This window comes from Lysinibacillus sp. NPDC098008, from assembly GCF_044760715.1.
In the GTDB taxonomy this organism is placed as follows: domain Bacteria; phylum Bacillota; class Bacilli; order Bacillales_A; family Planococcaceae; genus Lysinibacillus.
On the sequence record NZ_JBIWBA010000007.1, the window covers coordinates 1 to 115,343 of the forward strand.

The 115,343-nt window shown below is 40.1% G+C and carries 112 protein-coding genes, 3 pseudogenes, 1 CRISPR repeat array and 1 riboswitch (1 of these 117 running past the window's edge); of the genes and pseudogenes, 22 read left to right on the forward strand and 93 right to left on the reverse strand.

From position 1 onward, the window contains the following. Positions 1–136 precede the first annotated feature (136 nt). A CRISPR array of direct repeats spans positions 137–6,604; the repeat unit is 33 nt; unit sequence ATTTCAATCCACTTTCTCTATACAGAGAAAGAC. A 160-nt stretch (positions 6,605–6,764) separates the two neighbouring features. The 7 genes from cas2 to cas3 are packed head-to-tail and all read right to left on the reverse strand — an operon-like array spanning position 6,765 to position 14,601. Beyond that, positions 6,765–7,055: a CRISPR-associated endonuclease Cas2 gene (cas2, locus tag ACIQVU_RS08795; protein WP_340805570.1), complete on the reverse strand. Its 291-nt coding sequence runs from the start codon at positions 7,053–7,055 to the stop codon at positions 6,765–6,767. A gap of 10 nt (positions 7,056–7,065) precedes the next feature. Continuing rightward, positions 7,066–8,097 carry a type I-C CRISPR-associated endonuclease Cas1c gene (cas1c, locus tag ACIQVU_RS08800; protein WP_402895008.1) on the reverse strand — a complete coding sequence of 344 codons (1,032 nt, stop codon included), beginning with the start codon at positions 8,095–8,097 and terminating at the stop codon, positions 7,066–7,068. After that, positions 8,094–8,753, reverse strand: coding sequence for a CRISPR-associated protein Cas4 (cas4, locus tag ACIQVU_RS08805; protein ID WP_340805568.1), 660 nt, complete (start codon positions 8,751–8,753; stop codon positions 8,094–8,096). Before cas4 ends, cas1c begins: the two co-directional genes overlap by 4 nt. Further along, a complete protein-coding gene (gene cas7c / locus ACIQVU_RS08810) occupies positions 8,740–9,621 on the reverse strand; it encodes a type I-C CRISPR-associated protein Cas7/Csd2 (protein ID WP_340805567.1) in 882 nt (293 codons plus the stop codon). The genes cas4 and cas7c overlap by 14 nt, the downstream gene beginning before the upstream one ends. Next, positions 9,602–11,497 (reverse strand): type I-C CRISPR-associated protein Cas8c/Csd1, encoded by a 1,896-nt coding sequence (gene cas8c / locus ACIQVU_RS08815; protein WP_340805566.1) that lies wholly within the window; start codon positions 11,495–11,497, stop codon positions 9,602–9,604. Before cas8c ends, cas7c begins: the two co-directional genes overlap by 20 nt. Then, positions 11,494–12,219 carry a type I-C CRISPR-associated protein Cas5c gene (gene cas5c, locus ACIQVU_RS08820; RefSeq protein ID WP_340805565.1) on the reverse strand — a complete coding sequence of 242 codons (726 nt, stop codon included), beginning with the start codon at positions 12,217–12,219 and terminating at the stop codon, positions 11,494–11,496. Before cas5c ends, cas8c begins: the two co-directional genes overlap by 4 nt. A gap of 12 nt (positions 12,220–12,231) precedes the next feature. Further along, on the reverse strand, positions 12,232–14,601 hold the full coding sequence (cas3, locus tag ACIQVU_RS08825) for a CRISPR-associated helicase Cas3' (RefSeq protein ID WP_340805564.1): 2,370 nt from the start codon (positions 14,599–14,601) through the stop codon (positions 12,232–12,234). Positions 14,602–15,269: 668 nt separating this feature from the next. Between cas3 and ACIQVU_RS08830 the strand changes: the two genes are divergently transcribed. The 3 genes from ACIQVU_RS08830 to ACIQVU_RS08840 are packed head-to-tail and all read left to right on the forward strand — an operon-like array spanning position 15,270 to position 19,118. Then, positions 15,270–15,866 (forward strand): sigma-70 family RNA polymerase sigma factor, encoded by a 597-nt coding sequence (locus ACIQVU_RS08830; protein ID WP_340805563.1) that lies wholly within the window; start codon positions 15,270–15,272, stop codon positions 15,864–15,866. 52 nt (positions 15,867–15,918) lie between these two features. Next, entirely contained in the window at positions 15,919–16,647 is a 729-nt protein-coding gene (locus tag ACIQVU_RS08835) for an ABC transporter ATP-binding protein (protein ID WP_402895147.1), read from the forward strand. After that, a complete protein-coding gene (locus ACIQVU_RS08840; protein ID WP_340805561.1) occupies positions 16,647–19,118 on the forward strand; it encodes an ABC transporter permease in 2,472 nt (823 codons plus the stop codon). The genes ACIQVU_RS08835 and ACIQVU_RS08840 overlap by 1 nt, the downstream gene beginning before the upstream one ends. A gap of 64 nt (positions 19,119–19,182) precedes the next feature. On the opposite strand, the gene ACIQVU_RS08845 is transcribed toward ACIQVU_RS08840, so the two are convergent. Further along, complete coding sequence (locus ACIQVU_RS08845; RefSeq protein ID WP_402895016.1) at positions 19,183–19,707, reverse strand: tubby C-terminal domain-like protein; 525 nt, start codon at positions 19,705–19,707, stop codon at positions 19,183–19,185. Positions 19,708–20,009: 302 nt separating this feature from the next. Between ACIQVU_RS08845 and ACIQVU_RS08850 the strand changes: the two genes are divergently transcribed. Next, positions 20,010–21,143 carry an acyltransferase gene (locus tag ACIQVU_RS08850; RefSeq protein WP_402895019.1) on the forward strand — a complete coding sequence of 378 codons (1,134 nt, stop codon included), beginning with the start codon at positions 20,010–20,012 and terminating at the stop codon, positions 21,141–21,143. 30 nt (positions 21,144–21,173) lie between these two features. On the opposite strand, the gene ACIQVU_RS08855 is transcribed toward ACIQVU_RS08850, so the two are convergent. The 7 genes from ACIQVU_RS08855 to ACIQVU_RS08885 all read right to left on the reverse strand — a co-directional run bounded on the left by ACIQVU_RS08855 (position 21,174) and on the right by ACIQVU_RS08885 (position 29,179). After that, positions 21,174–21,890 carry a toast rack family protein gene (locus ACIQVU_RS08855; RefSeq protein WP_402895022.1) on the reverse strand — a complete coding sequence of 239 codons (717 nt, stop codon included), beginning with the start codon at positions 21,888–21,890 and terminating at the stop codon, positions 21,174–21,176. Positions 21,891–21,980: 90 nt separating this feature from the next. Further along, positions 21,981–22,355 (reverse strand): SRPBCC domain-containing protein, encoded by a 375-nt coding sequence (locus tag ACIQVU_RS08860; RefSeq protein ID WP_402895025.1) that lies wholly within the window; start codon positions 22,353–22,355, stop codon positions 21,981–21,983. Positions 22,356–22,499: 144 nt separating this feature from the next. Continuing rightward, on the reverse strand, positions 22,500–23,651 hold the full coding sequence (locus tag ACIQVU_RS08865; protein ID WP_340805556.1) for a stalk domain-containing protein: 1,152 nt from the start codon (positions 23,649–23,651) through the stop codon (positions 22,500–22,502). A 395-nt stretch (positions 23,652–24,046) separates the two neighbouring features. Continuing rightward, entirely contained in the window at positions 24,047–25,069 is a 1,023-nt protein-coding gene (locus ACIQVU_RS08870) for a DUF3221 domain-containing protein (protein ID WP_340805555.1), read from the reverse strand. A gap of 95 nt (positions 25,070–25,164) precedes the next feature. Further along, positions 25,165–25,593 (reverse strand): DUF1801 domain-containing protein, encoded by a 429-nt coding sequence (locus ACIQVU_RS08875; protein WP_053995766.1) that lies wholly within the window; start codon positions 25,591–25,593, stop codon positions 25,165–25,167. A gap of 41 nt (positions 25,594–25,634) precedes the next feature. Further along, on the reverse strand, positions 25,635–27,449 hold the full coding sequence (locus ACIQVU_RS08880) for an ABC transporter ATP-binding protein (protein ID WP_340805554.1): 1,815 nt from the start codon (positions 27,447–27,449) through the stop codon (positions 25,635–25,637). Beyond that, positions 27,446–29,179, reverse strand: coding sequence for an ABC transporter ATP-binding protein (locus ACIQVU_RS08885; protein WP_402895032.1), 1,734 nt, complete (start codon positions 29,177–29,179; stop codon positions 27,446–27,448). Before ACIQVU_RS08885 ends, ACIQVU_RS08880 begins: the two co-directional genes overlap by 4 nt. Positions 29,180–29,451: 272 nt before the next feature. Between ACIQVU_RS08885 and ACIQVU_RS08890 the strand changes: the two are divergent. Further along, positions 29,452–29,588, forward strand: a pseudogene (locus ACIQVU_RS08890) (IS3 family transposase); the annotation flags it as partial. Between the two features lie 127 nt (positions 29,589–29,715). Here the strand turns inward: ACIQVU_RS08890 and ACIQVU_RS08895 are convergent. The 17 genes and pseudogenes from ACIQVU_RS08895 to ACIQVU_RS08975 form a co-directional block, all read right to left on the reverse strand. After that, entirely contained in the window at positions 29,716–30,756 is a 1,041-nt protein-coding gene (locus ACIQVU_RS08895; protein WP_340805552.1) for a ribonucleotide-diphosphate reductase subunit beta, read from the reverse strand. Between the two features lie 13 nt (positions 30,757–30,769). Next, positions 30,770–31,681: pseudogene (locus ACIQVU_RS08900) on the reverse strand (ribonucleoside-diphosphate reductase subunit alpha); the annotation flags it as partial. 222 nt (positions 31,682–31,903) lie between these two features. Then, positions 31,904–32,632, reverse strand: a complete 729-nt coding sequence (locus ACIQVU_RS08905; protein ID WP_340805551.1) for a hypothetical protein — start codon at positions 32,630–32,632, stop codon at positions 31,904–31,906. Between the two features lie 141 nt (positions 32,633–32,773). Then, positions 32,774–34,075 (reverse strand): annotated as a pseudogene (locus tag ACIQVU_RS08910) (ribonucleotide reductase N-terminal alpha domain-containing protein); the annotation flags it as partial. Between the two features lie 157 nt (positions 34,076–34,232). Next, a riboswitch (cobalamin riboswitch) is annotated at positions 34,233–34,422 on the reverse strand. A gap of 88 nt (positions 34,423–34,510) precedes the next feature. Beyond that, positions 34,511–35,194 (reverse strand): hypothetical protein, encoded by a 684-nt coding sequence (locus tag ACIQVU_RS08915; RefSeq protein WP_340805550.1) that lies wholly within the window; start codon positions 35,192–35,194, stop codon positions 34,511–34,513. Then, positions 35,191–35,688, reverse strand: coding sequence for an ECF transporter S component (locus ACIQVU_RS08920; RefSeq protein ID WP_340805549.1), 498 nt, complete (start codon positions 35,686–35,688; stop codon positions 35,191–35,193). The genes ACIQVU_RS08915 and ACIQVU_RS08920 overlap by 4 nt, the downstream gene beginning before the upstream one ends. A 1-nt stretch (position 35,689) precedes the next feature. Next, positions 35,690–36,094 (reverse strand): bifunctional adenosylcobinamide kinase/adenosylcobinamide-phosphate guanylyltransferase, encoded by a 405-nt coding sequence (locus ACIQVU_RS08925; RefSeq protein WP_402895035.1) that lies wholly within the window; start codon positions 36,092–36,094, stop codon positions 35,690–35,692. Beyond that, positions 36,046–36,642 carry a histidine phosphatase family protein gene (locus tag ACIQVU_RS08930; RefSeq protein WP_340805547.1) on the reverse strand — a complete coding sequence of 199 codons (597 nt, stop codon included), beginning with the start codon at positions 36,640–36,642 and terminating at the stop codon, positions 36,046–36,048. The genes ACIQVU_RS08925 and ACIQVU_RS08930 overlap by 49 nt, the downstream gene beginning before the upstream one ends. Further along, a complete protein-coding gene (gene cobS, locus ACIQVU_RS08935) occupies positions 36,615–37,391 on the reverse strand; it encodes an adenosylcobinamide-GDP ribazoletransferase (RefSeq protein ID WP_340805546.1) in 777 nt (258 codons plus the stop codon). Before cobS ends, ACIQVU_RS08930 begins: the two co-directional genes overlap by 28 nt. A gap of 20 nt (positions 37,392–37,411) precedes the next feature. Next, positions 37,412–37,972 carry a bifunctional adenosylcobinamide kinase/adenosylcobinamide-phosphate guanylyltransferase gene (locus ACIQVU_RS08940; RefSeq protein ID WP_402895038.1) on the reverse strand — a complete coding sequence of 187 codons (561 nt, stop codon included), beginning with the start codon at positions 37,970–37,972 and terminating at the stop codon, positions 37,412–37,414. Positions 37,973–37,975: 3 nt separating this feature from the next. After that, a complete protein-coding gene (locus tag ACIQVU_RS08945; protein ID WP_340805544.1) occupies positions 37,976–38,590 on the reverse strand; it encodes a histidine phosphatase family protein in 615 nt (204 codons plus the stop codon). Further along, the gene (locus tag ACIQVU_RS08950) at positions 38,587–39,675 is read right to left on the reverse strand and encodes a pyridoxal phosphate-dependent aminotransferase (protein WP_340805543.1); all 1,089 of its coding nucleotides are present in this window, start codon (positions 39,673–39,675) and stop codon (positions 38,587–38,589) included. Before ACIQVU_RS08950 ends, ACIQVU_RS08945 begins: the two co-directional genes overlap by 4 nt. Next, complete coding sequence (cbiB, locus tag ACIQVU_RS08955) at positions 39,662–40,618, reverse strand: adenosylcobinamide-phosphate synthase CbiB (RefSeq protein ID WP_340805542.1); 957 nt, start codon at positions 40,616–40,618, stop codon at positions 39,662–39,664. Before cbiB ends, ACIQVU_RS08950 begins: the two co-directional genes overlap by 14 nt. Further along, positions 40,612–41,298, reverse strand: coding sequence for an adenosylcobinamide amidohydrolase (locus ACIQVU_RS08960; RefSeq protein ID WP_340805541.1), 687 nt, complete (start codon positions 41,296–41,298; stop codon positions 40,612–40,614). The genes cbiB and ACIQVU_RS08960 overlap by 7 nt, the downstream gene beginning before the upstream one ends. A gap of 120 nt (positions 41,299–41,418) precedes the next feature. Then, entirely contained in the window at positions 41,419–41,601 is a 183-nt protein-coding gene (locus ACIQVU_RS08965; RefSeq protein ID WP_340805540.1) for a hypothetical protein, read from the reverse strand. 104 nt (positions 41,602–41,705) lie between these two features. Beyond that, a complete protein-coding gene (locus ACIQVU_RS08970; RefSeq protein WP_340805539.1) occupies positions 41,706–43,064 on the reverse strand; it encodes an aspartate kinase in 1,359 nt (452 codons plus the stop codon). Positions 43,065–43,560: 496 nt separating this feature from the next. Then, positions 43,561–44,313, reverse strand: coding sequence for a glucose 1-dehydrogenase (locus tag ACIQVU_RS08975; RefSeq protein WP_402895044.1), 753 nt, complete (start codon positions 44,311–44,313; stop codon positions 43,561–43,563). Between the two features lie 203 nt (positions 44,314–44,516). Between ACIQVU_RS08975 and ACIQVU_RS08980 the strand changes: the two genes are divergently transcribed. Next, positions 44,517–45,128, forward strand: coding sequence for a TetR/AcrR family transcriptional regulator (locus ACIQVU_RS08980; protein ID WP_340805538.1), 612 nt, complete (start codon positions 44,517–44,519; stop codon positions 45,126–45,128). Here ACIQVU_RS08980 and ACIQVU_RS08985 read toward each other — a convergent pair whose 3' ends face one another. After that, positions 45,129–47,276: a type IA DNA topoisomerase gene (locus tag ACIQVU_RS08985; protein WP_340805537.1), complete on the reverse strand. Its 2,148-nt coding sequence runs from the start codon at positions 47,274–47,276 to the stop codon at positions 45,129–45,131. 111 nt (positions 47,277–47,387) lie between these two features. Between ACIQVU_RS08985 and ACIQVU_RS08990 the strand changes: the two genes are divergently transcribed. Then, complete coding sequence (locus ACIQVU_RS08990) at positions 47,388–47,942, forward strand: dihydrofolate reductase family protein (protein WP_340805536.1); 555 nt, start codon at positions 47,388–47,390, stop codon at positions 47,940–47,942. An 11-nt stretch (positions 47,943–47,953) separates the two neighbouring features. Here ACIQVU_RS08990 and nagZ read toward each other — a convergent pair whose 3' ends face one another. Both nagZ and ACIQVU_RS09000 read right to left on the reverse strand, forming a co-directional pair. Beyond that, positions 47,954–49,606, reverse strand: coding sequence for a beta-N-acetylhexosaminidase (gene nagZ / locus ACIQVU_RS08995; RefSeq protein ID WP_340805535.1), 1,653 nt, complete (start codon positions 49,604–49,606; stop codon positions 47,954–47,956). Between the two features lie 97 nt (positions 49,607–49,703). After that, positions 49,704–50,471 (reverse strand): copper amine oxidase N-terminal domain-containing protein, encoded by a 768-nt coding sequence (locus tag ACIQVU_RS09000; protein ID WP_340805534.1) that lies wholly within the window; start codon positions 50,469–50,471, stop codon positions 49,704–49,706. A gap of 138 nt (positions 50,472–50,609) precedes the next feature. On the opposite strand from ACIQVU_RS09000, the gene ACIQVU_RS09005 reads away from it, so the two are divergent. Further along, positions 50,610–51,005 (forward strand): glucosamine 6-phosphate synthetase, encoded by a 396-nt coding sequence (locus tag ACIQVU_RS09005; RefSeq protein ID WP_340805533.1) that lies wholly within the window; start codon positions 50,610–50,612, stop codon positions 51,003–51,005. 207 nt (positions 51,006–51,212) lie between these two features. Here the strand turns inward: ACIQVU_RS09005 and ACIQVU_RS09010 are convergent, their stop codons facing one another. After that, on the reverse strand, positions 51,213–51,428 hold the full coding sequence (locus ACIQVU_RS09010) for a hypothetical protein (RefSeq protein WP_340805532.1): 216 nt from the start codon (positions 51,426–51,428) through the stop codon (positions 51,213–51,215). A gap of 393 nt (positions 51,429–51,821) precedes the next feature. Then, a complete protein-coding gene (locus tag ACIQVU_RS09015) occupies positions 51,822–52,331 on the reverse strand; it encodes a hypothetical protein (RefSeq protein ID WP_340805531.1) in 510 nt (169 codons plus the stop codon). 136 nt (positions 52,332–52,467) lie between these two features. Between ACIQVU_RS09015 and ACIQVU_RS09020 the strand changes: the two genes are divergently transcribed. Beyond that, positions 52,468–52,713, forward strand: coding sequence for a YkuS family protein (locus ACIQVU_RS09020; protein ID WP_340805530.1), 246 nt, complete (start codon positions 52,468–52,470; stop codon positions 52,711–52,713). A gap of 115 nt (positions 52,714–52,828) precedes the next feature. Beyond that, positions 52,829–53,992 (forward strand): Ger(x)C family spore germination protein, encoded by a 1,164-nt coding sequence (locus tag ACIQVU_RS09025; protein WP_402895051.1) that lies wholly within the window; start codon positions 52,829–52,831, stop codon positions 53,990–53,992. A 181-nt stretch (positions 53,993–54,173) separates the two neighbouring features. Here ACIQVU_RS09025 and ACIQVU_RS09030 read toward each other — a convergent pair whose 3' ends face one another. The 4 genes from ACIQVU_RS09030 to ACIQVU_RS09045 form a co-directional block, all read right to left on the reverse strand. Then, a complete protein-coding gene (locus ACIQVU_RS09030) occupies positions 54,174–54,302 on the reverse strand; it encodes a hypothetical protein (RefSeq protein ID WP_340805528.1) in 129 nt (42 codons plus the stop codon). A 130-nt stretch (positions 54,303–54,432) separates the two neighbouring features. Further along, positions 54,433–55,611 carry a hypothetical protein gene (locus ACIQVU_RS09035; protein WP_402895055.1) on the reverse strand — a complete coding sequence of 393 codons (1,179 nt, stop codon included), beginning with the start codon at positions 55,609–55,611 and terminating at the stop codon, positions 54,433–54,435. 155 nt (positions 55,612–55,766) lie between these two features. Beyond that, on the reverse strand, positions 55,767–56,699 hold the full coding sequence (locus tag ACIQVU_RS09040; RefSeq protein WP_340805526.1) for a PD-(D/E)XK nuclease family protein: 933 nt from the start codon (positions 56,697–56,699) through the stop codon (positions 55,767–55,769). Then, a complete protein-coding gene (locus ACIQVU_RS09045; protein WP_340808566.1) occupies positions 56,692–57,276 on the reverse strand; it encodes a TetR/AcrR family transcriptional regulator in 585 nt (194 codons plus the stop codon). The genes ACIQVU_RS09040 and ACIQVU_RS09045 overlap by 8 nt, the downstream gene beginning before the upstream one ends. 214 nt (positions 57,277–57,490) lie before the next feature. On the opposite strand from ACIQVU_RS09045, the gene ACIQVU_RS09050 reads away from it, so the two are divergent. After that, the gene (locus tag ACIQVU_RS09050) at positions 57,491–57,946 is read left to right on the forward strand and encodes a DsbA family protein (RefSeq protein WP_402895149.1); all 456 of its coding nucleotides are present in this window, start codon (positions 57,491–57,493) and stop codon (positions 57,944–57,946) included. 43 nt (positions 57,947–57,989) lie between these two features. Here the strand turns inward: ACIQVU_RS09050 and ACIQVU_RS09055 are convergent, their stop codons facing one another. Then, positions 57,990–58,730: a sulfite exporter TauE/SafE family protein gene (locus ACIQVU_RS09055; RefSeq protein ID WP_402895060.1), complete on the reverse strand. Its 741-nt coding sequence runs from the start codon at positions 58,728–58,730 to the stop codon at positions 57,990–57,992. A 92-nt stretch (positions 58,731–58,822) separates the two neighbouring features. On the opposite strand from ACIQVU_RS09055, the gene ACIQVU_RS09060 reads away from it, so the two are divergent. Beyond that, the gene (locus ACIQVU_RS09060) at positions 58,823–59,323 is read left to right on the forward strand and encodes a DUF1648 domain-containing protein (protein ID WP_340805523.1); all 501 of its coding nucleotides are present in this window, start codon (positions 58,823–58,825) and stop codon (positions 59,321–59,323) included. Positions 59,324–59,358: 35 nt separating this feature from the next. Here the strand turns inward: ACIQVU_RS09060 and ACIQVU_RS09065 are convergent, their stop codons facing one another. From ACIQVU_RS09065 to ACIQVU_RS09100, 8 genes are all read right to left on the reverse strand, one after another. Beyond that, on the reverse strand, positions 59,359–60,576 hold the full coding sequence (locus ACIQVU_RS09065; RefSeq protein WP_340805522.1) for an MFS transporter: 1,218 nt from the start codon (positions 60,574–60,576) through the stop codon (positions 59,359–59,361). 27 nt (positions 60,577–60,603) lie between these two features. After that, positions 60,604–61,242 (reverse strand): class I SAM-dependent methyltransferase, encoded by a 639-nt coding sequence (locus ACIQVU_RS09070; RefSeq protein ID WP_402895064.1) that lies wholly within the window; start codon positions 61,240–61,242, stop codon positions 60,604–60,606. 18 nt (positions 61,243–61,260) lie between these two features. Next, positions 61,261–62,319 carry an LLM class flavin-dependent oxidoreductase gene (locus tag ACIQVU_RS09075; RefSeq protein ID WP_402895067.1) on the reverse strand — a complete coding sequence of 353 codons (1,059 nt, stop codon included), beginning with the start codon at positions 62,317–62,319 and terminating at the stop codon, positions 61,261–61,263. A gap of 12 nt (positions 62,320–62,331) precedes the next feature. Next, positions 62,332–63,573: an ATP-grasp domain-containing protein gene (locus tag ACIQVU_RS09080; RefSeq protein WP_402895069.1), complete on the reverse strand. Its 1,242-nt coding sequence runs from the start codon at positions 63,571–63,573 to the stop codon at positions 62,332–62,334. After that, on the reverse strand, positions 63,570–64,784 hold the full coding sequence (locus tag ACIQVU_RS09085; protein WP_340805518.1) for an ATP-grasp domain-containing protein: 1,215 nt from the start codon (positions 64,782–64,784) through the stop codon (positions 63,570–63,572). The genes ACIQVU_RS09080 and ACIQVU_RS09085 overlap by 4 nt, the downstream gene beginning before the upstream one ends. 193 nt (positions 64,785–64,977) lie before the next feature. Next, complete coding sequence (locus tag ACIQVU_RS09090; RefSeq protein WP_340805517.1) at positions 64,978–65,607, reverse strand: hypothetical protein; 630 nt, start codon at positions 65,605–65,607, stop codon at positions 64,978–64,980. An 8-nt stretch (positions 65,608–65,615) separates the two neighbouring features. After that, on the reverse strand, positions 65,616–65,783 hold the full coding sequence (locus tag ACIQVU_RS09095) for a hypothetical protein (protein ID WP_340805516.1): 168 nt from the start codon (positions 65,781–65,783) through the stop codon (positions 65,616–65,618). A gap of 129 nt (positions 65,784–65,912) precedes the next feature. After that, complete coding sequence (locus tag ACIQVU_RS09100; RefSeq protein ID WP_402895073.1) at positions 65,913–66,311, reverse strand: CPBP family intramembrane glutamic endopeptidase; 399 nt, start codon at positions 66,309–66,311, stop codon at positions 65,913–65,915. 339 nt (positions 66,312–66,650) lie between these two features. Between ACIQVU_RS09100 and ACIQVU_RS09105 the strand changes: the two genes are divergently transcribed. Together ACIQVU_RS09105 and ACIQVU_RS09110 are read left to right on the forward strand one after the other, a co-directional pair. Beyond that, positions 66,651–67,343, forward strand: coding sequence for a class I SAM-dependent methyltransferase (locus ACIQVU_RS09105; RefSeq protein WP_340805513.1), 693 nt, complete (start codon positions 66,651–66,653; stop codon positions 67,341–67,343). A gap of 46 nt (positions 67,344–67,389) precedes the next feature. Further along, positions 67,390–67,731: a VOC family protein gene (locus tag ACIQVU_RS09110; RefSeq protein WP_340805512.1), complete on the forward strand. Its 342-nt coding sequence runs from the start codon at positions 67,390–67,392 to the stop codon at positions 67,729–67,731. Positions 67,732–67,823: 92 nt separating this feature from the next. Here ACIQVU_RS09110 and ACIQVU_RS09115 read toward each other — a convergent pair whose 3' ends face one another. The 5 genes from ACIQVU_RS09115 to ACIQVU_RS09135 form a co-directional block, all read right to left on the reverse strand. Next, a complete protein-coding gene (locus ACIQVU_RS09115; protein WP_402895080.1) occupies positions 67,824–67,955 on the reverse strand; it encodes a hypothetical protein in 132 nt (43 codons plus the stop codon). A 237-nt stretch (positions 67,956–68,192) separates the two neighbouring features. Further along, the gene (locus ACIQVU_RS09120) at positions 68,193–69,416 is read right to left on the reverse strand and encodes a GNAT family N-acetyltransferase (protein WP_402895083.1); all 1,224 of its coding nucleotides are present in this window, start codon (positions 69,414–69,416) and stop codon (positions 68,193–68,195) included. Further along, positions 69,413–70,141: an AAA family ATPase gene (locus ACIQVU_RS09125; protein WP_340805510.1), complete on the reverse strand. Its 729-nt coding sequence runs from the start codon at positions 70,139–70,141 to the stop codon at positions 69,413–69,415. Before ACIQVU_RS09125 ends, ACIQVU_RS09120 begins: the two co-directional genes overlap by 4 nt. Before the next feature lie 514 nt (positions 70,142–70,655). Further along, entirely contained in the window at positions 70,656–71,012 is a 357-nt protein-coding gene (locus ACIQVU_RS09130) for a VOC family protein (protein ID WP_402895086.1), read from the reverse strand. Positions 71,013–71,207: 195 nt separating this feature from the next. Beyond that, complete coding sequence (locus ACIQVU_RS09135) at positions 71,208–72,155, reverse strand: helix-turn-helix transcriptional regulator (RefSeq protein WP_340805508.1); 948 nt, start codon at positions 72,153–72,155, stop codon at positions 71,208–71,210. 464 nt (positions 72,156–72,619) lie between these two features. On the opposite strand from ACIQVU_RS09135, the gene ACIQVU_RS09140 reads away from it, so the two are divergent. Together ACIQVU_RS09140 and fumC are read left to right on the forward strand one after the other, a co-directional pair. Further along, positions 72,620–72,835, forward strand: coding sequence for a hypothetical protein (locus tag ACIQVU_RS09140; RefSeq protein WP_340805507.1), 216 nt, complete (start codon positions 72,620–72,622; stop codon positions 72,833–72,835). A gap of 273 nt (positions 72,836–73,108) precedes the next feature. Continuing rightward, positions 73,109–74,500, forward strand: a complete 1,392-nt coding sequence (gene fumC, locus ACIQVU_RS09145; RefSeq protein ID WP_402895089.1) for a class II fumarate hydratase — start codon at positions 73,109–73,111, stop codon at positions 74,498–74,500. 131 nt (positions 74,501–74,631) lie between these two features. Here the strand turns inward: fumC and ACIQVU_RS09150 are convergent, their stop codons facing one another. From ACIQVU_RS09150 to ACIQVU_RS09235, 18 genes are all read right to left on the reverse strand, one after another. Continuing rightward, positions 74,632–74,970 carry a hypothetical protein gene (locus tag ACIQVU_RS09150; RefSeq protein ID WP_340805505.1) on the reverse strand — a complete coding sequence of 113 codons (339 nt, stop codon included), beginning with the start codon at positions 74,968–74,970 and terminating at the stop codon, positions 74,632–74,634. 1,169 nt (positions 74,971–76,139) lie between these two features. Continuing rightward, the gene (gene mdh / locus ACIQVU_RS09155; protein WP_340805503.1) at positions 76,140–77,078 is read right to left on the reverse strand and encodes a malate dehydrogenase; all 939 of its coding nucleotides are present in this window, start codon (positions 77,076–77,078) and stop codon (positions 76,140–76,142) included. Between the two features lie 23 nt (positions 77,079–77,101). Then, positions 77,102–77,464 carry a BMC domain-containing protein gene (locus tag ACIQVU_RS09160; RefSeq protein WP_340805502.1) on the reverse strand — a complete coding sequence of 121 codons (363 nt, stop codon included), beginning with the start codon at positions 77,462–77,464 and terminating at the stop codon, positions 77,102–77,104. A 12-nt stretch (positions 77,465–77,476) separates the two neighbouring features. Next, positions 77,477–77,743 (reverse strand): EutN/CcmL family microcompartment protein, encoded by a 267-nt coding sequence (locus ACIQVU_RS09165; protein ID WP_340805501.1) that lies wholly within the window; start codon positions 77,741–77,743, stop codon positions 77,477–77,479. 2 nt (positions 77,744–77,745) lie between these two features. Then, on the reverse strand, positions 77,746–78,591 hold the full coding sequence (gene pduL, locus ACIQVU_RS09170; RefSeq protein WP_402895095.1) for a phosphate propanoyltransferase: 846 nt from the start codon (positions 78,589–78,591) through the stop codon (positions 77,746–77,748). A 15-nt stretch (positions 78,592–78,606) separates the two neighbouring features. Continuing rightward, positions 78,607–78,888 carry a BMC domain-containing protein gene (locus tag ACIQVU_RS09175; RefSeq protein ID WP_340805500.1) on the reverse strand — a complete coding sequence of 94 codons (282 nt, stop codon included), beginning with the start codon at positions 78,886–78,888 and terminating at the stop codon, positions 78,607–78,609. A gap of 24 nt (positions 78,889–78,912) precedes the next feature. Then, entirely contained in the window at positions 78,913–79,683 is a 771-nt protein-coding gene (gene fabG / locus ACIQVU_RS09180; RefSeq protein ID WP_340805499.1) for a 3-oxoacyl-ACP reductase FabG, read from the reverse strand. A 67-nt stretch (positions 79,684–79,750) separates the two neighbouring features. After that, positions 79,751–80,035, reverse strand: a complete 285-nt coding sequence (locus ACIQVU_RS09185; RefSeq protein ID WP_340805498.1) for a BMC domain-containing protein — start codon at positions 80,033–80,035, stop codon at positions 79,751–79,753. Between the two features lie 40 nt (positions 80,036–80,075). Beyond that, positions 80,076–80,699 carry a hypothetical protein gene (locus ACIQVU_RS09190; RefSeq protein ID WP_340805497.1) on the reverse strand — a complete coding sequence of 208 codons (624 nt, stop codon included), beginning with the start codon at positions 80,697–80,699 and terminating at the stop codon, positions 80,076–80,078. A gap of 5 nt (positions 80,700–80,704) precedes the next feature. After that, the gene (gene pduL, locus ACIQVU_RS09195; protein ID WP_340805496.1) at positions 80,705–81,307 is read right to left on the reverse strand and encodes a phosphate propanoyltransferase; all 603 of its coding nucleotides are present in this window, start codon (positions 81,305–81,307) and stop codon (positions 80,705–80,707) included. 18 nt (positions 81,308–81,325) lie between these two features. Further along, the gene (locus tag ACIQVU_RS09200; protein ID WP_053995836.1) at positions 81,326–81,607 is read right to left on the reverse strand and encodes a BMC domain-containing protein; all 282 of its coding nucleotides are present in this window, start codon (positions 81,605–81,607) and stop codon (positions 81,326–81,328) included. Between the two features lie 14 nt (positions 81,608–81,621). Further along, positions 81,622–83,109 (reverse strand): aldehyde dehydrogenase family protein, encoded by a 1,488-nt coding sequence (locus tag ACIQVU_RS09205; RefSeq protein ID WP_340805495.1) that lies wholly within the window; start codon positions 83,107–83,109, stop codon positions 81,622–81,624. Positions 83,110–83,124: 15 nt separating this feature from the next. Beyond that, on the reverse strand, positions 83,125–83,424 hold the full coding sequence (locus ACIQVU_RS09210; protein ID WP_402895103.1) for a hypothetical protein: 300 nt from the start codon (positions 83,422–83,424) through the stop codon (positions 83,125–83,127). Continuing rightward, positions 83,417–84,172: an HAD family hydrolase gene (locus tag ACIQVU_RS09215; RefSeq protein ID WP_340805493.1), complete on the reverse strand. Its 756-nt coding sequence runs from the start codon at positions 84,170–84,172 to the stop codon at positions 83,417–83,419. Before ACIQVU_RS09215 ends, ACIQVU_RS09210 begins: the two co-directional genes overlap by 8 nt. A gap of 21 nt (positions 84,173–84,193) precedes the next feature. Continuing rightward, positions 84,194–85,588, reverse strand: coding sequence for an ethanolamine permease (gene eat, locus ACIQVU_RS09220; RefSeq protein WP_340805492.1), 1,395 nt, complete (start codon positions 85,586–85,588; stop codon positions 84,194–84,196). A gap of 31 nt (positions 85,589–85,619) precedes the next feature. Next, on the reverse strand, positions 85,620–86,624 hold the full coding sequence (locus ACIQVU_RS09225) for a phosphotransferase enzyme family protein (RefSeq protein ID WP_340805491.1): 1,005 nt from the start codon (positions 86,622–86,624) through the stop codon (positions 85,620–85,622). Positions 86,625–86,668: 44 nt separating this feature from the next. Next, positions 86,669–87,955, reverse strand: a complete 1,287-nt coding sequence (locus ACIQVU_RS09230; protein WP_340805490.1) for a class-III pyridoxal-phosphate-dependent aminotransferase — start codon at positions 87,953–87,955, stop codon at positions 86,669–86,671. Further along, on the reverse strand, positions 87,948–88,739 hold the full coding sequence (locus ACIQVU_RS09235) for a DeoR/GlpR family DNA-binding transcription regulator (protein ID WP_340805489.1): 792 nt from the start codon (positions 88,737–88,739) through the stop codon (positions 87,948–87,950). The genes ACIQVU_RS09230 and ACIQVU_RS09235 overlap by 8 nt, the downstream gene beginning before the upstream one ends. Positions 88,740–89,085: 346 nt before the next feature. Between ACIQVU_RS09235 and ACIQVU_RS09240 the strand changes: the two genes are divergently transcribed. Further along, positions 89,086–90,672, forward strand: coding sequence for a PucR family transcriptional regulator (locus ACIQVU_RS09240; RefSeq protein WP_402895110.1), 1,587 nt, complete (start codon positions 89,086–89,088; stop codon positions 90,670–90,672). Positions 90,673–90,717: 45 nt separating this feature from the next. Here the strand turns inward: ACIQVU_RS09240 and ACIQVU_RS09245 are convergent, their stop codons facing one another. From ACIQVU_RS09245 to ACIQVU_RS09315, 15 genes are all read right to left on the reverse strand, one after another. Continuing rightward, on the reverse strand, positions 90,718–91,485 hold the full coding sequence (locus ACIQVU_RS09245) for an SDR family NAD(P)-dependent oxidoreductase (protein ID WP_340805487.1): 768 nt from the start codon (positions 91,483–91,485) through the stop codon (positions 90,718–90,720). A 13-nt stretch (positions 91,486–91,498) separates the two neighbouring features. After that, positions 91,499–92,326, reverse strand: coding sequence for a mycofactocin-coupled SDR family oxidoreductase (locus tag ACIQVU_RS09250; RefSeq protein WP_402895113.1), 828 nt, complete (start codon positions 92,324–92,326; stop codon positions 91,499–91,501). 16 nt (positions 92,327–92,342) lie between these two features. Beyond that, complete coding sequence (locus tag ACIQVU_RS09255; protein WP_340805485.1) at positions 92,343–93,671, reverse strand: ArgE/DapE family deacylase; 1,329 nt, start codon at positions 93,669–93,671, stop codon at positions 92,343–92,345. Between the two features lie 15 nt (positions 93,672–93,686). Next, positions 93,687–95,204 carry a sodium:solute symporter family protein gene (locus tag ACIQVU_RS09260; RefSeq protein ID WP_340805484.1) on the reverse strand — a complete coding sequence of 506 codons (1,518 nt, stop codon included), beginning with the start codon at positions 95,202–95,204 and terminating at the stop codon, positions 93,687–93,689. Further along, the gene (locus ACIQVU_RS09265) at positions 95,204–95,479 is read right to left on the reverse strand and encodes a hypothetical protein (RefSeq protein ID WP_402895117.1); all 276 of its coding nucleotides are present in this window, start codon (positions 95,477–95,479) and stop codon (positions 95,204–95,206) included. The genes ACIQVU_RS09260 and ACIQVU_RS09265 overlap by 1 nt, the downstream gene beginning before the upstream one ends. A 235-nt stretch (positions 95,480–95,714) precedes the next feature. Continuing rightward, a complete protein-coding gene (locus tag ACIQVU_RS09270) occupies positions 95,715–96,632 on the reverse strand; it encodes a stalk domain-containing protein (RefSeq protein ID WP_340805482.1) in 918 nt (305 codons plus the stop codon). A gap of 196 nt (positions 96,633–96,828) precedes the next feature. After that, on the reverse strand, positions 96,829–98,601 hold the full coding sequence (locus tag ACIQVU_RS09275) for a glycerophosphoryl diester phosphodiesterase membrane domain-containing protein (protein WP_402895120.1): 1,773 nt from the start codon (positions 98,599–98,601) through the stop codon (positions 96,829–96,831). Positions 98,602–98,672: 71 nt separating this feature from the next. Beyond that, positions 98,673–100,247: an amidohydrolase gene (locus ACIQVU_RS09280; RefSeq protein WP_340805480.1), complete on the reverse strand. Its 1,575-nt coding sequence runs from the start codon at positions 100,245–100,247 to the stop codon at positions 98,673–98,675. A 44-nt stretch (positions 100,248–100,291) separates the two neighbouring features. Continuing rightward, positions 100,292–100,948, reverse strand: a complete 657-nt coding sequence (locus ACIQVU_RS09285) for a TIGR04104 family putative zinc finger protein (RefSeq protein ID WP_340805479.1) — start codon at positions 100,946–100,948, stop codon at positions 100,292–100,294. Continuing rightward, positions 100,935–101,453: a sigma-70 family RNA polymerase sigma factor gene (locus tag ACIQVU_RS09290; protein ID WP_340805478.1), complete on the reverse strand. Its 519-nt coding sequence runs from the start codon at positions 101,451–101,453 to the stop codon at positions 100,935–100,937. The genes ACIQVU_RS09285 and ACIQVU_RS09290 overlap by 14 nt, the downstream gene beginning before the upstream one ends. A 156-nt stretch (positions 101,454–101,609) precedes the next feature. Then, positions 101,610–101,831, reverse strand: coding sequence for a helix-turn-helix domain-containing protein (locus ACIQVU_RS09295; RefSeq protein ID WP_340805477.1), 222 nt, complete (start codon positions 101,829–101,831; stop codon positions 101,610–101,612). A gap of 10 nt (positions 101,832–101,841) precedes the next feature. Next, positions 101,842–102,312 carry a DUF2975 domain-containing protein gene (locus tag ACIQVU_RS09300; protein ID WP_340805476.1) on the reverse strand — a complete coding sequence of 157 codons (471 nt, stop codon included), beginning with the start codon at positions 102,310–102,312 and terminating at the stop codon, positions 101,842–101,844. Between the two features lie 135 nt (positions 102,313–102,447). Continuing rightward, on the reverse strand, positions 102,448–103,896 hold the full coding sequence (locus ACIQVU_RS09305; protein WP_340805475.1) for a GGDEF domain-containing protein: 1,449 nt from the start codon (positions 103,894–103,896) through the stop codon (positions 102,448–102,450). A gap of 240 nt (positions 103,897–104,136) precedes the next feature. Beyond that, entirely contained in the window at positions 104,137–105,330 is a 1,194-nt protein-coding gene (locus tag ACIQVU_RS09310) for a hypothetical protein (protein WP_402895126.1), read from the reverse strand. Further along, the gene (locus tag ACIQVU_RS09315) at positions 105,323–105,829 is read right to left on the reverse strand and encodes a sigma-70 family RNA polymerase sigma factor (RefSeq protein WP_402895129.1); all 507 of its coding nucleotides are present in this window, start codon (positions 105,827–105,829) and stop codon (positions 105,323–105,325) included. The genes ACIQVU_RS09310 and ACIQVU_RS09315 overlap by 8 nt, the downstream gene beginning before the upstream one ends. A 115-nt stretch (positions 105,830–105,944) precedes the next feature. On the opposite strand from ACIQVU_RS09315, the gene ACIQVU_RS09320 reads away from it, so the two are divergent. Both ACIQVU_RS09320 and ACIQVU_RS09325 read left to right on the forward strand, forming a co-directional pair. Then, on the forward strand, positions 105,945–106,370 hold the full coding sequence (locus ACIQVU_RS09320) for a MerR family transcriptional regulator (protein ID WP_340805472.1): 426 nt from the start codon (positions 105,945–105,947) through the stop codon (positions 106,368–106,370). After that, on the forward strand, positions 106,363–106,725 hold the full coding sequence (locus tag ACIQVU_RS09325) for a DUF4260 domain-containing protein (protein WP_340805471.1): 363 nt from the start codon (positions 106,363–106,365) through the stop codon (positions 106,723–106,725). Before ACIQVU_RS09320 ends, ACIQVU_RS09325 begins: the two co-directional genes overlap by 8 nt. A gap of 268 nt (positions 106,726–106,993) precedes the next feature. On the opposite strand, the gene ACIQVU_RS09330 is transcribed toward ACIQVU_RS09325, so the two are convergent. The 3 genes from ACIQVU_RS09330 to ACIQVU_RS09340 form a co-directional block, all read right to left on the reverse strand. After that, on the reverse strand, positions 106,994–108,769 hold the full coding sequence (locus ACIQVU_RS09330; protein WP_340808565.1) for a cation:proton antiporter: 1,776 nt from the start codon (positions 108,767–108,769) through the stop codon (positions 106,994–106,996). 197 nt (positions 108,770–108,966) lie between these two features. After that, on the reverse strand, positions 108,967–109,983 hold the full coding sequence (locus ACIQVU_RS09335; RefSeq protein ID WP_340805469.1) for an inorganic phosphate transporter: 1,017 nt from the start codon (positions 109,981–109,983) through the stop codon (positions 108,967–108,969). Between the two features lie 15 nt (positions 109,984–109,998). Next, positions 109,999–110,619: a DUF47 domain-containing protein gene (locus tag ACIQVU_RS09340; protein WP_340805468.1), complete on the reverse strand. Its 621-nt coding sequence runs from the start codon at positions 110,617–110,619 to the stop codon at positions 109,999–110,001. 388 nt (positions 110,620–111,007) lie between these two features. On the opposite strand from ACIQVU_RS09340, the gene ACIQVU_RS09345 reads away from it, so the two are divergent. The 3 genes from ACIQVU_RS09345 to ACIQVU_RS09355 all read left to right on the forward strand — a co-directional run bounded on the left by ACIQVU_RS09345 (position 111,008) and on the right by ACIQVU_RS09355 (position 114,098). Next, positions 111,008–111,772, forward strand: coding sequence for a sulfite exporter TauE/SafE family protein (locus ACIQVU_RS09345; protein WP_340805467.1), 765 nt, complete (start codon positions 111,008–111,010; stop codon positions 111,770–111,772). A 101-nt stretch (positions 111,773–111,873) separates the two neighbouring features. Continuing rightward, positions 111,874–113,265, forward strand: coding sequence for a Na+/H+ antiporter NhaC (gene nhaC, locus ACIQVU_RS09350; protein ID WP_340805466.1), 1,392 nt, complete (start codon positions 111,874–111,876; stop codon positions 113,263–113,265). A 77-nt stretch (positions 113,266–113,342) separates the two neighbouring features. After that, on the forward strand, positions 113,343–114,098 hold the full coding sequence (locus ACIQVU_RS09355; protein WP_340805465.1) for a class I SAM-dependent methyltransferase: 756 nt from the start codon (positions 113,343–113,345) through the stop codon (positions 114,096–114,098). Positions 114,099–114,131: 33 nt separating this feature from the next. On the opposite strand, the gene ACIQVU_RS09360 is transcribed toward ACIQVU_RS09355, so the two are convergent. Both ACIQVU_RS09360 and ACIQVU_RS09365 read right to left on the reverse strand, forming a co-directional pair. Next, positions 114,132–114,866: an urease accessory protein UreH domain-containing protein gene (locus ACIQVU_RS09360; RefSeq protein WP_340805464.1), complete on the reverse strand. Its 735-nt coding sequence runs from the start codon at positions 114,864–114,866 to the stop codon at positions 114,132–114,134. Next, a protein-coding gene (locus ACIQVU_RS09365) for a LysR family transcriptional regulator (protein ID WP_402895136.1) crosses the window boundary here: on the reverse strand, positions 114,859–115,343 show its 3' portion. Its footprint extends 370 nt past the window's final position; 485 of the gene's 855 nt are visible here — the last part of the coding sequence; its start codon lies beyond the right edge, outside the window; its stop codon occupies positions 114,859–114,861. Before ACIQVU_RS09365 ends, ACIQVU_RS09360 begins: the two co-directional genes overlap by 8 nt.

Genomic DNA, 115,343 nt, shown 5'->3' on the forward strand with positions numbered 1-115,343 from the left:
TCCGTTGGCATAGGAATGGCACCTCCTTTGAATGATACGTTTATCGTACCGGAGGTGCCAGGTCATTTATATGCGTTATTTGATTACGGGCTTACGAAAGACCGAAACCAAGCTTGTAAGTATCGAATCACAAACGATTTCAATCCACTTTCTCTATACAGAGAAAGACCTCCATGTGGCAGCCATCTACTACGTTAAGAATGATTTCAATCCACTTTCTCTATACAGAGAAAGACATTACTAAAAAATAACTACCCGGACAGGTATGTAATTTCAATCCACTTTCTCTATACAGAGAAAGACAATTTCTGACGCTTTCTTGTTCTTGAATATGCGAATTTCAATCCACTTTCTCTATACAGAGAAAGACCGCTCTGACGGCGCAAATGTTAATGTACCCGAAATTTCAATCCACTTTCTCTATACAGAGAAAGACGTAACGTCGCTGTAACGGGATGGTTCATAATGCATTTCAATCCACTTTCTCTATACAGAGAAAGACAATTACGGGTCAGGAAGAAGCTATTTATATAGCAATTTCAATCCACTTTCTCTATACAGAGAAAGACTTAAGGCGAGCTGGCGATGGGGCGAATCTTGATATTTCAATCCACTTTCTCTATACAGAGAAAGACTTGCTGTTTATGAACTAATTCGCAAAGGATTAGAATTTCAATCCACTTTCTCTATACAGAGAAAGACGACAACTGCATTGTATTTCACGTGACAAAGAAATTATTTCAATCCACTTTCTCTATACAGAGAAAGACCGTAGTTCCTACGGTTAATCGCAAGGCTTCCTTGCATTTCAATCCACTTTCTCTATACAGAGAAAGACTCGCTAACAGTTTGAAGGACGGCGTATCAAAAGTTATTTCAATCCACTTTCTCTATACAGAGAAAGACGGTCATGAAGCAGATACGCTTTTAGTAGCTGCAATTTCAATCCACTTTCTCTATACAGAGAAAGACAAATTCCTGATAAACTTTCGGATTTATTGACAATATTTCAATCCACTTTCTCTATACAGAGAAAGACAAGAGATGTTAAAAGTATCAGGTCGAGCAACGTTATTTCAATCCACTTTCTCTATACAGAGAAAGACACCTCTCTGCGGCTCTTAATAGTTGACGTCCACTATTTCAATCCACTTTCTCTATACAGAGAAAGACAGAGTTTTCACCTACGCCCCAAAAGCAAGCGCAATTTCAATCCACTTTCTCTATACAGAGAAAGACCTGGCATCCATAAATATTGCTAGCTGCCTAAAAGAATTTCAATCCACTTTCTCTATACAGAGAAAGACTGCTTTAGACGATGCTGGCGTTGCGCAAATTATATTTCAATCCACTTTCTCTATACAGAGAAAGACGGAAAGGACAAGCTTTCCGTGGATTTTGAAATTCATTTCAATCCACTTTCTCTATACAGAGAAAGACGAAAGGCGCGTTGTTACAACTACAAAGAATGATTATTTCAATCCACTTTCTCTATACAGAGAAAGACGATTCGGGATGGTTCAGCAACTACTGACCAAATATTTCAATCCACTTTCTCTATACAGAGAAAGACTGTTAGCACCGAACAATTCCTAGTGCTCTGTAAAATTTCAATCCACTTTCTCTATACAGAGAAAGACGCAATAGCTTATGTATTAGGATATGACATTGATATTTCAATCCACTTTCTCTATACAGAGAAAGACGTTGTGTGACGGTGCAGGCAAGGCAAAGGTAGATATTTCAATCCACTTTCTCTATACAGAGAAAGACACGCTGTTCTACCAACATTTTTACAATTATCATCCTATTTCAATCCACTTTCTCTATACAGAGAAAGACCATTTTTTACGCAAGCATCGGCAGGTGAATCAGATATTTCAATCCACTTTCTCTATACAGAGAAAGACAAATTGAATATCTATTAGATTAGGTGGTGCTATTATTTCAATCCACTTTCTCTATACAGAGAAAGACCTTGTAGGCTATCAACCATTCTGCTTTGTAAACGAATTTCAATCCACTTTCTCTATACAGAGAAAGACTGTAGGCTATCAACCATTCTGCTTTGTAAACGAATTTCAATCCACTTTCTCTATACAGAGAAAGACTTTAATTGATGGAAATTGCCCTAACAGCCGGGAATTTCAATCCACTTTCTCTATACAGAGAAAGACAATCAGGGGTGGGTTGATATCTTCTCTCGCAATATTTCAATCCACTTTCTCTATACAGAGAAAGACAGAACGATATCAATTAATTCGCAATAAGATCAAGATTTCAATCCACTTTCTCTATACAGAGAAAGACAAAAGGAAAAATACGAAAAAGCTTTAGTACGTCTATTTCAATCCACTTTCTCTATACAGAGAAAGACGTGCAGCAAATGTTTCTAATGGTATGACAAGAATTTCAATCCACTTTCTCTATACAGAGAAAGACTAAAAGCCCTTCAGATGCCTTTACTGATTGACTATTTCAATCCACTTTCTCTATACAGAGAAAGACTTATGTTCCAAAACCAATTAAAAAACAACGTATTATTTCAATCCACTTTCTCTATACAGAGAAAGACATTTTGTTGGGATTTAGAAACCAATGTCCGTCAAATTTCAATCCACTTTCTCTATACAGAGAAAGACACTTTCCTCTGCATTTGTTTGTTCTTGTTGTTGTATTTCAATCCACTTTCTCTATACAGAGAAAGACTGGAATGTTGCATTTTTCCCTTTAAAGCCAATAATTTCAATCCACTTTCTCTATACAGAGAAAGACCATAAATGTTTTGCCAGCTCCTAATCCTCCTTGATTTCAATCCACTTTCTCTATACAGAGAAAGACGTAAAGTCGATAACAAAAACGGTGATGTACCATATATTTCAATCCACTTTCTCTATACAGAGAAAGACTGATTACTTCGTCATCCGTTAAATCTTCGATGCCAGATTTCAATCCACTTTCTCTATACAGAGAAAGACGTTTTGATGTTGTAAAAATCAAGAACAAGTTTACTATTTCAATCCACTTTCTCTATACAGAGAAAGACGTAAAATTCCAACGCCTGTACAAATTACAAAAGATATTTCAATCCACTTTCTCTATACAGAGAAAGACACTTGCTAAATTTGCAGGCGGTACAGATTTTAATATTTCAATCCACTTTCTCTATACAGAGAAAGACTCAACAGCCCATTCGATGTCGTATTTGATTTTGTATTTCAATCCACTTTCTCTATACAGAGAAAGACGTTCATCGCAAAAGGTCGTGACATTGGAATAAACATTTCAATCCACTTTCTCTATACAGAGAAAGACGGAAACATCGAAAAAGCGGTGCTAGTTAACGAATTTCAATCCACTTTCTCTATACAGAGAAAGACGGGCGGGATGGTAGTCTATGGCGGACATAATCAAAATTTCAATCCACTTTCTCTATACAGAGAAAGACAAGGAGTAGGAGTTGTATCTGTTTGAGCAATGCATTTCAATCCACTTTCTCTATACAGAGAAAGACTTACCGACTTCGAGAGTAAAGTGCCCTGTAGATATTTCAATCCACTTTCTCTATACAGAGAAAGACTTTGTCATTGCAAGAACGCTTAGTGTCAGTAGGATTTCAATCCACTTTCTCTATACAGAGAAAGACTGTGGATGCTGGTAGTTTTGTACCTAGTTGGATGATTTCAATCCACTTTCTCTATACAGAGAAAGACCTTAACCACATTATATATTAATCAATCCCTATTGGATTTCAATCCACTTTCTCTATACAGAGAAAGACTCATCTGTGGAAGGCTGTTTTGGATTTTGTTTTATTTCAATCCACTTTCTCTATACAGAGAAAGACCTAATTGGCTTATGCTCATTGATTATTTGAGTAAATTTCAATCCACTTTCTCTATACAGAGAAAGACTGGAAACTCTTATTAAAAATTTGCCTAAAATTATTATTTCAATCCACTTTCTCTATACAGAGAAAGACGGTAATGACACTGTAGATGGCTTTGACATCGGACTAATTTCAATCCACTTTCTCTATACAGAGAAAGACAATTGCATGTCATTAGCTACATTGTTCGTAGTTATTTCAATCCACTTTCTCTATACAGAGAAAGACGTTTATGTACTGGTGGAAAAACGTCAGATGATATAATTTCAATCCACTTTCTCTATACAGAGAAAGACTGAAAATCGTCTTGACCGTAGAAACTAAATGATATTTCAATCCACTTTCTCTATACAGAGAAAGACGTTTCTACAAGCTTTGGGTCATTATCACTAGTTATATTTCAATCCACTTTCTCTATACAGAGAAAGACCATTGGGACCGAAAAGATCGATCCACGCAAACATATTTCAATCCACTTTCTCTATACAGAGAAAGACGGATGGTGATACATCTTTTAATACAGCGCTTAAAATTTCAATCCACTTTCTCTATACAGAGAAAGACTTAGTCAACCCAAATGCCCCATGTGTTGTAGCAATTTCAATCCACTTTCTCTATACAGAGAAAGACCATAGCCCATGCAGCAGTGGCAACGCTAATCCAGTATTTCAATCCACTTTCTCTATACAGAGAAAGACTTATTCTTCCAACAATATTCCATCTATAAAGAGTAATTTCAATCCACTTTCTCTATACAGAGAAAGACCTTTATTAACTTGATTTAGATTCAACATTACGAATTTCAATCCACTTTCTCTATACAGAGAAAGACAGTAAGGCATCATTTATTGATCATGATGAAATGAAATTTCAATCCACTTTCTCTATACAGAGAAAGACCTTTATAGTTTTCATCTTACAGCCTCCATTTTGATATTTCAATCCACTTTCTCTATACAGAGAAAGACAAATATCGCCACGACTTCCCATGTTCATAACAGCATTTCAATCCACTTTCTCTATACAGAGAAAGACATTTCACCACATGTTGATACACGTTCAGCTTTCTTATTTCAATCCACTTTCTCTATACAGAGAAAGACGGTAGATAAATCTTTAATTTTGGTCAAGAAATCATTTCAATCCACTTTCTCTATACAGAGAAAGACTCTAGCATGAAAACACTAGGCAAGTCGCTCGATATTTCAATCCACTTTCTCTATACAGAGAAAGACTGACCATGGCTGAGCAACCATGTTTGTAACAAAATTTCAATCCACTTTCTCTATACAGAGAAAGACGCTGCAGATTACAATACTGGAGTTAATTATAATATTTCAATCCACTTTCTCTATACAGAGAAAGACGCTAGACCAGTATTAACTCATGTAGCTTTAAAAGAATTTCAATCCACTTTCTCTATACAGAGAAAGACTTTCACGCAGACGTTTGATTTCTTGTTCTAACATCTATTTCAATCCACTTTCTCTATACAGAGAAAGACTTTTTAGCACCAGCTTTAGCAATTTCCCACGCACATTTCAATCCACTTTCTCTATACAGAGAAAGACATTCATGGTAGAGGGTGTATTTTTAGAGGGGTGTATTTCAATCCACTTTCTCTATACAGAGAAAGACAAGCTTTAGCTGAAAACATTTAAAAGTCTTTGTTGATTTCAATCCACTTTCTCTATACAGAGAAAGACCGGCTATCCTGGCAATTCCGTTACACTTTTAACAATTTCAATCCACTTTCTCTATACAGAGAAAGACGCTCCAAGTTTTCCAAACTCACGGCAAAATTTACATTTCAATCCACTTTCTCTATACAGAGAAAGACCAAAAAGTGGACAGCCCAACAAACCGAAAGCTAATCATTTCAATCCACTTTCTCTATACAGAGAAAGACGCGGACTGAGCGTAGCGAGGGAGCATAAGGAGCATTTCAATCCACTTTCTCTATACAGAGAAAGACGTGCATCAGGTGATAAATAGGGTCGAAAAATTTTTAATTTCAATCCACTTTCTCTATACAGAGAAAGACTGTTGCAGCTCCTGCTGGAAAGCAGCAGGAATCGATTTCAATCCACTTTCTCTATACAGAGAAAGACCTGTATCGAAAGTCGCTTTGCGACATCTTTGCTAATTTCAATCCACTTTCTCTATACAGAGAAAGACTACTTACATGAATTTTTCCCTGACTTCCATATAATTTCAATCCACTTTCTCTATACAGAGAAAGACATGTGGACCTTGTTTAGTCAAAACAATGGTTTGATATTTCAATCCACTTTCTCTATACAGAGAAAGACATGGTATGCATTTATTGAAAATCGCTCATTTTGCATTTCAATCCACTTTCTCTATACAGAGAAAGACAAAAGCTTTAACGTATTCATCTAAAGGTTCATAATTTCAATCCACTTTCTCTATACAGAGAAAGACAAGATGATGTACTTGTATACAGCCCAAATGATGATATTTCAATCCACTTTCTCTATACAGAGAAAGACAATTGAGCGTAATCAACGTAAAGTCAAAACAGATATTTCAATCCACTTTCTCTATACAGAGAAAGACTACGACAACACAATATATAGTGTTTTATGTATTATTTCAATCCACTTTCTCTATACAGAGAAAGACTTTTTTGCGGAGCTGGTAAGCTGTGGCAGAGTACCAATTTCAATCCACTTTCTCTATACAGAGAAAGACCGCAATATATAGTTAAAAGTATCTTTTTACAAACTATATATTGATATTATTAAAACATATTACAAAAATCTTAGGAAGAGTTTATCCTAAAATCCATTGAATGTACTAAAATTTTGCGCGAACCTCTTAGTGTTTTTATGGGCACTAGAGGTTCGCGTAATTAAAATATAAGTGGTGCTGCTACATCTATTGTTTCTTTTGCACCTATATGGATGACCTTTGAGTTATATTTATTGCCTAGGTTATAGAATCGAAGACTATCTCGTTCTGGGTCAATAATGTCTTCAAGTGCAAGCTGAAGTTGCTTGTATTGCGTAGCATCAACAACACACTCGAACACAGAATTTTGAACACGTATGCCATATTCCCCACATTTTTTGGCAACTTGACGTAAACGCTTTGCTCCACCAGATGTGCTTGTTTGCACATCATAAGTTACTAAAACTAACATAGAAATCTACCTACCTTATTAAAAATGGAGGGTATGCATCTAAATCCCCTCGTAAAAAACGGGCTAACAACAGGGCTTGTACATGTGGGACTAGTCCCCATTGGATTTTTTCTTTTAAATAAGGATGTGTTACCTGTTCTTGTTTAGCCTCTTGCCATAATTTAAAAAAGCTTCTTCTTGCATCATCCTTTAGTAAAACCGCACCATTTTCTTTCTCAATAAAATCGCTAGCTTGTATTTGTTTACGATTAATAAGCTTTAAAACAAAGCGTTCAGCAATAACAGGGCGCAATTCCTCCATTATATCTAAAGCAAGTGATGTTCGTCCTGGGCGATCTCGATGTAAAAATCCTACATAGGCATCTAAGCCTACACCTTCCAGCGCAGCAGCCGTTTCAGAGGCAAGCAAAGAATACGCTAATGATAACAATGCATTTACTCGATCCAGAGGAGGGCGTCTACTTCTACCTTTGTAATAAAAGTCCTCTTTTTGTTGTAAAATACATTCATCAAAAACACTAAAATAGGCACTAGCAGCATTACCTTCTATACCGCGTAATTCTTCTAAACTAGTTATTGAAAAAGCCAACTTTCTTGCCTGCTTTAAACGTTCAACAACTTGCGTTAGACGTTCAGTATTTACACGTAAAGCATGGTCACGTATCGTACGCTTCAAATTTTGCTCAGCATTATAAATCTTTCCAACAATCATATGACGTGCTATTGCTGCACTTTCTAACTCGTCCATTGATACTTCATACTGTTTTTTACGTAATGTTACATTGCCATTAATAGCACCTGTCAATCTTCCACGAAAACGTCCACTACTTGAAAAGAAAGTTAGACTTATATTTTGTTCCATACATGTAGCCATTAAAGCAGGACTCGCACCTTGATGACCAAACGTACAAATACCCTCAAGATTTAGTATTGGTATTTTTCCAAGCTCTTCTCCTTCTTTTAGTAAAACAAGATTTTTTCCATTTAGTGCAAGGTATACATCAGACTGAGATACATAAACTATATTTAATAATCGCTTCATTCTCGTGTCATCCTATCTATATAGGCAAGTACAGATTCTTTATTTAATAGCTCTGGTAAACAAATATGCTGTAAAGAACAACTTTTACAATGCTTTCCTGTCTTTACACGTGGTGTGTACTTGCGTTCATAATATTGATGCATCTCTTTTATCATCGCTGTTACTTTATCACGCCATTCTTCAGTAATTTCCACTATTTCTCGTCGTCTTGTTTCATGATAGTATAGTGCAGCTTCATCTATCGTTGTTTGAAGCATCTCCTCCAGACAAAGCACTTGAGCCACGAGCTGCGCAATATCAGCATCATGCTTTTTTGGCGCTCCCCTCTTATATTCAATCGGCTTCACCGCAAATTGCCCATCTTCATTGGCTAAAGTAATACCTTTTGTTGTTTTTGTAAACTCTACCATATCACAAATACCATTGATGCCTAACGTGTATGAGTGAATAGGTAGTGCTCGAACATAGATTGTATCCCCACGTTTCTCACGTACAAAAGGATCATCTGCTTTTTCATGTAAAGTATTACCTTCAACAGTAAGCACATTATCTTCCCATACTTGTTCAATATGAATCAGTGCCCATTGTCTTCGACAAAAGACAAAATGTTGTAAGCCTGACAACATTAAAAATTGTTCTTCATTATAAGCCATCATACTCTTCTGCAACTAGCCCTGATAACTCAGTGTCGTCAGCCTTAATTGAGTAATCCTTAATCGAAGGTTTATCACTATCTTGTATGCGCTCAATTTTCACGGATCGATGTACCTTAGCAGATGAATATTGTCCTAGTTTACAATTGTGCTCCCACCAAAATAATTTATTTACTTCCATACTACCATCTGGACGTGCAGAAGAAGCGTCATTTGCAAACAGGGTTCGAAGCGCTTCTTTCAATTTTTGTGCATCCTCATATGTAAAGCCTGTACGCTCTGCTAATTGTGGATTAATGCTGCCATAAAATACATATACACCAAAGTCAACTCGATGTTTCATACCCATTGTGTCAGAAGTTTTTTGACTTGGATCTTTTGTATTGGTAATGGAGTTTACGCTTTTTGTAATCTGCATGCTTGTAATATCTACTGGTTCAATGCTTGTTGCAGCATGAATAGATACAGGACCCCGAACGCTTAAGGACAGCTTATCGCCTTTGAATGCAAATACTTGTCCAAATGCGCGCACATCATACCAATGTTCACAAGCAAGTTTTTCAGCAGATGCTTCTTCTTCACTTGTTCCCTTCCCTTTTGTTAAGATTTTATTTAACTCTTCCACTGCAGCTACTCGATCACGGATACTACGATGATTATCTGTTCGTCGTTCATCCGATTGTACCAGAATAGATTCCTCTTCATCCTGTAAGCGATTACGTAACTTTCGCTTAATGGCAACATCTGATACTTCACCGTGACCGTTAAAATCCTGTCTTGGCTGGTTTCCATTTAAAGGATCGCCATTTGGATTTGCTTTATTTACTGTAAATACCACTGCAAAATCAATTTTATTCTTCAATATTGTCATTTGATACATCCTCCTTTTTTTTGTACATATCTTGGATTTGACTGCTATAGCCAAGTATAAATAATGGACTTAGTTGTTGATTATTCATTCGCTCAGGTGTAATTTGATCTTCAATTTGTTGGAGTAACATGGCATAATACTCGACATCAATTGCTTGTCTCATAAAATAAGGTTGTAGCTGGCGACGTATTACCAACCAAGTGCGAGCAGGATTTTGTATAAATGCATTGAAATAACGCGTTGCATTCGTAGATCTTCTATCCTTATCTTTTTTGCCTTTCTCACGATCTTCTAAAATTCGCTTCTCCATCACTTCTGCTACTCCTAATAGGCGACCGAATAAATAGTCACGTGTTACATTGTCCTTTTGTAATGCCATTGTGTATCCCTCCCCTTCATGTAATTTCAATACTAATGCACAGGCAACATTAAGTACCCCTTCCCAAGATTCTGTTAAATTTTTAAAGCTAGCAGGATTTTTAATGCGATTAAAAATCAATCGAATTATATCCATAGGTATAGGCTTTTTTTCTACAATACATGGCAATAAACGTGTATACAGTTGTTTTTTAATTCTCGGATCTGCTTTACTTCCATAAACAGCCTCTACAATTCGGTAAGTAGAGGGCGTTCCTTCAATGCGCAATACCTTCTTTGTTTCTTCATCTTTTATAAACTGAAGCCATTTGCATGTGTTGTGCCAATGCTCTATATTGTCTAAAAATAAATCTGTATGAAACTGTTGGTAATAAACAATCGCTAAACGTCCTGATGTAGCGGCGTCCATTGCTATTACAATAATATTTTTTACCTTGTCTTTCGTTAATTGATTTTTGTAACCCTTAATGGCTTGATGTAGGGCATCCGCTTCTATTTCAGCGGTATATTTTTTATTTGTACTAGATGAAATTAAACCAATTGAACTTTCAAACGGATCAATAATAGTAGGATTTTCAATACCAAAAGTGATGAAATAGCGCGAATCTATATACATGCTCTGCCTTTGCATCAACCATCGTAATGCATGATGTGCCTTTTGAGAAACCTCATAACCTATTTGAACAGCTTCACTTGGTTTCGCAAAACGACCCCTATATGTGTACCCTACACTGTCATTAGAAGATATTAATTTTGACATATCTCCTGCATTTCTTATACGTGCGCCATGTTGAGAGGTTAAAGCTACTTGTCGACCAGTAATATAACAAACGTCTTGTTCTTCTAAATAATGTTGATTGAAAAATGCAATATAGGCATCAAAAAGCTTTTTATCTTCCCATACAGCAGGCTCATCATATGTTGTATGTAGCACATCAAAACGAACAAAGGCATCAAGTACATCACCAGCCACTACTTGAAAAATTAATGGCTTTTCTTTATCTGTCCATTTCGTCATAATTTTATTTTGATTATCTACAAGCAATACTTTTTCTCGTACTAAGTCTGCTATTACTGTGCCCTTTTTCACATAATCATAAATTGCTTGTACACGCTGTGGCACATGCCTATCATTCACCCATAGCTGCATTTGATTAATATAATCGTTGTAATAAGCAGCACGCTTCTCATTGCCGCCAAATGCTACATAATCTCCAGCAACATAAGCTAACTTATCATGTAAGAAATGCGGTGCACTCGCGCTTGTTCGATTAGCAGAGGCTAGTGTAACGGGGACTATTGTTCTTGCATGCTCTTTATGAACAACCTTTGCCTCAATAAAGTTACCTTCTGGACTAAGAAGAATTTCAATTTGTGCGTTTTGCATCATATGAGATACAGGTAATAATGTAATACGTTGTTGGTATCTTTCTTCAAATTCCCCAACATATTTTTCGTTATTACTATAGACTTGTTCTAATTGTTGCATCCAGTTCATCGATTCACCTCCTTAAAAATCTCTTCATATTCATCATCGACACTTTTAAGGTTGACATTTTCCTCAAAAGGCTTCACAGAGCCTTTTCTAATCAAACGTATAATTTCACAATCTTCTGGTCGAACAAACTGAACTTTCCCATCTCTCATTGTAGGACTCCAAATTCTAGCTTGAAGCTCTTCCGTACTATTTTCATCAGGGTATGTAAAGCCATGGAACATTGGTCCAAAGCTAATTTCCCCATAGTTATCATAAAACCCGCTACCACTGTCAAACTCGCAATATTCTACATAACCTTGACATTCACGCGTTCCCAAGTAAATATCACGCCGCCCCCCTCGTTTTACACAGCGTTTAGCAATATTATGATGCTTCTCTTCGTTTCGATCATATGCTAAATCAGGGCGGTTTTCATTGAATTCAAAGTGAGCTCGTACATGATATACTGGCTCTCTTAAATACGTATAGTAAGCTAAATCATTGGAATCATCTTGATACTTTATTGGGCGAACCCCTTTTACTTCTGTTTGAATCGCATTCATAACACGTACTTCATCAATATACCAAGTAATTGTTGGCTTCCAATATATAGATTCTGTAATTCCCTTTAATGCTTGATATGTTGGAATCTGATAGGTAAATTTCTCACCGCCAATACGTGTAACAGGGTCTGTAAATAAAGCATATTTACCATATACTTTAAATTCAATTTGATTGCGCATCCTCTCACCTCTTTAATAAACTGAATAATCTTCCATTTTTTCTTCTCCTTTAATTGAAACGCCGAAAGCTGTGCTATATGCCTTATCATCTAAATAATAAAACGAATCATAATATAGCGGTTTTAATAAGCCTTGTTGATGAAGCAATTTGTATTCTGTGTCATATAAATTCACAGTAAACTGCTGTGCTTCCTTCAACAATTCATTAAATTTGACTAAATTCAGTTGTGGTTCATTTAAAGCAGCTATCACATCATTCCCTTTCTCAAAAGGCACAATAACAGCCTTTGTAGGTGAATCAATCGCTTGAAAATGTTGCTCTAACGTCTTAAATAATGCATAAGATAAATTCTCTCTTGCTGGCGATTGTATATCTTTTTCAAGTAACTTAATCAATTCATATTTTAATTTAGGTGGGGTTAATGTTATTTTAGTTTTTACATAATTATCGTAATGGCTAAAATAATGAGAGATTGCTTGTGGACTAAGTATATCTGTAGCATACTCGTCGTTTCGCAAAATATAGTTTGCTGTCACTTCCCCACCTACTGCGATTTCAGGGAGATTTTTTAAGCTTTCATCTTTGGCTCGTACAATATATACATCGCCCCTTTCTTGCTCATTATGACGATTACAACGTCCCGCTGCCTGTGCAATAGAATCTAAACCTGCTAAAGAGCGAACAACTGCCTCAAAGCTAATATCTACTCCAGCCTCAATCAATTGACTACTAACACAAATCACTCGTTCCTTCCCTAAACAATCATTAATTTCTTTTAATATTTTGCTTCTATGTGCAGGACACATGGATGTGCTCAAGTGATACACTTTATATTCTTGTATACATGTTAGTTCCTCATATAATTTACGTACAGCAGTTTTTGTGTTCAAAATGATTAATGTAGATTGTCTTTTTTCCATTATATTTTGTACAAACATTGCCAGCTCTTTTGAGTCATATCCCTCAGTTGTAACATGATTATGGATGGTCACACGTTCAAAGGCTTTTACTGTATCTGTAAGTTGTGGAACCATTTCAGCATTGTCCCGCAATTCAATAGCATATTTCATTGTGCCAACAGTTGGCTGTGTAGCTGTACATAAAACTACACTGCTATTTCCGATATGATGCAAAAAATTCAGTGCTGTATTAAATAAACTAAAATGTTTATATGGAACCGATTGTACTTCATCAAAAATAATGACGGCATTCGTTAAATTATGTAATCTTCTTGATTTCCTTGTTCCTTTTTGAAAGAAAGTATCTAAAAACTGTACCATTGTTGTAAATATAATAGGATAATCCCAATTATCTCGCCCTAATTGCATTTTTTTGTGATAAGGGACTCCATAAAAATCTTGCTCCTTATCAAGTTTTTCATTAATATCCTTATCATCTACTACATTTGCATGATGTTCTAAAACTGCTTGTGGCTGTTGGATGATTTTTTTCACTGCTTGTGCATTCTGCTCTAAAATCGTTGTGTAAGGTACAATATAAATAATTCGTGCTTTTTGATATTGTTTGGCATGTTTTAAAGCATAGCGCAAACTAGCAAATGTTTTGCCACCACCTGTTGGAATCGAAAGAGTATAAATTGACGAGGGTTGCATCGCTAATAAGTCGCAATTTTCAGACATCAAGGTGCGTAGTTGATTAATCGGCTCCTTATTCTTTTTCCATTCTTTAACTTGCTCCATGAGGTGTTCATAACCTTTTAAAAATACGCTTGTATAATCTGCTACTGTTGTCGATGTATTTTCTTCAAAACACCTAGTATTTGTGCGGTCAGCATCAATCAAACAACTAAAAACAAGCTTTTGTAAATAGCTAAAATAAATACTATAATGCGCTTTCGTTTTTATTTTTTCAAAAAACGTACGACATTCCTCTGTTGCTTCGTTTACTAAACGTTGTACACGCTCCTTATTGCCCTCAATCGCTTCAAAATTTTGAACGACGTTATTATAATAAGGTAAATCTTTTTTTACGACTCGTTTTATATAATCAGATATTTCTAAATCTAACTGGGCAAAGTTTTGTAACCCTGAATGGTGTGATAAAATAGCCATTCCCACCGTTTCCACAACAAGCTTTTGCGGACCATCACCAGTATAAAATCGTTCATATAAATATTTTGCACCAGCTGTAGAATGATCAATTTTCTTGCTAGCCACTTCATTATGTAAAACAGCATTCTTTAAATAAATAGTAAATTCCTCGGTAAACTTCCCTAAGTCATGTAAAAGCCCAGCAAGCTCTGCATGTGCTCCTACACCTGCTGGCTCTCCATATGCTCTGGCTAAAAGTGCCACTTCCTCTAAATGATGTTGCACTGTTTGCTCAGCATAATCCGCCTCTCGAATATGTGCTAAAAACATATGTTCCACTCCTTTTCTTTAGAATACTATAGCTATTTTAGGAAAGCAATGTATTTTTAGAATAAATTAACATAATACTAGTAAATTTCCTTTAAAAATCCCAGAGTTTTTTAAAGGCAGTTAAAATAGAAGAAGATTAATAAAAAAATAAATATCTTATAACTAAAAGGGACAATTAAATGGTAGCGTATTATCTTCTCAATCTCATTTTTTGGTACATTATATTTCTTGCTCAGGAATTTAATAGATTTTCCTGATTTAAAAGCTTGATAAATAATATATTCTTTTTTACACATTCAATTTCAACTCCTCTTTATATTATCATTTGGAGAATCTTTATAATTATTTAGCACACTAAAATTTCTTAATTTTATTTTAAATTATATTTTCTGAATTTTCAAATCAATTAGATGTATGTTATTATTAAAAAGTCGCAGGTTCAACTGCGTGGATCGAAAATCCAATTGATATTATGAAAATATGAAAACTAGAAGAAGCTCTGTCAGTAACAATACTGACGGAGCTTCTTAGTTATTAATCAAAAGCGGAAACCACGTATAACTATCAGCCTAAATCAATCAAAAATATCCTAAAACTCCACTATAACAGTAAATAAAATTTCGACGATTTTGCCAGCCATTTAAAAAAACTTGAATCGAAATAACAGCTTGCTAAGTCTAATAGTTGTAAAGGAGGCGATTTTCATTACGACAGCGCAGCAATCATTAGTAATTCTTGCTCAGCATGGCGATGAACAAGCATTTTATCAGCTCATTGAGCAGGAGCAGCATAAGCTCTATCGCATGGCATATGTCTATGTACAAAATGAAAACGACGCCGTAGAAGTTTTTCAGCAAACCATTATTCGCGCCTATGAGGGGCTGCCACAGCTCAAGGAGCCACACTATTTTTCAACATGGCTTACGCGCATTATTATTAATTGCTGTAAAACGTATATTGCGAAGAACAAGCGGGTGCAGCCTGTTGAACCACAGGCTTTAGTAGATTTAAACAGTACATCCCCTACATATATCGAGGAAGAGCTAGATTTATGGCAGGCACTTTGTCAGCTTGAGGAAAAGTATAAGACGGTGCTGCTGCTACGCTTTTATCAGGATTATTCCGTTAAGGATATTGCAGCTATTTTGCAATGTCCTGAGGGCACTGTCAAAACGCATATTCGCCGTGGTTTACAAGCATTGCGACAACAGTTAAAGGGGGCATATCTCGATGAATGGGTTCAATCCATTGAAAGAAGTCATTAATGCAATACCCATCCCTGAAGGACGTTTAACGGAGGTTTTACGTGTGGAAGGGATGTCCAAAATTTATCAGCAAAAGCAGCATACTGTAAACGCCTTAAAAAATATCCATTGCACCATTTATCAGGGGGAAATGGTGGCGATTATGGGGACAAGCGGCTCAGGGAAAAGCACCCTGCTTAATATGATTAGCGCCATTGATGAGCCAACGGACGGGGCATTATTTTTATTTGGTAAGGAAGCCTACGATATTTATCAGGAGCCAAAAGCATCGCAATTTCGCAAAGAAAATATCGGCTTTATTTTTCAATCGTTTCACTTATTAAAGGATTTATCCGTGGAGGATAATATTGCGCTGCCTCTTATTTTAAATGATGTGCCGAGCAAGGACATTAAGGTGCGTGTGCAGCACATGATGGAAGCATTAAACATCGCCGCTTGGGCAAAGCATCGACCACATGAGCTATCTGGCGGGCAAAAGCAGCGTGTCGCCATTGCGCGTGCCATTATTGCGAACCCGCCTATTTTACTGGCAGATGAGCCAACAGGTGCGCTAGATGTTCAAACAACAGATGAAATTTTAGCGCTGCTCGTCGATTTACAAAAAAAGAACCAGCAAACGATTTTGCTTGTTACCCACGACCCTTATGTAGCGACCTATGCCAATCGGGTATTGTTCTTCCATGATGGTGCGATTGTGGATTCCTATCAAAATCAGCAAAATGAAGAGGATTTAGATTGTATTTTAACGAAATTCAAGCATATTACGAGGGGGGATCGCTAATGTTTACAATGCGCAACATTGCCCTGAAGCTTTTTCGTGCTGCTTGGGCAAATGTCCTGACAAGTATTAGTATTATTACGATCTCAATCTGCCTTGTGCTGACCATGACCGTCTATATTTGGAATGCCCATGGGCAAATGAAGGCTGATATTCAAGCATTATATGGGGAAATGGATGTCATGGTTGGCTATAATCCTAATCAAGCTAAGCTATTAACAACACAGCAAATTGAGGCATTTTCCACCCTAGCAGGTGTTACACAAGTGTCCAGTATATCGTTAGCTTATACAACGGTTGAGCAAGCAACAAACACAGCCTTTTATACTGTTGGTGTCGAAAATGACGACCTTGTAAAAAGCCGCTACCATTTTGAGGTGAATCTTGGCTCGAATGATGCTATTCTTTCGGAAAATGTTGCCCGTATTTTCAATAAGCAAGTTGGGGACCCTATTCATATTCAAGGGCAGGATTTTATCGTTCGAGAAATTTTACCGGCGATCAAAGGCACTGATAGTCCGAGTTTCATCCTATTGCCCAATGATATTGTCAAAGCATGGATGAAGGATAGTCAGCCTCAAACAGCAGGAATGTTTGCGCTTATTAAAACAGATGAGGACCGTGCCAAGCTAGTAGGCGCAGAGCTGAAGCAGCTCGATCACACATTGCGTGTAGATATTATGAGTGATTATGATGTGTTTAAAAGAAATTTACAAAGCTTAATGGTTTTTATGATTGTACTATCGGTCTTTATTTTACTTATTTCAAGTGTTCTGTTGCTGTCCACCTTCCAGCTCTTATTCTATAAAATCAAAGAGCAGCTAATGATTTTACGTGCGCTCGGAGCATCCGTGAAGCAAGTTGGGCGTATTGTTAGGCTCCAATTATCATGTATGATTGCCTTTGGCGTTATGCTGGGGACGACACTGAGCCTTCTAATTATCAAGCTTTGGCTACCACAATTAATTAGCCTGCTACATTTACCAGATGCTAACACAGAGCTTCCCATTCTAGTTATACTATTAATTGCACTGTCGAGCTTCTTGATTCTTCAGGTGATGACACAATGGCAAGTAGCCAAAAGCTCCAGACTATTGCCATTACAAATCACGTCAGATAACGAAAATTTACAGCTACGTTGGACAAAATGGAAAACAATCGTGGTCAGTATAGCAGGTGTGATTGCCCTCCTATTATTCCTGCAGGCACAGCTAGTAGGCACAGGAGATGGGCAAGGCGCTTTATTTATTTTAATCGGTACACTACTCGTTTGCGGGATTTTACTGCTATTGATTCCCTATCTGTTTACAGCCATCCTTCATATGGCTTTAAAGCCGATTCGGAAGGTGCTTGGCAAAGAAGCCTATTTAGCGTGCCAGCAGCTTATGCCACAGGTACGCAAAAACATGCCGATTGTGCTCAGTATTATTGGCTTAATGGTCATTTTAACCTTTGGCAGCTCATTAATGAAAACCTTACAGCACAACGACCTTGCCTACACCGCAGCACAATACGAAACAGCTATAAAAATCAATAATGAATTAAATGATCCAACCTTTACGCCCGCAGTGTTAGCGGAAATTGAAGCGTTACCAAGCGTGCAGTATGCTTATGCACAGGGCAATAATGCGTATATTGCGCTACAGCTCGGTCAAGAGTGGCTACCAGAGAATTATACAACTACCAATATTGAGAAATTAGTACAAATGGGGAAGCTGTCAAAAGTTGAGGGCAATTTGCAGAATGGGCTTTTAGTGACCCAGAGCTTTGCAGAGCGTTATCATTTATCGGTTGGTGATCGTGTCACGGTTGGCTCCTATGATGTGGCTGCACAGCAGGATAGACCTACTGGTGAATTACAAATTATCGGCATTATTGATGCACCTATTCACCGTGCGGATTTAATTGTTGATTGGTCATCCTTCCTCACGGCTCAGGATCACACAATCATCGAGGACATTATGGTTGAAACAGCTAGCCCTGATAAAGCATTAGCTGATTTAGCTTTTTTAGAGGAGCGCTGGCCAGCCCTGAAGTTGACAGATAAAGCAACGATGCTTGAGCAATCCAATGAAATGTTCTTCCAGCGCTGGAGCCTATTTGTTGGCGTCTTTGTTATATTAATCGCGGCAACCTGCCTTGGTGTTTTGCAAACATTGCTACATGCTATTTATGGCAAGCGTGCCGATTATGCCATTCAACGATTGATTGGTCTATCACCAAACGGCTTAATCAAGCTTATCCTGACGCAAGTCCTATCATTTGTACTCTATAGCCTTGCTGTCGGCATATTTTTAGGATTAGTTTTGACGAGGATGCTAAGCTTTATTGATGAAGGCTCCCCAATATCCTATGACTTCCTGACATTAGGCATCACCAGCATCGTCTTTCTCGGAGCGACACTGATGGTCTTTACCTTACAAGGCTACTGGATTAGCCGTCAAAAGTTAACGAAGGAAATGATAGAAATCTAATAAAAACAGCCGCCTCTGCTTGTTGGAGGTGGCTGTTTTAGTATTGAATAAGGTTATTATTGAGCTATGCCCCAATAAATAGCACAGCCTGTCCAATCGCAATAAAAAATGCCTCGTGTTGAATTGGGCTATAATCCTCGATTTCGAGTGTAATCGCAAAATAGGTTTCATAAAAAGTCGCCTGCCAGCGTGCAATGGGCTCGTCATTTATGGAAAAAACAGACCAGCCCTCCATTTCCTTATTCAGCTTAATTTGCTGCTCCCCATCTGTAATCAATAAATCAGGAATCATAATTTGCCAGCCATCATAGGCAATCGTATAGTCCTTGCCTGTCACAAAGTCCTTCCCTTGAAAATGCACACGACCACGGCGCGTCACTTTTTTACACGTAAAAAGAGGCTGCTCTTGCCTATCCTTGACATCAAAGCGCACAAAATAACGATAGTCCATTGTACGGTCAAATGCTTTTTTCAGCGCATTACTATAAACACGCTGCACCGTGGACGACACCTGCCCCGCTTCATTCAAGATAGCAATCACCTCTGTTGACTCGATTGCTGCTGGCTGCTTGTATGTATATATTTTCACGACCCTCGCTCCTTCGTACCATCACTTTCCTTCCATTATCATACTACCATAAAAATAGACTAGCCAAGGTGCTCCCTTGCACTAGCCGCTCATGTTTGAAGAAGAATAAAGACATAACAAGAGCAAGGAATGTCCGTTTATGAACATCCCCATAAGCCTTTTGTTTATTTTCCCTCTATGATTCGTACAATATGTTATAATATTTTAAATTTACTGGAAGCTCTTCTAATCATAAACTGACATCTAGCTGACATAAAAGTTTTTTATACTAAGCTAGCGAAATTATTTTTGGAGATGATTGTATGAAACGAGCCCATATTTATGAATTGGATGTTACACGTGCATTGGCTATTTTAGCGGTGCTGCTGATCCATGCAACGAGTACACCTGTAACCGTGCTAACCAGTGACTCAAAGCTCTATCCGCTATATGTTGTGTTAAATATTTTCCCAAAATTTGCTGTGCCTGTGTTTATTTTTTTAAGTGGCTTTGTGTTATTTTACAACTATATACAAAAGGATTTGACAAAAGAGCTAATCGCTCGCTTTTACCAAAAAAGAGTCACGCAAATTGTTATTCCATATCTCTTTTTTTCCATCTTTTATTATGCCGCCACGCGACTTTTTCTGACGCATGATCTAGCCCTTACATGGCAGGCATTATTTAGCACCGAATTTTTGGAAAAGCTATTAATTGGCAAAGCCTATACGCATTTATATTATATTTTTATTATGGTGCAATTTTATGTAATGTTCCCGCTTATGCTCTATATTATGAAGAAAAAACCAGCCGTATTGCCCCACCTTATTTGGATTGGCTTCGTCCTACAGTGGGCATTTATTGTATTGAATGCTGAGTTTTGGCAATATCCCTATCGAGGAAGTATTGCATTCTCGTATCTTTTTTATTTTCTAGCAGGCGGATTTTTAGGTATTTATTTTGAAAAATATAAAAAGTGGCTTCAGCTAAAAAAGGGAAATTTCTCACTTGCTATTGTGCTCATTTGGCTGCTATGGCTATTTGCTACTGGCTATAATATTTATTTATATTATTTTGTGTTTTCAGCACAAACCTATTTAGCAAACAGCATTGTCTTTGAGCTTGCTTTTGAGCTGCAAGCCATTACAGCAAGCATTGTGCTATTACAGCTGTCGTTCTGGATTTATCACCAGTGGCATAGAGCCATTGTCAATAGCTTGATTAATCTAGGAGCACTATCCTTTGGTATTTATCTATTGCATCCATTTTTCCTGTTCCTTTATCGACAACTTCCTATTAGCGGCAATAGTCTAGTATTCCATTTATGGAGTGTAGGTGGCTTTGTGATTGCCTTATTTGGCACTTGGTTGGTGGTCTATATCATTGGAAAATATGTTAACTATCATTGGATTGCCTTTGGACCGATTCCAAAAGAGTTGCCATATAAAAAAAGTTGAAAGACGTCATCTGTCTTTCAACTTTTTTAGTTATTGATCTACTGTAAATGTAATTTCCCCGATGCCCATTTCAGCGTTCACCTCTACTACAACATCTGCGCTTTCATAGGCTTCATTGACATAGACACCATCGCCCTGTGCGGTAAAGCCTTCAATAGTGGAGGAGCCAATGCCCTTTTCCAGCGTTAGCTTCACCCCAACTGCAGAGGGTAAAATCACCGTTGTTTGCCCAACACCTGTTTCAAGCGTTGTTGTAAAGCTGTTATGCCAATCGCCACCTAAATCGACTGTTACATCGCCTACACCCGTTTCAATCTCTAAATTTTCAAGCTGTAACCCTTGTAAATCAAGATGTGCTTTCGAAGCACCTGTTTCAACCGTTAAATCCATTGGTACATCATTATTAAGCTGCATCGTCCAACTATTTTTCACCTTGGATAGCTTTGGCTTTGAGCCATTTTTATGCTCAATGACAATTTCTCCTTTATCCTTCCTTACATTGTAGCTGACTTGTGGTGCAAGCCTTTCCATATTATAGCTAGCGCTGCCCTCTACCCATTCCTCTGCACCACCTGTAAGCGACATTTCGCCAATGCCAAAATCAATATCTACCGCTAAAGCTTTTACCTGATCCTTCTCCACCACAATGGCTTCCTCCTGCATTTTGCTCGGAATAAAGGAAAAGCACCCCGCTAACAGCAATGCTGACGTCCCCATCACAGCCGCTAAACCCGCTACTTTTTTCATAATTGAATTCCTCCCGCTATCTAATAAATATAGTATAGCAGGAACACTGCTATCACCAATACGTCCCTACGTTTGAAAATTCTCTCAGACCTAAGACGTAGCACCCTCTAGTAATGCCTTTAAATAAGCAAGGGAAACATCATAACCAGCCATATTAAAGCGAACCATTGTACCACCCTGCGGCTCCTCTGCTATCGATATGGCAATTACGGTTTCGGGAACCTCCAAGTAAAATGCAAATTCCTGATGTTTACTAACACGCTCAATCGTTAGCTCCATGGGCAGTGGCTCTGTTAGCTGATTATGCTCGCTTGGCATTAATGTAAATATCATCTTTTCGCCCGCTGCCAAGCGTGGAATCGCCCAAGTAGACCCCGGCGCATACCATTTTGATAATGGCTCCTCCTCTGTAATTGCCTGCCATACCTGCTCAATCGCTGCATCAATCCAAATCGAACTCGTCACACACAATCCCTCCACTTATCAGTTTCCATTATTTTACCGAACTTATGAAAAATAAACAAAAAACGAAACCCACATATTAAAATGTGAGTTTCATGTCGATTTTATCGTTTGTCTTGAGCGAAATTCGATACGACTTTGATAGATTTAATTTTCATGCTGTATAAGTTCATGGCTATGTCCATTCAAATCAATTCGATAATGCCCAAATGTTGCTTTTCGCTCCTCTGCACTATCGCCAAAGCGTTGATAGCCAAATGTTTTGATACCCTGCTCGCTAATTGTCCAATCATGTGCATTGCCCTCTGTATCAAAGACATAATAGAAGCCATGCTTACCTAAATAATCTGATACCCATTGTCCATCTTTCAACGTTGCTACTTTTAGGTTGCTTGTTTCATGAGCATTTACAATGCCACGCATATATTGCGTTACATAATAAACATTGTTACCATACGTTTTTACAGCTTTAATAGGTGCTTGTTCAATCGCTACCCTTGTCAGCTTTTCACCATCAACATGGTATAAAATAAATTCCTGTGTTGTGGCATGGGCATAATGTAGATAGAAATTACCCATAGCCGTCTTAAACCATATATCCCCTAGTCGGACTGTATTTTTATCCTCCGCAAATTCTTGATAGTGAAAAGGCTCGAAATCATAGAAATTATCACTCGAGAATAATCGACCATTTTCTTTGACCATAACCATAAAACGGTCACTGTAGACAACAGACTTTCCGCCATATAGCAATTCACAAGTGCGGATTAGATTCGTATTTTCTAGCGCTGTCCCATCAGCATCCCGAATAACCATAAAGCGAGCGTTTCGAAGGACTGTATAATCTAAATAGACAACCTTTTTATGCAATGCCTCACCAATAGCACGTAAAGGAATATAGGTTGTATTGTTATCAATATTGGCAGCAACATCCATTTGCATTGTTTTGCCATTAACAGTGAGCGCCTTATTTCCTATTTTTAGTGTGATCGTTTGGTTCACATATTTAATCGTAATCATCTGGTTTTTAGCATTGTAATCCACCTTTGCTCCAAAGCCTTCTGCAATAAAACGCAGTGGTACAAGTGTTCTACCATCTTTAATGATTGGTTGTACCGCAGTTGTTAGCTCTCCATTGATAAATGCCTTTTTGCTATCAGGTGATAGAATCATACTATTTTTCAAGTCTTTCTCTGTCACATCCGTATAGTAGTCTGTAAGATTTTCCGCAGATGCTGTATAGTTAGTAGCTCCAAAGAATAACACAACTATCAATAGTGCCATAATGGTTTTCTTCATTGTGTTCCTCCTTGTAATATTTTGTTTATGCTATTTAAGGTAATTAATAATTTTAGAAAAATATTTACTAATTTCGCCATTTATCCCTATATTATCTATATTTTTTCGATATAGCTGTTGATTATCTATAAAAACAAGCTATTCGACTGTATAAGTGAAGGTGAATTCTTTATCGTTTTTTCTAAAGTTGACTTTTTACCATAGCTCGTAATTGATGGCTAATTTGCTACTATGACCTTTATAGATGGATTACTCAATTATTATGGTATTTATAGAAATTAATAGATCATACATTGCATAATCGCAAATATTTAAATAAGAAATAGCCAATTTTTTATTATTCTAGGATTTAATTATCCTAAAATAGTAAATTATAAAACTTCTTTTAGTAGTTTCTACTTTTCACGATGCCTAATATTTGTAGCAACGCCCTGAGCGGGGTAGGATTCATTGTAAGCGCCTGTTGTCCATATAGCCACTCGATCACCAACCGCAAAGGGGCTTGTATCTGGATAGGATACTGTTAACGCATTTGGCTTGGCGATTGCTAAAATTTCTTGTTTTGTTTTCGCCGCAATGTCTTGTGCTGACACATTCCAAATAATCGTTAGCGTTTTAACTGTTTTGTCAATAACAATTCCCTCTGCATCCGCCGTGTGATCTGCATAAAACATCCCCATTGTTAGAGCGCTCCAGCACTGGGCAGTGCCAATGGGATACGGCATGGTATAAAATGTTATAGCAGAAAGCCCTGTGGCACAGCCTGACGCTTTTATGGCTAAAGCCTCTGCTGCTTTATCTACATAATGGATTTGAAATAATGCTGCATCTTGCTTTGTTAGATTACGTAGGTTGGTCGATGCTTCCGCTATTGAATGTTTTCTCGTTATGCCTACCATGATTTTTTGATGGCTAAAATCAACGCTTGCATATTGGATATTGAGTGCTGCCTGATTGGCATGAATCGTTGCCATAACCTTATTCAAATCTGCCTCAGAATAATGGGCTTGATAAAATTGAATCGGCAATGCCTCACCATAGGCTGCTAAAATAGCTTGCTCTACCTCTGTTACCGCTGCCCCGTGTCGTATGCCAATATTCACCACACCACCATTTGCCTGATCAATATACATCCCTAGATAATCCTTAGCATCTAGCATCATTGCTAGCGTCTGCTGGATTTGAGGAATGACGCTGCTTTGTGTTTGAAACCGCTGCTCTAGTACAGCCTCCTCCTCTGGTGATAAGTACATATTGTACACTGCCGAGTATGGCAATGACTGGATAAGCTCAGGGTCTGTTGATAAGCCATATGCTTTGCGTCCTTCAATTTTTGCTTGGTCATCTATAGCTAGTGCTTCGCTTCCAATCAATAGCGTAGCTAGTATAACTATGCATAGCGTAAGTATTTGCCTCATTGTCATCCTCCTTCTAACCGCTTAGACGTATGATAGCTGAAAGTGTTACATAGAGAAAAGGCTGCCGAGAACAATATTCTCAACAGCCAAATGTCTTATGCCTCTTCTGATGGATAGGTTTTTTGTAGAAAGGCTATAGATTGCTGGATCAGAGCCTTTAACACGTCAATATCAATATCCGCTAGCTTATTAATATAGACACACGCTTTTCCAGTTGTATGCTTGCCAAATTGCTGGAGTAGCTGCTCACGCTCTGGATCGCCCGGTGCAAAGTATAGACTAATTTTTGCTTTGCGAGGGGAAAAGCTTACAAGCGGTGCATCCCCTTCATGCCCTGTTTGATATTTATAATGGTATTTCCCAAAACCGATAATGCTTGGACCCCACATTTTTGCCTCATAGCCTGACACTTCCGTAAAAATATCAACAAGCTGATATGCATCCTCGCGCTTTTTTGGATGGTCTACGCTTTCAATAAATTCAATAACACTGGCATCCGTTTCTGTTGTTTTTAATTCATACATATAAACCCCTCGCCTTCTGAAAGATGTATATCTATTATTCCCTATTCTACCTGCTCTAACAATAGCTTTTGTTGCAGTTCGTAATAAATGCCCTGCTGCTGCATTAATGCTTGATGATTGCCTTGCTCCACAATTTCCCCCTGCTGAATCACAAGGATTTTATCGGCATTTTCAATCGTTTTTAAGCGATGGGCAATCACAAAGCTTGTGCGCCCCTGCATTAAATGCTGTAGGCCCTTTTGAATATCGACCTCTGTTTGTGTATCCACGCTTGATGTTGCTTCATCTAAAATTAAAATATCCGCATTTTCTAAAATGGCACGAGCAATGGCAATTAGCTGGCGTTGTCCCTGACTTAAGTTAGCACCACCAGCCTGCACATGTGTATCGTACTGGGCTGGCAAATATTTAATAAAGTGATGGGCATTAGCAATTTTTGCCGCCTCCTCGACCTCTGCATCTGTTGCATCGAGCCGACCGAAGCGAATATTTTCTCGAACTGTGCCAGAGAACAAATACGTATCCTGCAATACAACGCCAACTTTTTGCCGAATGGTTGCCATTTGATAATGCTCAATCGGCTGCCCATCAATTAGAATTGTTCCTTGGTCAACATCATAAAAACGTGTTAGTAAATTAATAATCGTTGTTTTGCCTGAGCCTGTTGGACCAACAAGGGCAATGGTTTCCCCTGCCTTAGCATGGAAGCAAATGTTTTTAAGCACAGGCTTATCGGGTGTATAGCTAAATGATACATTGTTAAAAGCCACATCTCCTCGGAATGCGGGGACAGCAATGGCATGTGGTCGGTCAGCTACCTCTGATGGCTCATCAAGTATTTCAAACACACGCTCCGCACCAGCAATAGCGGATTGAAATGTATTCAGCAAATTCGAGAGCTGGTTAAGCGGACGGAAAAATTGGCGTGTGTATGTTACAAAGGCTGCAATAATACCGACAGATACAATGCCGTTCACCGCCAGCAATGCCCCTGTGCCAATCACAATGGCTAAGCCAAGGTTATTCATAAAGTTATTAATCGGTCCTAATAAGCCAGAGGTAATTTCTGCGCGCTGGGCAGAGTGACGCAACGCTTCATTTTGCTGACGGAACATAGCAATTGTTTGCTGCTCCTTACCAAAAAGCGTTACTACCTCCGCGCCTGTAATCATCTCCTCAATATAGCCGTTTAGCTTACCAAGATCACGCTGACGTGCCGCATAATTTTTACTGCTGCGCTTGACAATTTGCTTTGTTGAGAAAACAATAAGCGGAATAATAATGAGTGTCACAAGCGCCAATTGCCAGCTTAAGGCAAACATCGCAATGCTGACACCAATCACCGTTAAAATGGACGATACAATTTGTGTCACGCTTTGGGCAAGTGCTGTATTGAGGTTATCAATATCATTCGTTACACGACTCATTAAATCGCCCAATGCACGCTGGTCAAAAAAGCGTAATGTTAATGCTTGCAGCTTTTGAAAGAGCGCTAAGCGCAATGTGCGAATCGTTGTCATGGCCACACGAATCATGACATAGGTTTGCAGCCATGTAAAAATGGATGCCGCACTAAAAATAATAGCGAGCACAATGCTTTGGCGAATTGCTCCTGCAATATCCTTTGTTAAAATATATTCATCAATGATATGCCCAATCATATAGGGGCCTGCCAAGCTTAAAAAGGTCGATGCTAGCACAAAAAAGATGGCAAAAAACAGCCCGATTTTTTGCTGCTTCACATAGTGCCCTATTCTAATGAGTGTGGCTTGCTGATTTTTCGCTTTTTCAGCGGGTCCTGCCACACGAGGCCCACGTCCAAAATTTATTTGCTTTGGTTGCTGCTGTTGACTCATGCTTGTTCACCAGCCTTTTGCTGTGATGCATAAATTGCTTGATAGTGCGGATTTGTTTGTAGAAGCTCCTGATGTGTGCCCTGCCCAACAATTTCACCATCCGCTAAGACAAGAATCATATCCGCCTGCTGAATCGAGGTAATTTTCGATGCTACGATAAATGTTGTTGTATCCGCATAATTTGCAGCAATCGCCTGCTGTACATGCTTCTCAGAGCCACTATCAAGTGCCGAGGTTGTATCATCCAGCACTAAAATGGCAGGCTTGCGAATAAGCGCTCGACTTAACGCAAGCCGCTGCTTTTGCCCACCGGAAAGATTGGTAGCCCCCTGTGCTAATGGATATGCCAAGCCCTGCTCAAGCCGCTCCACAAATTCACTGGCACAAGCCGCATCTAAAGCCTGCTGTAGCTCCTCTGCGCTTGCCTCGTCCTTGCCAAGACGAACATTGCTGTCAATTGTCCCTGAAAATAGCAATGCTCTTTGTGGTGTAAAGCCAATATATGCTCGTAATGTAGCCAATGCATAGGATTTAAGTGGCTTGCCATCTACACGGATTTCCCCGCCTGTTGGGTCAAATAGACGTGGCAATAGCTTAACGAGCGTCGATTTACCGCTGCCTGTTTTCCCAATAATGCCCACCGTTTGCCCAGGCTGCACCGAAAATGAAATATTTTTCAAGACATCCTCTGCGGTATCGTAGTAGCGATAGCTTACATGGTCAAAATCAATTGCTCCTGCTAGCGGCTCAGCAAGCGCATTGGCGGCTTCCTTCACCGCAACATCCTTATGTAATACATCGACAATACGTTCTCCTGAGGGCAGTGCGCGCGCAATTTGCATCAGCACCATGCTGGAGGACATTAAGCCATTTAAAATCATTGTTAAATAGTTAATAAAGGCAAGAATAACCCCAACCTGTAAAGTGCCTGCCTCCACCTTGATCGCGCCAAGCCAGAGCGCTGCCACAATGCCAAGATTAACCACAAACATGGTAAAAGGCACAAGCACCCCAACAATTTGCTCGGCGGTCATAAAACGCTTTGTCAGCACATGATTCAAGCTACTAAATTGCGAAATTTGCTGCTGTTCACGTCGAAAGGCCTTCACCACGCGAATTCCAGCAAGATTTTCCTGTAGCTTTGTATTGACCGCATCAATTGCCTCCTGCACACGGCGATAAAGCATGCCTGAATACTTTGTAAAAAAGTACATGGCAATAATTAAAATGGGTACGATAATCAGCAGAATGGAAAAAAGCTCCCGTGCTGTGATAAAAACAATAATAACTGCTCCGATAAATAGCAATGGCCCACGCACAAAAATACGTAATGTCATCATAAATGCGCGCTGAATGCTTTCTACATCACTTGTTAAAATCGTAATCAGCTTGCCTGTTGTCAAGGCATCACGCTCTCTTGCTGAATAGCTCATCATTTTTTCATAAAGTGCCTGCCGAATATCTGAGGCAAAATGAATCGCTGCCTTTGAGCTGTAATACGAGCAGCCGATACCGCCTACTAGCCCAAGCACCGCGCTTATCAGCATCCAGCCAAACATTTTCAGCACATATGGATGATCTTCATTGGCAATGCCTGTATCAATCATATGCTGCATAATGGTTGGCTGTAGCAAATCCATTGTCACCTCTAGCACCATTAGCAGTGGTGCAATAATGGTTAAAAATTTGTAGGGCGCTAAATACTGCCCTAATTGTTTAATTGCTTGCATACTGTCGCTCCGTTCTGTTCAAATCCCATTCGCTTTCCATTATAACTGAAAATCATTCGCAATTGGCAATGTTTTTCGAGTCACGTAATAGTTGGTTGCACAAGGATGACAAAAATGTCACATTAAATCATGTTACATCTATGGTTGGCGAGGCTGTTCCTGTCTAGTATGGTGGTAAAGGAGGTCAACTATATGACAATTATTATTGAAACAAAAAATCTATCAAAATCTTATGGTAAAACACAGGTCTTAAAAAATATTGATTTAACCATAAAGAGTTTGAAAGTATAGAGCATTTTAAAATCGAATTAGAAACCTACATTACGTATTACAATACAAAATGAATTAAGGCAAAATAAAAGGCATGAGTCCGATACAGTATCGAACCCATGCCCAAACCGCTGCCTAATGAAATAACCATGTCTAACTTTTAAGGGTCACTTCACATAGTGGAGTGTTTTATCAGGGCTATCCGCGAAGCTGGAGTAAATACCCGCGGAGGCAAAGGCAATACCCGCGAACAAAGCAAGCAAATATTATAAATCATCAAAACCATTATCTTCTACATTCACTTTGACATATTGGCGGGAACGCTGCTCAAAGAAGTCTGTTTTGCCTTGGTCCACATCCTCATATGCCTTAATCCATTTCAATGGATTTTTGCGATAGCCGTCAAATGGGCGGTCAACGCCAAGCTGATTACAGCGCACATTGGCATAGAAGTGGACATAATCATGGACATCCTCAACATCAAGCCCTTCAATTTTATCGCCGATCACTTCATTTGCCCAATCGATTTCCAGTTGAACGGCTTCGCGGAAGATATCCTGCACCTTCTCTTTACGCTCAGGTGTATCGTACTCTGGATATTCCGCTAATAGCTCCTGATAAATTTTCACAAATAAATCGACATGGAGCTGCTCATCGCGATTAATATAATTGATCATCGTAGACGTAGCGACCATTTTTTGATTGCGCGCTAAATGATAGAAGAAGGCAAAGCCCGAATAGAAAAATAAGCCCTCTAAAATGACATCATAAATAATGGCTTCTAGCATATTTTCAACCGTTGGCTCCTCGGAAAAAGCATGGTAGCCTTTAATGACAAAATCATTGCGACGCTCTAGCACGGGCTCCGTACGCCAAAAATCAAAGGTACGATCCTGCTCAGCTTTATTAACAATACTTGACAGCACATAGGAATAGGAGTGATTATGAATAACCTCCTGCTGTGCTAGAATAATCATTAACGCATTTAAGCTCGAATCGGTTAAATAGTCTGCCACCTTGCCAGCAAAATCCGTTTGCACACTATCCAATAGTGCCAATAAGCCAATAATTTTTAAAAATGATTCTTGTTCATCCTTTGTTAGCTCTGGAAACTGCTTAACATCATTGCTCATATTAATTTCAAAGGGTGTCCAGAAGTTGCCAAGCATTTTTTTATACTTAGGATACGCCCAGCTAAAGCGCACGTCATCCCAATTTAAAATATTAGAGGAGCGCCCGTTCACAATACCTGTAGAGCGGTTAGGTGCTTCCTTATCCATAATTTGTCGTTTCGTAATTGTTGTCATCGTTTTATTCCTCCTAGCTTGCACAAGACTCACATTCTAATAATTCGACAGATGTGGAGCGTACATAATAGGTTGTTTTCACACCACTTGCCCAAGCGTTCATATGCAGTGCCAGTAAATCCTTCGCCTTAATAGTATTTTGAACATATAAATTCAATGAAATGCCTTGGTCGATATGGCGGGCACGGGCTGCATTTTGCTTAATTGTCCAATTTTGATCGATGAAATAAGCAGATTTATAGTACCAAGTTGTTACTGGCGATAAATCAGGCACAGTCACAGGGATTTTATAGTCCTTCTTCTCCTCTGAGTAGCTCTTTTGGAAAATCGGGTCAATTGTTGCTGTACTGCCTGCTAAAATGGATGTCGAGGAATTCGGAGCAATCGCCATCACATAGCCATTGCGCATTCCTTCTTTCGCCACTGCCTTGCGTAAAGCATTCCATTTGTCGCTATTATAGTCACGCTTGTCAAAGTAGGCTCCTGTTTGCCAATCAGAGCCCTCGAATAATGGATACGCTCCTTTTTCACTTGCTAACGCATTGGAGGCACGAATTGTTAAATAGGCAATGTCCTCATACAGCTTATCCGCGTATTCGACTGCTTCCTCGGACTCCCATTGAATTTCCTTCAGCGCTAATAAATGATGCCAGCCAAATGTGCCAAGTCCAATGCCGCGGTAGCGTAAATTGGTGCGCTCTGCCTGCTTTACAGGAATCGTATTTAACGCAATAACATTATCAAGCATACGTACCTGAATCGGAATTAAACGCTCTAAGACGTTAGCAGGTACAGCTCTTCCTAGATTAATAGAAGACAAGTTACAAACAACAAAATCGCCAGGCTTACGACGCGTGACAATCACATCGTCCTCAAGTGTAATCGATTCAAATTCAGTTGGTGACATATTTTGAAAAATTTCAGTCCTTTTCTTCAATTAGGTTCGCTAAGCCTAATCCGTTCTTTTATGAACTGCTGCATATCACTATGCAGAGGAGACTATATCATCATCCTCAGCTCTACCTGTAGGATGCTCCGCTTTTCCCTTTATGAATTATCCCTTAATAGGGCCTCGCTTGAGGGGTACTCTACTCGCTTCTTCACCCATGTTTTTCAATGAGCTATACTTTCGATAGTCGTTAGGCATTTACTTTTGATTAAGTAAAATATGGTCAGGGAAATTTTGAGAATTCATTCTATATCTCATGGCATGTGTTGAAATACCATAAAACTTAGCTGCTTCTGTTATTGAATCAAATACCTGATTACCAACTTTACACGGATAGCCATTAATTTTAACTTCCCTTTTTGGCATTACTCGTGTATATGATGGAAAATTATCCGAATTTAATCTGTAATTAATTGTACTAATACCTATTCCTAATTGGTGTGAAGCCAGTGTGACTGATTCATATTCAACACTATCAATTATGACACACTTTGAGTTGGCCTTTTTCACTGATTCAATCATTTTTTTTGTTTTAGGCTTGCCAAATTGATGATTGCCTTTGCCAGTCATTTGCTCAGTTCTTTGCTTTCTTATAGCTTCCTTATTTGGGTTAAAAGTAAAGATATCTCCACCAATTGAAGTAAGTTTAATATTATAATATTCAGTAGAATTAACAACATCAAAGTAATTCAAGTAAAACTCTTCTAATTGATTTAATTCTTCTTCAGAATAAGCATTACAAATAATTTCTCTCTCAAAATTTTCTTTACCGTATTTTTTTATGGCTCTTTTCAAATATACTCCTGATCCTAAGTAATTTTCCCAGTTATTTACTCGATCATAAATACATTTCCCAATATATTTTTTACCATTTAATTTATTTGTTGTTACATATATGAACCCATATTCTTTAGAAATATCAATCACTCCTAAAACAGAATATTTGTTCTATTATATAAAACTCCAAATATTTAATCAAAAGATTTAGCACGGTGGGTTATCACTGAGTGACTTTCCCCGTTTAACGGAGTTTTCGACAACCATTTCTGATTGAAGGTGCTACAATTAACACAAATTCGAACTGTAAATCATGCCTTCATGCTGATTCGGATTCATGCGGTTCACTTCATCACGGTAGAACATAAACGGCACACCTGTTTCGAGCTGTGAGCGCATAATTCGCTTCATAATATCAATGGCTGGTACGACTTCACGGCTTAATAATGGATTTGCCACACATGCAGCATAGTTCGTGCGGAAGGAGCCATTTCCCTTTGCTTCATCGTAGGAATCCTCTAAGGAGAAGCCCATCACCTCACGTACTTCATGCGGGTCAAATAAATGCCAATCCTCACGTGCCTCCACTGCTTCCATAAAAATATCTGGTATGCATAGCCCTGTAAAAATATCATGGGCACGTAAACGCTCATCCCCATTGTTTAGGCGTAAATCTAAAAATGTAAAAACATCCTTATGCCAAACATCTAAATAAACAGCGATAGCTCCTTGGCGTTGTCCAAGCTGGTCAACTGAAACGGCTGTATTATTGAGCTGCTTAATCCACGGTAGCACACCACTGGATGCGCCCTTAAAGCCTTTAATGGCTGAGCCACGGCTACGAATTTTTCCCATATAAACACCGATACCACCGCCATATTTTGATAATGTCGCCACATCGGTATTAGTATCATAAATGCTTTGCAGGCTATCATCGACTGTGTCAATAAAGCAGCTAGAAAGCTGACCATGTGTTTTCCCAGCATTCGATAATGTTGGTGTTGCGACTGTCATATATAAATTACTCATCGCCCAATAAGCCTCTTGCACCTTTGTTAAACGGTCCTCTGTTTCATCCTGCATTAATGTCATGGCAATGACCATCCAGCGCTCCTGAGGAAGCTCCACAGGCGTTTTCGTATAATCACGCACAACATAGCGATCCATTAATGTTTTTAAGCCGATATATGTAAATAGCTCGTCACGACTAGCGTCTAAATAGCTTGTTAATTGCTGTAGCTCCTGTGCACTATATTTAGCTGTTAAGCTGTTATGATACAAGCCAGCCTCTGTATATCGTGCAAGCTGTGCTGGGAATGCTTGATACACATCCGTTGGTGCAACACCACGCTGTGCTGCAAATTGATTGTATAATTTTTCTAAGTAAAGATGTGCAGCCACAAATGTCCAGTAGGGCTCCTCCTCATCTATCAAGCTAAGCGCCTGTAAAATCATTGCATCCGCCCATGCGTCAAATGTAGCATTATCATTTTTGCGTAGCCAGCGATCCGATAATCTCACAAAGCTTTCCAGTTCATCCTCCGTGTAACGTTGTTGTAGCTTAGCTATTTGCTGTTCAATTTGCGTTGTCATCTATTCTCTCCCTTTCCTCCAGCAACATAAAAAAGCGATTACGCAACATTAATCGGCTGCATAATCGCTGTACAATCGGAAATGGAAATGAAGGACAAGCACACAAAAGCCGTGTGCAAATCTCTCGCCTCCACTTCTCAATCCCCGAAGAATGTGTTGCTGTCTTGAACAATGCGGCAGGTCTCCTGGCTTATGCTTCCTCCAAATAATCGCCTTCCCATTAAAAAAACAGTGGCTCCTTGATTATTTGTCAGCACGTACAGTTGCGGGGACAGCTTCGGCTTACAAGCATACTTGCTCCGAATTCCCTTTTAAACCATCTTGGTACCGTTTGTCCAACATACTATATATAGTGTTTTGATTCCTAAACAAATCTAACATATTGTGTTTAGGGTTGCAATAGGTGTTTTGCCCCTTGTTATGCTTTGGCTCAACTCAAGCCCGATGGCAATGCAGTTTTGCAAAATTTCTAGGGAAAAATTTTTGTGCCTGCTGCTCTTTTGCTGGGTCTATACCAAGTAAAAGAACGGTGCATGGGCCTGCTGATTTAGTTGCATCCAACGGACTGTCCACAACCATCTGTCCAAAAAGACGGCTATATTCCCCCTGTAGCCCCTTTGACCCAACAGGCCATACTTGCTGCACAATTTCTGACTGCCATGCTTGAAAAATCGGCTGAAGCTGTGCAACATCCTCAGGCTGTGCTAGTACCTCTGCCCCCACAAGCGGTAAGCCATATGTATACCAGCTCAGCCGTTCACGCTGAAAGGCTGCACGCTGCTGTGGCTCCCCAAGCATTGTAATAGCTAAGCCTGATTGACTAGTTGGCATATTGGATTCTGTGCTCCCAGCAATGGTAGGGCAGGCAAGCCCTGCTTCCTCAAAAACTTGCTGTATCCCTGCTAGATAACGTGACCATGCGGCATCTCCCGAAAAATTCGCCAGCAAAATATGCGTAGGCAAAGCCTGTGCGGCAAGCTGCTCTAAAAAGGTAACACGCGCTGTCATATAGGCTGTCAATGTATCTGATGCTGCTACAATATCCTGTGGCTTTTGCCCGATGGCTGCCGCATTATCCATTGTCGCAATAAGGCTTCCTACCTGTATGGCATTTCTCATAATAGGCTACCTTCCTTGCGCACTAAAACCTTTGTTAATACAGGCATAACGATAGCAGCTATCACTAAATTAATCGCTGTTGCCGCACAAATGCTGGCAAGCGCTCCCCAGAAAAATGCTGGGCTAATGATAAAGTAAAACGGCAATGGTGCAGCTACACCGTTTAGCAGAAAGGCAACAGGCCATTTCCAAACATGCATCCCCCTTCTATGCATCACCCCAAAAAGCCACACAACACCAAACATTTCAGCAGCAATAATAAGATGCAACGGACCTAGTGGAAAGCCTGCTGTTAATGCTGTTATAAAATGCCCAATTAGTCCTGCCGCTCCCGCTAGCACAGGCGATAAAAAAACAACACTTAAAAAGGCAGGCGCTGAGTCAAGCGCAACCGTTGGCATGATAAATAATGGAATTTTAATCATTGCCCCCACCGCACAAATTGCTGCAACCATTGCTGCCAGTACCCATTTCACCAGCTTTTGTCGCTCCATGTCATTCCCTCTTTTCCTTAATAGACTCACCAATGCCATACCAAATGCGAACAACCTGCTCCGCTTCCGCAAATAAAGCCTGATAGAAGCGACCACAGGTATCCCGTAATAGCCGTGCCTGCTTGTCCATTGGCACAACGCCACGCCCCATATCTGTCACAATCACTGCCAATGTACATTGCTGCGCTAGCTGCCGTAGCTCTGTCAGCATCGTTTGAATAAGTGGCGCATCATCCTCTAACGACTGTGTTACCAGCCATTTTTCTAAATTTTTCAGCACCAGCACGTCACACGCTGGCGCTTCCTTTGGTATTGCACCATCCACCAGTACAACGTGCTGCTGTTGATAGTAACGCATTACATAGTCGGTTTTGCCATTATAGGCTCCACCAATAAAGATATGCATCTTGCTCCCTCCTCCCAAGCCTTACGCGTAAATGTTAAAATAAATTGCTGGTCATGCGACACCTGATACGACCAAAAGGGCTGTTCCGTTGGAGCAAATGCTACAAGCAAGGCACGAATCACTCCACCATGAACGACAAGATAATAGTGATCCTCATCCTTTGGCAAAGCATAAAAGCCATCTAGTACACGCGCGGTAAATGCCTTAAAGCGCTCGCCCTGCGGCGGTGGCGTCTGGTCAGGGTCATCGAGCCATGCACGATACTGGGGCTGTGCCTGTAAATCCGTATAGGTCTTGCCTTCAAATGCCCCAAAATGCATTTCTCGCAATCTTGCATCTGCACAATAGCTGGCATTTGGAAAATAATACGACGCTGTTGTTTGACAGCGCTGTAAATCACTGCCATACACTTGTTGAACGGTATCATCAATTACAGTGAGTGCCATTGGATTAGCCAATGGTGCATCCGTCCAGCCAAGATAGCGTTTTTCTATATTGGCAGTTGTTGGTGCATGCCGAATTAAGCGCACAGTAACAATGTCACCCATAGCACAACCTCCATTCCTTCAATTGAAGCGCCCAGTAAATCACCTGATACACCGCCAAAATTACGCACAGTAAACTGGCGAAATAGCAGCAAGGCCAGCGCTAGCACCACTACAAGTATAACAGGCACGATTGACAGCTTTGTGATCACGAGTACAAGCGCTAGCCCCAGTATAAGAGATACTAGCATCCAGCCTGTTAATGCCTTTGCATGAATATGTGATTGAAAATAATAGGCAAGCCCTTTATCCTTCGCACATTTCAGCGATAAAAAATAAAGGCTCATCCCAATCCTTGTTAAAAAAGGTACGAATACAGCCATCCATAGAGCAAATTGCTGTTGGACAAAAAGCTCATGCAAAATAACAAACTTCCCTAATAATAAAAATAGCACAGCTAATACACCAAATGCCCCCACCCGTGGGTCATCTAAAATTTCCAGCCGCTTCTCACGATCCCGATACGAAAAATAAGCATCCCCCATATCAATAAAGCCATCTAAATGCAAGCCACCTGTCCATAAGGCAAAGAGCCCCAGCACAATAAAGGCTAGCAATATATCACTGCTTGCCGTCCACTGTGTTAGACCGTAAAGAACAACGGCTACAGTTGCCCCCATCAAAGCCCCTATCCACGGTAGGCAGGCAAACATCCCTGTAATGGTGGCTCTATTTAATGGCAGCTCTTTCTGTACAGGCAATACCGTAAAAAATTGAAATGCTAGCAGTAGGCTAGACCATATCGTTTTCATTTTTTTGCCTTCCTTCTCGATTACTTCCATCTTTTCACAATACCATAATGGATTTCATAGGCTTCTTGTGCGGTAGCGACAAACCATTGATGGCATTGCCCCAGCGTTTGTCGATAAAGCTCCACCTCATGGCTTGCATAGGGCGGCTCATCAAACAGCTCATTCGACACAACAAGCAGCACAATATCTTGTGCTAGCAATGCCTCGATTGCCTGCTTGACCTGTGCAAGCTTGTTATCTAAGCAGCCTGGCTGTGCAAAGCAAGGTGTACCATCATCAAAGCCCTCATAAAAAATATTTGCCAGCCATGTTGTAACACAATCCCATAGCACAATATCGCCAGCCTTGCATTCAGCAAGCGCATCCGCTATTGCAGAGGGGGCCTCCACCGTGTGCCAATGTATAGGCTGTGCTTGCCGATCTGCCTGATGACGTAAAATGCGCTGCTGCATCTCCTGATCCAAGGCAACACCAGAGGCAAGATAAATAAACCGCTGTGCTTGGCAATAGCGTGCTGCCATTTGTTCAGCAAATTGGGATTTACCACTGCGCACACCGCCTGCTATAAAAATAAGTGGCATTTCTCACACCTCCTGTAAATGCTGGATATTGCCAATCTCTTTCACAAGCCACTGCTGGTCTTTATAAGCAATAACCGTCACACTTGTCCCATGGATAAAGGGTGCTGCCCATAGCTCACAAATATCGCGCTGTAAAATAGCATTGACAATACATTTAATCGTAACGGCATGTGACACAAGCAACACTGGCTGATTCCTATGCCGTTTAGCAATTTTTTCTAACACAGACATAGCTCGTGCTGTCACAGCACTAAAGCTTTCTGTATGTGTTGCTATAAATTGTGCAGGGTCATGTGTATACCGTTCATAATTCAGCCGATCTGTCGTCATAATATCTTCAATTCGCTGCCCTTGCCAGTCCCCCAAATAGATTTCGCGTAACTGCTCCTCATAATAGATAGGTAGCTGTCGCGTCGCCGTTAAAATTGCCATTGTTTCCTTAGCACGACCACTTGAGCTACTATAGCCAGCCACAAACGGAATGGACTGTAATTGCTGCTGGAGCTTTTGTGCAGCCTCCTTGCCAGCAGCCGTTAATGGTGAATCTAGCCAGCCCTGTAAGCGCTGCTCCTGATTCCACACGGTTTCACCATGTCTTACTAAATAAAAAGTTGTCACATTGCTCTCCCCTTATTAAACCATGCTTGTAAGCAATGATATAAATAGGTCATCGCTGCTACATCCTTGATGCCAATGCGGAACCATTGCCCCTGTAAGCCCTGAAAGTTTTTGGTATGGCGTAGCACAACGCCCTTTGCTAAACAATATGTAAAAAAGTCATCCGCCCGCTGGTCTTTCGGCAACGAGAAGCATACATAATTGGTTACACTATTTGTCACCTGACAGCCATTGCCCTGTAAATAGTGCTGAAGTTGCTCCCGCTGTGTGGCAGCATAGGCAATTGCCTGCTGACAATAGTGCTGCTCATCCAAGCAGCCTGCTCCAATTACTAGTGCAAAGGCATTTATATTCCAATGCGGTAGCACCTCTCGCAATGTCGCTACAATTGGTGGATGTGCCACTAAATAGCCAAGCCGTAAGCCCGGAATCGCATACATTTTCGTCATGGAACGTACCACAATGACATGTGGATTTTTAGCGCTAGCTTGAATCATGGAAGATGACTCGTCCACCCAATCCATAAAAGCCTCATCCAGCACAAGCTCACAGTCAACTGCGGCTCCATACGCTATTAATGCCTCTATGTCCTCTTTTGTAGGCAATACCCCTGTTGGATTATTAGGCGTACAAAGATAAAGCGCATCTGCCTGCACCATTGCCCGCTTAAGCTGCTCCATTGGCAATGTATACGCCATAAAATCCGTCACAATTACTGGTATAATCGTTGCCCCGACAGCACGCAGTGTACGCTCATATTCCGAAAAGGTTGGATGCACAACAATAACCTGCTTCTGTGCATAGCGTCTTGCCAGCGCATTAAACAGCTCTGCTGCGCCATTTCCTAGTACAATCCTATCCTTTGCCACCTGATGAAAGGCTGCCACCTTTGTTAGAAATGGCTCGCCATTTGGGTCTGGATAACGCTGAAGCAATGGATAAAATGCTTGCCAGCATGCCTCCACAAAGGCTGGTGGTCCTGCGGCATTGACATTTTCACTAAAATCATAGACCTCCTTTGGCATCTGCAAGCCTAATCGCTGATAAACATGCTGTGGATTTGCGCCATGATTAGGCAATAACATAGATCAACACCTCCACTGCCACCATGACAAGCATAAAGAGCCACGTAGCCATACGCATGTGCGTAATGGATGTGACAATATGCTCCTTCGTTAACGGCACTAGCCTTTCTCCCATTAATGCACGATGTGAAATAACCCCTTGATAGCTATTTCTGCCTCCAAGCTGCACGCCAAGCTGTACAGCCGTTGCTGCCTCTAAATAGCCACTATTAGGGCTTGGATGCTTCCTTGCATCCTGAACCCAACGCTTTAAGCGCTTGCCAAGCGACCAGTCTGTTTCATTTTTTGTACCTAGCACCATAAGTAAGCCTGTTAGACGACTTGGAATAAAGTTTAACACATCATCCAGCTTCGCCGAGAACATGCCAAAGTCCTGATATTTTTCATTTTTATAGCCAACCATGGAGTCTAACGTATTGACAGCCTTATAGCCCCATAAGCCAATTGCGCCAAAGAGCAATGCATAAAAAAGCGGAGCCGTTACACCATCACTTGTATTTTCAGAAACGGTTTCCACCACGCCACGGACAATTTCATCCTCGCCAAGCTGATCGGTATCACGCCCTACAATCCATGATAGCTTGACACGTGCTTCGGCAAAATCGCCCTGTACAAGCGGCTCATATACCGCCAGCGCCGCTTCCTTTAGGCTGCGCTGTGCCAAGCCAATGCCAATGAGCAGCCCTTCTACCGCAATGCCAAAAAGCAGGCTTACTTGATAGCTTAGCAGTACAATGAGGGTCACCACAAACATCGTTGTGCCCACAACAGCCAACGCCATCACCATACCACGTAGCTTACGCCATTTCCCCTTATTCCATAAAGCCGTTTGCGCTTGAATCAGCTTACCAATCCAGCGTACAGGATGCGGCAGCCTTGGCGGGTCCCCTACCACTAAGTCGAATAACAGCCCTATTAGACAGGCAATGATCAGTGTCAACATTGTGCCTTCTCCTCTTTATCTTGTTTATAGCGGGCAATTGCCTCACGCATTGTTGTATAAACGCCATAGCCAATCACCTTGCCAAGCAGCGTAATAGGCCCTGCATATTGATGGTAGTCGCCCTCTTCTGTAGAGGCAATAAGCAAGCTATCGGTTGAAGTGCCTGTAGCCTGTGTGCCCGTTGTAGGGTCTATGATTGCTTCATCCACTACTGCCTTGACCTTTGCCTCTGTTGTCGAAATCATTGCCTGAAATAATGCTTCATCAGACAGCTTGCCATTAATGAGCACCCATGTATTAATCGTGCCTGCATGGTACTGCTCCTCTCGATGGAATGCGCGCGTAATATCAACCGCATTACCAAGCCCTGCTGTAATCATAATAACAATCTGGATACCTTCATATGTAAATTCTCGCACGGTCGCAAATTTCGCTTGTACAGCCGTCATCATTGCCACCGTATTGTCGATTGGAAAGCCCTGTGCCTGCAAAAATTGCTGGTACTCCTGATGGGGCTGTCTTTCATCATATGTGATTGGCACTGTACGGTTCATTAAATGTGTATAGTAGCCAAAGCCGGGGTTATGCATCGCTGAGGATACAACCTTGAGTGGTGAAGCAACTCGCAGTGCAATATAGTTGTCGAAAACCTCAATATGCTCCTTGCCAAGTATGGGCATCTTCTCATCTCCTTTTTATCCGTCTAGAACGGAACATAAAAAAACAAATTCTTACAAGAAGAATTTGTACTGTTGATGCTCTCATATTATACTTAAATTATTTATGCTTGCACAGCGCTGTTATTGTTTTTGTTTTAGATGCTTAAAGCGAATAACAGAGCCGATAATAATAAAGACCCATCCAATGGCTATATAAACAATTTTCATCGTCTTTGTGGATGATGGCAAAATATCCATAATCGTTAAACAAACAAAAAGTATCCCGATTACGGAAAATAGCATCCCGATTGATAAATTTTTCACACAAGACCCTCCCAACTATGTATGCCCTCGATTTTACCGTATTCTTGGCAAAAAGAAAACACCAATCCAAGCTAGAAAGCCTTGGATTAGTGTGGTTATTGTTGTTAAGCCTTTGCATGCGCGAAAAACTCTTCATATAGCGCTTGTAAAATGCGGTTTTCATATTCCTGAAGTACACCAAACACAAGACTTACTTCAGACGAGCCTTGATTAATCATTTCAATGTTTGCGCCTGTTCTTGAAATCGCTGTGGCAGCGCGAGCAGCTAATCCTGTATTATGGCGCATTCCCTCTCCAACAATCACAATCATTGAGAAGCCATGGCGCATCTCTACGTGATCTGCATGCAGCTCCTCTTTCACACGGCTAAGAATACGTGCTTCACTTTCTGGTGTTAGCTGATTCGAACGCATAATAACGGAAATATCATCTAAGCCAGATGGTGTGTGTTCATAAGAAATATGCTCATCTTCTAAAATTTGAAGCAGCTTTCGTCCAAAGCCTACTTCACGGTTCATTAAATATTTAGAAACATATAATGTTGAAAAGCCACTGTCTGCCGAAATACCTGTAACAGGACGACCTGTTGCAGGGCGGCTTGGTACAATACGTGTACCTGGGGCTGAAGGATTATTTGTATTTTTAATGTTCACTGGCACCCCAATCTTGTAGACAGGCATTAACGCTTCATCATGGAATACCGAAAAGCCTGCATAGGATAGTTCACGCATTTCGCGATACGTAATTTCTTTAATTTCCACTGGATCATTAACAACCTTCGGATTTGCAGAGAACACACAATCTACATCCGTAAAGTTTTCATAAAGCTCTGCTTCAACGGCTGCCGCTAAAATAGAGCCTGTAATATCAGAGCCGCCACGGTCAAACGTTCGCAATATGCCCGCTTTAGTGTAACCGAAGAAACCAGGGAACACAATAATTTCTTTTGTATCTTTTAATGACGCTAAATTTGTATATGCCTCTGGTAAAGCAAAGGTACGTTCTGGTAAATCATTGACCACCAAACCTTCCTTCGGGCTTACATAGCGAGCAGGCATACCGATTGCATTAAAATAGGCGGCAATAAGCTTCGCGTTATTATCTTCACCTGCTGCTTTAAGGCTGTCGACAAATAAATCAATATTCGCTTTATCACCTTGTACACGTTCACGTAAATCCTCAGCAATAATATCACAAATAGCATGGTCTAATGCTAAGCCGTCTGCAATCGCCTTATAGCGATTCACAACTGTTTGTAATTTTTCTTCGATATCCTCATTTTGCAACGCTGCATTTGCTAATTGAATTAATAGGTCTGTTACTTTTATATCGTCACCAGAGCGTTTCCCCGGCGCTGAAACAGCAACGATTTTACGTGCTGGATTCGATTTCACAATATTTGCTACCTTTTGAATTTGCTCTGCACTTGCTACAGATGTTCCACCAAATTTACATACGATCATATCTATCAAATCCTAACTTTTTCAAATTAATTGTATTCCTATAAAAAACATTTGACTTTACACAGTGTACAAATTATCATTTCCCACGTCAATACAATTTCAAAAATTCACGCAATTTATCGAGAAAATGGACAATTTTCGTACTATTTGATTTATTATACGGATTTCATTTGAAATAGTTAAGGTTTTTATGCATTTTTTTCAGGATGTTCACATAATGTTAATGAAGAAAACGCTTACTCTTCCTATCATATGCACAATGCATAACGATGTTTGTGTTTATCATGATTTTAATAAAGCATGGGGGACTATAAAGGAGATTGCTCTCGCTTCGATTCGCGAGTATTTACTTCTGCTTCACGGATATTCGCTCATGCTCCGCGAGTATTCTCTCTGCTCGTGTGTATTTACTTCTGCTCTGCGAGTATTCGCTTCTTTTGTCCATAAAAAAACTAGGCTCATCTCAGTATGATGCCTAGTTTTTTCATCTATATGATTAAATTGCTGTCCAGCCGCCGTCAATGACTAGCTCTGCGCCTGTCATAAAGCGTGATTCATCAGAGGCAAGGAAGACAACGCCATATGCTACATCCTCAGGCTCACCAAAGTACGGTAGCTGCGTATATGCTTGGTAATAAGGCAGTGCGCCGCCTTCCTCCATAGTAGGGGCTGTCATTGGTGTCACAATAATTCCTGGGTGAACCGAATTGACGCGAATTTTATCTTTGCCGTACTCAATAGCAGCCGATTTCGAAAGCACACGTAGCGCTCCTTTTGCAGCTGTATATGGGCTTGTTCCAGCCATTCCAACAATACCGCCAATAGAAGAAATATTGATGATCGAACCGCCGCCAGCCTTTTGCATTTCAGGAATAACGTATTTCATGCCAATAATACAGCCATTTAAATTAATATCCATGACTTTATTCCATTCATCCATTTCCATATTAGCAATTGTTTTTGGTGATGACACGCCCGCATTGTTGACAAGCACATCGACTTTGCCATAAGCCTTTACTGCCTCTGCAATGACGGCCTTCCATTCATCCTCAGACGTTACATTATGCTGAAGACCAATAATATCTCCACCATTTTCTTTAATATCTGCGACTAAGCCCAGCAGTGGCTCAATTTGCACATCTGTTGCAATGACCTTTGCTCCTTCTTGTGCAAAAAGCTTTGCCTCTGAAGCACCCATACCCATGGCTGCACCTGTAATAATTGCTACTTTTCCAGTTAAACGACCCATCTAAAAAACTTCCCTTCTCTTTTAGAAATGAACAATCCGTGAATACATTAACAACTAGTTGTATTATCGACACTGTGTCGTTAATATAATTATAACCTTTTACGCACAAAGGGCAAACAACACTCACGCCATTTATGACGCATTGACAACATTTTCGAGCCATCTGTTGTCAAACAATTAAATTTAATACAAGGAGCATGAAAATGTCGAAAAAATTAGACCCTCGTGTAAGAAGAACACGCCAATTATTAAGAGATGCATTAGTGGCATTAATTGATGAACAAGGCTATGAGAAAATTACGGTGCAGGATATTACACAGCGTGCAACCCTAAACCGTGCCACTTTTTATTTACATTATCGTGATAAGCTAGATTTACTGTATCAAAGCTCAGCGGAGATTTTGCAGGAATTAGTAAGCAGTATTCAGCCAACCGTGCGAGAAAAAAAGGAAGTTAATTTATTGCCCAATTATGACCAGCCACATGAAACATTTATGCATCTATTTGAGCAAATTGCGCTTAATAGCAAGCTTTATAAGGTTTATTTAACAGAGCAAAATATTCCGTATTTTGCGGCTGGCTTAAAGGACATTATTATTGAGTTTGTAGCAAACGGTATTGCTTTAATGGAGCCTAATGATCAGAAGCTTACTGTGCCGCGTGATATGGCTGTGCGCTTTTATGCCGCTGCCTTTCTTGAGGTCATTATTTGGTGGCTTGAGCATGATATGCCCTATACACCCAAATTTATGGCGACACAGCTTATGCGACTTACGATAAAGGGACCATATATGGACAATCCCTTTCAGCAATAGCTATTGCTTTTTATCTGGAAAATGCATCTGCCAGCTAAAATAATTGTTATCTGCATGTTTTGTATATTGTAAATAGGCATCAAATTTCTGCCCTTTTTTACTTGTTAAGCCTTTCACCAGCACCGTCCCTTTGGCAAGTAAGGCTTTTACCATTGTTTTCGTTGGCTTTTTCTTTAAGGCTACAAGAAATTTATCGTTTTTCCAAATAACAAATGGACAGCCATTTTGCCAATTGCTGCAGCCGAAGCCCCTCTGCCCTTCAATGACCTGATGGCCGCATAGAGGGCATTTGCCAACTGCCTCAAATTTTTTCTTTGTACGTGTGACCTTCGTTAATAGCACATCCTCGCTGCTTTTAATGGTATGCACAGCTTGAACCGTAAATTGGCAAATAAAGTGTAAAAACTGCTCTTTGGAATATCTTCTTTTTTCAATGTCAGCCAATGTTTTTTCTAGCCGTCCTGTAAATTCTAAATCAAATAAATCTTTCACAGGAAAGGTTTCCACTAAATTGCGCCCAAGCTCTGTGCATACTAAGCTTTTATTGTCCATAGTGATATAGCCAACCGTCAGCAGCTTTTTAATCGTTTCGGCGCGTGTAGCAGGTGTGCCAATACTATAGCCGCTTAAAATAGCCGCCATTGTATCAGGGTCATCCACACCCTTTCCACATGTTTCCATTACACGCAGCAATGTTTTTTCGCTATGGCGCTTAGGTGGTGTTGTTACATGCTTGGTAATTTGATGCTCCGTAATATGAACAGGCTCATTAACATGCACAAGTGGCAAAATAATATCCGTTGAGGCAATGGCTTCAACCTTTTTCCAGCCCTCTACTAATTGCACCCTCCCCTTTGTCGCAAAAATTCCCGGTATCTCCTGCACCTTCGTTGTAATACGTGTTTCCTCATATTCTGCAACAGGCATAAACTGCATCATAAAACGGTTTTTAATAGCCTGATAAACAATTGCCTCATCTGTTGCTAATGATTTCGGTAGCACATATGTAGGAATAATAGCACTATGGCTTTCCACTTTTGCATTGTCAAAAATTCGCTTGTTCTTTGTAAACTGAATCTCATGCTCATACGGTAAGCCTGCTTTTAGACGCTCCAGCACGTTAGCGGTTTTCTCCACTAAGCTTTCCTCTAACACGACGCTGGCTGTACGAGGATACGTAATATACTTTTTCTCATAAAGTGTTTGTGCCACTTTAAGCACCTTATCAGATGTCCAGCCCTTATATTTACTTGTAATAAAGCCCTGTAAATTCGATAAATTAAAGAGCATTGGTGGATATTCCTTTTTACGCTCTACCTTTTTATCCACAATCATGGCTTGCTGCTGATCAAGCGCCTGCTCAATACGCTCTAAATCCTCTCTATTTTTAAACCTATCGACCTTATTTTCATAATAAATGCCCTCATAGGCTCGCCCATCCTCGGTGCTAAATTGTGCGGCTAATTTAAAATAGTCCTCAGGGACAAAGCGTTCGATTTCCTGATCGCGATCATAAATGATTTTTAATGTAGGCAAAAGCACACGCCCAATGTTTAACGCTTTACCTGTGCCTTGCTGATATTTTAATGTCGCAACAGATGTTAAGTTAATGCCAATCAGCCAGTCCGCCCATTGACGGCTTACCCCTGCATCCTGCAATGGCTTTAATTCACTATTCGGCTTGATCGTCGCCAGCCCTTTACGCACCTCATCCGCTGTCCATTCATTTAATAGCAAACGGTACACAGGCTTTTGGCGATTTAGCTGATAAATAATACTATCTCCAATAATTTGCCCCTCACGATCAAAATCACAGGCTGAAATAATCATCTGTACATCTGAACGATTAATTAGGCGTTGAATAATTTGTAATTGCTTTCTTGCGCCCGCATCCTCCTTACCACGCTTTTTCGCATCCATTTTCACCTTGTAGCGAAAGTGCTCTGGCATAAATGGAAAGTTCTCCATCTGCCATTTTGCCATTTTTGAATCATAGTCCTTCGCATCATAAAGCTGTAAAAGATGCCCAAAAGCCCACGAAATAATATAGCCATTGCCCTCAAAGAAGCCGTCCTGCTTCTTTTTAATATGCAAGGCATCTGCAATATTTTTCGCAACAGAGGGCTTCTCCGCTAAAATAAATTTCATGAATGACCGCTCCTTACCCGAATGTTTGTTCTTTATTATACTAAGAAATTCGCAATGTTTCAAAGGAGCTGTTATGATGAATGCTAGATTAAAATTGAAAGGAACGTAACTATGGCAGATAGAAAAATCATATTAGATTTAGCGGTTACATTAGATGGCTTTATTGAAGGTAAAAATGGCGAAGTGGATTGGTGTATTATGGAGCCTGATATGGAATTTACAAGCTTTTTACATGAGATTGATACGATTTTATATGGCAGAAAAAGCTATGAGGCATGGGGGCAATATACACCTGATACTAATAATGAGGAAGACAAACAATTTTGGTCACTTATTCATAGCAAAGGCAAGTACGTCTTTTCCAGCACACTGCAAGACCAGCATCATAATGTTACCCTTATTCACGAAAATATTGCCGAGGAAATGTTCAAGCTTAAACAAAAGCAGGGCAAAAATATTTGGCTTTATGGTGGGGCAAGTTTGATTACAACATTTATTAATTTAGGGCTTATCGATGAATTTCGCCTCTCTGTTCACCCTGTTGTCTTAGGTGAAGGCAAGCCATTATTTACAAATATTACGGAGCGACTTCAGCTAACGCTTATCCAAACAAAAGCATTTTCCTCTGGTGTTGTGCAGCTTATTTATCAAAAGGGGGATGTTTAGTCCCCCCTCTACTATTTCATATACGTATTTAAAACATGATTAATCGCTGTATTAAGCTTATTAATATCAACTGGTGCTGCTTGGTTATTGCTGAGCCCATATTTTTGCTTGAGCTGAATAATTCTACGTACACTGTCATCAATGCGCTCCTCAGTGAGCTCACCATTAGCAACAGCCGCCTTTATTGCCTCTATAGCCACCTGCACATTGCCATACTCATGGGCAATTAACACAATATCATTGCCTGCCTTCACAGCATTCACTGCCGCCTGCCTCATATCAAAATGATTGGTAATTGCCTTCATGGTCATATCATCTGTCATCACAACACCATCAAAGCCAAGCTGATTGCGTAAAATGCCTGTAATAATGTCCGTTGACATCGAGGAAGGATACTGAGCATCAAGCTCTGACAATAATATATGTGCCACCATGACCACATCCGCACCATTCTCAATGGCGGTCTTAAATGGGATAAGCTCTAGCTGCTGTAGGTCTGCCAAGCTTTTTGTCACCTTGGGCAATGCTAAATGAGAATCCACCGCTGTATCACCATGTCCCGGGAAATGCTTCACCACTGGAATCACCTGCTGCGCTGCTAGCCCCTTCATTGTTTGAATCCCTAGCTTACTCACAATAGCAGGCTCACTTGCAAACGCACGATTGCCAATAATCGGGTTATTGGGATTACTGTTAACATCAAGCACAGGAGCAAAATTAAGATTAAAGCCAAATGCCTGTAATTGCTTCCCTAGCAATTGACCAATCTCATAGGAAAATTGCGCTTCATTAACCTCCCCAATTTTTTGATTGGTTGGGAGGTTTGTCAGACCACCTGGTAGCCTTGTGACAGCACCGCCCTCCTGATCTGTGCCAATAAACAACGGGAAACGATTAGAGGCATTTTCAGTCTTTATAGCATTGATTAGTGCTACTGTTTGCTCAGGCGTTGCTAGATTATTGGCATAGAAAATAAGCCCGCCCACTTTCAACTGATGAATCAGGTTTATTGTGTCCTGCTGAAGTGCTGTACCTGACACACCTGCAAATAGCATTTGACCAACTTTTTCATCTAAGCTCATCTGCTCCACAATATCCTCCTCTAATGCTGTATAAACAGAAATATGATGGACAACAGGATTTGCATTGGCATCTGTTGGCTTTGGCAAAATCCATTTTAGCTGGTATATGTCCGTTACCTGATAAACTAAAATGATTTGATCTGCTGTATCATCCTGATAAAAGCGGACTTCATCAGGCTCACCCATTGTTTGCTGAATTGCTGCTAGATCAATGGCTTGTATATCGGCTTGAAAGGAGCGAATATCAAAGGCACGTGTTCCTTGATAGCCAATTGTGACCTGCTGATCGACATACTCCTCATACTCGCCACCTGCTGCTTGTGCTACTTGCTGAGGCTCTCCCCATTGCTGATAAACGGCTTTTTTCTGTGCCTCGCCCACTACAAATGGCACTGCTGGCACTTTCCCTTCCTTCGCCAAGCTTGCAACCTCCTGAATCAATGCCTGATGATTCGGCGTATCCTCTTCAACGGGAGGCGGCGCTGACTCTTTTGCTGGTTGCATCCTTATACCAATCAATAATAGACAAGCTGCAATAAGAAGTACAATGACTAGCAGCAAGGCACGTTTTCTGTTGTGCATAGGCAACCTCCTTTCTTCTCTATAGCAAGAAAGGAGGCTGCCTGGAAAGAGTTATCTCTCCAGACAGCCTCTTATTCTTAGCATACTATAGTATGCCCTAATTGATCGGCTGATCCTCAAAAATGGTTTGATAGTCATCGACCACTAGCTGACCATTTTCCTCGATAAATGTTAAGATTTCCTTTGTTTGATAAAATGCAGGCTCACTTGTTGTCGTTTTATATGTAATCGTTGCGGTCATATCATCGATCGTAAAATCAAACGCAACAACCCATGGGCTTGATACACCAATTACAAACTTGCCTTCTTCCCCATTTACATGGAGTTGCTCCTGCATAAATCGTTCCTTAGCCTTGTCTGACATCATCTGATAGCGCGGCATACCATCCCTTGTTTTTAAGGCATGTGCCCAAATGGCTGTTAAGCTTTCGATATCGTGAAATTCAATGGAGATTCCTCGCTGCTTTTGATCGAACTGCACCGTTCCACCAAGAGCTTCAGCAATAAAGCGCAAATTCACATACATACGACCATTGATAATTTGTGGTGCTTGTTGAAGCTGTACCTCTTTGCCATTTAGCAACACTGCTTTTTTACCAGCAGTAAGCGACAGTGTTGTATGATCATTTGTTGCCACAACGGTTTTTGTGTCATTATTAAAGGTTACTTTCATATTTAGTACGGCAAAAAACTCTTTAAATGGGACAAGTGTATGCCCGCTTGGCGTAATTATTCCTTGTAATGCCTGCTGCGCACCATTTATCGAAATCGTTGGACGATCAGTTGTTGCTGCATCAGCCTGGACAGTTGTAAATAGTAAGCTACTACATAATATACTGCTGAGTAAATATGCAGAACGTTTCATCGAATTATCACTCCTTTCGTTCTATTATATTCACTGTACCAAATAACCAGCTTGCATGGAATACTTTTCCTTCTTTAAAAATATTATTGTAAGCTAGCAAAAAGGTGTTAAAATATGCTTATAAAGGGGGATGCTGCAATGAGAAAATTAAGTAAAAGGAATATATTATGGATTATACCTATTGCAATTTTAGGGGTATTTTGGTACTTTTATGGTCCGCAAAAAGATATAACGGACAATGAATATATTACATATGTAAAAAGCTATTCCTATGAAAATAGTACAAAAACATTAGAGGATGCCTTTGCCTCTGCCTGTGAAAATCCATATTGGGTTTATTTTGAAACACAAAAGGGGCAGGATGTAGTCGAATTCAAGGGGGATTGTCCTGTTGATAATAAAGTAACGAAAGTCAATGTGCAGTTTCTTGTAGATAAAGATATGACAAGCGTCCAATCAGGTGCAATGCTTGCTGATAGTAAAATGCAGGAGGAAGCAGATCGCGATCAATTTATACTGGCACTTGTTCAATAGACTTAGCAGAGGCTGGGACATAACTCATTTTATTGAGAAAAATCAAAAAATGAATGTTATTTTTGTGATTTATTAAAGTATATGTGTTCTAATAACGCAAAAAAATGTTAGACCAAACTTGTAAATGGTCTAACATTTTTTCTTTTGTCCCAGCCTCATTTGCCCATCAAAAAACCCATGCAATGGTTTGCATGGGTTGAGCTGCTATTAACAATTTTCGATAGAGCGGGCGGATCGTAAAATCGTCTGCTCAATCAAGCGAATTTCATTATTTAATTTCGTAATTGCCGCTTCAATTTGTTGATAGCGCTCCAGTTGACTAATCTTCTCCGTTGGTATGGAATGTTTTAAAGCGGCTTGCCCTGCATATAAGCTTGCTAGTAAATCTAGCTTTTGAAAATAAGCTGTGCTATATTGCTCCATGTCACCCAGCCCCTCACCTATAAACTTTTTAATCATTGTATGAATTAATGCTCATATTAGCACTATAACCGAAAATAGCTGCGACAAAACTCCATCTATTTTATTATTTATTACCCAAATTACGGTAAACAACCATCCTTACAAATTACCTATACCTTTGAATATATCAATTTTTTATTAAATATTCGTGAAATATAGTTGTGAATTGATAGATTTTAACAAATATAGTTAGGAAGCACCCTTTATCATTCTCCATATCAAAAAATATAGAGAACCAACCATGCCTATAGTTTGTCCTCTATATCTTTATGTCTTCCAGCTACTACATATGTCTATTTTGTGAAAACATTTAGACGATGCACTCCTACTTCAAGCATAGAGTGGCTTCTCCCTTTATGCTTGAAAATAATAATCCACCACATCCTGCACAGACTGAAACACTTTATTATCTTGGGTTTTATAAATAAATGTTGGATTTGTGCAAGCTTTGTATAGGCTTTTCGCTTGCTTTAACGTATCTGTCATTTGCTCAATAATATCTGTATACCCATCTAGCTGATTGGATATTTTCGACAACATTATGGGTGCTATATCTAAAACAATGCCTACTTGATCTTCGGCATAGCTATTTAAATTAATATAAAACCATTCCTCTAAATTTTTTGAATGCTGATCCACATTAACCGTTGCCTCCTGATAGTTGGCAATTAAGCCCGTGGATGTCTTGGTCACCGTAAAGCCCTGCTTTGATAGCCTATCTTCCATAAGCTTTAGCAAGCGCTCCGCCTCTACATGTAATTTGGGTGTAACCGTTGATTCAATAAGTTGCGTACACTGCTGATAAATTGCATCTATTTCTGCTTGCTTGTCAACAAGTATTTTAAAATTGGCGATGGAATACATACCTCATCCTCCCTTTTTACTAAGCTAGACATTCTATACACATTTTAGTCAATCAGTGAGGCAATTTATTTAGACGATGCCAAATGCATAAGAAGCAAGAAGAAATGGCACATTAGTTGTAGGAGGTGGACAAAGCATGTCTAAAATTATTGGTGTTGAACAATCCTTATCAAATATTGAGGATGCTTTAAAGGCAAAGGGCTATGAAGTGATTCAGCTACGCAATGAAGAGGATGCTAAAAGCTGTGATGCTTGCGTTATTACAGGGCAAGACCGAGATGTAATGGGCATTAGCGATCCTGTGATGGCTGGGCCTGTTATTGATGCGGATGGACTTTCTGCCAATGAAGTTGTACAGCGTGTCGAGAAATATTTCCATTAATAAGAGAAAAGCCGAGCTTTGATGGAATAGCTCGGTTTTTCTGCTACTTTGGCTTATAATACATAGCTTTTTCGTCCACACTAAAGTATATGAACTTTGCAAAGTAGGGAGATATATGAGCCGAAAAAATATCGCAATGATGATTTTTATGCTAGTTGCAACGTTGCTATTAACAGGTTGCTGGGACGTGACAGAGCCGCAGCGAATGTATTATGTACAAGGTGTTGGCGTTGATTACGAGGATAATGAATATATAACCTATTTACAAATTATCAACTTTGCCACTGTTGCCAAAACAGAGCAGGCGAACCCTGATGCTGCGCCTACTGAAATTGGGCAAGCAAGAGGGAAAACAGTTGAGGAAGCCATTTATAAATTATATCGCTCCATGGATCAGGACGTGTTTTGGGGGCATATGACCTTTCTGCTATTCTCTGAAAAAGCCCTGCAAAATGAGCATGCCATTTCGGTGATTGATACATTTTTACGCTTTCGGGAAACACGCTATCATATTTGGGTATATTGTACACAAGACCCTATCGAGGATGTTTTATTAGTATCGCCATTATTAAAACGGTCACCAACCGCTGCGAAGCTAAGTAATCCTAAAAATATTGCAGAGCAAAATTCATTTGTTGATCCTATTAATTTAAGACAGCTTGTGATTGGCTTAAATGAGCCAAGCTATGAGATTAGCATTCCTTATGTGACCATCAATAAAAACTGGGAAACAGAGCAGGAGGATACAACAGAAACGAGCTTTTCAGGTGTTGGTGTGCTGTCCAAAGATAGCTTCAAAGGCTTTATTAAAGGGCAAGCAGCTAGAGGCATTGAATGGATGAGCGATGAAACAAATCAAGCAGAAGTAACCGTCCAGTTAAATAATGACGAGCAAGATCATTTAACCGTTGATATTAAAAAGCTAAGCGTGAACGTAAAGCCCATTGTGCATAATAATCAAGCAGCATTTGATGTGCTTTTAAAATTTAATGTTGTTTTAAATGGCTTTAAGGGTAAGCTCTCATCTGATGAGGTGCGAGAGAAAGTAAGCGCAGAAATCAAAAAAGAAATTATGGATACCTTTAAGAAAGGCTTGGAAATGGATACAGATGTCTTTCGCTTATCCGAATATCTTTATCGGAATAATGTAAAGGTATGGAAAAAGGTAGAACAGGATGGCAAAATTCCCCTAACCGAGGACTCTATTCGTAAAATTGATATCCATATTAATAAAATTAGCCCAGGACGTAAAACATTTGCTGAAACCATTGAAGAATAACTGCAACAAGAGGCTGGGACAAAAGAAAAAATGTTAGACCATTTACAAGTTTGGTCTAACATTTTTTTGCGTTATTAGAACACATATACTTTAATAAATCACAAAATAACATTCATTTTTGATTTTCTCAATAAAACGAGTTCTGTCCCAGCCTCTTCTCCATTGTTAAGTCATTGATCATCTACTTTACCTCAAATTCTTGAATACGTGCAATGGCATACTGCACTTTTTCTTGCTGTGCCTTGTCATATGTGCTAAAGCAGCCTACGATAATCTCATGAAACGGATGCCCGCTCACTAATGCATACACAATATAGACCTTGTTACTTTTTTCATGCTATTTACACCTCCCTTCAACCTGTTACTAATGCTGCCGATACAAAAAAATTGCTGAACCAAGATAAAAAAGTCACACCGATGTCGATGTGACTTGTTAAAGCCTATTGATTAAAATACAAGCCTTTGAGCATAGCGCCTGTTAGCCCCTCAATTGCTCGATGAAGCGCTTGTGTATCCTGCCTTGCAACAGCTACAATGACAGGTCCACTATAGGAGCCGCTTGGTCGATTAATGGCATCTAGCCAATTGACTGTTTGCTGACTGCCTGTCCATGTTAATGGGTATAACCATTGACTTCTATTTGTCGATACTTTCACGCTTGAACCAAAGCCATAAAATTGCTCTGGTATATAATTATGCTTACTATATACGGTCTGGAAACCTTTTGCAATGGCATCTGCCTCTGTCATAAATACAGAGCTTGGTCTAGTAGCAAAGCTCGGTGTATAAACCGTACCATGTGCCATTAATGCTAGTCCTTTACCGTGCCAGCTAATATACCCTGCATCCACATAATTACGTACACTTCCAACATGGCTTAAACGCCCCTCCGTTGTATAGTTCCCGAAATTAATGGCTTTAATATAGTTACCAATATTCGCAATATTGTTTCTAAAAGGATAATCTGTTGGCTGATTAACACCATATTGCTTAAATAAAAAGTCAGAATCTAATGCTAATGCGCCGCCATATAAAGCAACAATATTCACTGAAAATGGTGCATCACCACTTGCGTTTGTCGTTTGGCTTTCCACTACTTGACGGAATGTTTGCGTCATATTATTCACGAGCTTATTGTTATACGTATTATTGAGCCACGACTTTGTATTATTGTATAAGTAATTCACTCTTGTCTGTCTTGTAGCTGTTAAATCAGACATATTGAATTTTTTCACTAAAATAGACGCTGTAAATATTTGAGCAGTGCCTGGGTCTTGGAAGGCATTATTGGCATAATTATTCGCATTTGACGAAACATCTGTATACAATGTATCAATTGCCTGATTTAATTTTGCCAGTGCCGTTGCATATGTGGCATCATTTTTATTTTTTGCCTGAGAAGTATAAACGCTTAAAAAGCCAATATCAATCGCTAAGCGCATATAATGTGAGGTGCTATGATCTGTTCCTAGATGGTTCCCTGCGACAAAGTGTTCATTAAAAACAAGCTTTGAGGCTTCAAAGGCTGAAACCGTGGATGCTGCGGCCTTGACTGGTGTGAGCATTTGTACACTGGCGAAGAAAACAACTGTGATAAACATTATGAATAGCTTTTTCATTCTACGATACTCCTCCTTTATAGTGTTACTTGTTATTATATAAAACCTCATATTTTCCACAATATGTATATGGTATTATCTTTCCAAACTCAACCTACTAAAAATTTACTATTATCGCAAAAAAATAAAGCAAAGGCTCCCCTCTGCTTTTTTTATCAGATTTTACATAATTCCCTAAAATTACAGTTTTGACATTGCCACTTCTCATTTGTTTGCTCAAAATCCTCTAGGTCTACAGGCTCATTAGCAAAAATATCGGCTTGGTATTTTTTCATTTCCAACACGCTATGCTGAAATGTATGGAGTAGATTAGCCATATCAAAATCTGTAAATTGATATTTTTTACGTTTACCCGTTAGCAAATATTCATTATACGCCTCGATTTGCGCCAATGATACACGATATTTTTGCTGCACATAATAAGCATATAGCGCTAATTGCTGGCGGTCATCGTCCGATTCTCCACCTGTTTTCCAGTCGATAATGACCCATTTATCCGTTTGTTCATTATAATAATGAAAATCCATGACAACGAATACTTGGATACCGTCCATTTTCATCGAGCGAAATTGCTCAGGCTCGCCAATGCGTAAGGAGCCTTTATGCGCGGTAATTTCTTGGAATGTTGCACTGCTTAAAAAATGCTTAAATACAAGCTGTAAACGCTCTTTATAGTCTTGAATAACAGCAGGCTGGAGCTTGCCATAGTAGTAAATTTCCTGCATCATATAATATTTCGTTGGCTTTTGTCGCCATTGCTCCGTATAACGTGTTGAGTCAATAAATGCTGCATTTAGCTGTCCTCGCGCATATTGCACTAGCTCCTCTACCGTAGAAGCTGTGCCTGTCTGTAGGTAGTCGTTTATTGCCTGCTCAATAAAGCGATGGACAATTTGCCCAAATAAAATCGGCATTGGCTGGAGCTTTTTTAAACGATAGACATGCTGATGAAAGGGCTCAACATTGTAGCGAAGCCAGCCATTATGTGAAAAATAGTATTCATAGCCATATTTGCGCGCACAGCCTGTCAATGTTTTATGGCGTGATAGCGACCATGAGAAGGTTGGATATGGTGTTACCTCAAACATCCCCATCACCTCCCACATATGAAAGCTCAACCCCACCAAAAATAAACGGGATCGCCTTTTTAATAAACACTTCAGGCGATATATGCATACTATTTTTTCGCCATTCTACTGATGCGCCGTATATCCCCCAGCTTAGCATAGTTGTCGTTCTTTTAACGATGTCATCATCTTTTTCTGCATGCTTTGCAGCTAACAGCTTATCAAAAATAACCTCCAGCTGATCTCTAATGATACGGGCAATCGTATCTTCATAGCCACGATGACAGCGTGATGATAGGGAGCGCTGAAAGTTTGTGATCGCTGTAAAAATACTGATGACTGTTTCTTCATTGAATGTATTTTCAGCCAAAATACGGTGATCTAAATTGATTAAAAACACTTCTGATAGCACTTTTTCTAATAAATCATAAATATCTTCAAAATGTGCATAAAAGGTTGCACGGTTCACCATAGCCTCTGTTGTAATATCTTTAACCGTTATATCTTTCAATTCCTTTTTAGTGGAAAGCTCAATAAATGCATCCATAATAGATTTTCTTGTACGCAACACACGAGGATCGATTTTTTCTTGCGTCATCATGCCCCTCCTACTTTTTCAACAATTTTGCCAATCTGTTGGGTAAACAACATATCTCATCATCTATTGGTATTTTTTTATTTTTATTATTACTACAATAAAGCTAGAAAGCAAATAGAATACGCTAATGAGGAGGCACTTCCATGACTAATAAAAATATGATGTGTGATTTACAAACAGGTATCTGCGATGTTGCTGACGAGGATGACATTTTCTGTTTAATCAAAATGTTTCTGCCTTAGCTGTATTAGCAAATATCGTTGATGCAATGGGGCTTGATAGCAAAGCTATTGTGGAAGAAGCGGAAAGCCCAATTGGTCATAAAATGTTAAACGAGGACTTTGCCCTTGCAGGCAAGCTTGGTGCAAGAGGCTTCCCTACCATCATTATGATTAACGAAGAAAATAAAGGCGTGAAAATTGTTGGCAGTCGCTCGCTCAATATGTATGTACAAGGATTACAGCAAGTGCTTGGCAAAGAGCTACAGCCACAAGAGCCGCCTTCTCTTGCCAATCTACTGACAAAAGAAGAGCTGCTTTTCTCAAAAGAAATCGAGGAAATGTATGAGCTCGACCAAGCTGCTGTGACAGGCTTTGTCAAAGATAACCTTGCAGCAGATGCTTATGCATTCAAAGAAATTCTTGGTGAACATTATATTACAAAAAAATAATGGCACAGCAGGCTGACTTCCTCAATTGTAGTGAAGCCAGCTTTTATAATTGATGGATAAAGTCATAGACAAGCTGCACAATGAGGACAACCGTCACAATGCGTAGCAAGAGCTTCACTTGATTGGCTTTGACCTTTCGTGCTAAGACAATGCCAATTTGTGCGCCAATCACCGAGCCGAGCATTAAAGTCAATGTGAGCGACCATTCAATTTTGCCCGTCGCGATATAGGTAATGGCTGCCCCTGCGCACATTGCAAAGACGCCAATACGTGATAGCCCTACTGCTTTTATATAAGCAATCTTTTCATGTGCATATGTATAAAGTGCCAGCGTGGTACTGCCAGGGCCAAACATCCCGTCATAAATCCCTACGCCAAGCAAAATTGAGCCATTTTTCCGATTCATCACAAAGCGCTCTTGATTCCCAAAATCCGCTCCCCCCATAAAGGATATTACAAGGGCAAAGCCTAATAACAGAATAGCAGTTAGCGTTAATGCCTGACTGCTCATCAATGAGGCAACAAGCCCACCACAAGTACCGCCAATTAAAGACACTAGTAAAACCGCCCGCATTTCTGCCCACACCAGTTCTTTTCTACGATAAATCGTATAAAAGCTTGAGAAAGCACTGACCATATTGGACACCTTGTTTGCACCAATTGCCGAATGAACAGGCACACCCATCAGCAGCATTATTGGTAGCGTAATTAAGCCACCGCCTCCCACCAATGTACCAATAATATTGCCAATAATGCCAATGACTAAAAATAATAAGTATTCCATGCTATCCTTCTTTCTCTCATCCAAAAGCGGTCATTCTATGATACAGTATAACAGATTGCTATTTTGAATGAGGATGGAAATGAGGGACATAGATGCAGCACCAACAAAAAACACCTACACCACGCTTTTGTCACCAGCTCACAATCATCGTAGTTATTATTTTTTTCGCTGGTATTACAGCAACACTCATCCAATATCATAAGCTTCCTGCCACAATCCCTGTTTTACAAAGCTTTACAAGTGACCATGCCCAGCTTGGTCCTAAAATAGCTATTTTTTATTTACCCTTTGTTGCCCTTATGCTTTTTTTACTGTTGCACTATTTAGAGCTAAAAGCAGCTTATCCTGTGCTGCGTCGCAACAAGTCACCGCTTTCACATAAGCAGCGACAAAACGGCATTATCACATTTTGTCTAATAAAAAATAGTATTTTACTATACTTTACCTACTCTCTTTTCAATGACCTCACCATCGCCCTTGGTCGTGACCGTATTTTACAGCAGTGGCATGCCTATCTATTTTTAGTGCTACTATGCGGCATCTTGAGCATAGGTATTGTGCGCGGGCTTTTATTGGATAAAAAAGACGTATGACAGTATAACACCTTCATACGTCTAATCCTCTATTTTTAGTTTTTCTGCTCAATTGTTCTTGTTTGATAAAAGCATAGCAGGCTAAATAACACCAATATCAACAAATACACATAGCCCATTCTAGCTCCGATAGTATCCAAAGAAAGTGTAAAGATGGCTATAAAGATTACGCGAATAACAAGCGCAATCATATCAATAGAGGTAATCACCCTGCCCATAAGCTCCTGTGGGACTGTTTTCATAAAAATCGTTTGACTTAAAAGTCGAGTAGTGGCAACAGTCCAGCCAAGATAGCCATAAAAAGCAATAAAGCTCCATTTATTGGATGTCATAATCATTCCTATCATTACGATAGCAAAGAGTGCTGTATTTATAATAAGAAAATTGACAGGCGTAATCTTGCTAGCAATATACATCATAAGCATTCCAGATAGAAAGGCCCCAATGGCATACGTAAATTCAGCAGTAGAAAAAACACTAACATTTTCCTGTAAGCCTATTTTTATATAGACAGGCGCTAAATAATTACTAACCATTAACATAATAAAGGGCATAAAAGAGGATACACCAAAAAAGAATAATAGCTTATGTTGCATTAAATAGTTAAAGCCTGTCGATAAATCAACCCACCAATTGTTATGCTCCTTTTTCCTGCCGCCTTCCCTACTTGCCCCTGTTTTCTTCGTTGATTGAATTTGCATAGAGAAAATAACCGCAATCAAATATGTAAAAGCCGTTATAAATAATACAATATTCAAATCATAGTTGGTTAATAAAATACCAGCCAAAGCCCCTGCCAGCATTTGCGTTACTTGTATTTGTACTTCTAGTGTACTATTCACCTTTTGGTATTCATGCGCGCTAAAAATTTCTTGCACTAATGCGGACTGTGAAGGAAAATGTATTTGCGATAATGTCATCGATGAAATATACATAATCGTTAATAATATATAAGAAGTGCCCGAAAGTATATCCATAATAGCAAACACTAAAAATACGAATGAGCCGATAATATTTTCAAGCACTAAAATGTTTTTTCTCGGAAATCTGTCTATAATAATGCCCACGTTTGGTCCTAGCACTAACATCAAAAACGTAGAAATTAACATAATAATACCTAGTGGACTAGCCATATCATTTTTGGACACCGCATACCAAGCGATTCCTATAAGTGTCATCCCTCTTCCAACACTGGAAAATAAATTAGCCATCACTATATTTCTTAAATTGCTATTTTTTATTAAACTAATCAATTAACGATATCCACCTTGTTTATTTTTTCAAGCATGAACAGCTTCTAGTAGCCAAACGTATTGATTTTTTTGGGTAAACGTAGCTTTAAATCCACTGTCCTCGAAAATACTTGTCATGCTGGCAAGTGTTTCATAATATTCCTCTGTTAAATCCCTAACAACATTCAAACGCTGCTGCTCTTGTGCATCGTTTATTGCTTGTTGATAGGCTGCCTCATTTTCAAATAACACATCCGCAAAGACAATATTGCCATCAGGTGAGAGCGTATGCTTAAATCTAGCAAGTGCTATTTTTTTACTTTCTGCTGTTAAATGATGAAAGGCATATGTACTCACAATGCTATTAATTTTTATAATGGGCTCTTCATACCGATCAAAATCTCCATCTACTATCACTGCTTGAGAAAGCTTCTTGCTAGCTTGTGCTCTCATAGCTGGCGATGGATCAACTCCGATAACGGTTAACCCTCTATCTAGCAATTTTATCGTTAAATTTCCTGTTCCAACCCCAAATTCTAAAACACCATCTTGTGCCTTTTCTGCAACGGCTGTCAGCATTTCCTCATAATTTTCAAAAAACGCAGAATACTCATTCTCCCCACCCTGAACAGTGCGATCATATGTTATTGCCCATTCATCAAATACTGGAAGAAATTCCTTCCCCATCTAACTCATCTCCTTTATTTAAACGTTTGCAAGCTCTTTTTTTAGTAAATGAATAACCTTCCCAACATTTTCTACTTCTTTCCGATAAGGATAGCCTGTTAAGCTAAAATATTCGACGCCAATGTCGATATAGTCTGCTATTTTATTGGCTACCTCTTCATAGGACCCATAAATGGTTGCTACAGGGCCTGTTCTTACTTGTGCTAGGCCTGCCCAAACATTGCGGTCAATCATAAAATCATTGCTTGCTAAATCCTCAAATTTTCGATTTCCTAATGCTAAATGCTGACGATAGTAGGCTCTCGTTTGCTGTAAGCTTTCATCGGATGCATGTAAAATCATCTTGTGGCAATCGTTTAAAGCTTCCTCAGTAGTTGCCCTAGCAACGATATTCACACCCATCCCCACTTTAATCGTGCGCTGATGGTGCACACGAGCATAGCTTTTAGCCGCTTCAATATACGCTTTTATATTGTCTATGCTATCGCCAAAGGTCATATAGTAATCAAAAAATTCGCCTGCTAAACGCATGGCAAATTCCCCACCACTTACGAATAAAGGGAGCTCAAAGGACTGATGGATAGGATTGATAGACGCATTTTTGTAAATATAATGCTCATCTTCGTAATTATGGAATCCATTCGCATGCAGTAACTCCGTGAAGCTTTTTGCAAAGCTATACATTCTATTTTGCAAAAACGCCAAGCTATCTGCGGGATACCCTTGTGCCAATGCATCATTGACAGTACCTTGCACTAAATTTAGCTTTACCCGATTCGTATTATTATCCAATGTTTTTAACATTGTTCCTAATACTTGAGGCGTTGTAATACCGGGGCGATAGGCGATAACCGTATTTATTTTACTCGTATTTTGTAAAATAAAGGATGCAGTTATAATGGAGTCCATACAGCGTGGGTCTATTGGAATTAAAATATCATCAAAACCCATTGCTTCTGCATCCTTTGCAATGTTAATAATACTGCTAATACTTGCTTCTTCAGATGGTGTTGCTGAACAAACATATTCAAAATCTCCTGAAGTTGGAGCAAACCAACAAAACTTTACATCCCTCAACATGAACCCCTCCTACATGAAATCATAATGATAGCTGACTTCCTTCGTAATAATATTGATTGTGGCGATTACACCCTCCATGCTTTCATCCTCAATATAAAATTTAGCAAGATATGCAAAGGGATGTAGCACGTGATAGGTTACTTTCTCCCCCGGTCCTACTATACTGGAACCTATAATATTATTAGGCAATGCGTTTAGCCCTTCTATACTACGTATTGTTATATCCCTTTTTTCAGGTAAAGGTACTAGCAGCATTGCAGATACTTTAGCTGGAGCAGCTAAGGCTCTTTTGGCAAGCGCTTTTTGACAATCAAAGTCATAACTTTCTTTTACAACATCAAAATGGTGAACACGCTCGATCAATTCTGTAATACTGCCTCCCGGATACCTGCCTGCCATTTCTAAAAATATAAACCCATCATGTGAATCAAAAGCTTCCAAATGGAACACTAATGAATTTATCTCTAAAATCGCTAAAATTGCTTTGACATACGCCTCGGCTTGCTCATATAAAGCAGCATCATTTGGTAAAATGGTCGCTAGGTTCTCCTTATGCTCAACAAAGCTATAACAATTTCCAAGCTTTTTAGCAACAGATAAAAATTTCATCTCCCCGTGCTGAACAATGCCATCGATATTGATAATAGGAGAATCAATAAACTCCTCAATCATCACCTTCTCTTCAGAATGAAATAAATTTTCTGTATGTACTACTAAATCCTCATAATTATTCGCAATAAGCACTCCTTGACTGCCCGCTTGATTCATTGGTTTAATAACAGCCTTGGCGCAAGTGCTTAAGTAGGATTGAATAATGCTCTGATAATTTTCAGGAGATAGCTCGCTATATTTTGGCGTAGCTAATCCCCCTTCCTCTAGTAAATTCTTCATAGTCATTTTATTGCGTAGCACATAAGCTTTATCTTCCGTTAAACCATTAATATGATATTTACTTCTAATAATGGCGGCTGGTAACACGGTATGCTCGTAAGTCGTCACAACATAGTCAATGGTGCCTTCTTTTGCAAGGATACGATCCACGATTGCCAGAATTTCCGCAATATTATTTTCAAAACATGCAACATCAAAGCCTGCTGGCGTATAGACACTATAAAAATCAATGATTTCCTTTAGTTCCGCTGGAGCCTCTGCCAGCTCCTCCTCTGAAGTAATAACAAAGTATTGATGCTCTTTAAAATTCAGATATTTTTTAATGCTTAAAATATCTCCTAATACTAAAATATTGTTCATAAGTGCTTACTCCCTACTGCATCTACCGACAATCTAAATCTATTGCGTATAGCTACCATTCTATTCGTTAATGCTTCCTGTGTATCGCCAATAATCGTAAAGTCAGCGATGGAGGAAATTGAACTATTAGCAGCAGTTAACCGTTCTCCCTCTTTAGCATGGATATTTTTATAGGTAATCCAATCATCATCAAATTCAGCTTCAGCACTAATCTCCGCTACAACCCCCTCCTTTTGATGGATAATAAGGAAGCCTGATAAAATATCCTTTTTGGGAGGTAGCTGTAAAGGCTCACCTAACTGTAATCGAATAGAGCATTCCGCTATATCTACTCCATATACATTGTCGATGGAGGGAATAATTCCACCGCCGCCTGGACGTGCTGCAATTTCGCAAAAAACAATTTGTCCATCTGGCTGAACAAAAGCCTCTAAATGAGTAACCCCGTTTTCATATGCCAAAGCATGAATAACCTCTTTATTAAATTGCTGTAAGCGCTCTTGTAGCTCTCCCTGATCAATCATGACAGACCCTAAGTAGCCATCCGTATGAAAGTTCAAAGTAGAATTCAAATATTTACTGACAGAACACATTCGAATATTGCCATTTTCAATAATGGCATCGCAATGATACATATCCCCAAAAATAAATGCCTCTATTTCGAAGTTATCATTAAAAATCGGCTCTTGTATGCTCTCTATATCGTGAACGCTTGCAATCTCATAGGTGTTCTTTGTACCAGTGCCATCTATCGGCTTAATAATCGATTTTCCATATTGCTGAAAAAATTCGATAGCCTCTAATCGACTTTTCAATAGCTTAGCCTCAGGAACCTTTATATTTTTTGCTCGTAAAATATTTTTCATATACATTTTATCTCTAAATCTTCGCGTTTCCTCCACGTTTAAACCCTGAGAAATGTTGCAAAGCTCTCTTATTCTTGCAGCAGTGTACATATAGCGCTCGGTATTATTGATAACTCTTGTAAATGCATATGTAGCATGCAAATGTTTAATCGTATCATTTAGCTCTTCCTCATTTGACAGATCACATTCCAGTGCTACCTTATAACGATCCTTAGGAAAATCTAGTGGAACCCCTTTTTCCTGAAGAATAATGACATCCACATTGTCGAAAGGATAGCCAGCAGATGCATAAATCCAATAAGGAAATCTGTTTAGTAATAAAACACTTTCTTTTGTAGGCTTCATTGTACCCTCCAAATTTTAGAAAAATTAACAGCAACAGATTCCATATTACTACCAAAATTAAGAAAAAACAACCATTTTCTATAAAATTACCATGTAAAATAACAACAATTAAGGGAGCCATAGTTATTGAAAACTAGACAAAAAAATGCCAAGAACTTTGCTTACACAAGGTTCCTGACATTTGTATAAATCTCTATGCTTTAAGCGCTTGCTCCATTTGCTGAAAATTATGGATTAAGCTATATTTTTGGATGCCACGAGCTTGCCCAATGCTAGCATCCGCAAAGCGACGAAACATTGCCTGATCCTTTAACGTATAGGCATAGATCGCCTCAATCGCTGGCTGCATCCATGGCTGTGTCAGCTTATCACTACGCATATCAGCCGTTCTGCCCTCCAGCGCCGCAATATAGCAATAAGCATAGCTCGATAACGGCTCTTTTTGAATTTGCTGTGCAGCGACCTTTGCCGCACTCAAATTTTCCTCCAGAATTGCCTTAACAAATTGATAGTTATACTTAATGGCTGGCTGTTTATAATGCTGGATAATGACATTCAATGCGTGAAGCTGCTCCTCCTTTGTGCCATAGGCCATAGCATAAAGCCCTCCAAAAATAGGCTCCTTGTGACGACGCTTCACCAATTGATCCACCAGCTTCATATTATTGGTGCGAAAGACAATATGTATATGGCGATAGATGACTGCAAGCGCAATCACCACAAATAGCCCAAGTGCAATGGACAAATGTACACCTGCCATTGCTAGCCCTACCCCTAATAGCATAATCGCTAAATAAAATAATGTTAACCGAACAATTCGCATAATGCCTCCTACTGTAATTTTTTACGCATCTTTCGTGCAAATAGAAAGCCTGCTCCTAAAAAGAAAATAAAGAGCATTACCTTCATAATAGGAATAAGAACGAACTTACTAACAAGCACAACAACAACAATATAATAGACAGCCATTGCTAACGTAAACAGTGTAAGCTTACTCATAAGACCCCCTGCTTTCTAGTTTCTCAGCATCACTAAGCTCCCTTCCATTATGCAAGTGCCCACCAAGAATTGCAAATGCATTCTAGGCGTTAAAACATGGCCATACTAGCCGCTAAAAAATTTGCCATGCTATGAGCTTGTCAAAATAGAGCCGCCTGATAGTCGCTTATTTAGCCAGCCCATTATATAGCCAGCTAGTGCTGTTAGCAGTATCACTAGAAGCACAGCAAGGGCAGGCAGCGCTAACCATAATAGTGCACCATGGATACAGCCGAAAAGAAGGCTTTGCATGATATTGCCCATCTGAACCCCAAACGACTGCGCTAATCTTTTTAACAAAAAGCCACGGAAAAAAAGCTCCTCTGATAAACCTGTTTGAACTACTGCATAAAGCAGAGCTGGTAAAATTGCAGCGACACCAAGACCAGCAAATTGATTGGCTGCTAATAAGGAATCGTCAATATAGAAAAAGATAAAAATATTCATAGATACAACTAAAAGAGCCTTGGATAGCAGTAAGAAAGTCATATACGTTCCTTTATGCCTGATAATCGGCTTGCGAAAACCTAGCTATGCCTGAAAGGGCTCTTTATTTCTTGCAGTAAAAAACCACCAAATAAATGGTATAACTGCAAATAATAGAACTTGTAGAATGGCACTCACCATCATTGTCCCTCCTATTTCTTCGTTACGATAAGCATAAATGATAATCATTAAATTATGTATCTTTAAGATTAAATACTATATGTTTGACAATACATTTATCCATACTATTATAGTGTTTTTACTTTGTGATTTTCGTTATTTTTCTGTATACTCAATTACGGACATTAAGGATCTATAATATATGTATTGGAGGCAATATTCATGATTCAGGATACAACACAGCTTGTCAATAAATCACAGGCATATGAGAAAAATACACGCATTTCCGTGCCAGGGTATGATACATTATTTACAATGACAGAGGCATATTTGCGCGCGCAATTAGGGGAGCAACAGGCTTCGCTGCTTATTATAGGCGCTGGCGGTGGCAATGAGCTTACCGCATGGGGGCAGTCTAATCCCAACTGGTCCTTTACTGGGGTTGATCCATCAGAGGAAATGCTGCAAATCGCTTCTTATAAGGCGACACAGCTTGGCTTAGAGAGCCGTGTGCAGCTTATTCAAGGTACTATTGAGCAGTTGCCAGCAGCAACGAGCAAGTTTGATGCGGCTAGCTGTATTTTAGTGCTGCACTTTATTGAACAGTGGCAGGAAAAATTAGCGTTGCTGCAAACTATTCATAGGCAATTAAAGCCCGGTAAGCCCTTTGTCCTTGTGAGTGCCTATGGACAGCGAGATAGTGAGGAGCTGCAAGATCGCATTAAAATATGGCAAAGCTTCTTTTTAAATGTTGGCTATCGTCCTGAGAAAGTGGCGGATATGGGCAAGGTCATTCTGAATATTTCCTTTATAACAGATCAGCAAATCGAACAATTATTGCGTGAAGCAGGCTTTCACCATATTACTCGCTTTTTCACTTCAGGTCTTTTCGCAGGCTGGATGTGCCATACCTAAGCTAATAAGGCACTCCCCCCAATACTATTCCAAACAGAGGTGCACGATGAAATTAAATCACTTAAATTTAACAGTCAATGATGTGGATGCCACACGTCAATTTTTAGAAACCTATTTTGATATGATATGCGTTGGCAGCCGTGGCAAAAGCTTTGCCGCTATGTTGGATGACCAACAATTTGTTTTAACATTAATGAAAGGAAAAGATGTGCAATACCCAGCTACCTTTCATATTGGTTTCCCACAGGACAGTAGGGCAAAGGTGGATGCTATCAATAAGCGCTTAAAAAATGATGGCTATAAGGTGAATACCCCTATTGAATCCCATGGCTATACATTTTATGTCCAAGCACCGGGGAGCTTTACCATTGAAGTGTTAGCAGAGTAGTGCTGCTGTAATTTCACCAATAAATATTATAATAATAAACGCTTTGATCATTGGTCATGCCAAGCTTGCTATAGAGCTTTTATGCCTATCTATTATCTAGCATCATGGAGCGCATTCTCCTGCTGACAATAGCCATAGTATTGCTCCGTTAAAGCTTGTGCGACTCCTTGCTGTCTTGCATGTGGTGCAACAAATAAATCATTTAAGACAAAGGCTTTTTTCATGGCTACGGCGGAAAGGGTTGGATAGAGCTATGCAAAGCCCACAGCCTCCTCCCCATGATAAGCAAGAAAAATAATTGGACAAGCATAGCACCATGGTGTCAAGGTATATCCAACAAGCCCATTTTTCCACCATCAGCCACATACAGAGCCAATGCTACAACTAGGGTTTAGTAAGATAACATATAGACATTAGCAAAGGAGTTCAGCTATTAAAGAAGGCTTGGGCATCAACACTGTTTAAAAATAATCAATAAACGTTGGAATACCTACAGGTAGCACTGCCTCTAACAGCACAATATCCTCGGCACGCCCCTGTAAGCGTTCGATTTTTTCTAAATAGCTTGGTCGTTTATAGCCTAGTAGCATTGTAGCAAGTGTTTGCACCGTTAAATGGACGGCATCATTGCCTAGTGCCTCACTTACCTTTTGAACCGCTAGCTTGCCATCCTTCATCTTCACAATAAACGTGCCATTATTCCATGCAATAACGCGGTCATTCACAGCAAGCTGTAGCTGAAAATCATGGCCGCTAAATGGATAGCGCAATAAAAACTCTTTAACATCGACAATTCTCGCCATAAAATAAGGCGAAACCTTTTGAATAATTTCACTATCCTCTAATAAAAATGCCACCGCTTCATTGCCCGTCGTTTTGCCGTAAACATTGTAAATCATCGAGCTATGTGCAGACACAAAATTCCATAAACCTTTCCGTGCCTCCTCCTGCAAATAAACGATTTCATCAATATAATAATTTTCCTCCATAATACGATAAAACAAATAGCCCTGCGGTGTGTCCTCTTCATCATAGTAAACCGCTGCTTGAAGATTGACATCACTATCAATAAATTTTTCCTCCCAGAAATCCTCCTGAAATTTTTCATTCCAAGCAATACTATTTCGCACCATGACACCATGTGTTTTTTTGGCATAGCGCGCATAAATTGCTACAACATCCTCATGCCTTGGGTTGACACGTCGAATTTTTCCAGAAAGACCTGCATAATGTGGTAGCTGTGTATCCTTCACCTGAAATTCCACAATATCGCTCATAATTTCCCAGCCCTTTTTACGATAATAGGGAATTGAGTATGGAAATAAATAAGATATATATTGCCCCTCTGCACGCATCCGCTGCAAGCTCTCAATAATTAAGCCCTCCATTAAGCCATGACCCGAATACTCTGGGTACGTGCCTACCGCTGTAATCCCACCCATTTCATAAATTTTTCCATGGACATTGACCTCAAAGGGTAGGCTTAAAATTTGGGATACAAGCTGTGAGCCATCAAACCAGCCGATTGCATGCCCCTCATTAAATTGCCTGCTTTTCGCATTAACAAAGCGACGATCCTTATGAATGGACATCGACATTTGAAAGACATAATTGAGCAAATCAATGGATTGTGCCATTTCATCTAATCGAATATCGCGCATAACTAAGCCTTTTCGTTGATTCATAATTCCCTCTCCTCATCAAATAACTCGCGTAAAATACTGTCAGGTGCATCTAAAAAGCGCTTCGTAACGATATAATGAATCGTTTCCTCATAGCGAATTGCTTCAATTTCGCCGTTATCAAAACTATAAATCGTCGCATTCGGATAGCCAAGTAAAATGGGTGAATGTGTGGCAATAATAAATTGTGCCTCATGCTCCAAGTCTTTCATAATTTTCAGCAGGCTAAGCTGTCTTGTAGGGGACAATGCCGCCTCAGGCTCATCTAATAAATAGATCGCCTTGCCTCTAAAGCGATTCATAAATAACGATAAAAATGATTCTCCATGCGATTGATGGTGCAATGATTTCCCTCCAAAAGCGGCATATTTATTTGGATGCTCTAACGAATCAATATGACTGGCAAATTGATAAAAGGTTTCTGAGCGTAGGAAAAAGCCATTTGAAATTTTCGGCATCCATGATAGACGAATATATTCCCCCAGTGAAGCCTCTGCCTTATGTACTTCGTATAAATTTTGACGACCACCACCCGCTGTATTAAAATCGCAGCGATCTGCAATCGCCTCAAGCAATGTTGATTTCCCTGAACCATTTTCCCCTACAAAGAATGTAACATTTGTCGGGAACTCCAGCTCCTCTAAATGCTGTAGGCTCGGAATGTTAAATGGATAAACCCCTTTCGTTGGAATTGTATGCTGCAATACCTTACATGATTTTAAATACATAATACTGCCTCCTTTCTTTTATTATAACGAACTTTAACAGCGCTGAAACAAAAGCACCCTCTCCAATTTCCACCCTCAAAACCTATGAAATATTTCCTGAGAAATAAATAAAAAATATGTCGAAAGTTGCAGTTACCATATGTAAAATCATGTCATATTTTTGATTTTTTTATAAACTAAGTGAATGTTGACCTCCTTTCTCCTGAATGATTAAGTGATTTCCATATAGACTTTATTTAGCAGGGCTTTGTTTATTGATTATCTTTGATAAAAATGTTGCCTCTATCTTTTTTCTTTTTGAGAGGGTTGCCTCATTATTATGATCACTTAGAGTTCCTTTTAGTGTCACTTTAGAAGCTAATTTGCATCTATTTTAATGATTTTTTGCACTATAAGTAAATAAAAAAAGCCCAATTTCTCAGTATTAAAACTGAGAAATTAAACTTTTTTCGTTGTCCACAATCGCGCCCTTTAATGGCAAAACATTTTTATCTTTGTACAAACTAATGAGGATTTATCCGTGAAGAGTAATATAATATCCATCAGGATCTTCTACTGTAAACACTTTACCAAAGGGACTATCTGCTAAACCCTTAACAATCTTCACTTTTTTACCACGCACTTCATCATATCGTTTTTCCACGTCAAGAACGGAAAACCAAAGTGCGACTCCCCATCCAAGTTTGCCTGCTTTGTCCAAATCAACCAAAGGTTTTCTAATGGCAAAAGAAGCGCTCTTTTCATTTTTAAAGATATAGGCTTCTGGATTTTCATTTTCAATTTCAAAACCAAGAGTATTCTGATAAAATTCACGTGATTTTTCAAGCTCCCTTACCTGAATTGATAAAAAGTCGAGTTGAGGTGTAGCCATGTATTCCATCTCCTTAAATATTTATTGTGTGCTATATTGGCATTTTGTCTTTTGAACGATTTCATTCTAAATAAACGATACAATTTCGTATCTTATCATCTCTCCAACCAATGTAAGATATACTACTTCGCATTTCTCTCACTCCTTTAGGCTTACTTACCCAGATTATAAAATAACGCTACTGACAACGGTATGTCAGTAGCGTTTTAACATTTTTTTGGCTTCCTCACGAATTCGATTTCGAAACGATTCAGGCTCCAACACTATCACACCCGCTCCCCAGCCAAGCACCCATTGCAACACTTCGTCCAGTTGACGAACGCGTATGAACACATCCAATCCATCTTGATGCTCTACCATATCCTCTATGTAATAATAGTTAGATTCCTTCACCTTATCTGCGATCTCAAGATTAAATCGGAGACGAACCAGTAAGTGCCGATCATCCGCAGGAGTATAATCTCTAAAGTTAAAGTGTGCCGGTATTTTAAATCGTTCTTCCAGATCGATAAGTTCCGTCATTCTGGATAATCGGAAATGGCGAATGTCTCCGCGCAGATCACAATAGGCCACGAGCATCCACGAGCCTTGAACGAGCACCAATCCATAGGGCGCAACAGTACGAACACTATGGCGATTCCCCTCAGAATCCGCAAGTCCTTTTACATATTGAAAGCCAATCTTTCGCTTGTCTAATATCGCCTGACGGATCTTTTCTAGATATTCCTTTTCTTTTGACGGCATGGCCTGTTTATCGGAATTGAGCAAGCGCATAGCGTTGCGTACACGAGATGTTTCATTGCGAACGTTTTCCGGTAGAATGATCTCGAGTTTGCTGCGAGCGTCTTGCGCCTTGACGCGATAATCATCATCAAATCGTTGTTCAATAAAGTCTGTTCCAATCAGCAAGCTCACGGCTTCCGGTACCGTGAAACTGATCGGTGGCAGGAAATAGCCTTCCATCAGGGAATATCCTGTACCAGGTGCTCCTATGATCGGCACGCCCGCTTCACTCAGCGCCTCCATGTCACGATAAATGGTCCGCACACTAGTTTCAAATAGGGCTGACAAATCTTCGGCTCGTACAACTTCTTTACGTTGCAGCTCCAGCACGATGGCAAATAATCGGTCTGTTTTGTTCATTGGTTGCCCACCTTGTTGTTTATTGCAAAATAATAGTACCACATCTTAATGGAGAAGATGATTTAGTGAATCGGGAGCTAGTATTTATCAGAAACCCCTAAAAATAAGGGTAATATGGTTCTGTTGCGTTGTTTCATAAACTGACCCGATTACTAAACAAAAAATGTACATTATTGAAGCTTATTTTAAATCCACATTTTAATTTCTCTTTCATTTTACATTTAGATTACTTAATTGTCTTCTACTACATATAGCGAAAGATAATAATTTTAATATTTTAAAAATAAATCCAAAATTGATATTTTCCAGGTGTATTTCCTCACTGTACGATCACCTCTAACATTTTTGTAAGCGGACTGAACGTGGTTCATCTATATTCACCGTCTTCCACCATCTCAAAAGTTCTAACTATTATCTTCCGCTCATAAATTGAGTAACAATTAAAAGTCAGAAGGAGAATCGTGATGTTTGTGACACATTTTTATGAAAATAAAACGGCTGTTTTAAGTCAATTGCTCATAACACTACCTGCTGTGGAGGAGGCTATTCGCATTAAAGGACGTAAGGCAAAGGTGTTGGAGGTACTTCAAGTCGATGACAATAATTTTCATGTAAAGATAGTGTTCGAAAAAATTCCTAAAAAACAGCCGCTTAAAGAATTAGGCAAGAAAAAGAGATAACATATGTTTATTCCTTCAAATTTCGGGCATTAAATAATCATCTTTGCGAATTATTCTCATTATAAAATTTCTTTAAGCAAAACCGTTGACTTTTTAATTGATAACAATTATCATTATCAGTAGATTATTTCTTTTCTCCAAATTGCTTTATTCAAAATCCCCCTCTTTTTTGAATAAGCACGTATGAGGCGGATATTCTTATGTCAGACTAAGAGTATCCGTTTTTTATCTGTATATCTGGGGAAACATACATACTAAAGGAGCTGGTTGAACATGGATTATCGTATTGAAAAAGACACGATGGGTGAAATCAAAGTACCTGCCAATAAAATTTGGGGCGCACAAACACAGCGCAGTAAGGAAAATTTCCAAATCGGGACAGAGCAAATGCCAATTGAGCTTGTACAAGCAATGACGATCTTAAAGAAAAGTGCTGCGATTGCGAACAACAAGCTAGGTAAGCTTTCTGCTATTAAAGCAAATGCCATCGTACAGGCTGCCGATGAAATTTTAAATGGACAATGGGACGACCAATTCCCACTTGTTGTTTGGCAAACAGGTAGTGGCACACAAACAAATATGAATGTCAATGAGGTCATTGCACACCGCGCAAATCAGCTTTTACAGGATGCTGGTGAGGCTGATCGCATTCATCCAAATGACGATGTTAATCAATCACAAAGCTCAAATGATACCTTCCCAACAGCCTTGCATATTGCGGCTGTCTTAAAAGTAGAGGATTATTTATTACCTCGACTACGTCTATTAAAAGCTACATTAGAAGAGAAGGCAGCACAATTTAAAGATATTATTAAAATTGGTCGTACACATTTACAGGATGCGACGCCCCTAACATTAGGTCAGGAAATTAGCGGCTGGGCTGCCATGCTAGCGAAATCGGAGCAGATGATTATTCAAAATATTGATTATATGAAGGAGCTTGCAATTGGCGGAACAGCGGTTGGTACGGGCATTAATGCACACCCTGAATTTGGTGATCGTGTAGCAGCAGAAATTAGTGAGCTAACAGGCAAGCACTTTACATCGGCAGCAAATAAATTCCATGCTTTAACAAGCCATGATGAAGCAGTTGTGGCACATGGCGCATTAAAGGCATTAGCAGCCGATTTAATGAAAATTGCCAACGATGTACGCTGGCTAGCAAGTGGCCCTCGTTCAGGTATTGGTGAAATTACGATTCCAGAAAACGAGCCAGGCTCATCCATTATGCCAGGGAAGGTCAACCCTACGCAAAGTGAAGCAATGACAATGGTTGTCACGCAAGTAGTTGGCAATGACGCAACGATTGCCTTCGCCGCTTCTCAGGGTAACTTTGAGCTGAACGTCTTTAAGCCAGTCATTATTTATAACTTCCTACAATCAACTCGCCTACTTGCTGACACAATGAAATCATTTAATGATCACTGTGCAGTAGGTATTGAACCAAATAAAGAGGTGCTTGACCATAATTTACAAAACTCATTAATGCTCGTTACGGCATTAAATCCGTATATTGGCTATGAAAATGCCGCTAAAATTGCGAAAAAAGCACATCAGGAAGGCACAACATTAAAAGAGGCAGCAATTGCAAGCGGTCTGTTAACAGAAGAGCAGTTCAATGAATATGTAGACCCAGCAACAATGATTTATCCAAATGTCAAATGATTTAGATGGAAAAACCCCTTATAAACGAAGTATATTCGTGTAGCTTTAGGGCTATTTTACAAGCTAGGCACGCATATGAAAGATTGAGGCTAAATGCTTCAATCTTTTTTATTGGGACACTTGATAAGTCCTCACAAATCATTATAGAAGGTAACTTTATTTTCAAAATAGCTACAGTTAGCGCAAAGATGATCTCTATTGATAAATATAGCACTGTACATATTTGACCAAGGAATTTGTTCAGCACATCTTTCACAATGATCTACGTACTTATCACGTAAAATACCGTTCTCTAAAAAGATAGACCATTGTTGATCCGATAAACTTTCAGGTCCATTTTTTATGATAAGCAATGCTAAGGCTAACGCTTCCCCATCGTCAAATCTATTCTCGCTAATTAGCTTCTTTAAATAGGAAATAAATTTAGCTGGTTCTCTTATTATTCTTTGTTTAAGTCGCTCTCTTTGCATAAAACCTCTCCTTTCAAAATCGTTTTTTCAACAATATAAATAGGATTGTGGGTGATTGTGCCCCCCAATCCTATTTTACAGCTTAGCAACGTAAAATTTCGTGGCGTAAAGCTAATTTTTGTATAACGTGATATACAGTCAAATGCCTTTGAGAGAATCGTTGCTGTAGAAATTGCAGGAAATTAGCTTGCTGACGGATTGTCCGCTTCTTTTGATATGGCTTGCTACCGAATTTCAATCAATGTGATCACAGACGCTTTAACGGTCTGATGCTGCGGTGGCGTTTTGGGCTCAATATACAAGGTTGTATAATAGGCATCCGCAATAACAATGAGGTAAATCACAAATAATAATTGCTTTGTTCAATGGTTCAAAATATAATAGTACTCCTTTTTCAATAAACTTATCTATTTATACGGACAACATAAAAATTGGTTTCATTATTTTTTGAATGATACATAAAAGCTTCTTCCACCATCATTTTCCCAACGGTCAATGTCCTGACGATGCTCTTCTTTTTCTTTACTCCTGACTAACATAGCCCCTCACCCTTTTCAATCATTCTTCTCTATTTTATGAGGAATAGGCTATTTTCGTTCATGATCACGTGAAACTTCCATCCACATCCTTCGAAAAACAGTTCTAGGAATAGGGAAGCTTGGACTGCCCCCTATCAATAAAATAGCTACACTGTAAGCACCCATAAAAAGTATTGGGCAATAGAGAACCTCGCTATAAAATCATTGACGGTGAAACAATGTTGATGTCACCACGTCCAATACTTAAGCATAATCGAGTCATTACTAATTGAGCGGTATTATTTGATAAATATTTAGATGGTAGACGAAAAAAATAGAGTAGTCTGTAACCATGACATCCTGAAGCCAAACGGGAACTACGACCTAGATAATGTTTATACCGTTATTCCTGATTGGGAGGAGATAACAGAGAGGGAAAAAGCAGAGGCTGTCCTCAGGTTTAACGTATCACTTTATGATGACTTTATTATCAATATTAAAGATATATTTAAAAATATAATAAACTACTAGTATGTACAGCACTAAAAATAATAAAATCTGAAGAAAGGCTGCTTCAATTGGCATACAAAAATCCCCTTTAATACAGTTTGTCTATTTAAAGGGGATATGATCAAGCTACATACACAATGTCTATTTTACATAGTCAATTGTTTGATAAACAGCTTGCACTGAGTTGGCAAAGACCTCCTGCTCCTCTGCATTTAAGTGCAGCTCCACCACACTTTCAATGCCATTGCCACCAAGCACAACTGGTACACCGATACAGGCATTCTGTACTTGATATTCGCCTTGTAAATACGCAATAGCAGGTAAAATTCGTTTTTTATCCTTTAATAAAGCTTCTAGCATTACAATAATGGATGCAGCAGGTGCATAATAGGCACTGCCATTTCCTAAAAGCTCCACAATTTCACCGCCACCTTTACGTGTGCGCTCTACCAATTGCTCGATTTGTGCAGGGGGCATTAATTTTTCTAAAGGAATGCCACCAACATACGTATAACGGACAAGCGGCACCATTTCATCACCATGTCCCCCTAATACAAAGCTAGAAACATCTTCAACAGCTATATTGAGTGCCTCCGCAATAAAGGTATTAAAGCGAGCTGTGTCCAAAATACCTGATTGCCCCATCACACGGTTTTTCGGAAAGCCTGTTGCTTGCAGGCAAACATAAGTCATTGCATCGACAGGATTACTTAGGACAATGGCATAGCTATTTGGTGCATATTGCCGAATCTGCTGACTAACGGTGCTAATAATCGCCGCATTGGTGCTAATTAAATCCTCCCTGCTCATGCCCGGCTTGCGCGCTATTCCTGCTGTAATCACGACAATATCAGCATGAGCGATTTCAGTATAGTCCGCCGTGCCCGTAATCTGCACATTAAATTGTTGAATAGGAGCCGTTTGTAATAAATCCAATGCCTTTCCCTTTGTTGGATTTTCAAGCTCTGGTATATCTACAAGCACAATATCGCCTAGCTCCTGCTGTGCAGCCATCAGCGCAACGGTTGTACCAGTATGCCCAGCACCAATAATCGCAATTTTAGGACGCTTAAAGCCCATTGTCAATCACTCCTTTCACTTCATCATTGATCTGCTGCGCTATCCGTAGCATCCTTCGACTGTGCTTTACGCACGGCTGGCTTGGATGCTTTTGTGGCTGGCTTAGCAGCAGGCTTTTGTTCAAGAATAATGCTGTGAATATCATCTGCTGCGCGCGGAATTACATGTGCACCAAGCACCTTTCCAATACGCTCCGCGGTCGCTTTTCCTGCCTCCACGGCCGCCTGCACCGCTCCTACATCACCAGCAACGATAATTGTGACAATGCCTCCATCTACAAGCTCATGCCTCACTAGCTGGACATCAGCAGCCTTTAGCATAGCGTCTGCCGCTTCAATGGAGCCAATCATGCCAAATGTTTCAATCATCCCAATGGCTTCTTTCATTTTTTCACCCCACTATTCGTCTGACCTATCAATAATACCAACAACAATGGCATCAATTGGGCAAATCACTTCCTTAGAAAAGCTGCGAACGGCTGCACTGCCCATCGTTAAAATCACATCATCGCCAACCCCTGCACCAATACGGTCTGCTGCAACAATTTGCTCATCAGCAAGCTGACCATCTATTTTTTTAGGCTGAATAATAAGTAGCTTTAGACCCTGTAGCCCCTCCTCCTTACGAGTAGCCCATATATTCCCAACAACTGTCCCTATACGCATGCTTAATCATCCTTTTTATACTGTATTTCAATGCCTAAGTTCGCTATTGTTTCCCTTGCAAGCGCGGTAAAAATAGCTGCCTGTGGGACAATGATTGTGCTGCCCTGATACTGTGCAATATCCTGCTCAGTAATAATTTTTTGCGTAAGCTCTACAGTCATCGTTTGTGGGCTAGCGCTTGAAGCAATCTGCTGACAAGCTGTGAAAATAGAGCCGATTGCCCCTTGCTTTATTAAGCCTGCATTCGCTTCATCTGTATCAATATGCATTTCTAATTGATAATGCTCAGCTACACGAATTTTAACTTGCTGAAAGGTTATTGGACGAACACCTGACACTTGGATTGCCACATATTCCCCATCCTGTACAGCTAAATGCTTGGCGTCCTGTGGTGACATATGAATATGAGCCTGTGCAATAATGACACCCTCATGCAAAAATAAGCTACCCTTTGGTCCAACTAATGTACAGCTAGCAGAGCCTGCAATATTGCCTGATTCCCTTATTGGTGGATGAATGCCTAATGCAATTGCATCTGTATGGCTAATTTCTACCTGTGTGAATGCTCGTGCAGGTCCCAAGACGCGCACATTGGCAATGCTGCCTTTAGGGCCAACAATCATAAGCGTTTCCTGTGCTGCAAATTGTCCAGGCTGGGAGAGCATTTTTTGAACGGTTAATGCTGCACCCTTGCCGAAAAGATGCTCCACATGCTCCTGCTTTAAATGAATATGCCTTGCCGAAACAGCAATTGGAATAGCATTTGTGGAAGGTGGTGTTGGCTGATTGGTCGTTAGTACTTCGGCAAGCGCCTCATTAACGAGTTGCTCGATTATTTGTGGATTCATAAAGCCACCTCACCTTCACGATTGTACAGGTAAAATGGCTTCTAATTCTGCATGAGGACGCGGAATGACATGCACAGATAGCAACTCGCCTACTCGCTGTGCTGCCGCAGCACCAGCATCTGTTGCAGCCTTGACAGCGCCCACATCACCACGTACTAGCACGGTTACAATGCCACCACCCACATGTACTTTCCCAACCAAATGCACATTTGCTGCCTTTACCATGGCATCTGCTGCCTCAATCGAGCCTACCAGCCCCTTTGTTTCAATCATGCCTAATGCACCTAAATGATTCATCTCTATTCCTCCTTATCCAGCAAGTTAAAATGCCTCTGAGTCCTCTGGCAATGTTTGTCCACCGTCAATAATAATGGATTGCCCTGTAATAAAGCTTGCTTCCTTACTGCTTAAAAATAAAGCCGCATAAGCAATATCCTCTACACTGCCAAGCCCGCCGAATGGAATAGCCTTTGCCATTTTTTGAAGATAATCCTCCCCAAGACCATCCAAGCCTTCTGTGGCAATATTGCCTGGCATAACCGCATTCACCGTAATTTTATAGGGGGCTAATTCCAGCGCTGCTGTACGCATAAAGCCTAATTGTGCTGCCTTACTTGCTGCATAATGTGTCCAGCCTGCATAGCCTGTTACAGGTCCTGTAATCGACGAAGTAATGATGACCCTGCCATACGCTGCTTCCTTTAAATAAGGAAGACAAGCCTTCACAGTAAACATAGTCCCTCTTGCGTTCACATTGAGCACATGATCCCAATCGGCTGTCGTCATTTCCTCTAGCTTCACAGAAGGAAAAATACCCGCATTGGCACAAACAATATCAATACCGCCATGGGTAGCAGCTATTTCACGTGCCATCTGATCAACAGATTCATAGCTTTCTACATCCACGGCGATGGCGGATGCCGAATAGCCATCAGCCTTTAATGCCGTGACTAGCTCATTAGCCGCATCAAGACCTCTTGCCGCAATAACGACATGTGCGCCTTGCTTAGCAAAAACCGTTGAAAGCCCTTTGCCGATTCCCTTACTGCCACCTGTCACCAATACAACCTTTCCAGTTAAATCTACCTTCATCTCTATTTCCCACCCTTTCATGATTAATCAAGTGAACCTTCACTTGTTTTTATAGCCTATTAAAGCATTACGGCTTTATCGCAATTTCCTCTACTAATGCTGTGAGCGTAGCATCAGGCCGTAAAATAGTGGTAGAGGCAATCCATTGATTCGCTGCTTTTGCCATCCGTGTACCAATCGCAATTGCCTCTCGAATTGCCTCTACATCACCTTCAATCGTGATTGTTACAAGCGCTAAATCAATCGTTTCTTGTCGAAGCAATCGTATCTCTGCTGCTTTTAACATGGCATCTGCTATTTGGATCGAAATCGCTAGCCCTCTCGTTTCAACAATACCAATTGATTTTGTCATGCAACAACACTCCACTCGTACTTTGACATGTTCTTACTCGCTATTTTCGTTGAATGGTAATCCCTTTTTCCTGCAGCACATCAAGAGCTAATGGCGTTAGCCTTGTAGTAGCAGGAATCACAAGCTGCTGTCCCTGAAATGTCCGAAGCATTTCCTCAGTAATATATGCTGGCTGCTGATCGGCAAAGGACAAATCCTGCTGTGTCGCCTTCATAGAAGGGATAAGCTGTGAAAATAATTGCAAGTCACAGCCAAACGACTTTAGGCTTGCCATATGCTGTTGTAGCATACTACGATAGGCATTTGGCTGTTGGGCGGTCATCACCTCAGCCATTTTTTGCTGAGGGACTAGCACAGCTGGCTCGCCCCTCAGTAGTAGGTCTGCTAGAAACAAGGCTGCTGGGGAATTCGGCAAGCCCTGTGCACTCGCAACAATAAACGCTTGGTCAACTTCCAGAAAAACAATGGCATCGTAGAACATTTGGGGGATGTTCGTAGCATCTGTGCCTTCTTGCCATTCTTCCACTGTACAATAGCTGCTTAATGCTTCCATTTGCTTATAAGAGATTGCTGTCTGGGGATGAACAATCAATAATCTTTTTTTAGGCTGGACAAGCGTTGTCACAATTTCTTGAATGAGCTGCTGTAATTGTTGAACATTCATTCACTTCACTCCATTTTAATCAACCTGCCATACTGGTTTGGTACAACAGAGGCTGCATTTGCCTCATCCGTATCAACATGCATTTCTAAGACAAAATCTGGGGATACACGGACAACCACATTCATGATTTGTAGCTGTCGTACGTCATTTATAATCTCGACTTTCACAATTTCCTGATCCTGCACACAAAGAGCCTGTGCATCCATTTCTGACATATGAATATGGGCTTGTGCAATAATAAGCCCCTGCTGTTTCTGAATCGTTCCCTCTGGGCCAATTAATGTAATGGGTGCGGAATTCTGCACATCACCCGACATGCGAATAGGTGGCGTGACCCCTAATTTCACTGCATCCGTTTGGCTGACCTCCACCTGTGTTTGCTCGCGAAAAGGACCTAATATACGCACCTTGTCAATGCAGCCTCTAGGACCCTGAATGGTAATCACCTGCTCTGCGGCAAACTGCCCGGGCTGTGACAGGTCTTTCCATTTTGTGCATACGGCCTGTGTGCCAAATAAATAATGGAAATCCTCCTCGCTAACATGACAATGTCTTGCTGAAACAGCGATGGGGATTTTGTCAGCGATCGCTATTGGATTGTGCTGCATTAAGACAACCCCCTCCACTTATTTTGGTAAAATAGCAAGTAACTCTGAATGTGGGCGAGGAATCACATGCACAGACAATAATTCACCCACGCGACGAGCAGCCTCTGAGCCCGCATCCGTTGCCGCCTTGACTGCGCCAACATCACCTGTTACTAGCACCGTGACAATACCGCCACCAACATGGACTTTGCCAACAATATTAACGTTTGCTGCCTTCACCATAGCATCCGCTGCCTCAATCGAACCGATCAATCCTCTTGTTTCAATCATTCCTAATGCACCATTAATTTCTACGCTCATTGTGAACTCCTCCTCTAAACGGTTAATTTCGTAACAATATCTTCTACTATTTTGCGAATCATCGCAGGATCAATCGTTACCTCTTCATCTGTGTTTACTGCTACTGCTGGCTGTTGAATATTTTGCGGATGCTGTGGCTTTGGCACTGCTAGCTCCTTGATACCATAGGCAACGCGCTTTTTATTGCTTAAGTGACGAGCTGTAATATTATCACTTGTAATATTGCCGCCATATGCACCACAGCCCAATGTATAGGATGGCGTTAAGCTCGTTGTGCCACCCGCCGCCCCTACAGAAGCCATCGTATTAACCAAAATCCGTGACACGGGCATATGAATGGAAAATTCTTTAACAAATTGATCGTTTTCCGCATGGATCGCCGCACTATGCCCACGTCCTCCTACATCTAACAATTGCTGACATAGTCGAATCGCTTCCTCCTGAGAATGTGCTGTATACAAGCCTAAAATGGGCGATAGCTTCTCTATGGAAAAGGGATGCTCTTTACCAATATACTGCTCCTCTGCCACAAGCACCCTTGTACCTGCTGGCACTTGAATCTGTGCCAGCTCTGCAATGCTTATCGCAGGCTTCCCAACAATTTCCGTATTTAATGTACGTGGCACTGGGGAAATCACCTGTGCTAATTTTAGCCTGTCCTCTCCCGTCACAATAGCTGCACCATTTTGAGCTAACGCTGCCATCACCTGTGCCTTCACATCCTGATGCACAACTATTGCCTGCTCTGTTGCACAAATTGTACTATTATCAAATGATTTGCTATCAATAATGTGCTGCACAGCGCGGGCAACATTCGCTGTCTTATCGATATAAACAGGAACATTCCCCGGTCCCACACCATAGGCAGGCTTGCCAGAGCTATAGGCTGCCTTCACAAGCCCTGAGCCGCCAGTCGCTAAAATAAGCTGCACAGCCCTATGCTGCATTAATGCCTCTGTGCCCTTTATCGTCGGATGAGCTACCCAGCGAATCAAGCCAGCAGGCGCACCTGCACGGACAGCCGCCTCATGACAAATTTTCAATGCTTCAATCGTACAGTTTACCGCCGTTGGGTGCGGGCTAAAGACAATTGCATTTTGCGCCTTCAACGCGATGAGCGTTTTATAGATAGCAGTGGCAGTTGGGTTTGTTACTGGTGATACAGCAGCAATCACACCATATGGATAGGCGATTTCTATTTGCTTTGCTGTATGGTCCTCATGCACAATCCCTACTGTCTTTTCATGACAGATGGATGCATAAACACCCTTTGAAGCGAGCTCGTTTTTAATTTTTTTATGCTCAATCACACCCATTTTTGTTTCTGTTACTGCCAATATAGCTAGCTTTTCAGCTTGTCGGTAGGCTTCCTCTGCAATCGCCTGAACAATAGCATCCACTTGCTGCTGAGAATAGCTAGCGTACACTTTTTGAGCCTCCGCTGCCTCTGCAACAGCATCGCGCACCTCCTGAATAGAGAGTAAATCTCGATCTTTTATCATTGCTGACACCGCCTATCATATAAATTTTTTAAATGCGATGAAATCAGACGATGAAGATGAAGCTGTTGTTGCTTGCGTGAATGCTTGCTGGCGATGCAGGTCCTCCCAATGCTGCAGCTCATGCGCTGACAATGGCTGATAGTTTCCAATGATAGCTGGCGCTTGCTGAGCGCTGTCACTCGCTGCTGTCATTAAACGAAAGGACTGCCATTCCTGCAATTCAGCCTGTGTTAAGCCTTGAATTTGCTCCTTTGGCATTTGTGCCACCTTCTCCATCACTAACGCTGTAATTTTCGCAATAAGTTCATTATCCATATTGATCCTCCTCCGCTGTCAGCAAGGTTATAAGCGATTCATCATACGCTTCGATAATTTTCATGGCATCTGGTAAATAATCTTTTGGATAGACATCTTGTGGAATAATGCCAATTGAATAGAGCATGCCTGCGTTTTTAGCAAATAGCATATCCGCATTGGAATCACCAATCATCACTGTCTGTTCAAGCGATACTTGATAGCGTTCCCGTGCCAAATGCGCTAAATCTGGAAATGGCTTGCTGGATGCTACTTGGTCACTGCCAAGCACAAATTCAAATAGCGACCATAGCCCAAGCTGCTTTACATGTAATTCTGCTCGTGCTGTTGAATCTGCTGTGATAACGCCTAAGCGAATACCATGCTCCTTTAAGCGCATCAGAAGCTGTCGAATACCCGGTAATTCCTGTACCGTTATATTTTCCTGCTGGGCTGTTGCTAAGCTCGATGCTGTTCTTGCTAGCGTAACACCCTCACTCCAAGCAATACCTTGCTGATAAAGCAAGTAAGCCATAATTGTTTCTGCTTCCTGGATGCTTCCAACAGCTAGTGGGCTTGTTGGGTCAATCGTTGCTCCATCGGCTGCTACACCGATTGTTGTTAAAAAGTGCTGTAATGAAAACGCAATCTTTAAATCAGAATTTTCAGTCAAATTTAGATAAAAATTTTTAGCCCATGGAATCCAGATAGAATCCAGGTCAATAATTGTGCCATCTTTATCAAAAATGACCCACTCTACTTTTTGCATAAAGCACACATCCTCTACGCTTTATTCTAGTATAGATGCTTGTGTTATTTGGCTATCTTCCTCGACTGCTTCCTTTGCAAAGCGCTCCTCTGGTGCATCCTCATTGATTTGATGTCTTGCCCATAGCCAGTAGTAAATACTTGCAACGGCAAAAACCGCAAGACAGACAACGAAAAACGTTAAATTGGCAAAGAAGCTCGCAAAAATCGCAATGATAGCTAGTGTTAAAGAAACAATCGGTGTCAATGGATACAATGGCGTCCGAAAAGTTCGCGATAAATTCGGCTCCTTTTTACGTAAAATCAACACAGATAAATTCATCGTAATATACGATACTAATGCACCAAATGTAGAAATTAAAATTAAATCATCTGGATTGAACAATATAACAAGCACTAAGCCAATAAAGCCCGGTAAAATAATTGCCATATAAGGCGTTTGACGTGTTTTATGCATTTTCGATAAAATGCTTGGCAAATACCCTGCACGTGATAGCGCATAAACCTGACGTGAATAAGCTAAAATTACACCTGAAAAGCTTGCAATTAAACCAACTAATCCAACAGATGCTAAAACCTGCGCTAGCCAATACGTATTGCCAAAGGCTGCCGCAATCGCTGCTGGTAGTGGGTCCTCTGCTACTGTCATCGTATCAATGCCCGCAAGCCCAATCGCCACTGTCGTTGTAAGCACAGATAAAATTAACAGTGTCACCATGCCAGAAATTAACCCCTTAGGCATATCCTTTTGTACATCTCTCGTTTCCTCTGACAGCATCGGTAGCATTTCAATCGCTAAAAATAGCCACATTGCATATGGTAGCGCAGACCACACGCCTTTAAAGCCACCTGGCACTAGCTCACCGCTTGCTGGGAACAAATTCTCCACTTGAATCTGTGGCAGCCCCACAAAATACATCAGCACTAATAATCCCAATGCGATAAATACAAGCACCATCTCAATCGTTGCGTATTCCTTAATGCCTAAAATGTGTACCCCCATAAAGAGCGCATACATAAACGCTGCGGCGACAACTGTTGGCACTGCTGGGAACAAGAAGCTTATATAACCACCAATCCCAATTGCAATAATAGGTGCAGCAATCACATACTGCAGCACAACCCCTATGCCTGTAATGAAGCCCATATATCTGCCCATGGCACGTCTAGCAAACGAGTATGGTCCCCCGGCATATGGCAGCATTGTCGATAATTCAGAGATTCCTAGCGTCATTGTTAAGTACATAATCGCCATAAATATCGTAGCAATCAGCATGCCTAAATAGCCCGATTGACTTAAGCCAAAGTTCCATCCAAAATAATTTCCTGAAATAACAATTCCAACACCAATTGTCCATAAATGAATAGGTGTAAGGGCTTTCTTTAAAACAATGATTTCATTCTTTTTTGAAGTCATTTAGTTCGCCACCTTTACAATTATTTGGATGTTATACAATTTTATTTTTTGTTAAATAATTTTTCACTAAGGCATCGCTTTGAATGGTATAGTTTTCGCCAAGCAAGCGTGTTGTTTCATTATCACGACTACCTACCCAAGAGATAAGCTGTAACCTTCTCATTAAAATAAAGGTTGGAATCATCTCAATTTCTTCATCAGTTAATGTCCGCACTTGACTGTAGCCCTTGATCCATGACGCAATTAAATCCTCCAAATACGGCATATGCTCAATAAAGCTTACAGATGTTGCTAAGTCATATAAATACCAGCCGAAACCGCAATCATCAAAATCAATCACTTTAATTTCATCACCATAGATGAGTAAATTGGCTAAGCGTAAATCCGCATGAATAAGTCCAAATCGTGTTTTACATTTGCCAAATGCCTCTAGCTTCTGTCGAATGACCTCGGACGCTTCCTCATATAAAGCAATTCGTGCGGGTGTCATGCCAAGCCCATCCTGCCACCTTGCCCATTTTGGTGATTGCCCTAAAATCGTGTCATAATCCCATATCATCCGCTGAAAATCTTCGTAATGATCGTGCTGCTCGATTGTATGCTTGTGGAACAGTGCTGTAATTTTGCCTAATGTTTCAAATTGTTGAATTAGGTTTTCTTCATTATTTTCATCAGGAGCATTCCCCTCCAAAAATGTAAATAATGTGCTATAATAAATTGTGTCATTATAGCGATGAGCATGTACGTAGTCACCGTCATCTGCTCGCACTGGTAATGATACATCAATAGGAGATTGCTCATGGAGCGAATTTAACCAAGCAATCTCCGCCTCTATTTCTTCTTTTTTATGGTAATTGGGTCGGCTAATTCGTAAAATATATTTTTTGCCCTGTGCATCTTCTACAAGATACGTAGCATTTTCAGAATAATCAATCATTTTACAAGATGCCTCTACTAAACAACTAAATTCCTTCAACGCATCATTCGCTGCTTGATGGAAGTTAGAAAGTGCCACTTCTAAATCAACAAAATCCATTTAGAAAACCCCCTTGTTTGACTAAAATCATAAGCCTGTCCCCTTTAATAACGTGCAAACTTTACAAGCTGTGCTGCCTCTTTAATACCTGCCTCACATTTTTCCAGCAATTCATCACAATATGCTTTATCACATAATAATCCTGGTTTAAATTGTAAAACACGTGTATCAAGCATTGAATAAATCGCCCATACACCATGCTTGTACAGGGAGCTCATCACATATTTCGCACCTTCAGGATGATTAAACTCTAAGCCCATCACAACACCGAGCTGGCGAATACCGACAAAGAAATCTGGGTATCTTTGCTGGATTTGCTCTAAGCCCGTTCGTAAATAGCGTGCCACATAGTCAACATTTTTAATAACTTCAGGTCGTTGTGAAATTTCCAGCACCTTCATTGCCACAACACAGCCAAGCTCTGCTCCCCCAAAGGTAGAGATATGTGCGAGTCCATCCTCCTGCATCCAGCCACCCGCGCGCTCATTCACTACTGTCGCAGCAATTGGATAAATACCGCCACTTAGCCCCTTTGCTGTTACTAAAATATCTGGCTTAACACCGTAGTGCTCAATGCCCCAAAGCTTACCTGTTCTCATTAAGCCTGTCTGTACCTCATCTGCAATATAAAGTGCGCCGTAACGCTCACATAACGCCTTGACGCTTGCTAAATAATTGGCATGCGGTAATGGGAAGCCGTATGTTGCGGGGATCGTTTCAATAATCACGCTTGCAACATCACCCTTGGCAAGCTCACGTTCCATTGCATCGAGATCATTAAATGGCACATGCACAAATTCATTGGGATCGCCTTCACTTAAAAATGGCTTGGAATAGCGTTCATTCCCAAGTGATACGGCTAAGCCTGAATGCCCGTGATAGCCATTTTTAATCGAAATCGTTTTTTTACGCTTTGTCGCATAGCGTGCGCATTTCAATGCTGCATCAATCGCCTCACTCCCACCACTGGAAAAAATTGTATACTTCAAGCCATCTGGTGTGCATTGTGCTAATGCTTCAGCTAATTGAGCGCGCGCTGTCGATGGAAAATGGTGATTACCAATATCAAAATAATTGGTTCCTTCTATTAGTGCTGCAATGACCTCTGGATTACGGTGCCCTAAGTTATACGTACCACCATTGAGATGGGCATTCATTAATTTTTTGCCATCCACATCATAGAAGTAATAGCCTTCTCGTTTGCCGATCACAACATCTACGCCATCCACTTGCCATTGCTTCGTTTTCCCTGGATTCCACCAGTCAATTGATTTTTGTAAGGTTTCTTGCTTACTCGCAAAATAGTCCATATTTTCCACCTTCCTATCCATGGATGTCCTCCAACATTTCACTTGCTATTAGTAACCCAACTTTTTTCTGGGCTAAGCGTTCCTGCCATTGTGTAGAGCTTTTTTGATCTGTAATAATCATTGAAACATCCTCTAAATGGCAAATATGCGCAAATGTAGAAACTCCAAACTTTGTATGATCCGCTAAAATTATGGTTGTTTCAGCACGCTCTATTAATTTCTTTGAAATGGCTGCACCAGTAATATCATAATCGGTAATGCCATCAGATAAGGAAATTCCACCAGCAGCAACAAAGGCTTTATTTGCCTTTAATTGATTGAAAAATAAATCGGCTAATGGACCACCCATAAATTTTTGTCGATGCTCATACTCACCTCCTGCAAAAAGGATCTTTCCTTGAAAGCATTCTGTTGCTAGCGATAGCACGGGGAGAGAATTTGTCACCACGATGACATTTGGCTTATCACCTAAGAAACGTACAATTTCATAGGCTGTTGTGCCGTGACCAATAAAAATCACATCACCATCCTCCACAATATTTGCGGCAGCCTTACATATCAATCGTTTCTCTAAGTTATTCAGTGACGTTTTCTGTTCAAATGTACGTTCATACTTTTGCTTTGCTTTCACAGCACCGCCATAGACTTTGTGTAAGAGCCCTTCCTTCTCCAAACGATCCATATCTCTCCGTATAGTCTCACCCGATACGTTTAATAACTGTTCAGCATCACTTACTTTCACTTTTCCTTCTAAATCTAAAATATCTAAAATTACTTTTTTACGTTCTTCAAATGAAAGAGACATACACCATCACTCCAAACACAAAGTTAAATCCAATAAAATCCACAAATCCAACACTAAATTTCTGTATTTATGTGGATTTGTTTTGAATTTTAAAGAATAGTCACACAATTGTCAATACTATTCGGCTGATTTTTTCTTTATTAAGGTTGCATAGCCCATTTCACCCCCAAATGTACAACATAAATCCACAAAAAACATGAATTCTACCAATTAATAAGTGAAAATTACAAAAACTTCGTGTATTATACTAGTAATCTCACCTTTTATAACAAAAGCATTGCAAATCCTTCTACAAATGATAGAGCATACATTATCACCGTTCATTAAAATAAATGAGGTGATGACTTTGCGGATAAAAGATATATTGCTTCTACAGGAGTTCCAATATGCCAAAATAATATCGGGAAAAAGTTTATTAGCTACAGAAGTAAACGGAGCTACAATCGTCAATACACTAGAGGGCTGTGCTTCAGTCGAACGCGGAAATTTCATTCTTACAACTGGTTTTCCGTCCTTCACGGATGAAGCCTTCAAACAGTTCATTCGCTCACTCGCTGAAAAAGGCGTCAGTGGCTTAGGCATTAAAATCGGTTCAAATATTCCGTCTATTTCTTCAGATATCCAAAGCTTTGCAGAGCACTACAAGCTAGTGATCATTGAGCTGGATAGCAATATTCCTTGGGCTGATCTAATGATTCCTATTGTCAACTATATTAACTATGAGCAAAAGCTTGAATTGGAAAAAATAAAAAATATTTATGAAGCATTCCAAGCCTTTCTATTAGCAAAATCCGATATTCAGCAATTACCATTATTAATGGAAAAATTGCTTGCTAAAAAAACAACCATTTATTTGCATGCCATTGATAAATCCTACAGCTCTTTTGCATTACCGCCTGTATTTGAGAATGTCTTGTCAAACATTGTCCAAACGATGAAAACACAAAATTTGACAAAAGAAAGCTTTCAAGAGCTACCAATCTCTGTCTATGTAAAGCCGATTTATGAAAATCGCCATTTGGAGGGCTGTATTATTATTTGGGAATGCCAAACGCTTTGTGCTTCTTGGCACAATGTGGCAATTTCGCAAGCAACCGCTATTCTATTAACAGAGCTACAGAAAATCAAAAGCATTATTTCATTATCGCAGCAAAATAGAAGTAGCTTTCTTTTAGATGTGTTTCGTGGCAAATTTAATAGTACGGAGGAGATTGTGCGCGTTTCAAAAGAGGTTAATTGGAATTTAGCAGATCATCCCTATCAATTACTATTACTTGAATTAACATTTCCTGATGATCAGAAGCAGGATGCCTTTATCGTAACCTCTCAGCTAATCTTTTTATTAGAAAAGTATACTTTAACGAAAATTTGCTTTGATTCCAATAATTATTTAGTGTTGCTGCTCGATACTACATCAGAAATAACGGCTGATTTTATTTGTAAGAAAATTGATTTTTTATTAGCAAAATATCAACTCCAAGTCACCTATTTTGGTGGAGTCGGACGAGTATATACATTATCAGCTATTGTCAAAAGCTATAACGAGGCATTAATTTCATTGCACTTTGCCAAAACAAAGAAAAATTTATTGGCAAAGGTCATTCATTTTGAGCATTTAAACTTTGAGCGCATTTTGTTTTCGAACCATCCAATAAAAGAAGCTTCCTTTCTTCAGCAGGAATATTTACTACCATTAAAGGAATTTGATCAGAAAAAAGCAGCGGAGCTATATCATACACTGAAAGTCTTTTTATTTAATAATGCGGATTTTAATAAAACCGCGGAGCAGCTCTTTGTTCATAAAAATACAGTTCGCTACCGTCTAAGTTTAATTAAAGAAATCTCCAAGCTCAATCCCGAAAAGCTGCAAGATCAAATTTTATTTTATATTGGCTTCTTGCTTGAGGAAATCCAACTTCCTGCCTTTCAATAATAAACAAGGGTGACTCAACGGTTATGTGAGCCACCCTTCTTACACTTAAGTCGCTGTATAGCCACCATCCACTGGTATTAATGCACCTGTAATAAAGGACGCTTCATCAGAGGCTAAAAAGGCAATCGTATTCGCAACCTCCTCTGGCTTGCCTAACCGTCCTAATAAATAGGCATTTTCATAGGCTTGTCGAATAGCCTGCCCACCGCCATCGCCCTCAATAAGCTGGTCAGCCATATTTGTATCCGTTAACCCCGGGCAAACAGCGTTAACTCGTATACCATGCTGCCCAAGCTCTACAGCCGTACTGCGTGTAATTCCTACCACCGCATGCTTTGTCATAATATATAAATTATGGTTTTTCGTACCGATCATGCCCGAAATGGATGCCAAATTGACGATGGAGCTACCCGCTTGCCCCTTTAAATATGGAATGGCGTGCTTTGTGCTTAGCATAACGCCTTTAATATTAATAGCGGAAATTTTTTCATACGTAGTGGCATCAAATGTTTCAGCCGTATTATTGACAAAAATCCCTGCATTATTAACAACCGTCGTTACATAACCATATGCTGCTACAGCTTCCTGATACAGATTGGCAATATGCTCTTCATCGGTAATATTGCAAACAACTGCATGAACATCATAGCCATTTTGCTGTAATTGAAGAGCTGCCTCCTGCAATTTCTCTACATTCGCATCTGACAGAACGATTTTTGCGCCCTCCTGCCCACATTTTTGCGCTGTCGCAAAGCCGATTCCTTGTGCTGCACCTGTAATAACGACCACTTTATCCTGTAATCTTCCTGCCATATACTTCTCTCCCTTACATTGTTAAATAACCTGCGTCCACCGCAATATGTGAGCCTGATATATTATTGGAATCATCTGATACTAAAAACAATGCTGCGTTAATCACATCCTTTGGTGCAATAAAATCTTGATTTGGAAACACATGATGGTTGCCAAATGTAGGTGTTGCCTCCTCTCTTGTTGCCCCTTTTTTATTTGCTAAGCGGTCATAGGTGGCTTGATTGTTTGCCATTGTTGTATCGACAGCCGTTGGGCAAATCGCATTGACATGGATATTATATGGACCGACCTCCATTGCCATTGATTTTACAAGCCCTAATACACCATGCTTAGCCGCTACATAATGCCCTACATTTTGCCCGCCTCGTAAGCCATTAACAGAGGACACACATAAAATTTTTCCCGCTTGACGTTCAATCATATACGGAAGGACATGCTTACACGTTAACCACGTGCCCTTTAAGCAAATATCGAGCATATCATCCCATTGATCCTCTGGCATTTCCCATAGCTTGTTATAGGAAAGAATACCAGCATTGGTCACAAGAATATCTATTTTGCCAAAGTGTGCAATTGTTTGTTGCACAGCCTCCTCCAGCTCCTGTGAATGACGTACATCTGCGATAAATCCTAAAGCATCCACACCGAAGCCCTTTATGTCATTTACTGCTTTCGTTAGCTCCGATTCATCAGCCATATTATAGGCAACACTTTGCAAATTTTTAGCAATATCTGTGATGACAATTGCCGCGCCCTCTTCTGCAAATTTTAATGCATATTCCTTACCCATCCCACGTGCGCCACCTGTTATAAATGCTACTTTTCCTGTTAATTTCCCCATATAAGCATCCCCTCTATTATATTTCTTCTATGCCACACCACTCTAAGGCTGTTAAGGCATAGGTTTTTGCCGCTTTGATTAAATCCTCGACTAGTACATACTCATTCGCTGCATGTGCTACTAAAATGCTACCGGGACCATATATAATAGAAGGAATTCCTTTCGCATTTAAAAACGCTGCATCTGCCACTGCCACAAAGCCATGAATAACCGCTTCCTCTCCCGTTGCTTCCTCGTGCGCACGGCTTGTTGCTTGTACAATTGGATGATCTGTCGGCACATTGAAGGCTGGCCAATGCAATAAAAATTCAATCTCTGGTGGATGATTTCGTAGCCATAAATCATTTTGGACAGCTCTGTCGACATGTGCTAAAATTTCGGCTTTTACTTCCTCAAAGGATTCTAATGGATGATGCCAAACCGCATATTGAATCGTACAATAATCAGAAACAACAAACGGTAAGTCCACATCATAGGATTTGCCATGAATAATGCCCGGATGAATGGAGAAATGACCTGGCTCAAAAAGATCATGCGTCTTGGTGAATCCCCATTCCTCCTCTAATTGCTGAAGGGCTTGGACAATATACATCCCTTTTTCTACCGCATTAATGCCCACCTCACCATGCTTGCCTCCTGCACGAATAAACTCTCTTCTTACAGAAGCATGTGTTGTTTTCCCTTTCACGGTAATATGCATACGAATAACGCCAGGGCTTACAGGTACTACGGCTAAGCTTTGCGGAGGTCCAGATGGCTCAGATACAATCGCTGCATCTGCCGTATAGCCTCTTTCTACTGTTGCTGTAACACCCAATTCATGATCCATTGTTTCCTCGCCAACAACTGTTTCTAGCAATAGATCACCCTTTAATTGAATGCCTAATTTTTTTAATGCTTTAGCAGCCATGATTTGGGCTGCTATCCCGCCCTTCATATCGCAGGCTCCACGTCCATATAGCTTGCCATCCTCTATTTTCCCTGAGAAGGGGTCTTCAAATTTCCAATCAGTGTTCGGGCCTGGTGGCACTACATCAATATGACCATTGAAAATCAATGACTTGCCATTACCCGCCCCCTTTATCACGCCAACTAAATTTGGTCTTTGTGCTTCTACTTCCCACATATCCACTTCATCACAAATTTCCTCAAAAAGAGGCTTCAGAAATTCTTGGACGTTCCTTTCCCCACCGATGACCTCCTCTTTCACGACACCATCATAATTTGGGTTCACGCTTGGAATTTTCACCATATCACTTGCTAAACGAATAATGTCCTCACGCATTTCATCAATCATTGCCACCAGCTCTTGCTTTATTTTTTCAGAAGATAAAACATTTTTCATATTATTCCTCCTTATTTACTCGTTTTTTAGGTTCGTATTTGCCAATGCAGGGTCAATAGCATTGAGTGGTACAGATTTTTTATTGCTTCTGGCTGTTTCAATATCGTTCCATAGGTCTTCCACATGTGCCTCGACAGGCTTTGCATAGCCAGCAATAAGCATAATAACCGTTGTGGTAATAAGTCCATAAACACCAGCAGACCAGCCTAAATTTGCAATCAATGCAGGCTCCGTTACCGTTAATGTCATGGAAACAATTGTGCCAATAATCATTCCTGCAAGAGCACCTTCCTTGTTGGCACGCTTCCAATAAAGCCCTAAAATCACAACAGGGAAAATCATAATAATCCCTTGGTAGGATAGCAAGGCAATATTGATTAATGCGCCAACATCAACCGTTGCAAGAACAGCACATATTGCACCAATAATAAACACTGAAATTCTCGCTATTTTCATCGCTGTTTTTTCAGAAATATCCTTGTTAATCACCGTCGCTACATCACGAGAAATGGACGTGGACATCGCTTGAATAATACCACTTACCGTTGCAATACTTGTTGCCATAATAACCGTCGACATAAGCGCAAGTACGACTGGACCAATTTCTCCAGCAGCCCACATATAGGCTTCCTCAGGCTTATTTCGGGCAGTGTCATTCATATATAGCACATTTCCTAATAATTGGAATATCACATAGAATATTGCGCCAATAATCGGTGCAATCAATGCAGACTGCTTAATGGAGCGAATACTATCTGAGGCAAATAATTTATTGTAAACCCACGGCCACATAAAGCCGCCCAAGCCACTTGTCACAATAATGGACGTCCAAAATGCGGTAGGCAACTCCCAGCCTGGTCCCGGGAATGTTAATGTTTCTGGGTGATTCGCCACTAAGGAATCCATCCCTGCCGCAATACCACCCGAAAATTTAAAAATCATATAGAGCATAACGCCAGTGCCAACAAAAAACATAAATGCACCTTGGAAAATATTCGCTGTAATTACTGATTTCATACCACCTAAGGACACATAGGCAAGCACGACCACAATGCCAATTAGCATACCAACAACAGGACTGATTAAACCATTTGTAGCGTAGTTAAAAATAACGCCCTGTGTAATCCATTCCATCAATAGCCAAGGCGCTGTAAAGACAATGCCCGCAATCCCCACCACTAAACGCACCATACTGCTTTTATAGCGCAAATCCATTAGCTCTGCTTGAGTGCCAATATGATATTTTTTCCCCCAAATATATGTTTTCTCGGCAACTAGGTACATGGAAAGCATTGTTAATGTTGCATAGGTCAGTACATACAGTCCAATAAAGCCATAGCCAACCGAGTATCCTGCAAATGCTGTAAAGGTAGCGCCTACATACCATGTAGAAAATACAGCTAATGAAATCGCCAGCACCCCAAAGCTGCCTCGTGCTGTTGCGTATTCCTCAAAGGATTTAACACCAAAATTTTTCGCATTAATCGCAAACACAATAACAAAGAACACAACAATAAAGATTATCGATAGCATTATTTTCTCACCTCCAATTCCTGCAATTGTGCTTTTGTCAAAGGTTCAATATCAATATCTAAATCACCATATTTGGCATCTACCAAATACCACGTTATTAATAATAGGAAGATCAAAATATTTATAAAGAATTGCCAAAAATATGAGAATGGTAAGCTTAAAATACGTGGCTCAATTTTATTACTAAAATCAAATAACCCTGGAAAACTAGCGAGTAAAACTAGCACAATAAAGCTAGCAGCGAAAAACAAATTTCTTTTCCCTATAGATTTCAAACAATTTCACCTCTTCTATGTTAGCAATTTTCTGCTTTAAAGCATTTCTTCATTCACCGGTTAATGAACATCATATTTTTAAGCACAAGGAAAGTCAATGAATTATCAGATTTTTAAAAATCTTTTGAAAAAAACAAAAATAAGCTCTCCTCTTTTGTTTATTGTCCAAAACTTTTTTTAAATCTTTCCATTATAAAACCCCTTTATGGTTTTGCCATAAAGGGGTTTGACTTGCTTATTTTACTAATTCCTCAATAAATTCAACAGATACATATGTTTTTGAAGGCTCTAATAAAGCTGGTGCTACATTGAAGTGGCGCAGTGCTTTATTGTAGCCATATTCCTTTTGCCCACGTGTAATCGTATACGATAGTGCGCCTTTAGAAATAATCGCTCCTGTTGCGGTTGCTTTTACTGTAAAGCCAAGCTCCTCTGCAATTGCTCGTAGCGGCACCATTGTTGTGCCATCCACTTCATAGGAATCCTTGTTGATGATGTCTTGCACAGCTGCTGGAATTGCAGCGGGCTCATCCTGCTCTATTTGATCTAACACAATGACCTTTGAAGGGGATGTTTGTGCTGGAATGCTCATTGTTGCCACTGTGTAGAATGCAACTAAATGCTGTCCTGCTAAATCCTCAGCCTTTACTGCTTTGCCAGAAGCACTTTGTAGCTTTGTATCCTGACCAATTGTTAATTTGACATAGTTTTCTGTATCGATCAATTCTTTATTGAAGAAATCCACTTCTACAGTGCCCATTTCTGCTGTTTCCACAATAATAACTTCTGGATGGTATTGTGGCGGATAAATCGCAAGCATAGGCTTTTTCGCATAGGAATAAAACGATACGTTATCTCCTTTTTGCAGCTTAACTTCTTTTCCTGTGTTATCGAACACTAATGACTCGTTTGTTACAACCATTATATTGGTATTGTCACCGTCAACCACTGTATAGTAGGTTGCGTTTTCACGTACCTCTACATTTTCCACTGTACCTGTTACTTGAATAAAAACTGGCTGCACTTGTTGCTCACTATTTTCTGCGTTCGTCACAACAGCCTCTCCTTCGTTTGCTGCTGCAGCTGGAGCTCCAATCGCGCCCCCTACTAATAATGCTGTTAGAGCAAATGGTACGACTTTCGTCATTTTCATACAAAAAGCATCTCCTTTATTTCGCGAATTCATAGAAGTAGTCGCCCCTGCTCCTCAAAAAGTTACACCTAGAGGAAATATTTTCATCACTCACCTGCTTTCGCGCGTATTTCTCCCGACTCCGCGGATATTCGCTCTCATTTCGCAGGTATTTCTCTCGACTCCGCGGGTACTCTCCCTTCCTCGCTCTGTGCTGCTAAAAAATAAAGCGTAGGCGATGGAGGACTCGCTGCAGAAAGTATTGATGCTCGCTTTGCTTTGCTCGTAGCTCACGAGCAATATCAGGATGGTCAGTAATAATGCCGCTAATATTTTTCTCCATAAATATTTGTAATGACCGATCATCATTTAATGTCCAGACAAATAAATCCATCGGGCGCTGCTTCAGCTCCTCAATTAACGGCTCCGTTACCCATGATGCCTCTAATGCAATAAAATCAACCTGCTCCTCCATCGGTCCGATATTCAACGCATAAACAATGCCGACCCGCAGATGCGGCACAAGCTTTTTTAATTGCATCATTTTCTGCCCATCAGCCGACTGCACATAGTAGGTGTCCAGCACCTTATATTTGCGCAATGTTTCCACTAATTGCGGCAAAATATCTTCCGTTTCCTGACCATGCACCTTTAATTCAATTAACAATGCCACATCCAACGCCTTAGCAATTTCAATACAATCCTCTAAGGAGGCAATTTTATCGCTATAGCCATTTTGATGGATGGTTAATGTCTGTAATTCGCTAAGCGTCATATTGGCAATCACACCACTTTTACCAGCAAGTCGGCGCAATGTGCGGTCATGGAATACGACAAACTTCCCATCAGCGGTTTGCTGAATATCAATTTCAATTAAATCTGCCCCTGCATTAGCAGCGCTCACGATGCCGCTAATCGTATTTTCCACATTGCCTGCGACATAGCCACGATGTGCAATAATTTTTGTATCAGGTGCATAAACACTTTTCTCCAATGACTGGATATTCATCACACTTAATACGCTAAAAATAATACAGCTTATGACAAACAATAGCTTATAGTAGCGATTTCTGTGCCGCACAGCCATGGAAACCTTCCCTAAAACGGGCGTATTATAGGTGATGGCTACCATTATCTGTGAAAACATTGCCTGCAATAAGCTAAACAGCACGACAAAGACGATCTCTAAAAATGCCAGCGTCAGCCCAGCCGTAACAAGGGCAGCACTTGGCATGATACGCTCTATCAAATAAAGCGGAAACAGGCTAATCACCGTTATACCGAGCATCACAAATAAATGACCTGCTAGTAGCATCGCTAATAGCACTACCAATTCAAATAAGCCTCGCTTGGAAAAACGCCAGCTTTGCACAAGGGAGCGGAAAATTGAAATATTAGGCTGAATGGTAAAAATCGGCAATGTTAAAATACTGCGAATACCGATTATCACAGCAATACTTGCCACCACTGTATAGGCTAACCTGCCCGCTCGGCTGCTCATCATTTCTTCTGTTAAAAACTGTGGAAGGGCAATCGTTTGGGTTAAGGTGAGTGGCAACAGAAAGGATGCTAGTGGCAATAAAAGCGCAATGTATCCAATTAAAAACACTACTTGAATACTGCAAAAGTAAATAACCTTTCGATTAAGCTGCTGCCATAAAGGAAAAAAGCGATAACGCATACCTCTTTGCTGATGAAAGGCCATTAAAAATAAAAAGCCCATTTCATAATAAATAAATAATAAAAATAGCAAAATTAACAGGCAAATCATAGCAATCACCAAAGGATGTGCCACAAAGCTTTGCCAGTTTTGCTCTGTTATATGTGTATAGCCTGTAATGCGTAGCATAAGCTTTAAGGCAATAGATGTGACAGGGATGATACATAAAAACTGGAAAATTCGAATCAATGCAAACACCTGTACATAATCTAAGCAGTAGTTATAAATATTACGTAGTGCCTGTTGCATTACTTGTCCTGCCTGATGCACATACTCCCCCCTGCTTCCATCAATCGTTAACATAACATATGCAACGAAACAGCAAAAAATCGCTGCAAGGATTAATCCTCGCAACGACTTTCATAGGCAATACGCCCATCCACAACTGTAGAGGCAACTTGTATAAATGGTAGCTGCTCAATTGCCACCGTAAAAATATCATCCTTTAAAATCGTGAAGTCTGCTGTATAGCCCTCCATAATTTTACCACGAACATGGTGTTGATTAATAATAGCTGCCGCTCCTACTGTATACAATTGCACTGCCTCAAAGCGTGAAATTTTTTCCTGTGGATTGTAGCCATCATGTGTTTCCCCAATATTGCATCGTGTCACAGCCGCATAAATACCATAAAGCGGATTCGGTATTTCCACTGGTGCATCACTGCCACCTGCTACAATAAGCCCATGATCAAGCAGGGACTTTAATGGATGCAAGCCCTGTGCCCGCTCCTCCCCAAGCTTTGCCAGCTCCGCCTCATACTCGCCCTGCACAAATTGCGGCTGCATATCAACTGCCACAGGTAAGGTAGCAAGCCTAGCTAAAATAGCGCTATCCACCAAGCTACAATGAATCACTCGATCCAACTGCCCTGCCAATGGTGGATATGCGGCAAAAACGTCCAATATAAGCTCCACCGCTAAATCACCAATAGCATGCACAGCAACAGCTTGTCCATATTGACGAGCAAGCTGCACATAGTCCACTAATTGCTCCTTTGTATGAATAAGCATTCCTGCATGATGAGGGTCATCACAATAGGGCTGACGCAAGGCAGCCGTTCGCCCACCAAATGCGCCATCTATAAAAATTTTCATTGCGCCAAATTCCACATATGGCGAAGAGGCTTGATTCATCTTGGCTACCTCTTCAAACACCGTATGATGCTGTAATAAATGCACCTTAAAGGATTGCTGCTGCTCGACAATTTTGCGATAAGCCTGAATCGGCTGGCTTGGTGGTCCAAAATAGCTTAAATCCTCAGAATGCCCGCCGACTAAACCATAGGACTGCAAGGAAGCAATAGCCTTTGTTAAGGCATCCTCAATATAGGCAGGTGTAATATGTGGCATATGATTCACCATTAAATATAAAGCCTCGTCCTTTAATACACCTGTTAGCCTACCGTCTACTTTCTCAATTACACCACCCTCTGGTGAAGGTGTATCGGCTGTAATTCCCGCAAAGGCGAGTGCCTTGGAATTGGCTAAAATTAAATGATGACAGCTACGTTTAATAATTAAATGTGCACCACCAAGTGCATCTAGCTCCGCCAATGTCGGAAAAATGGGGCTTTCAAATTGATTTTCATTGAAGCCAATAGCAGTGACCCACTCATGCGGCAAGGCATTCGACATTGGCTCTTGTAGCTTAGCCAGTAAAGCCTCCTTGCTTGTGATAGTGGATACATCAATATGCTTTAGCTTTTCACCATAGCCAATAATATGTAAATGACTATCTACAAAGCCTGGATACATGACATTGCCCTGTAAATGCTGAATCGCAGTCGCTTGGGATGACAAGCTTGCTGCAGAGCCCGTTGCTATAATTTTGCCATCCTCAACAAGAACCGCCTCCACTGTGCCACCAGCTTGAGCCATTGTATAAATTTTCCCACCAGTCCATAATGTAGCCACAAGCATTCCTCCTTCCTCTATAACCTTACATTTATCCTATCATTTTACCATAAAGGCTCATTTACAGAATCCTTGTCCTGCAGCTTAAATGTATATGGCGCTACTTGACGATAAAATAGCCACATCCCGATTAAGCTAATAGGAATACCCAGCCAAAAATTTTGGAAGATATGTGGTGCTAAAACAATAAAGCTTACTGGAATGCTTACCACACCACTAGCCTGAATCGACTTCTTTGTGCGATATTGCTTTTTCCCACAAGATGGACAAATAATATTATCATTTTTGCGATGTAATTGACGCGCCTCCTTCTTCGACCAGCTCTCTCCACATGCAATACAAACAGGTAAACCATAGCCCTTTTTCCGCAGCACGTACTTAACAAAATAGCCCAGCCCCATATATAAGCCCAGCACACAAAGCCCCCTGACAATATCTGATGCCCATAATGACCACAAGCTCCATGTATCCGCTGAGCTTGCTGTTTGTTGACCTAGTGGCTGTTGTCCCTTTTGCATGATTAAATAGCTAAAGCCTAGCGCCAGTATTGTAAACGCTGCAAGCACCAAACGGTATGACCATTGATTGCCCGCCTGACGCTGCTTTGCGTGCCGTGCTTTATCAGCCATTTGCTGTTTGCGCTGTGGTGACAGCTTAATGTGCTGTAGCTCCTTTAGCGCATCCTCTTTAAATCGATTCATGGCGTAGCACCTCCCAATCAAAATGACCAATGGCTGTTGCAAGCTGTTTGCGCGCCCGCTGTAATCGTGTGCGAACGGTTGCCTCAGGGCAGCGAATAAGTTGCGCAATTTCTACGGTTGACAGCTCCTCAAAATAATACAAAATCAACACCTCTCGATACATGACTGATAATGTAAATAATGCCTCAATTAGCTCCTGCTTCACGGACTTCTTGAGCATTTCCTTCTCAGGCGTAACGGTTGTTGTACGGCCTGTTATTTTCTCCAACAATGTTAAGCGTTTGCTTTTCCAGCTTCGTAAATAATCATGGCTACGATTGACCGTCATTTTTACTAAATATGTACGCAATGATGCCTCTTGGCGAAACTGCTCCTGCTTTTGATAAAAGGCAATGAACACATCCTGGACAATATCCTCAGCAGTCGCCTGATTTTTCACATATAAATAGGCAACCCTTACTAAATAATCGCCATGCTCCTCGATAATTTGTTCAATATCCATCATTGCTCTCACCCTCTTTCTCCACTACTGACGGATGCCACTGTCATTACGATTCATTTTTCCATCAATTACGCCCCAGCGTAATTGTACCTGTCGCTAACACTTTCGATACAAAAAAATCCATAATGCGCTCGGTCATTACGGATTCTTAGCTTTGTACTATGATGATGTATCTTTATTTTTTTGATATTCTAAAATATCGCCGGGCTGACAATCCAGCGCCTCGCAAATCGCCTCTAGCGTTGAAAAACGAACAGCCTTTGCCTTGCCATTTTTTAAAATTGAAAGATTCGCCATTGTAATGCCCACTTTTTCCGAAAGCTCCGTTACACTCATTTTCCGTTTCGCCAGCATCACATCAATATTAATAATAATCGCCATAATCTTCACCTCAAATCGTTAAATCATTTTCTGATTTGATAGCGATGGCATTTTCCAAAAGCTTTTGAAGCACAGCCGCAAAAACCGCTATCACAAAGGAAGCAAAAATAATTACTAGACCAATAATAATAAGCCCCGGCGCATCATCAGCCTCCGCTACGTAGTAGATAAGCGGCATACCGATCACATACAAACTACTAATTATTATCGCACAAAATTTAATATTCTTTAAAGCCTTGACAGACTGTCCCGAAAAGGCAATGCTTTGGTCAATATAGCTTAATAGCTTCAAAGCCATGTACAAAGCAATAAAAAAGGCAATCGCCGCTCCATAAATAATTAGTAAAGCAAACAGCGTTGTTTTCGGAAAATACTGTATGGCCTTCAACGCAAGCGAAGGAACCCTCCATATACATAACACTAAAATAGGCAACCCCATTAACACAACAGCCGTCTTTAAAAAAAGTGTTTGCTGTTTCATTTCATACACCTCATTTATTAATTCTTCTGTTGACTTTATCATACAATTTATCGTTTTACAATAAATTTTTGTTGATAAAAGTTATTGTATTCCATGAAAAAGAGGCACTCCTTTTAATGAAGTGCCCCCTTTTGCTTATATACCATTTCCCATATCACAATAATGGTTATAGTGTGTAATTTGGTTGCGCCCATTACGCTTAGAGGCATAGAGCGCTGTATCTGCACGGCGAATCAACTCCTCCACCTTTACAATCTTGCCCTGCTCATTTGTGCTTACGCCAATACTAAACGCTAGCTGCACAACCTCCTCCTGCACGGTTAAGGATAGTGAGGATAATGTTTGATAAAGGTTGGCAGCCATTGTTTGAATTGTTTCTCCCTCTGCTATTTCACTCAGTATAATAAACTCATCCCCACCAAAGCGGGCGACAATCGACGGAAGAAACTGAAAAAAGTCCTTTAACGTTTTGGCTGTCGTTGTTAAGGCATCATCGCCAAATAAATGACCATTTTTATCATTAATTTCTTTAAAATGATCTAGGTCCACCATAATAAGTGCTAATGACTGATGGCTTGCGGCTGCTTTTTCCGTCATTTTTTCTGCCTGCTCATCAAAATAACGACGATTATAAATATTTGTCAGCGGATCAATATAGGCATTTTTTTCAAATTGCTTTTTATGGTCGTTATATTCCATTTCAAACAAAACATGCGCATAGTTTTCTCGCTGCATTTCTAGCAATATATTAATATACTCTTTTTGCACAGCACATAAAACAACTTTATTGCCCTGCTCCTCGATGAGCTTTACTAGGGAATTATAAATTGCTTGCAGCATGGCTAAATCATTATTTTGCAAAGCATAATATTTTGTTTTTTGATATAAATCAATTGCTTCATTTACACGTCCCTGCCTTTCACATAGCAAGGCATAAGCATTAAATACCTCTAACTGCACCTTTGAGTATGGCGGCTGCTGAATCGTTGCTAATAGCTCCTGCAGCAGTGTATTCGCCTCCTGAAATTCCCCCAGCTCAATATGAGCAATCGCTAAGTTTGTTTTAGGGTGCAAAATATCTGTAAAAGGCTCTTGATGCTTTACCTCAAAAGCATTAGCATAGTAAAGACTTTTAAAGGCGAAGTCCTTTGCTTTTTGATAATTACCTATTGAAATTTCTAAATCGCTTAAATTATTGTAAAGCTTTCCTAAGCTCTTGGCATGCTGAATATGTTCAGCAATTTTTAGCCCCTTTAACATGAGCTCCTCCGATTTCTTTAAATGACCAAATGTTCCCCAATAAATCGATGCTAAATTGTAATATTGAATAACATCAATGTCGTTGCCATGCTGAAAGGTTAGCTCTCGATAGCGCTCCAATACGCTCATAGAAAGCTGTAAATCACCTGTATAAAAATAACTAGCACAGCTATAGTTTAATAAAAGAATAGCTTTGTCGTACACCCCAAGCTTAATGGCACTGTCAATTGCGGCACTGCTAATTTCTATATATTCTAAAAAGCGATTCGCATTATACAATTCATTGAGCGTAATCCATAATTCTTCAAATTCTTGTGTGTTCATACCGCCCCTCCTTCTCTTTGCCCTCACTTCTTTAATACTACCCACACCGATAAAATATTACAATCCTTTAGACTCATTTATGCCACAGTAATTAAGTCATTCATCCTAATTATTAGTATATTTATCTAGGTATTGTACAATTTAATTGTATTATATCTTAGAAGTTCTGTTAAGATGGTACATATGCATCATAATAAAAAAACAAGCTTCCATAATGGAAACTTGTTCAAAAATAATAATTTAAGATGCTGCTATGCCTAAAAGGGCTTTTAACTGCTGTGCTTGCTCACCCTTTAGCTGAAGCTCCCCGCTCCCTATTTTATAAAGATGTAATGCCCCATCATAGCCCTTCCAAATTTCAATACGCACACCTTCTAGTAAAAAGGAATACGCAGGTGGTCTACCAAGATACGCTTTCGGCTGCCAGCTCAGTCCCTGCAAAATTTGCGCTACCTCCTGCTCATTATGCACCTCCAGCCGCTTTGTAACATCTGGCTGAAAAACCTTCACGCTATCTGCTAAACCATATTGATAGATAGCTCCATTCCTTTCACTGACCATCTCTTGCAGTGAACGCAATGTTAAATAATCTCCTTGTGCTATCGAAAAGTCAGCTAATAGTGGATACCATCTAGCGCCTTTATATTGCTGGAAAACCTCTTCCTTCGATAGCTGTTCAATATCTGCTGGGATAACTCCTTCTACAAATAAAAACATATTCTCCTCTATATGAGCAACGGTTCCTACTTTATTGGAGCCTTGGGCATAATCAGCTTGCTTCATATGATGTGCCTGCTGAAATGCGCTTAGCTGCTCCGCAAAATGAGCTTGAAAATAACGCTTAGCATCCAGATCAGCCACTTCATAAAAAGTAGCAAATTCTGGATATTTTTCCCGATACATCTCATACAGCTTTGTTCTCATTGTATACATCGGTAACAATGACTCCGCATAGGCTTCTACATATTCTGCTGGCGCTAACCCACGAAATAGCTTTGCGTGGTTAGGTGATTGCTGAAACGATGTTAGTTCATCAATCTGCTTTTGTCGCTCCACCTCCAGCTCTGCCTTTGTATACGTAAGACCTAATGATTCGCCAAAATAGTAGGAGGCAACAAGCTGTTCATAGCTACGATAAATATCCTCTTTAGAAAATCCCTCCTCCTGACTAAACCCCCAAATACGACTGAGCTGCTTAAAATGCTCAAACTGCGCTTCATTCAACAGTAAGGCTCCCTGCTCAGTTTCCTTCGCTGCAAACTGCACAAGTATAAATCCTGCTATACACAGCGTTACAATCGTTGTCAGTATTGCAAAACGTAGTGGCTTTTGACGGCGCTTTGTTTGATGCTGTAAGACGCGTACCTTCACTCGTTCTTTGCTGGCTGTCATATCCCCTGCAACCTTTGCTAATTCCTTTTGTAGATTATTCATGCTGTAGCACCTCCCATTCCTCCTGCTGTAGATGAGGCTTTAAAGCTTCCCTTGCCCGCCTCAGCCTTGTTTTTACCGTATTTTCAGAAACGCCGAGTAGCTGAGCAATGTCATGAACCTTCATTTCCTCATAATAATAAAGAATTAACGGCTCTCGATAGAGCAATGATAGCTGTAAAATGGCGGCTCCAATCTGGGAACGCTCCTCTTCCGCAACAAGCTCATCCCGCTGCCTCTTTACCTGTGCAGGAAATATTTTTTCCTGTAATAATAATTTTTTATAATGCCAGCTTTTTAAATAATCCTTGCTTTGGTTAATTGTTAGCGTTGATAAATAAGCCCTTAGCTGTCCACGCTCCTCATAATCCCGCTGTGAAAATTTAATGAAAACCTCCTGCACAATATCCTCCGCCGCATAACGGTTTTTCACATAAAAATAGGCAAGACGTAATAAATGCTCTGCATGTTCATCGATTATGTTGTCAAGTATGGCGTCCACCTCCCCCTCTTACACTATAAACGATTGCCAATAGCCGACCGTTTCATCTTCTCGCAAATACTTCTTGACCTTGGAGTCTTCTCCAATGTTAGGATCACTATAGGAGGTGTGTATCATGAAAATTAAACAATTCGCTGAGAAATTTGCTGTGACAACCGATACAATTCGTTACTATGAAAAGGAAGGGCTGCTCCATCCTCTAAAGCAGGACAATGGCTATCGTATTTTCAATACTGACTGCGAGCACACCATGAAATTAATTATTGTGCTACGGCAGCTTGGCTTTACATTACAAGAAATAAAGCAGCTACTGGCACTCGATCAAAAACCCATCTCAACATCCTGCAATCAGGCAACCATGCAACTTTTCACCTCAAAAATTACTGCTATCAAGCAGCAGCTACATTTTTATCAGCATGCATTGCAATCCTTACAGCTTACGCAAGCATATATGGCAGATGGACACTATGAAGAAAATCAGGAAAAAATCGCTGAATTAATAGAGGATATGTATCAAAATTTACGAAAAGGGCGTGATTAAGCTGAAGCCCCGCAACATTATCACTGTCGAATATCTGATTGCCTTTGGCATCACAATCTTTTTTTATGGATACTTAGATTTTTCATGGCTTTCTTTTCTATTGTTCCTCCTGCTGCCTGATATTACAATGCTCGGCTATCTATGGCATACAAAAGCAGGCGCTTCCTTCTATAATATCGGGCATAGCTTTGTACTACCTGCGCTCCTTATGGTGATTGCTTTTATAGCATCAATCCCAACGCTTCTGATGACGGCTTTGATTTGGCTGGCACATATTTTCCTAGATCGCGCACTAGGCTATGGTCTAAAATATGCTGACGCTTTTAGCAAGACACATTTACAGCGAATTATGTGAGCCATGGCACTCTATGTAACACTACGTTTCTTCTTAGAAATCGATGTCCAATTAGCAGGGGAAAATCCGATTTTCCAATTCCTCCTTGGTATTGGGCTATGGAGCATTTTGGGGTCATTTAAAGCCATGATGTCATTGCATCCCTTTATTGGCTATGCTTGCTTTGTATAACACTGGCAAGGCTTCGGTAGCTATTATTTTTGCACTGGGCATTCCATTAAAAAAACAGCCACTCTAAACGGTCAATTCCCGACTAGAGTGGCTGATGTTAGCCAATTAAACTAATAATCGTATGTGGCTCATGCTTTATATCATCATATTTATTGACCATATCTAACACAATATCCCCATCCTGTGTAATTGCATAGACCATGACCGCTTGAGGATTTTGCGCTAAATAATCCTCCCACGTAAATACCTCTGTAATTTTCGTTTGACGTAGCTGTGCACCTTGCTCTATCAGCGCATTTAATTGATGAATATCATGCTCGGCATCTACTAATAATTGTCCACCATATTTCCGTGAATAGTTTTTAGGGTCTGTTGAATGCAGTGCCGTTTGATAAATATTCGGATGTCCTAGCTCTGGGGCAAACTCAGCACAAACAAGCACATTATAGGCATCCTGCTTTGTCGCCACAATTAGCTGGTCATAAGGCGTTAAATCTACATAAAACTCCGTATGCTCACTTAAAATATCACCTGCTTCTGTGGTAATGCCTTGCTGCCTAGCTGGTGATAAATCCTCCCATGAACGATCCATCATGAACACATCAATATCATTATTTTTAAGCGATACCGCTAATTGTGTTGTAAATGGTGAGGCTCCTACAATCATAATACCTGTACCAGAGGAGGCCTGTAAATTCAGCTTCTTTGCCAGCCAGCCAATACTAAAGCCATGAGCTACAACGGTTGCAAAGACAAGTGCCAATGTTAAAGCCGTCAACATCTGTGCACTTTGAAACCCTACCTCCTGCAGCGCTGTCGCAAAATACCCTGAAACCGTTAATGCCACAATCCCTCTTGGTGCAATCCAGCCGATCAATGCCCGCTCCTCCAGCGTTAAGCCTGTATTAATCGTAGCAATCCAAATAGAGAGTGGTCGCACAATAAACATCATCGCCAGCACAAATAATAGCATACGCCAATCTAAAAGCTGCCATAAAATATCAACAGTCAATGACGAGGTAAGCATAATAAACACACTGGAAATTAAAATGACAGAAATGTTTTCTTTAAAATGCAGCAACTCGTGGTGGCTCTTTAAATGCATATTCGCCATCACTAGCCCCATCACAGTCACCGCCAGCAGGCCTGTTTCATGCATAATCGCATCACTGATCGCAAACACCAGTAAGATCAGTGCCAGCAGTAAAGGCGACTTTAAAAACTCTGGAATCAAACTTCGCTCCAAGCATTGCCCCATGATAAAGCCTACAAGACCACCTAACAGAGCCGCTAAAAAAGCAGAAATAAAAAAGACAGTTAAGGAGGTTCCACCCTCTAGCTGATAAATACCTAGCACAACCTGATAAGCAAATAAAGCTAGCAAAGCCCCAAACGGATCAACAACAATGCCCTCCCATTTCAGAATCGTTGCTGGCCGCTCCTTTAGTTTTGCCTGTCTAAGCAAGGGTAAAATCACCGTTGGGCCTGTAACAATAAATAGCCCCCCAATAACAAATGATACAGGCCATGATAAGCCTGCAACAAAATGGGCAGCAATAGAGCCTGCTATCCACGCAATAGCCGCCCCTACTGTAGAAATGCGTAAAATCGATTTGCGAAACCCTCGTATTTCACGAAAATCAAGGCTCAAGCTTCCTTCAAATAAAATTACCGCTACCGCTAACGAAATAAGCGTTTGAAACATTGGTCCAAACGTTTCCTTCGGGGCTACTAGCCCTGTAAAAGGACCAATTACCAACCCTGCTATACTCATTACAACGATCGCTGGCATCCGAAAACGCCACGCAAGCCATTGGGAAAATAAGCCGATAAAAATAATAAACGGCAACTGAAACAATAAATTATCAAACATATGTATCACCTACTTATACTCCCTATTCCTGTTTTCCACTCAGCATAAACCTATTATGTACATTTTTCACTTTAATTATGATGTAGCCTCTACCAGCGGCTGCCCATTTGGGTTCCTATAGCATCCTATCCGTCATTTCCCTCTTTCTATCCGTCACAACCAAAAAAGAACGCACAGCTCCATGTGCGTTCCTTCTATTAGAAGAATAAACTTAAAATATAGTAAATCAATGCTGCCATAATAGCAGAGATTGGCATTGTGATAACCCATGTTGTAACGATTTTGCGGGCTGTTCCCCATTTTACACCTTTTACACGATGAGCTGTTCCTACACCCATAATGGATGAAGAAATAACATGTGTTGTGGATACAGGCAAATGGATTAATGTTGCCCCAAAAATAATCGAAGCGGAAGCTAAATCTGCGGCAACTCCATTTACAGGACGAATTTTCATAATCTTCCCGCCAACGGTTTTAATAATTTTATAGCCCCCAACAGATGTACCTAGCCCCATGGCAGCCGCTGCTGCAAAACGTACCCAAAACGGAATGTCCTCGCCTTGGTGTAAGCCACCTGCGATTAAAGCAAGGGTAATAATACCCATCGCTTTTTGTGCATCGTTTGTACCATGTGTAAAGGATTGTAAGGCAGCCGTTCCGATTTGCATTGTACGGAAGCCTTTATTTGTACGATATAAATTCATATCTTTAAAGATTGTTTTTAAGATTGTCATCATCACAAAGCCCGCCACAAAGGCAAGCAATGGTGAAAAAATAAGTGCTTGAATAATTTTAATAAACCCTTCATAGTTCAAAATACTAAAGCCTGCTGCGGCAATGGCTGCACCTGCGACAGAACCAATTAATGTATGGGAGGAACTCGATGGAATCCCAAAATACCACGTTAATAAATTCCATGTAATGGCTGATAATAAAGCGGCTAAAATAACAACAGAGCCAGTAATATCGCCATCATAGGCATTTAAGCTAAATGGGTCTACAATATCTTTTGTTAAGGCTTTGGCTACCCCAACGAATGTAATCGCACCGATGAAGTTCATCACCGCAGCCATATAAACAGCTGTACGGGGCTTTAACGCACGGGTTGATACAGAAGTGGCAATGGCATTTGCTGTATCGTGGAAGCCGTTAATAAAGTCAAATACAAGTGCGAATATAACGACTAGTATGGTGATTAATAAGATTGTATCCATTTCGTACACTCCATCTTACGCATTACGCATAATTATTGTTTCAATTGTGTTTGCGACTGTTTGACAGCTATCCGCAATATCCTCAAATTGCTCATAAATGTCCTTGAAAACAATTAGGCGCATTGGGTCTTTTTCTTGGATGAATAGCTGCTTCATAGAGGAACGGAAAATTTCATCGCATTCGCGCTCATTATCCTTAATTTGAATCGCATGCTTACGCATATCAACAAGCTTCTTATTATTTAAAAGCTCCATTGCTTGTACCATTTCATCCGTACTCTTCGCAATATACGTGAGGAATTGGCGCATTGGCTCTGTTACCTCTGTTAAGTTATACATATTGAAGTGTGCAATACAGCCTTCCATGCCATCAATCACATCATCTAGCTTATTCGCTAATGCTAAAATATCCTCACGTTCAATTGGTGTCATAAATGACTTATTGAGCATAACAATTAGCTCATGGATTAATTGATCACCGCTTGTTTCGTATTGCTTCATTGTATCTGCAATTTCCTTCAACGCATCTATATTTTCAATGCGAGCATTGTGGGCATAATAAATACCCTCGTTAACATTTTTAGCGATTTTTAATAATGATTGAAAAAATGGATCTTGCTTATTTGAGTTGAACATTCTGTTCGGTTCCTCCCGTTAAATAAAAATTGTCGATTGCTGCAATCAGCATAACAAAAGATTTACACAAATCTACAAAAAATTAAAGATAATTATGTTGAATTTACAAAACTGTAATATAAATTTCGTCACATTTATTTTTACACTGTTTTGCAAGTAGAAATCGTTGGAAACGAACTATTAAAAATCACTATTTTCTCTTTAAAAACAGCCGTTTTTCTGTTATTTTTACAAAAATACTTGAAAAAACTTTTTTCACTTTACGCAGGAAATGTTAAGGAATTGTAAACGACATTTACATAAAATAATGCCAATTCCATTGTTATTTTTTGTCTTTCGCAGTACGCTTATAGGAACAATTTGATCAAGAAAGATGTGAGCTCTACATATGGATATCGACTTACTATCACTTATTTTATTACTACTAATCAGTTTTATTGCATCCTTTTTAAATGCCATTGTTGGTGGGGGTGGACTCATTTCCTTGCCTGCATTGCTGGCTTTTGGTTTACCACCAAGCACAGCGATTGCTACGAATAAACTAGCCAATACAATTAGCAATGGGACAAGCATGCTCACCTTTTTGCGGGCTGGAAAAGTAGACTTCCAAAAAATCGGTAAAATTATTCCCTTTATTTTTCTAGGCTCCTTACTTGGAGCGTATATTGTTCACCTTGTATCTCCTGCTATTTTAAAGCCGCTTATGCTTGTTATGCTCGTTCTTGTCACAATTTATACAATATGGAACAAGGATTGGGGCCAGCAGCCGCAGCAACGCAAGCTTCATACAGCGAAAAAACTAGCCTATCTGGGTGCTTTTGCAGCAATCGGCTTTTATGATGGCTTTTTTGGACCAGGCACAGGCTCGTTTTTTATTTTTCTATTATTGATGATGGGGCATGATTTTTTGCAGGCGGCTGGCAATGCTAAAGCCTTTAACTTTACCTCAAATTTAGCGGCACTTTTCATGTTTTTATATTTAGGGGAAGTTAATTTTTTATATGGCTTTTCAATGGGCTTTGTGATGATTTTTGGAGCCATTTTAGGATCGAAATTTGCGCTAAAGGGCGGCACAAAAATGATGCGCCTTATTTTTATTACGATGACATGTCTGTTAATTGTTAAAAATGCATGGGACTATTTTTCGCATTGATGCTAGCCGTTTTCTGTCAATTGACAAAACTTATCTGTATGCTATAATACTTTTCGGCTTCAACGCATTGAAGCGAAGAAGTGTTTTATAGGAGGATTTATATGTTTCATATTGAAGCAAAAAGCAGCCCTCGCTTTCTAGAGGCAGCTTTTATCATTGTATTTATCATTGCCATTATGACTTTTAGTATTGGGTATTTGCAGGCAACACCTCATATTCCTATTTTTCTTATTATCACCTTATTACTTGTGTATGGTTTATTGAAAAAAGTGCCCTTTCGCGACCTTGAAGGAGGCATGATTGCGGGGGCAAGCGCTGGGCTTGGTGCTGTCTTTATTTTTTTCTTTATCGGTCTATTAATTTCAAGCTGGATTATGGGCGGCACGATTCCAACGCTTATTTATTATGGCTTTTTAACGATTTCACCAAGCTTTTTCTTTGCTATTGTCTTTTTGATTTGTAGCATTGTTGGTATCGCTGTTGGTAGCTCATTAACAACCGTAGCAACGGTGGGCGTAGCATTTATCGGCATTGCTGGTGCAATGGATTTATCGCTAGCCATCACTGCTGGGGCTATTGTATCTGGCGCTTTCTTTGGCGATAAAATGTCACCATTATCCGATACAACAAATCTTGCCTCAGGTACAGTTGGGGTGGACCTATTTGAGCATATTAAAAATATGGGCTGGACAACGATCCCTGCCTTTGTCATTTCCTTTGTGCTTTACGCCATTTTATCGCCAACAACTACTGCTACATCCTTTGCTACAGTGGAGCAATTAAAAGAAGGCTTGCTTGCAACGGGCATGATTCATTGGTATACATTATTGCCAATTATCGTTCTTGTTATCATGACCTTTTATAAAGCACCTGCTATTCTTACGCTTGCCGCTGTGTCGTTGCTTGGTGTCGGGCTTAGCACATTTATCAACCCGCTACCAGTTGCTGATATTTTTCATATTCTGTTTAATGGCTATGTATCACAAACGAATTATCCAGAAGTTGATGCCCTGCTAACACGTGGTGGAATGAGCAGTATGCTTGGCACGATTGCGCTTGTCCTACTCGCTTTAACAATGGGCGGACTATTGTTTACATTAGGCATTATTCAAAGTCTTTTAGCTAAGGTAGAAAGCTTATTTAAAAGTGCTGGCGCTGTCATTACAGGGGCAGCTATTACAGGCATTGGTGTGAATACATTAATTGGTGAGCAGTATTTAGCCATTTTATTAACAGGGCAAGCCTTTAAAGTGCCATTTGCGAAAGTTGGACTTGCACCCAAAAATCTTTCTCGTGTTATGGAGGATGCAGGTACGGTTGTTAATCCGCTTGTGCCTTGGAGCGTTTGCGGTATTTTTATCGCTAGTGTGCTTGGTATAGCGACATTAGCTTATTTACCATTTGCCTTCTTCTGCTTGCTTGGACCTATTTTAACGGTGCTCTTTGGCTGGAGCGGCAAAACATTAACAAAGCTAGCGCCTAATTCCAATTAAGCATCAAAAGCTGTTATTTTAAGCATTTCTGTTGTCCTTGTTTCTTTGCTATGCTCAAACAAAGGAGATGAAAGAGGATGACAACAATATGGAATGCACAATTATACGATTATAAGCATGACTTTGTTTCAAAATTTGGTGAAAGCTTAATTGATGTATTAGCCCCTCAAAATGGCGAAAGTATTTTAGATGTGGGCTGTGGTACAGGCGACTTAGCCTATGAAATTTCAACATATGGGGCTACCGTAATAGGAGTAGATGCCTCTGCTGAAATGATTGCTGCTGCACAGCACAAATACCCTGCCATTGCCTTCCAAGCAATGGATGCAACAGCTATGCCCTTTACGAATAGCTTTGATGCCGTGTTCTCAAATGCTGCCCTTCATTGGATAAAGCAGCCTGATTTAGCAATTCAGCATATTTATCAGGCATTAAAAGATGGTGGGCGCTTTATTGCCGAAATGGGTGGACAAGATAATATTGCTTCCATTGTTTGGGCTTTGCAAACAAGCATGGAGGCATTAGGCTTTCCTTACCATGAGCACTATTTCCCATGGTATTTTCCAAGTGTTGAGGGCTATCAATTAAAATTAGCAAACGCAGGTTTTAAGGTGGAGATGATTACACATTACCAACGCCCTACACCGCTTCAAGGGCATGATGGGCTACGCAACTGGCTCGTGATGTTTAGCCATAATATACTACAGCATCTATCGGAAACGGAAAAGGAGCAGGTTTATGCCAAATGCGACGAATTATTAAAGCCAACCCTCTTCCAGCAGGGTCAATGGATTGCGGACTACTGTCGTCTACGCTTTATTGCTTATAAATAGAAAAAAGGTTACTAGTGCAATCTAGTAGCCTTTTTATATATGCCAATATGTTATAGTGTCTATGATTCCGATTAACAGTAACAAGAGCCCTGCCACCAGTTGGATTACCTTCCCCATTTTTATACTTGCACGCAGCACCAGACGCCTTGCATCGAATAAATAGATAAGTAGCAGCATTACTAGTAACGGCATGGATGTAGCAATCCCAAAAATACTTGGCAAGATCAGCCCGTAGGAAGCACTTGCCACAAGCGGCATAAGCCAAGCAAAAAATAGCACAAACATTGTTGGGCAAAAGGCAATGGCAAAGCTAGCCCCCATTAAAAAGGAGCCTACCTTCCCCTCCTTTACAACAGGCGGAAGAAGCGCTGATAAACGCTGTAAAAACGTTAATTGAAATAAACCAAGCAACACCAGCCCTGTTAGTACCATAAGAGGCCCGATCGCTTTACGAAATAGCGGAAAATACAGTGTCATCCTTGCCTCAAATGACTGCCCAAATAGCCAAGCTAAAAGACCAAGCCCACTAAAAACAATGACTTTGCCGAGCATAAAGCATAAAATCTCCTGCCAATTGCCCTTCCTTTGCAATGTTCGATTGCCATAAAACATCATAGCACTAATATTTCCCGTAAGCTGACATGGAGCCAATGCCCCAAGCAAGCCCAGTAGCACCGCCATCACCAATGCCGAGTGCTGATAGTGCTGCAAAAACTGGGTAATAGGCTCACTTATCGATTGACTAATTGTTGCTATTATACTATACATAAACAGCCTCACACACCTCTAAAAATGCCTCAAAATCTGCAGAGGTATATTTCGTTAGCATATAGGTATTGGATTGAATATGGGCAAATTCCTTCACTGCATAGCGCTGCAAAAGGTGCTGCTGATAGTCTGCCTCCACCACACTTTTTGGCAAAAAAGCAATGCCTAGCCCATGCTTAACAAAATTTTTAATGACCTCTGTTTGATTAATATGCATCGTTTGATAGCTTGAAAATTGCTGAAGCACCTGCTGCACCTCCTGCCAATAAGGGGCATATTCATGGGTTAACAGTGTTTCCTGCTGCAAAAGCGTTAATGCATCCCGCTCTTTTTTGGCGATAGGCGCAATTAAATGGAGTGGCTCCTGTGCTAAAGTCACCGCCTGCAGCTCGCGTGTTGACGTTAATTTTGATAAGCCAATATCGACTGCACCTGTATAAACAGCCTCACCAATTTCATTGGATTTTAATAGCTCAA

Excerpts from the sequence above, each read along its gene's own strand:
- cas2 (WP_340805570.1), bottom strand. The coding sequence starts at position 7,055 with ATGTTAGTTTTAGTAACTTATGATGTGCAAACAAGCACATCTGGTGGA.
- cas1c (WP_402895008.1), bottom strand. The coding sequence starts at position 8,097 with ATGAAGCGATTATTAAATATAGTTTATGTATCTCAGTCTGATGTATAC.
- cas4 (WP_340805568.1), bottom strand. The coding sequence starts at position 8,753 with ATGATGGCTTATAATGAAGAACAATTTTTAATGTTGTCAGGCTTACAA.
- cas7c (WP_340805567.1), bottom strand. The coding sequence starts at position 9,621 with ATGACAATATTGAAGAATAAAATTGATTTTGCAGTGGTATTTACAGTA.
- cas8c (WP_340805566.1), bottom strand. The coding sequence starts at position 11,497 with ATGAACTGGATGCAACAATTAGAACAAGTCTATAGTAATAACGAAAAA.
- cas5c (WP_340805565.1), bottom strand. The coding sequence starts at position 12,219 with ATGCGCAATCAAATTGAATTTAAAGTATATGGTAAATATGCTTTATTT.
- cas3 (WP_340805564.1), bottom strand. The coding sequence starts at position 14,601 with ATGTTTTTAGCACATATTCGAGAGGCGGATTATGCTGAGCAAACAGTG.
- ACIQVU_RS08835 (WP_402895147.1), top strand. The coding sequence starts at position 15,919 with ATGTCCAAAATTTATCAGCAAAAGCAGCATACTGTAAACGCCTTAAAA.
- ACIQVU_RS08840 (WP_340805561.1), top strand. The coding sequence starts at position 16,647 with ATGTTTACAATGCGCAACATTGCCCTGAAGCTTTTTCGTGCTGCTTGG.
- ACIQVU_RS08850 (WP_402895019.1), top strand. The coding sequence starts at position 20,010 with ATGAAACGAGCCCATATTTATGAATTGGATGTTACACGTGCATTGGCT.
- ACIQVU_RS08855 (WP_402895022.1), bottom strand. The coding sequence starts at position 21,890 with ATGAAAAAAGTAGCGGGTTTAGCGGCTGTGATGGGGACGTCAGCATTG.
- ACIQVU_RS08865 (WP_340805556.1), bottom strand. The coding sequence starts at position 23,651 with ATGAAGAAAACCATTATGGCACTATTGATAGTTGTGTTATTCTTTGGA.
- ACIQVU_RS08870 (WP_340805555.1), bottom strand. The coding sequence starts at position 25,069 with ATGAGGCAAATACTTACGCTATGCATAGTTATACTAGCTACGCTATTG.
- ACIQVU_RS08875 (WP_053995766.1), bottom strand. The coding sequence starts at position 25,593 with ATGTATGAATTAAAAACAACAGAAACGGATGCCAGTGTTATTGAATTT.
- ACIQVU_RS08880 (WP_340805554.1), bottom strand. The coding sequence starts at position 27,449 with ATGAGTCAACAGCAGCAACCAAAGCAAATAAATTTTGGACGTGGGCCT.
- ACIQVU_RS08885 (WP_402895032.1), bottom strand. The coding sequence starts at position 29,179 with ATGCAAGCAATTAAACAATTAGGGCAGTATTTAGCGCCCTACAAATTT.
- ACIQVU_RS08895 (WP_340805552.1), bottom strand. The coding sequence starts at position 30,756 with ATGACAACAATTACGAAACGACAAATTATGGATAAGGAAGCACCTAAC.
- ACIQVU_RS08915 (WP_340805550.1), bottom strand. The coding sequence starts at position 35,194 with ATGAGAAATGCCATACAGGTAGGAAGCCTTATTGCGACAATGGATAAT.
- ACIQVU_RS08920 (WP_340805549.1), bottom strand. The coding sequence starts at position 35,688 with ATGGAGCGACAAAAGCTGGTGAAATGGGTACTGGCAGCAATGGTTGCA.
- ACIQVU_RS08925 (WP_402895035.1), bottom strand. The coding sequence starts at position 36,094 with ATGCATATCTTTATTGGTGGAGCCTATAATGGCAAAACCGACTATGTA.
- ACIQVU_RS08930 (WP_340805547.1), bottom strand. The coding sequence starts at position 36,642 with ATGGGTGACATTGTTACTGTGCGCTTAATTCGGCATGCACCAACAACT.
- cobS (WP_340805546.1), bottom strand. The coding sequence starts at position 37,391 with ATGAAAACGATATGGTCTAGCCTACTGCTAGCATTTCAATTTTTTACG.
- ACIQVU_RS08940 (WP_402895038.1), bottom strand. The coding sequence starts at position 37,972 with ATGCCACTTATTTTTATAGCAGGCGGTGTGCGCAGTGGTAAATCCCAA.
- ACIQVU_RS08950 (WP_340805543.1), bottom strand. The coding sequence starts at position 39,675 with ATGTTATTGCCTAATCATGGCGCAAATCCACAGCATGTTTATCAGCGA.
- cbiB (WP_340805542.1), bottom strand. The coding sequence starts at position 40,618 with ATGTTGACACTGATCATTGCCTGTCTAATAGGGCTGTTATTCGACTTA.
- ACIQVU_RS08960 (WP_340805541.1), bottom strand. The coding sequence starts at position 41,298 with ATGCCCATACTTGGCAAGGAGCATATTGAGGTTTTCGACAACTATATT.
- ACIQVU_RS08970 (WP_340805539.1), bottom strand. The coding sequence starts at position 43,064 with ATGATCGTATGTAAATTTGGTGGAACATCTGTAGCAAGTGCAGAGCAA.
- ACIQVU_RS08975 (WP_402895044.1), bottom strand. The coding sequence starts at position 44,313 with ATGGGTCGTTTAACTGGAAAAGTAGCAATTATTACAGGTGCAGCCATG.
- ACIQVU_RS08980 (WP_340805538.1), top strand. The coding sequence starts at position 44,517 with ATGTCGAAAAAATTAGACCCTCGTGTAAGAAGAACACGCCAATTATTA.
- ACIQVU_RS08985 (WP_340805537.1), bottom strand. The coding sequence starts at position 47,276 with ATGAAATTTATTTTAGCGGAGAAGCCCTCTGTTGCGAAAAATATTGCA.
- ACIQVU_RS08990 (WP_340805536.1), top strand. The coding sequence starts at position 47,388 with ATGGCAGATAGAAAAATCATATTAGATTTAGCGGTTACATTAGATGGC.
- nagZ (WP_340805535.1), bottom strand. The coding sequence starts at position 49,606 with ATGCACAACAGAAAACGTGCCTTGCTGCTAGTCATTGTACTTCTTATT.
- ACIQVU_RS09000 (WP_340805534.1), bottom strand. The coding sequence starts at position 50,471 with ATGAAACGTTCTGCATATTTACTCAGCAGTATATTATGTAGTAGCTTA.
- ACIQVU_RS09005 (WP_340805533.1), top strand. The coding sequence starts at position 50,610 with ATGAGAAAATTAAGTAAAAGGAATATATTATGGATTATACCTATTGCA.
- ACIQVU_RS09010 (WP_340805532.1), bottom strand. The coding sequence starts at position 51,428 with ATGGAGCAATATAGCACAGCTTATTTTCAAAAGCTAGATTTACTAGCA.
- ACIQVU_RS09015 (WP_340805531.1), bottom strand. The coding sequence starts at position 52,331 with ATGTATTCCATCGCCAATTTTAAAATACTTGTTGACAAGCAAGCAGAA.
- ACIQVU_RS09020 (WP_340805530.1), top strand. The coding sequence starts at position 52,468 with ATGTCTAAAATTATTGGTGTTGAACAATCCTTATCAAATATTGAGGAT.
- ACIQVU_RS09025 (WP_402895051.1), top strand. The coding sequence starts at position 52,829 with ATGAGCCGAAAAAATATCGCAATGATGATTTTTATGCTAGTTGCAACG.
- ACIQVU_RS09035 (WP_402895055.1), bottom strand. The coding sequence starts at position 55,611 with ATGAAAAAGCTATTCATAATGTTTATCACAGTTGTTTTCTTCGCCAGT.
- ACIQVU_RS09040 (WP_340805526.1), bottom strand. The coding sequence starts at position 56,699 with ATGTTTGAGGTAACACCATATCCAACCTTCTCATGGTCGCTATCACGC.
- ACIQVU_RS09045 (WP_340808566.1), bottom strand. The coding sequence starts at position 57,276 with ATGACGCAAGAAAAAATCGATCCTCGTGTGTTGCGTACAAGAAAATCT.
- ACIQVU_RS09055 (WP_402895060.1), bottom strand. The coding sequence starts at position 58,730 with ATGGAATACTTATTATTTTTAGTCATTGGCATTATTGGCAATATTATT.
- ACIQVU_RS09060 (WP_340805523.1), top strand. The coding sequence starts at position 58,823 with ATGCAGCACCAACAAAAAACACCTACACCACGCTTTTGTCACCAGCTC.
- ACIQVU_RS09070 (WP_402895064.1), bottom strand. The coding sequence starts at position 61,242 with ATGGGGAAGGAATTTCTTCCAGTATTTGATGAATGGGCAATAACATAT.
- ACIQVU_RS09080 (WP_402895069.1), bottom strand. The coding sequence starts at position 63,573 with ATGAACAATATTTTAGTATTAGGAGATATTTTAAGCATTAAAAAATAT.
- ACIQVU_RS09085 (WP_340805518.1), bottom strand. The coding sequence starts at position 64,784 with ATGAAGCCTACAAAAGAAAGTGTTTTATTACTAAACAGATTTCCTTAT.
- ACIQVU_RS09090 (WP_340805517.1), bottom strand. The coding sequence starts at position 65,607 with ATGCGAATTGTTCGGTTAACATTATTTTATTTAGCGATTATGCTATTA.
- ACIQVU_RS09095 (WP_340805516.1), bottom strand. The coding sequence starts at position 65,783 with ATGAGTAAGCTTACACTGTTTACGTTAGCAATGGCTGTCTATTATATT.
- ACIQVU_RS09100 (WP_402895073.1), bottom strand. The coding sequence starts at position 66,311 with ATGACTTTCTTACTGCTATCCAAGGCTCTTTTAGTTGTATCTATGAAT.
- ACIQVU_RS09105 (WP_340805513.1), top strand. The coding sequence starts at position 66,651 with ATGATTCAGGATACAACACAGCTTGTCAATAAATCACAGGCATATGAG.
- ACIQVU_RS09110 (WP_340805512.1), top strand. The coding sequence starts at position 67,390 with ATGAAATTAAATCACTTAAATTTAACAGTCAATGATGTGGATGCCACA.
- ACIQVU_RS09115 (WP_402895080.1), bottom strand. The coding sequence starts at position 67,955 with ATGAAAAAAGCCTTTGTCTTAAATGATTTATTTGTTGCACCACATGCA.
- ACIQVU_RS09120 (WP_402895083.1), bottom strand. The coding sequence starts at position 69,416 with ATGAATCAACGAAAAGGCTTAGTTATGCGCGATATTCGATTAGATGAA.
- ACIQVU_RS09125 (WP_340805510.1), bottom strand. The coding sequence starts at position 70,141 with ATGTATTTAAAATCATGTAAGGTATTGCAGCATACAATTCCAACGAAA.
- ACIQVU_RS09130 (WP_402895086.1), bottom strand. The coding sequence starts at position 71,012 with ATGGCTACACCTCAACTCGACTTTTTATCAATTCAGGTAAGGGAGCTT.
- ACIQVU_RS09135 (WP_340805508.1), bottom strand. The coding sequence starts at position 72,155 with ATGAACAAAACAGACCGATTATTTGCCATCGTGCTGGAGCTGCAACGT.
- ACIQVU_RS09140 (WP_340805507.1), top strand. The coding sequence starts at position 72,620 with ATGTTTGTGACACATTTTTATGAAAATAAAACGGCTGTTTTAAGTCAA.
- fumC (WP_402895089.1), top strand. The coding sequence starts at position 73,109 with ATGGATTATCGTATTGAAAAAGACACGATGGGTGAAATCAAAGTACCT.
- ACIQVU_RS09150 (WP_340805505.1), bottom strand. The coding sequence starts at position 74,970 with ATGCAAAGAGAGCGACTTAAACAAAGAATAATAAGAGAACCAGCTAAA.
- mdh (WP_340805503.1), bottom strand. The coding sequence starts at position 77,078 with ATGGGCTTTAAGCGTCCTAAAATTGCGATTATTGGTGCTGGGCATACT.
- ACIQVU_RS09160 (WP_340805502.1), bottom strand. The coding sequence starts at position 77,464 with ATGAAAGAAGCCATTGGGATGATTGAAACATTTGGCATGATTGGCTCC.
- ACIQVU_RS09165 (WP_340805501.1), bottom strand. The coding sequence starts at position 77,743 with ATGCGTATAGGGACAGTTGTTGGGAATATATGGGCTACTCGTAAGGAG.
- pduL (WP_402895095.1), bottom strand. The coding sequence starts at position 78,591 with ATGAATCCACAAATAATCGAGCAACTCGTTAATGAGGCGCTTGCCGAA.
- ACIQVU_RS09175 (WP_340805500.1), bottom strand. The coding sequence starts at position 78,888 with ATGAATCATTTAGGTGCATTAGGCATGATTGAAACAAAGGGGCTGGTA.
- fabG (WP_340805499.1), bottom strand. The coding sequence starts at position 79,683 with ATGAAGGTAGATTTAACTGGAAAGGTTGTATTGGTGACAGGTGGCAGT.
- ACIQVU_RS09185 (WP_340805498.1), bottom strand. The coding sequence starts at position 80,035 with ATGACAAAATCAATTGGTATTGTTGAAACGAGAGGGCTAGCGATTTCG.
- ACIQVU_RS09190 (WP_340805497.1), bottom strand. The coding sequence starts at position 80,699 with ATGAATGTTCAACAATTACAGCAGCTCATTCAAGAAATTGTGACAACG.
- pduL (WP_340805496.1), bottom strand. The coding sequence starts at position 81,307 with ATGCAGCACAATCCAATAGCGATCGCTGACAAAATCCCCATCGCTGTT.
- ACIQVU_RS09200 (WP_053995836.1), bottom strand. The coding sequence starts at position 81,607 with ATGAGCGTAGAAATTAATGGTGCATTAGGAATGATTGAAACAAGAGGA.
- ACIQVU_RS09205 (WP_340805495.1), bottom strand. The coding sequence starts at position 83,109 with ATGATAAAAGATCGAGATTTACTCTCTATTCAGGAGGTGCGCGATGCT.
- ACIQVU_RS09210 (WP_402895103.1), bottom strand. The coding sequence starts at position 83,424 with ATGGATAATGAACTTATTGCGAAAATTACAGCGTTAGTGATGGAGAAG.
- ACIQVU_RS09215 (WP_340805493.1), bottom strand. The coding sequence starts at position 84,172 with ATGCAAAAAGTAGAGTGGGTCATTTTTGATAAAGATGGCACAATTATT.
- eat (WP_340805492.1), bottom strand. The coding sequence starts at position 85,588 with ATGACTTCAAAAAAGAATGAAATCATTGTTTTAAAGAAAGCCCTTACA.
- ACIQVU_RS09225 (WP_340805491.1), bottom strand. The coding sequence starts at position 86,624 with ATGGATTTTGTTGATTTAGAAGTGGCACTTTCTAACTTCCATCAAGCA.
- ACIQVU_RS09230 (WP_340805490.1), bottom strand. The coding sequence starts at position 87,955 with ATGGATAGGAAGGTGGAAAATATGGACTATTTTGCGAGTAAGCAAGAA.
- ACIQVU_RS09235 (WP_340805489.1), bottom strand. The coding sequence starts at position 88,739 with ATGTCTCTTTCATTTGAAGAACGTAAAAAAGTAATTTTAGATATTTTA.
- ACIQVU_RS09245 (WP_340805487.1), bottom strand. The coding sequence starts at position 91,485 with ATGGCAGGAAGATTACAGGATAAAGTGGTCGTTATTACAGGTGCAGCA.
- ACIQVU_RS09250 (WP_402895113.1), bottom strand. The coding sequence starts at position 92,326 with ATGGGGAAATTAACAGGAAAAGTAGCATTTATAACAGGTGGCGCACGT.
- ACIQVU_RS09255 (WP_340805485.1), bottom strand. The coding sequence starts at position 93,671 with ATGAAAAATGTTTTATCTTCTGAAAAAATAAAGCAAGAGCTGGTGGCA.
- ACIQVU_RS09260 (WP_340805484.1), bottom strand. The coding sequence starts at position 95,204 with ATGCTATCGATAATCTTTATTGTTGTGTTCTTTGTTATTGTGTTTGCG.
- ACIQVU_RS09270 (WP_340805482.1), bottom strand. The coding sequence starts at position 96,632 with ATGAAAATGACGAAAGTCGTACCATTTGCTCTAACAGCATTATTAGTA.
- ACIQVU_RS09285 (WP_340805479.1), bottom strand. The coding sequence starts at position 100,948 with ATGAATCGATTTAAAGAGGATGCGCTAAAGGAGCTACAGCACATTAAG.
- ACIQVU_RS09290 (WP_340805478.1), bottom strand. The coding sequence starts at position 101,453 with ATGATGGATATTGAACAAATTATCGAGGAGCATGGCGATTATTTAGTA.
- ACIQVU_RS09295 (WP_340805477.1), bottom strand. The coding sequence starts at position 101,831 with ATGGCGATTATTATTAATATTGATGTGATGCTGGCGAAACGGAAAATG.
- ACIQVU_RS09300 (WP_340805476.1), bottom strand. The coding sequence starts at position 102,312 with ATGAAACAGCAAACACTTTTTTTAAAGACGGCTGTTGTGTTAATGGGG.
- ACIQVU_RS09305 (WP_340805475.1), bottom strand. The coding sequence starts at position 103,896 with ATGAACACACAAGAATTTGAAGAATTATGGATTACGCTCAATGAATTG.
- ACIQVU_RS09310 (WP_402895126.1), bottom strand. The coding sequence starts at position 105,330 with ATGAATAATCTACAAAAGGAATTAGCAAAGGTTGCAGGGGATATGACA.
- ACIQVU_RS09320 (WP_340805472.1), top strand. The coding sequence starts at position 105,945 with ATGAAAATTAAACAATTCGCTGAGAAATTTGCTGTGACAACCGATACA.
- ACIQVU_RS09330 (WP_340808565.1), bottom strand. The coding sequence starts at position 108,769 with ATGTTTGATAATTTATTGTTTCAGTTGCCGTTTATTATTTTTATCGGC.
- ACIQVU_RS09335 (WP_340805469.1), bottom strand. The coding sequence starts at position 109,983 with ATGGATACAATCTTATTAATCACCATACTAGTCGTTATATTCGCACTT.
- ACIQVU_RS09340 (WP_340805468.1), bottom strand. The coding sequence starts at position 110,619 with ATGTTCAACTCAAATAAGCAAGATCCATTTTTTCAATCATTATTAAAA.
- ACIQVU_RS09345 (WP_340805467.1), top strand. The coding sequence starts at position 111,008 with ATGGATATCGACTTACTATCACTTATTTTATTACTACTAATCAGTTTT.
- nhaC (WP_340805466.1), top strand. The coding sequence starts at position 111,874 with ATGTTTCATATTGAAGCAAAAAGCAGCCCTCGCTTTCTAGAGGCAGCT.
- ACIQVU_RS09355 (WP_340805465.1), top strand. The coding sequence starts at position 113,343 with ATGACAACAATATGGAATGCACAATTATACGATTATAAGCATGACTTT.
- ACIQVU_RS09360 (WP_340805464.1), bottom strand. The coding sequence starts at position 114,866 with ATGTATAGTATAATAGCAACAATTAGTCAATCGATAAGTGAGCCTATT.